This is a genomic window from Streptomyces sp. NPDC091972 (assembly GCF_044756385.1).
Classification (GTDB): Bacteria; Actinomycetota; Actinomycetes; order Streptomycetales; family Streptomycetaceae; genus Streptomyces.
This window is the reverse complement of sequence record NZ_JBIVSV010000003.1, coordinates 110570-224404: the sequence shown is the minus strand read 5'-3', so window position 1 is coordinate 224404 and position 113835 is coordinate 110570. Positions and strand designations below refer to the sequence as shown.

The 113835-nt window shown below is 72.1% G+C and carries 97 protein-coding genes, 2 pseudogenes and 1 riboswitch; of the genes and pseudogenes, 49 read left to right on the top strand and 50 right to left on the bottom strand.

Annotated elements, in window-relative coordinates:
* Nucleotides 1-396: 396 nt before the first annotated feature.
* Nucleotides 397-1563, bottom strand: a complete 1167-nt coding sequence (gene xylA, locus ACIQJT_RS10140) for a xylose isomerase (RefSeq protein WP_365448699.1) — start codon at nucleotides 1561-1563, stop codon at nucleotides 397-399.
* A gap of 146 nt (nucleotides 1564-1709) precedes the next feature.
* Between xylA and xylB the strand changes: the two genes are divergently transcribed.
* The 5 genes from xylB to ACIQJT_RS10115 all read left to right on the top strand — a co-directional run bounded on the left by xylB (nucleotide 1710) and on the right by ACIQJT_RS10115 (nucleotide 8270).
* Nucleotides 1710-3155 carry a xylulokinase gene (xylB, locus tag ACIQJT_RS10135; RefSeq protein WP_365448697.1) on the top strand — a complete coding sequence of 482 codons (1446 nt, stop codon included), beginning with the start codon at nucleotides 1710-1712 and terminating at the stop codon, nucleotides 3153-3155.
* Nucleotides 3156-3162: 7 nt separating this feature from the next.
* Entirely contained in the window at nucleotides 3163-4371 is a 1209-nt protein-coding gene (locus ACIQJT_RS10130; RefSeq protein ID WP_365448695.1) for an ROK family transcriptional regulator, read from the top strand.
* Nucleotides 4372-4712: 341 nt separating this feature from the next.
* A complete protein-coding gene (locus tag ACIQJT_RS10125) occupies nucleotides 4713-5312 on the top strand; it encodes an N-acetylmuramoyl-L-alanine amidase (RefSeq protein ID WP_402641735.1) in 600 nt (199 codons plus the stop codon).
* A gap of 97 nt (nucleotides 5313-5409) precedes the next feature.
* A complete protein-coding gene (locus ACIQJT_RS10120; RefSeq protein WP_402641733.1) occupies nucleotides 5410-6690 on the top strand; it encodes a GAF domain-containing protein in 1281 nt (426 codons plus the stop codon).
* 56 nt (nucleotides 6691-6746) lie between these two features.
* Nucleotides 6747-8270, top strand: a complete 1524-nt coding sequence (locus ACIQJT_RS10115) for an aldehyde dehydrogenase family protein (RefSeq protein ID WP_402641730.1) — start codon at nucleotides 6747-6749, stop codon at nucleotides 8268-8270.
* 18 nt (nucleotides 8271-8288) lie between these two features.
* Here the strand turns inward: ACIQJT_RS10115 and ACIQJT_RS10110 are convergent, their stop codons facing one another.
* The 8 genes and pseudogenes from ACIQJT_RS10110 to ACIQJT_RS10075 form a co-directional block, all read right to left on the bottom strand.
* Complete coding sequence (locus tag ACIQJT_RS10110; RefSeq protein WP_402641728.1) at nucleotides 8289-9128, bottom strand: endonuclease/exonuclease/phosphatase family protein; 840 nt, start codon at nucleotides 9126-9128, stop codon at nucleotides 8289-8291.
* Between the two features lie 112 nt (nucleotides 9129-9240).
* The gene (locus ACIQJT_RS10105; RefSeq protein ID WP_402641725.1) at nucleotides 9241-12168 is read right to left on the bottom strand and encodes a hypothetical protein; all 2928 of its coding nucleotides are present in this window, start codon (nucleotides 12166-12168) and stop codon (nucleotides 9241-9243) included.
* A 2-nt stretch (nucleotides 12169-12170) separates the two neighbouring features.
* A complete protein-coding gene (locus ACIQJT_RS10100; protein ID WP_402641722.1) occupies nucleotides 12171-14027 on the bottom strand; it encodes an HSP90 family protein in 1857 nt (618 codons plus the stop codon).
* A gap of 90 nt (nucleotides 14028-14117) precedes the next feature.
* Nucleotides 14118-15110: a hypothetical protein gene (locus ACIQJT_RS10095; protein WP_402641720.1), complete on the bottom strand. Its 993-nt coding sequence runs from the start codon at nucleotides 15108-15110 to the stop codon at nucleotides 14118-14120.
* 152 nt (nucleotides 15111-15262) lie between these two features.
* A complete protein-coding gene (locus ACIQJT_RS10090; RefSeq protein ID WP_402641718.1) occupies nucleotides 15263-15448 on the bottom strand; it encodes a gamma-glutamyl-gamma-aminobutyrate hydrolase family protein in 186 nt (61 codons plus the stop codon).
* A 13-nt stretch (nucleotides 15449-15461) separates the two neighbouring features.
* Nucleotides 15462-17198, bottom strand: a complete 1737-nt coding sequence (locus tag ACIQJT_RS10085; protein ID WP_402641715.1) for an amylo-alpha-1,6-glucosidase — start codon at nucleotides 17196-17198, stop codon at nucleotides 15462-15464.
* Between the two features lie 62 nt (nucleotides 17199-17260).
* Nucleotides 17261-17506: pseudogene (locus ACIQJT_RS10080) on the bottom strand (carbohydrate ABC transporter permease); the annotation flags it as partial.
* A gap of 126 nt (nucleotides 17507-17632) precedes the next feature.
* Nucleotides 17633-18652 (bottom strand): LacI family DNA-binding transcriptional regulator, encoded by a 1020-nt coding sequence (locus ACIQJT_RS10075; protein WP_402641712.1) that lies wholly within the window; start codon nucleotides 18650-18652, stop codon nucleotides 17633-17635.
* Between the two features lie 398 nt (nucleotides 18653-19050).
* Between ACIQJT_RS10075 and ACIQJT_RS10070 the strand changes: the two genes are divergently transcribed.
* Nucleotides 19051-22650: a LamG-like jellyroll fold domain-containing protein gene (locus ACIQJT_RS10070; protein WP_402642592.1), complete on the top strand. Its 3600-nt coding sequence runs from the start codon at nucleotides 19051-19053 to the stop codon at nucleotides 22648-22650.
* Between the two features lie 99 nt (nucleotides 22651-22749).
* Here the strand turns inward: ACIQJT_RS10070 and ACIQJT_RS10065 are convergent, their stop codons facing one another.
* Nucleotides 22750-24855 (bottom strand): alpha-galactosidase, encoded by a 2106-nt coding sequence (locus ACIQJT_RS10065; RefSeq protein ID WP_402641709.1) that lies wholly within the window; start codon nucleotides 24853-24855, stop codon nucleotides 22750-22752.
* A 209-nt stretch (nucleotides 24856-25064) separates the two neighbouring features.
* On the opposite strand from ACIQJT_RS10065, the pseudogene purU reads away from it, so the two are divergent.
* Together purU and ACIQJT_RS10055 are read left to right on the top strand one after the other, a co-directional pair.
* Nucleotides 25065-25936, top strand: a pseudogene (gene purU / locus ACIQJT_RS10060) (formyltetrahydrofolate deformylase).
* 32 nt (nucleotides 25937-25968) lie between these two features.
* On the top strand, nucleotides 25969-26760 hold the full coding sequence (locus tag ACIQJT_RS10055; RefSeq protein ID WP_402641705.1) for an IclR family transcriptional regulator: 792 nt from the start codon (nucleotides 25969-25971) through the stop codon (nucleotides 26758-26760).
* A gap of 123 nt (nucleotides 26761-26883) precedes the next feature.
* Here ACIQJT_RS10055 and ACIQJT_RS10050 read toward each other — a convergent pair whose 3' ends face one another.
* The 6 genes from ACIQJT_RS10050 to betA form a co-directional block, all read right to left on the bottom strand.
* Nucleotides 26884-29322: an FAD-dependent oxidoreductase gene (locus tag ACIQJT_RS10050; RefSeq protein WP_402641702.1), complete on the bottom strand. Its 2439-nt coding sequence runs from the start codon at nucleotides 29320-29322 to the stop codon at nucleotides 26884-26886.
* A gap of 193 nt (nucleotides 29323-29515) precedes the next feature.
* On the bottom strand, nucleotides 29516-30481 hold the full coding sequence (locus tag ACIQJT_RS10045) for an ABC transporter substrate-binding protein (protein ID WP_402641699.1): 966 nt from the start codon (nucleotides 30479-30481) through the stop codon (nucleotides 29516-29518).
* Between the two features lie 36 nt (nucleotides 30482-30517).
* Nucleotides 30518-32527, bottom strand: coding sequence for an ABC transporter permease (locus tag ACIQJT_RS10040; protein WP_402641696.1), 2010 nt, complete (start codon nucleotides 32525-32527; stop codon nucleotides 30518-30520).
* The gene (locus ACIQJT_RS10035; protein ID WP_402641691.1) at nucleotides 32527-33615 is read right to left on the bottom strand and encodes a glycine betaine/L-proline ABC transporter ATP-binding protein; all 1089 of its coding nucleotides are present in this window, start codon (nucleotides 33613-33615) and stop codon (nucleotides 32527-32529) included. The genes ACIQJT_RS10040 and ACIQJT_RS10035 overlap by 1 nt, the downstream gene beginning before the upstream one ends.
* 20 nt (nucleotides 33616-33635) lie before the next feature.
* A complete protein-coding gene (locus tag ACIQJT_RS10030; RefSeq protein ID WP_402641688.1) occupies nucleotides 33636-35105 on the bottom strand; it encodes an aldehyde dehydrogenase family protein in 1470 nt (489 codons plus the stop codon).
* A gap of 184 nt (nucleotides 35106-35289) precedes the next feature.
* Entirely contained in the window at nucleotides 35290-36960 is a 1671-nt protein-coding gene (gene betA, locus ACIQJT_RS10025; protein WP_402641685.1) for a choline dehydrogenase, read from the bottom strand.
* A gap of 208 nt (nucleotides 36961-37168) precedes the next feature.
* Between betA and ACIQJT_RS10020 the strand changes: the two genes are divergently transcribed.
* Nucleotides 37169-37915: an IclR family transcriptional regulator gene (locus tag ACIQJT_RS10020; RefSeq protein ID WP_365449531.1), complete on the top strand. Its 747-nt coding sequence runs from the start codon at nucleotides 37169-37171 to the stop codon at nucleotides 37913-37915.
* Here the strand turns inward: ACIQJT_RS10020 and ACIQJT_RS10015 are convergent.
* From ACIQJT_RS10015 to ACIQJT_RS09980, 8 genes are all read right to left on the bottom strand, one after another.
* On the bottom strand, nucleotides 37903-39066 hold the full coding sequence (locus ACIQJT_RS10015) for an aromatic ring-hydroxylating dioxygenase subunit alpha (RefSeq protein WP_402641682.1): 1164 nt from the start codon (nucleotides 39064-39066) through the stop codon (nucleotides 37903-37905). The two genes, ACIQJT_RS10020 and ACIQJT_RS10015, sit on opposite strands and share 13 nt — an antisense overlap.
* A gap of 104 nt (nucleotides 39067-39170) precedes the next feature.
* On the bottom strand, nucleotides 39171-40331 hold the full coding sequence (locus tag ACIQJT_RS10010; RefSeq protein WP_402641679.1) for an NAD(P)/FAD-dependent oxidoreductase: 1161 nt from the start codon (nucleotides 40329-40331) through the stop codon (nucleotides 39171-39173).
* Nucleotides 40328-40690: a bifunctional 3-phenylpropionate/cinnamic acid dioxygenase ferredoxin subunit gene (locus ACIQJT_RS10005; protein ID WP_365448652.1), complete on the bottom strand. Its 363-nt coding sequence runs from the start codon at nucleotides 40688-40690 to the stop codon at nucleotides 40328-40330. The genes ACIQJT_RS10010 and ACIQJT_RS10005 overlap by 4 nt, the downstream gene beginning before the upstream one ends.
* A 277-nt stretch (nucleotides 40691-40967) precedes the next feature.
* Nucleotides 40968-43346, bottom strand: a complete 2379-nt coding sequence (locus ACIQJT_RS10000) for an ATP-binding cassette domain-containing protein (RefSeq protein ID WP_402641675.1) — start codon at nucleotides 43344-43346, stop codon at nucleotides 40968-40970.
* Nucleotides 43347-43400: 54 nt separating this feature from the next.
* Entirely contained in the window at nucleotides 43401-43748 is a 348-nt protein-coding gene (locus ACIQJT_RS09995; protein ID WP_402641672.1) for a VOC family protein, read from the bottom strand.
* A gap of 63 nt (nucleotides 43749-43811) precedes the next feature.
* On the bottom strand, nucleotides 43812-44402 hold the full coding sequence (locus ACIQJT_RS09990) for a TetR/AcrR family transcriptional regulator (RefSeq protein ID WP_365448646.1): 591 nt from the start codon (nucleotides 44400-44402) through the stop codon (nucleotides 43812-43814).
* A gap of 24 nt (nucleotides 44403-44426) precedes the next feature.
* Nucleotides 44427-46478, bottom strand: coding sequence for a discoidin domain-containing protein (locus tag ACIQJT_RS09985; RefSeq protein WP_402641668.1), 2052 nt, complete (start codon nucleotides 46476-46478; stop codon nucleotides 44427-44429).
* Nucleotides 46479-46634: 156 nt separating this feature from the next.
* Nucleotides 46635-48338 carry a cellulase family glycosylhydrolase gene (locus tag ACIQJT_RS09980; RefSeq protein WP_402641665.1) on the bottom strand — a complete coding sequence of 568 codons (1704 nt, stop codon included), beginning with the start codon at nucleotides 48336-48338 and terminating at the stop codon, nucleotides 46635-46637.
* Nucleotides 48339-48436: 98 nt separating this feature from the next.
* Between ACIQJT_RS09980 and ACIQJT_RS09975 the strand changes: the two genes are divergently transcribed.
* From ACIQJT_RS09975 to ACIQJT_RS09965, 3 genes are all read left to right on the top strand, one after another.
* Nucleotides 48437-49609 (top strand): bifunctional class I SAM-dependent methyltransferase/NUDIX hydrolase, encoded by a 1173-nt coding sequence (locus tag ACIQJT_RS09975; RefSeq protein WP_402641662.1) that lies wholly within the window; start codon nucleotides 48437-48439, stop codon nucleotides 49607-49609.
* A gap of 222 nt (nucleotides 49610-49831) precedes the next feature.
* Nucleotides 49832-50218, top strand: coding sequence for a DUF779 domain-containing protein (locus tag ACIQJT_RS09970; protein WP_107092858.1), 387 nt, complete (start codon nucleotides 49832-49834; stop codon nucleotides 50216-50218).
* A gap of 72 nt (nucleotides 50219-50290) precedes the next feature.
* Nucleotides 50291-51523 (top strand): phosphodiester glycosidase family protein, encoded by a 1233-nt coding sequence (locus tag ACIQJT_RS09965; RefSeq protein ID WP_402641659.1) that lies wholly within the window; start codon nucleotides 50291-50293, stop codon nucleotides 51521-51523.
* A gap of 2 nt (nucleotides 51524-51525) precedes the next feature.
* On the opposite strand, the gene ACIQJT_RS09960 is transcribed toward ACIQJT_RS09965, so the two are convergent.
* The 5 genes from ACIQJT_RS09960 to ACIQJT_RS09940 all read right to left on the bottom strand — a co-directional run bounded on the left by ACIQJT_RS09960 (nucleotide 51526) and on the right by ACIQJT_RS09940 (nucleotide 56106).
* A complete protein-coding gene (locus tag ACIQJT_RS09960; protein ID WP_365448636.1) occupies nucleotides 51526-51720 on the bottom strand; it encodes a hypothetical protein in 195 nt (64 codons plus the stop codon).
* 130 nt (nucleotides 51721-51850) lie between these two features.
* Entirely contained in the window at nucleotides 51851-52708 is an 858-nt protein-coding gene (locus ACIQJT_RS09955; protein WP_402641656.1) for a phosphatidylinositol-specific phospholipase C/glycerophosphodiester phosphodiesterase family protein, read from the bottom strand.
* A gap of 181 nt (nucleotides 52709-52889) precedes the next feature.
* Nucleotides 52890-53963, bottom strand: coding sequence for an acyl-CoA dehydrogenase family protein (locus ACIQJT_RS09950; RefSeq protein WP_402641653.1), 1074 nt, complete (start codon nucleotides 53961-53963; stop codon nucleotides 52890-52892).
* The gene (locus tag ACIQJT_RS09945) at nucleotides 53960-55141 is read right to left on the bottom strand and encodes an acyl-CoA dehydrogenase family protein (RefSeq protein WP_402641650.1); all 1182 of its coding nucleotides are present in this window, start codon (nucleotides 55139-55141) and stop codon (nucleotides 53960-53962) included. The genes ACIQJT_RS09950 and ACIQJT_RS09945 overlap by 4 nt, the downstream gene beginning before the upstream one ends.
* A complete protein-coding gene (locus tag ACIQJT_RS09940) occupies nucleotides 55138-56106 on the bottom strand; it encodes an NADPH:quinone oxidoreductase family protein (RefSeq protein WP_402641647.1) in 969 nt (322 codons plus the stop codon). The genes ACIQJT_RS09945 and ACIQJT_RS09940 overlap by 4 nt, the downstream gene beginning before the upstream one ends.
* 228 nt (nucleotides 56107-56334) lie before the next feature.
* Between ACIQJT_RS09940 and ACIQJT_RS09935 the strand changes: the two genes are divergently transcribed.
* The gene (locus ACIQJT_RS09935) at nucleotides 56335-56808 is read left to right on the top strand and encodes a DNA starvation/stationary phase protection protein (RefSeq protein WP_402641644.1); all 474 of its coding nucleotides are present in this window, start codon (nucleotides 56335-56337) and stop codon (nucleotides 56806-56808) included.
* Between the two features lie 38 nt (nucleotides 56809-56846).
* Here the strand turns inward: ACIQJT_RS09935 and ACIQJT_RS09930 are convergent, their stop codons facing one another.
* On the bottom strand, nucleotides 56847-57683 hold the full coding sequence (locus ACIQJT_RS09930; RefSeq protein WP_402641641.1) for a prephenate dehydratase: 837 nt from the start codon (nucleotides 57681-57683) through the stop codon (nucleotides 56847-56849).
* 84 nt (nucleotides 57684-57767) lie between these two features.
* The gene (locus tag ACIQJT_RS09925; RefSeq protein WP_402641638.1) at nucleotides 57768-58340 is read right to left on the bottom strand and encodes a helix-turn-helix domain-containing protein; all 573 of its coding nucleotides are present in this window, start codon (nucleotides 58338-58340) and stop codon (nucleotides 57768-57770) included.
* Between the two features lie 64 nt (nucleotides 58341-58404).
* Here ACIQJT_RS09925 and ACIQJT_RS09920 point away from each other — a divergent pair, with 64 nt between their 5' ends.
* The 6 genes from ACIQJT_RS09920 (at nucleotide 58405) to ACIQJT_RS09895 (ending at nucleotide 64450) form a co-directional block, all read left to right on the top strand.
* On the top strand, nucleotides 58405-59340 hold the full coding sequence (locus tag ACIQJT_RS09920) for an NAD(P)/FAD-dependent oxidoreductase (protein ID WP_365448622.1): 936 nt from the start codon (nucleotides 58405-58407) through the stop codon (nucleotides 59338-59340).
* Nucleotides 59341-59369: 29 nt separating this feature from the next.
* Nucleotides 59370-60908, top strand: a complete 1539-nt coding sequence (locus ACIQJT_RS09915; protein ID WP_402641634.1) for an ATP-dependent DNA ligase — start codon at nucleotides 59370-59372, stop codon at nucleotides 60906-60908.
* Entirely contained in the window at nucleotides 60905-61366 is a 462-nt protein-coding gene (locus ACIQJT_RS09910) for an NUDIX domain-containing protein (protein WP_365448618.1), read from the top strand. Before ACIQJT_RS09915 ends, ACIQJT_RS09910 begins: the two co-directional genes overlap by 4 nt.
* A 70-nt stretch (nucleotides 61367-61436) precedes the next feature.
* Complete coding sequence (locus tag ACIQJT_RS09905) at nucleotides 61437-62822, top strand: NADP-dependent succinic semialdehyde dehydrogenase (RefSeq protein WP_365448616.1); 1386 nt, start codon at nucleotides 61437-61439, stop codon at nucleotides 62820-62822.
* Nucleotides 62823-62847: 25 nt separating this feature from the next.
* On the top strand, nucleotides 62848-63084 hold the full coding sequence (locus ACIQJT_RS09900) for a DUF6213 family protein (protein ID WP_007380390.1): 237 nt from the start codon (nucleotides 62848-62850) through the stop codon (nucleotides 63082-63084).
* Nucleotides 63085-63223: 139 nt separating this feature from the next.
* Nucleotides 63224-64450 (top strand): cytochrome P450, encoded by a 1227-nt coding sequence (locus ACIQJT_RS09895; RefSeq protein ID WP_402641630.1) that lies wholly within the window; start codon nucleotides 63224-63226, stop codon nucleotides 64448-64450.
* A gap of 40 nt (nucleotides 64451-64490) precedes the next feature.
* Here ACIQJT_RS09895 and ACIQJT_RS09890 read toward each other — a convergent pair whose 3' ends face one another.
* Nucleotides 64491-65717, bottom strand: coding sequence for an acyl-CoA dehydrogenase family protein (locus ACIQJT_RS09890; protein ID WP_365448612.1), 1227 nt, complete (start codon nucleotides 65715-65717; stop codon nucleotides 64491-64493).
* Nucleotides 65718-65889: 172 nt separating this feature from the next.
* Here ACIQJT_RS09890 and ACIQJT_RS09885 point away from each other — a divergent pair, with 172 nt between their 5' ends.
* On the top strand, nucleotides 65890-66534 hold the full coding sequence (locus tag ACIQJT_RS09885; RefSeq protein ID WP_053851913.1) for a TetR family transcriptional regulator: 645 nt from the start codon (nucleotides 65890-65892) through the stop codon (nucleotides 66532-66534).
* 89 nt (nucleotides 66535-66623) lie between these two features.
* Here ACIQJT_RS09885 and def read toward each other — a convergent pair whose 3' ends face one another.
* Nucleotides 66624-67169, bottom strand: a complete 546-nt coding sequence (def, locus tag ACIQJT_RS09880) for a peptide deformylase (protein ID WP_402641624.1) — start codon at nucleotides 67167-67169, stop codon at nucleotides 66624-66626.
* A gap of 112 nt (nucleotides 67170-67281) precedes the next feature.
* Here def and ACIQJT_RS09875 point away from each other — a divergent pair, with 112 nt between their 5' ends.
* The 7 genes from ACIQJT_RS09875 to ACIQJT_RS09845 all read left to right on the top strand — a co-directional run bounded on the left by ACIQJT_RS09875 (nucleotide 67282) and on the right by ACIQJT_RS09845 (nucleotide 75061).
* Nucleotides 67282-68520, top strand: coding sequence for a MurT ligase domain-containing protein (locus ACIQJT_RS09875; RefSeq protein WP_053851915.1), 1239 nt, complete (start codon nucleotides 67282-67284; stop codon nucleotides 68518-68520).
* Between the two features lie 16 nt (nucleotides 68521-68536).
* Nucleotides 68537-69265 (top strand): type 1 glutamine amidotransferase, encoded by a 729-nt coding sequence (locus ACIQJT_RS09870; protein ID WP_053851916.1) that lies wholly within the window; start codon nucleotides 68537-68539, stop codon nucleotides 69263-69265.
* 195 nt (nucleotides 69266-69460) lie between these two features.
* A complete protein-coding gene (locus ACIQJT_RS09865) occupies nucleotides 69461-70486 on the top strand; it encodes a 6-phosphofructokinase (protein WP_053851917.1) in 1026 nt (341 codons plus the stop codon).
* A gap of 114 nt (nucleotides 70487-70600) precedes the next feature.
* Nucleotides 70601-71551 (top strand): cytochrome c oxidase assembly protein, encoded by a 951-nt coding sequence (locus ACIQJT_RS09860; RefSeq protein WP_365448608.1) that lies wholly within the window; start codon nucleotides 70601-70603, stop codon nucleotides 71549-71551.
* Between the two features lie 68 nt (nucleotides 71552-71619).
* Nucleotides 71620-72996, top strand: coding sequence for a DUF6777 domain-containing protein (locus tag ACIQJT_RS09855; protein ID WP_402641618.1), 1377 nt, complete (start codon nucleotides 71620-71622; stop codon nucleotides 72994-72996).
* Between the two features lie 27 nt (nucleotides 72997-73023).
* On the top strand, nucleotides 73024-74871 hold the full coding sequence (locus ACIQJT_RS09850; RefSeq protein ID WP_402641616.1) for a protein kinase: 1848 nt from the start codon (nucleotides 73024-73026) through the stop codon (nucleotides 74869-74871).
* Nucleotides 74872-74884: 13 nt separating this feature from the next.
* Nucleotides 74885-75061, top strand: coding sequence for a membrane protein (locus ACIQJT_RS09845; protein ID WP_007380401.1), 177 nt, complete (start codon nucleotides 74885-74887; stop codon nucleotides 75059-75061).
* Nucleotides 75062-75064: 3 nt separating this feature from the next.
* Here ACIQJT_RS09845 and ACIQJT_RS09840 read toward each other — a convergent pair whose 3' ends face one another.
* From ACIQJT_RS09840 to ACIQJT_RS09825, 4 genes are read right to left on the bottom strand one after another with little or no spacing between them, the layout of a single operon-like run.
* Entirely contained in the window at nucleotides 75065-76270 is a 1206-nt protein-coding gene (locus tag ACIQJT_RS09840; RefSeq protein WP_402641613.1) for a sensor histidine kinase, read from the bottom strand.
* Complete coding sequence (locus ACIQJT_RS09835) at nucleotides 76267-77979, bottom strand: cation acetate symporter (protein WP_365448601.1); 1713 nt, start codon at nucleotides 77977-77979, stop codon at nucleotides 76267-76269. The genes ACIQJT_RS09840 and ACIQJT_RS09835 overlap by 4 nt, the downstream gene beginning before the upstream one ends.
* A complete protein-coding gene (locus ACIQJT_RS09830; RefSeq protein WP_365448599.1) occupies nucleotides 77976-78338 on the bottom strand; it encodes a hypothetical protein in 363 nt (120 codons plus the stop codon). Before ACIQJT_RS09830 ends, ACIQJT_RS09835 begins: the two co-directional genes overlap by 4 nt.
* Nucleotides 78339-78340: 2 nt before the next feature.
* Entirely contained in the window at nucleotides 78341-79090 is a 750-nt protein-coding gene (locus tag ACIQJT_RS09825; protein ID WP_365448597.1) for a LytTR family DNA-binding domain-containing protein, read from the bottom strand.
* A gap of 78 nt (nucleotides 79091-79168) precedes the next feature.
* Here ACIQJT_RS09825 and ACIQJT_RS09820 point away from each other — a divergent pair, with 78 nt between their 5' ends.
* The 7 genes from ACIQJT_RS09820 (at nucleotide 79169) to ACIQJT_RS09790 (ending at nucleotide 87631) form a co-directional block, all read left to right on the top strand.
* A complete protein-coding gene (locus ACIQJT_RS09820) occupies nucleotides 79169-79657 on the top strand; it encodes an Lrp/AsnC family transcriptional regulator (RefSeq protein ID WP_053847682.1) in 489 nt (162 codons plus the stop codon).
* A gap of 150 nt (nucleotides 79658-79807) precedes the next feature.
* On the top strand, nucleotides 79808-80620 hold the full coding sequence (gene ddaH / locus ACIQJT_RS09815) for a dimethylargininase (protein WP_365448595.1): 813 nt from the start codon (nucleotides 79808-79810) through the stop codon (nucleotides 80618-80620).
* Nucleotides 80617-81837 carry an ornithine--oxo-acid transaminase gene (rocD, locus tag ACIQJT_RS09810; RefSeq protein ID WP_402641606.1) on the top strand — a complete coding sequence of 407 codons (1221 nt, stop codon included), beginning with the start codon at nucleotides 80617-80619 and terminating at the stop codon, nucleotides 81835-81837. The genes ddaH and rocD overlap by 4 nt, the downstream gene beginning before the upstream one ends.
* Nucleotides 81838-81931: 94 nt before the next feature.
* On the top strand, nucleotides 81932-84364 hold the full coding sequence (locus tag ACIQJT_RS09805) for a SpoIIE family protein phosphatase (RefSeq protein WP_365448591.1): 2433 nt from the start codon (nucleotides 81932-81934) through the stop codon (nucleotides 84362-84364).
* Between the two features lie 58 nt (nucleotides 84365-84422).
* Nucleotides 84423-85667: a SpoIIE family protein phosphatase gene (locus ACIQJT_RS09800; protein ID WP_365448589.1), complete on the top strand. Its 1245-nt coding sequence runs from the start codon at nucleotides 84423-84425 to the stop codon at nucleotides 85665-85667.
* Nucleotides 85668-85808: 141 nt separating this feature from the next.
* On the top strand, nucleotides 85809-86534 hold the full coding sequence (locus ACIQJT_RS09795) for a lysophospholipid acyltransferase family protein (protein ID WP_365448587.1): 726 nt from the start codon (nucleotides 85809-85811) through the stop codon (nucleotides 86532-86534).
* A gap of 74 nt (nucleotides 86535-86608) precedes the next feature.
* Complete coding sequence (locus ACIQJT_RS09790; protein ID WP_365449530.1) at nucleotides 86609-87631, top strand: NAD(P)-dependent oxidoreductase; 1023 nt, start codon at nucleotides 86609-86611, stop codon at nucleotides 87629-87631.
* Nucleotides 87632-87685: 54 nt separating this feature from the next.
* Here the strand turns inward: ACIQJT_RS09790 and ACIQJT_RS09785 are convergent, their stop codons facing one another.
* The 8 genes from ACIQJT_RS09785 to ACIQJT_RS09750 all read right to left on the bottom strand — a co-directional run bounded on the left by ACIQJT_RS09785 (nucleotide 87686) and on the right by ACIQJT_RS09750 (nucleotide 94734).
* Nucleotides 87686-89299, bottom strand: coding sequence for an alpha/beta hydrolase (locus tag ACIQJT_RS09785; RefSeq protein WP_402641602.1), 1614 nt, complete (start codon nucleotides 89297-89299; stop codon nucleotides 87686-87688).
* A 128-nt stretch (nucleotides 89300-89427) separates the two neighbouring features.
* Nucleotides 89428-90204: an urease accessory protein UreD gene (locus ACIQJT_RS09780; protein WP_402641599.1), complete on the bottom strand. Its 777-nt coding sequence runs from the start codon at nucleotides 90202-90204 to the stop codon at nucleotides 89428-89430.
* Nucleotides 90192-90869, bottom strand: coding sequence for an urease accessory protein UreG (gene ureG / locus ACIQJT_RS09775; protein WP_402641596.1), 678 nt, complete (start codon nucleotides 90867-90869; stop codon nucleotides 90192-90194). The genes ACIQJT_RS09780 and ureG overlap by 13 nt, the downstream gene beginning before the upstream one ends.
* Nucleotides 90870-90960: 91 nt before the next feature.
* Entirely contained in the window at nucleotides 90961-91635 is a 675-nt protein-coding gene (locus ACIQJT_RS09770; protein WP_402641594.1) for an urease accessory protein UreF, read from the bottom strand.
* Entirely contained in the window at nucleotides 91635-93356 is a 1722-nt protein-coding gene (locus ACIQJT_RS09765; RefSeq protein ID WP_402641592.1) for an urease subunit alpha, read from the bottom strand. Before ACIQJT_RS09765 ends, ACIQJT_RS09770 begins: the two co-directional genes overlap by 1 nt.
* The gene (locus ACIQJT_RS09760) at nucleotides 93349-93660 is read right to left on the bottom strand and encodes an urease subunit beta (protein WP_402641589.1); all 312 of its coding nucleotides are present in this window, start codon (nucleotides 93658-93660) and stop codon (nucleotides 93349-93351) included. The genes ACIQJT_RS09765 and ACIQJT_RS09760 overlap by 8 nt, the downstream gene beginning before the upstream one ends.
* An 8-nt stretch (nucleotides 93661-93668) precedes the next feature.
* Nucleotides 93669-93971, bottom strand: a complete 303-nt coding sequence (locus ACIQJT_RS09755; RefSeq protein ID WP_037710300.1) for an urease subunit gamma — start codon at nucleotides 93969-93971, stop codon at nucleotides 93669-93671.
* A gap of 133 nt (nucleotides 93972-94104) precedes the next feature.
* Entirely contained in the window at nucleotides 94105-94734 is a 630-nt protein-coding gene (locus ACIQJT_RS09750) for a TetR/AcrR family transcriptional regulator (protein WP_402641586.1), read from the bottom strand.
* A 100-nt stretch (nucleotides 94735-94834) separates the two neighbouring features.
* On the opposite strand from ACIQJT_RS09750, the gene ACIQJT_RS09745 reads away from it, so the two are divergent.
* On the top strand, nucleotides 94835-95821 hold the full coding sequence (locus ACIQJT_RS09745; RefSeq protein ID WP_402641583.1) for an ABC transporter permease: 987 nt from the start codon (nucleotides 94835-94837) through the stop codon (nucleotides 95819-95821).
* Nucleotides 95822-96226: 405 nt separating this feature from the next.
* Here ACIQJT_RS09745 and ACIQJT_RS09740 read toward each other — a convergent pair whose 3' ends face one another.
* Entirely contained in the window at nucleotides 96227-96505 is a 279-nt protein-coding gene (locus ACIQJT_RS09740) for a type II toxin-antitoxin system Phd/YefM family antitoxin (RefSeq protein ID WP_365448569.1), read from the bottom strand.
* Between the two features lie 64 nt (nucleotides 96506-96569).
* On the opposite strand from ACIQJT_RS09740, the gene ACIQJT_RS09735 reads away from it, so the two are divergent.
* The 3 genes from ACIQJT_RS09735 to ACIQJT_RS09725 all read left to right on the top strand — a co-directional run bounded on the left by ACIQJT_RS09735 (nucleotide 96570) and on the right by ACIQJT_RS09725 (nucleotide 98541).
* Nucleotides 96570-97205: an ATP-dependent Clp protease proteolytic subunit gene (locus tag ACIQJT_RS09735; RefSeq protein ID WP_402641580.1), complete on the top strand. Its 636-nt coding sequence runs from the start codon at nucleotides 96570-96572 to the stop codon at nucleotides 97203-97205.
* Nucleotides 97206-97212: 7 nt separating this feature from the next.
* Nucleotides 97213-97518 (top strand): hypothetical protein, encoded by a 306-nt coding sequence (locus ACIQJT_RS09730; RefSeq protein ID WP_365448565.1) that lies wholly within the window; start codon nucleotides 97213-97215, stop codon nucleotides 97516-97518.
* Nucleotides 97519-97852: 334 nt separating this feature from the next.
* Nucleotides 97853-98064: riboswitch (cyclic di-AMP (ydaO/yuaA leader) on the top strand.
* Nucleotides 98065-98067: 3 nt separating this feature from the next.
* Complete coding sequence (locus ACIQJT_RS09725) at nucleotides 98068-98541, top strand: C40 family peptidase (RefSeq protein WP_037710218.1); 474 nt, start codon at nucleotides 98068-98070, stop codon at nucleotides 98539-98541.
* A 509-nt stretch (nucleotides 98542-99050) separates the two neighbouring features.
* Here ACIQJT_RS09725 and ACIQJT_RS09720 read toward each other — a convergent pair.
* A complete protein-coding gene (locus tag ACIQJT_RS09720; RefSeq protein ID WP_402641575.1) occupies nucleotides 99051-99509 on the bottom strand; it encodes an ATP-binding protein in 459 nt (152 codons plus the stop codon).
* Between the two features lie 213 nt (nucleotides 99510-99722).
* On the opposite strand from ACIQJT_RS09720, the gene ACIQJT_RS09715 reads away from it, so the two are divergent.
* Both ACIQJT_RS09715 and ACIQJT_RS09710 read left to right on the top strand, forming a co-directional pair.
* Nucleotides 99723-100583: a helix-turn-helix transcriptional regulator gene (locus ACIQJT_RS09715; RefSeq protein WP_365448562.1), complete on the top strand. Its 861-nt coding sequence runs from the start codon at nucleotides 99723-99725 to the stop codon at nucleotides 100581-100583.
* Between the two features lie 9 nt (nucleotides 100584-100592).
* A complete protein-coding gene (locus ACIQJT_RS09710) occupies nucleotides 100593-100814 on the top strand; it encodes a DUF397 domain-containing protein (RefSeq protein WP_365448560.1) in 222 nt (73 codons plus the stop codon).
* 39 nt (nucleotides 100815-100853) lie between these two features.
* On the opposite strand, the gene ACIQJT_RS09705 is transcribed toward ACIQJT_RS09710, so the two are convergent.
* Entirely contained in the window at nucleotides 100854-101981 is a 1128-nt protein-coding gene (locus ACIQJT_RS09705; protein WP_365448558.1) for an 8-amino-7-oxononanoate synthase, read from the bottom strand.
* Between the two features lie 148 nt (nucleotides 101982-102129).
* Between ACIQJT_RS09705 and bioB the strand changes: the two genes are divergently transcribed.
* From bioB to ACIQJT_RS09685, 4 genes are all read left to right on the top strand, one after another.
* Complete coding sequence (gene bioB / locus ACIQJT_RS09700) at nucleotides 102130-103290, top strand: biotin synthase BioB (protein WP_402641572.1); 1161 nt, start codon at nucleotides 102130-102132, stop codon at nucleotides 103288-103290.
* Nucleotides 103283-104569 carry an adenosylmethionine--8-amino-7-oxononanoate transaminase gene (locus ACIQJT_RS09695; RefSeq protein WP_402641569.1) on the top strand — a complete coding sequence of 429 codons (1287 nt, stop codon included), beginning with the start codon at nucleotides 103283-103285 and terminating at the stop codon, nucleotides 104567-104569. Before bioB ends, ACIQJT_RS09695 begins: the two co-directional genes overlap by 8 nt.
* Before the next feature lies 1 nt (nucleotide 104570).
* Nucleotides 104571-105287 carry a dethiobiotin synthase gene (gene bioD / locus ACIQJT_RS09690; protein ID WP_402641566.1) on the top strand — a complete coding sequence of 239 codons (717 nt, stop codon included), beginning with the start codon at nucleotides 104571-104573 and terminating at the stop codon, nucleotides 105285-105287.
* A gap of 390 nt (nucleotides 105288-105677) precedes the next feature.
* Nucleotides 105678-106367 (top strand): class I SAM-dependent methyltransferase, encoded by a 690-nt coding sequence (locus tag ACIQJT_RS09685; RefSeq protein ID WP_402641563.1) that lies wholly within the window; start codon nucleotides 105678-105680, stop codon nucleotides 106365-106367.
* Here the strand turns inward: ACIQJT_RS09685 and ACIQJT_RS09680 are convergent, their stop codons facing one another.
* Together ACIQJT_RS09680 and ACIQJT_RS09675 are read right to left on the bottom strand one after the other, a co-directional pair.
* Nucleotides 106368-106742, bottom strand: a complete 375-nt coding sequence (locus tag ACIQJT_RS09680; RefSeq protein WP_365448548.1) for a fic family toxin-antitoxin system, toxin component — start codon at nucleotides 106740-106742, stop codon at nucleotides 106368-106370.
* Nucleotides 106739-106972, bottom strand: a complete 234-nt coding sequence (locus ACIQJT_RS09675; RefSeq protein WP_053847655.1) for an antitoxin — start codon at nucleotides 106970-106972, stop codon at nucleotides 106739-106741. The genes ACIQJT_RS09680 and ACIQJT_RS09675 overlap by 4 nt, the downstream gene beginning before the upstream one ends.
* A gap of 199 nt (nucleotides 106973-107171) precedes the next feature.
* On the opposite strand from ACIQJT_RS09675, the gene ACIQJT_RS09670 reads away from it, so the two are divergent.
* From ACIQJT_RS09670 to ACIQJT_RS09650, 5 genes are read left to right on the top strand one after another with little or no spacing between them, the layout of a single operon-like run.
* Complete coding sequence (locus tag ACIQJT_RS09670; protein WP_365448546.1) at nucleotides 107172-107975, top strand: ABC transporter ATP-binding protein; 804 nt, start codon at nucleotides 107172-107174, stop codon at nucleotides 107973-107975.
* A 4-nt stretch (nucleotides 107976-107979) separates the two neighbouring features.
* Nucleotides 107980-110547: an ABC transporter permease gene (locus tag ACIQJT_RS09665; RefSeq protein ID WP_402641560.1), complete on the top strand. Its 2568-nt coding sequence runs from the start codon at nucleotides 107980-107982 to the stop codon at nucleotides 110545-110547.
* Nucleotides 110548-110596: 49 nt separating this feature from the next.
* Nucleotides 110597-111487 (top strand): LLM class F420-dependent oxidoreductase, encoded by an 891-nt coding sequence (locus ACIQJT_RS09660; RefSeq protein WP_402641557.1) that lies wholly within the window; start codon nucleotides 110597-110599, stop codon nucleotides 111485-111487.
* Between the two features lie 57 nt (nucleotides 111488-111544).
* Nucleotides 111545-111973 (top strand): GNAT family N-acetyltransferase, encoded by a 429-nt coding sequence (locus tag ACIQJT_RS09655; RefSeq protein WP_402641554.1) that lies wholly within the window; start codon nucleotides 111545-111547, stop codon nucleotides 111971-111973.
* Nucleotides 111974-112022: 49 nt separating this feature from the next.
* Nucleotides 112023-113354: a hemolysin family protein gene (locus tag ACIQJT_RS09650; protein WP_365448538.1), complete on the top strand. Its 1332-nt coding sequence runs from the start codon at nucleotides 112023-112025 to the stop codon at nucleotides 113352-113354.
* Nucleotides 113355-113835: the final 481 nt, after the last annotated feature.

Here is a 113835-nt window from a genome sequence, read left to right as displayed (position 1 = left end):
GCGGGCGAGGCCCGCGCGGACGTTGATACGGCCTCATACCGTGGACCGCACGATTCCGGCACATTCCGCGCGGGAAGCGCAGCGGCGGGCGGCGGGCGGCGGGCGGCGGGCGGCGGGTGATGCGAACAGGTACCACGGCCACGGTCCCGGTGAGTGGATCACGGCAGGCGCACGGCCCACGCCGACCGGCCCACGGGCCACGGCACCCGCACAGCCCACGGCGACCGGCCCGCGGGCCGTGGCACCCGCACCCGGGAAGACCGACCACCGGCCGTGGCACCCGCACCCGCGGAGACCGGCGCACCGACCTTGGCAGGACAGCCGCGAAAACCCCCACGCGCGCGTGCCGTCGGCCGTGAGTGACCTCCGCCGACGGCACGCGCGCGTGGGCTCCGTTCAGCCGCGCGCACCCAGCAGGTGGTCCATGGCGAGCTGGTCGAGCTGCTCGAAGGCCATGCCGCGGGCGGCGGCCGCCTCCACGTCGAACTCCTCGAAGGCGCTGCGGTCCGCGAGCAGCCCCTTGAGGCCGTCCGCGGCCGTCTGCTGCGCCAGCTCGTCCAAACGCGACGCGCGCAGCGCCTCCTGGACCTGCGGGTCGGCGCGGAAGGCGGCAGCGCGCTCCTTGAGGATGAGGTAGTTGCGCATGCAGCCCGCGGCCGACGCCCACACACCGTCGAGGTCCTCGGTCCGCGGCGGCTTGAAGTCGAAGTGCTTCGGGCCGGCGTAACCGGCGCTCTCCAGCAGGTCGACGAGCCAGAAGGCGGCCCGCAGGTCGCCGGCGCCGAAGCGGAGGTCCTGGTCGTACTTGATGCCGGACTGGCCGTTGAGGTCGATGTGGAAGAGCTTGCCCGCCCACAGGGCCTGCGCGATGCCGTGCGGGAAGTTCAGCCCGGCCATCTGCTCGTGGCCGACCTCGGGGTTCACGCCGTACAGCTCGGGGCGCTCCAGGCGCTCGATGAACGCGAGCGCGTGGCCGACGGTGGGCAGGAGGATGTCGCCGCGCGGCTCGTTCGGCTTGGGCTCGATGGCGAACTTCAGGTCGTAGCCCTGCTCGGTGACGTACTCGCCGAGGAGGTCGAAGGCCTCCTTCATGCGGTCCAGGGCGACGCGTACGTCCTTGGCCCCGCCGGACTCGGCGCCCTCGCGGCCGCCCCAGGCGACGTAGGTCTCCGCGCCGAGCTCGACCGCCAGGTCGATGTTGCGGATCGTCTTGCGCAGCGCGTAACGGCGCACGTCGCGGTCGTTGGCGGTGAACCCGCCGTCCTTGAAGACGGGGTGCGTGAAGAGGTTGGTGGTCGCCATCGGCACCTTCATGCCGGTCGCGTCCAGGGCCTCACGGAAGCGCTTGATGTGGCCTTCGCGCTCGCTGTCGGACGACCCGAAGGGGATCAGGTCGTCGTCGTGGAAGGTCACGCCGTGGGCGCCGAGCTCGGCCAGGCGCTGCACCGTCTCGACCGGGTCGAGGGCACGTCGGGTGGCGTCGCCGAACGGGTCCCTTCCCTGCCAGCCGACGGTCCACAGGCCGAAGGTGAACCTGTCCTCGGGGGTGGGCTGGTAGTTCATGACGCGGCTCCTTGCTGCTCCGGACTATTTCGTCATGGCGGTTTACAAATTAGTATGCACACACGTCTCCGGGAAGAGACAAGGTGTCTTCAGGGTGAGACATCAGCCGCATCAAGATCATGAGCCGCGCAAAAAGGGAGAGCCCGATGTCAGCAGCCGAGGGTCCGCTCGTCGTCGGCGTGGACACGTCCACCCAGTCCACCAAGGCGCTGGTGGTCGACGCGGCCACCGGCCGGGTCGTCGCGCGCGGCCAGGCGCCGCACACCGTGTCCTCCGGGGCCGGCCGGGAGAGCGACCCCCGACAGTGGTGGGACGCGCTGTCCGAGGCCCTGCGCCAGTGCGGGGACGCCGCTCGCGAGGCCGCCGCGGTGTCGATCGGCGGCCAGCAGCACGGTTTGGTCACTCTGGACGCCCAGGGCGAGCCGGTGCGCCCGGCCATGCTCTGGAACGACGTCCGGTCCGCGCCGCAGGCCCTGCGTCTCATCGAGGAGCTGGGCGGACCGAAGGCCTGGGCGGAGCGGACCGGAAGCGTGCCGGGCGCCTCCTTCACGGTGACGAAGTGGGCGTGGCTCGCCGAGCACGAGCCGGAGGCCCTGCGCGCCACGAAGGCCGTCCGCCTGCCCCACGACTACCTCACCGAGCGGCTCACCGGCGAGGGCACCACCGATCGCGGCGACGCCTCCGGCACCGGCTGGTGGGCGTCCGCGACGGAGTCGTACGACAGCGAGATCCTCGCGCACGTGGGCCTCGACCCCGCCCTGCTCCCCCGCGTGGTCCGGCCCGGCGAGGTGGCCGGAACCGTGCGCGACGGCCACGACCTGCCGTTCTCCAAGGGCACCCTGGTCGCCCCCGGCACCGGCGACAACGCGGCAGCCGCCCTGGGCCTCGGTCTGCGCCCCGGGACGCCGGTGATGAGCCTGGGCACCTCCGGCACGGTCTACGCCGTGTCCAAGCGCCGCCCCGCCGACCCGACCGGCACCGTGGCGGGCTTCGCCGACGCCCACGGCGACTGGCTGCCGCTCGCCTGCACCCTGAACTGCACGCTCGCCGTCGACCGGGTCGCGGCCCTGCTGAACCTGGACCGTGAGGCCGTCGAGCCGGTCTCCGGCGTCACCCTGCTGCCCTACCTGGACGGCGAGCGCACCCCGAACCTGCCGCACGCCTCCGGACTGCTGCACGGCCTGCGCCACGACACCACCGGCGGCCAGCTCCTCCAGGCCGCCTACGACGGTGCCGTGCAGGCGCTGCTCGGGGCGCTGGACCTGGTGCTGGACGAGGACGCGGACCGTTCGACGCCGCTGCTGCTGATCGGCGGCGGCGCCCAGGGCACCGCCTGGCAGCAGACCGTACGACGGCTCTCGGGGCGCCCCGTGCAGGTGCCCGAGGCCAAGGAACTGGTCGCTCTCGGCGCCGCCGCCCAGGCCGCGGGGCTGCTGACCGGCGAGGACCCGGGCGCGGTCGCCCGGCGCTGGAACACCGCGGCCGGGCCGGTGCTGGAGGCCGTCGAGCGGGACGACGAGACGCTGGCCAGGATCGCCGGGGTACTCTCCGACGCGGCGCCGCTGCTGGAGCGGGGTACCTCTGGGGAGTGAGGGAGGCATGACCGCACCGCTGCACGACGCCCACCCGGCGGGACCGGGGCGCGGCCTGCCCGACACCCAGCAGGGCATGCGCCGCCGCAACCTGGCCCGCGTGATGCACGCCGTGAGTGCCGAGGGACCGCTCTCGCGTGCCGCGGTCGCCTCACGCATCGGCCTGACCCGGGCCGCCGTGTCGACCCTCGTCGACGAACTCATACGCTCGGGGCTGCTGGAGGAGCTCGGCCCCGAGCGTCCCGGCCGGGTCGGCAGGCCGGGCTCCGCACTCGCCGTCAGCGGACGCGGACCCGCCGGCATAGGCGCCGAGATCGGCGTCGACCACCTCGCGGTCTGCGCGGTCGATCTGCGCGGCCGGGTGCGGTCGCGGGCCGTGCGGTACGCCGCGAACCGGGACCGCTCCCCCGGACCGGTGATCGCCGAACTGACCTCGCTGGTGCGCCGGGTGGTGGCGGAGGCGGAGGGCGAGGGTCTGTGGCCCGCGGGTCTCGCGGTGGCCGTGCCCGGCCTGGTCGCGCGTGACGCCCGGACCGTCGTCCGCGCCCCGAACCTCGACTGGCACGACACGGACCTGAGCACCCTGCTGCCCGACGACCTTCCGCTGACCGTGGGCAACGAGGCCAACTTCGGCGCGCTGGCCGAACTCTGGCTCGGCGACGGCACCCCCCATGACTTCCTGCACGTCTCGGCGGAGATCGGCATCGGCGCGGCGCTGGTCGTGGACGGGCAACTGCTGCGCGGCACACGCGGTTTCGCGGGCGAGCTCGGCCATGTCCCGGTGCGCCCGGACGGGCCCGGATGCCCGTGCGGCGGACGCGGCTGCCTGGAGCAGTACGCCGGTGAGGAGGCCGTGCTGCGGGCGGCCGGCCTGGAGCCGGGCGAGGACCGGGTCGGACTGCTCGCCCGGCACGCGGCCGACGGCGACGAGGCCGTACGGGGCGCCCTGCGCGAGGCCGGACAGGCGCTCGGGATCGCGCTGACCGGAGCGGTCAATCTGCTGGACCCGCAAGCCGTGGTGCTCGGCGGTGCGCTGGCCGGGCTCGCGCCGTGGCTGCTGCCCTCCCTGCGGGACGAGCTGGCCCGGCGCACGGCCGGTCCCGCCTGCCCGGTGTCGGTGTCCGACCTGGGTTCCGAAGGGCCGCTGCTGGGGGCCGCGCACTCGGTGGTGCGGGCCGTCCTGGACGACCCGGCGGCTGTGGGCGAACGGGCCTGAGCCCCCGTCACTCACCCGTTCGGGTGAGCGAGTTGTCCACATGCACGGCGTCGTCCACCGGAACGCCGGCACCGTCCCGCCCGGCCGGCTTCGGCCGTAGCGTGATGCACACGAGGCACGCCCGCTGCCGCGGACGGACGAGCGGTCTTCGCGAGACCCGGTCCGTCCGCGACACCAACCGCACCCACGTCACGGAGATCCGCCAGTTACGGTCGTCGGCGCGCGAGACTCACCGCGGAGCGAACGACGGGCTCCGTGCGACCCCGGAGCACCCGACCGGCTCCGAGAGACCGCGGTGACCCCGCTCGGCCGAACGCCGCTGAGACGAAAGGCACTTGACCATGGAACGCGCCAGACCGCCACTCGACCGCCGGCGGCTGCTGAAGGGGGCCGTCCTGGCCGCCGTCCCGTACGCGCTGCTGCCCGAGACGCGGGCCGGGGCCGCCCCCCAGCCCGTCGACCACCCGTTCGCCGAGTGGCAGCCGGCCACCTCGGACAACTTCACGGCCTCCGACCGCCCCTGGTCCTACCAGGTGGACCGGGTGATCATCCATGTCACCCAGACCACCTACGGCGACGCCCTGGACATCTTCCGCAACCCGGCGAAGAAGGTGTCCGCCCACTACGTCGTGCGCTCCGCGGACGGTCATGTCGCCCAGTGCGTACGGGAGGCGGACGTCGCCTGGCACGCCGGGAACTGGGACTACAACACCCACAGCGTCGGCATCGAGCACGAGGGATGGGTGGACCGGCCCGCCTACTTCACCGACGCCCTCTACCAGGAGTCCGCGAAGCTCACGGCGGGGATCTGCGGGAGACACGGCATCCCCAGGGACCGCGCGCACATCATCGGCCACTACGAGGTGCCGGGCACGGACCACACCGACCCGGGTCCGCTCTGGGACTGGGACCGCTACCTGCGCATGGTCCAAGCCGTGTGAGCCGCCCATCGTTCGGGTGATGCCGGTCGAAGAGGTTGTTTGCGCGCGTACCGGGAGTGACGATGTCCTCAGCCGCGTCGCGTTCCGGGAGGCCGAGTTGACCGATCCGTGGGTGGCCCTGGAGCCGGGCGCCGACCCCGCCGAGCGGGTCCGGCTGCTGCGGCGCGCACACGAGACGTTCACCGAGGCGGGCACGGTGCAGCGGCCGGTGCGGCCGGTGGTGGCCGACTCCTGGCGGCGTTCCGCGCGGGCCGGCGTGGGGCCCGACGGGACGGCGAGCGTCGAACTCAGCGACGGTGACCTGGGTTCGTACCGGGCCGAGCATCCGCTGGCACGGGTCATGCCGCTGTTCCGTGAGCTGATGGGGACCTTCGCCTCCGACGGGGAGCACCTGCTCGCGGTGTGCGACGAGCACGGCAGGCTGCTGTGGGTGGAGGGTCACGCGCGCACCCGCCGGCAGGCGGAGTGGATGAACTTCGTGCCGGGCGCGCGGTGGGCGGAGACCGCGGTGGGGACCAACGCGCCGGGTACGGCGGTCGCGGTGGACCGGCCGGTGCAGGTGTTCGCGGCGGAGCACTTCATTCGCCGGGTGCAGCCGTGGACCTGCGCGGCGGCGCCGGTGCACGATCCGCGGACCGGGCGGGTGCTCGGGGCCGTGGACATCACCGGCGGGGACGGGCTCGCCCATCCGCACAGCCTGGGCTTCGTCCAGGCGGTCGCGCGGGCCGCCGAGTCCCAGCTCGCGCTGCTCCTGCCGCAGCAGCCGGCCACGGACAGGCCCGAGCTGAGCGCGCTGGGCCGGGACGAGGCGCTGCTGGCCGCGGGCGGCCGCAGGATCAGGCTCAGCCGCAGGCACAGCGAGATCCTGGTGCTGCTGTCCCGGCACCCGGAGGGCCTGACCGGGGACGAGCTGCTGTGCGCGCTGTACGAGGACGAGTCGGTGACGCCGGTGACGCTGCGGGCCGAACTGGCCAGGCTGCGCAGGGTCCTGGGGCCCGGGCTGCTGGCCTCGCGGCCGTACCGGCTGACCGTGCCGGTGGAGTCGGACGTGGCGGTCGTGGAGCGGCGGCTGGAGAGCGGGGCGGTGACGGCGGCGGCGCGCGGGTACGGCGGCCCGCTGCTGCCGGCCTCGCAGGCCCCGGCGGTGGTACGGCTCAGGCGCCGGGTCGCCGACGGGCTGCGCACGGCGCTGGTGGCCCGCCGGGACCCCGACCTGCTGGCGGACTGGGCACACGCGCCGTGGGGCGAGGACGACATCGAGGTGTGGCGGGCACTCGCGGCGGTACGGCCCACGCCGAGCGTGCGGGCCCGGCTGGCCGCGCTGGAGTCGGAGCTGGCCGCGCCGGCGGCAACGTGGTTGCAACGTCCGCGCTCCTAGCCTCACGCGCAGAGCCGCCCAACGGCGGGCGGCGCTGCTGAAGGAGGCTGGCCAGCATGACCCGTTACGCGGCACCCGGCACCGAGGGCGCGATCGTCTCCTACCAGGCGCGCTACGACCACTTCATCGGTGGCGAGTACGTGCCTCCCGCGCGCGGGCAGTACTTCGAGAACCCGTCCCCGGTGAACGGCCAGTCCTTCACCGAGGTCGCGCGGGGCACCGCCGAGGACGTGGAACGGGCTCTGGACGCCGCGCACGCCGCCGCGCCCGCCTGGGGCCGGACCTCGGTGACCGAACGCTCCGACCTCCTCCTCAGGATCGCCGACCGCATGGAGGCGAACCTGGAGAAGCTCGCCGTGGCGGAGAGCTGGGAGAACGGCAAGCCGGTGCGCGAGACGCTGGCGGCCGACATCCCCCTCGCCATCGACCACTTCCGGTACTTCGCGGGAGCCATCCGCGCGCAGGAGGGCTCGCTCGGCGAGCTCGACGACGACACGGTGGCGTACCACTTCCATGAGCCGCTCGGCGTCGTCGCACAGATCATCCCGTGGAACTTCCCGATCCTGATGGCGGTGTGGAAGCTGGCCCCGGCCCTCGCGGCGGGCAACGCGGTCGTCATCAAGCCGGCCGAGCAGACCCCGGCGTCCATCCACTACTGGATGAGCCTGATCGCGGACCTGCTGCCGCCGGGCGTGGTGAACATCGTCAACGGCTTCGGGGTGGAGGCGGGCAAGCCGCTCGCGTCGAGTCCGCGGGTGGCGAAGGTGGCGTTCACCGGCGAGACCACCACGGGGCGGCTGATCATGCAGTACGCCTCGGAGAACATCAAGCCGGTCACCCTGGAACTCGGCGGCAAGTCGCCGAACATCTTCTTCGACGACGTCTGGGCCCGGGACGACGACTTCCGGGACAAGGCCCTCGAAGGGTTCACGATGTTCGCCCTGAACCAGGGCGAGGTCTGCACCTGCCCGTCCCGGGCGCTGATCCAGCGCGGCAACTACGCCGAGTTCCTCCAGGCGGCCGTCGCCCGCACCGAGCTCATCAGGCCGGGCCACCCCCTCGACACCGACACGATGATCGGCGCCCAGGCCTCCAACGACCAGCTGGAGAAGATCCTCTCCTATCTGGACGTCGGCCGGCAGGAGGGCGCGAAGGTTCTCACCGGCGGTGAACGCATCGAGTACGACGGCGAGTTGAAGGGCGGCTACTACGTCCAGCCGACGATCTTCGAGGGCGACAACCGCATGCGGATCTTCCAGGAGGAGATCTTCGGCCCGGTCGTCTCGGTGACGTCCTTCGACGACTTCGACGACGCCCTGAAGATCGCCAACGACACGCTGTACGGCCTCGGTGCGGGTGTGTGGACCCGGGACATGAACACCGCGTACCGGGCCGGGCGGGCGATCCAGGCGGGCCGCGTCTGGACGAACTGCTACCACGCGTACCCGGCGCACGCCGCGTTCGGCGGGTACAAGCAGTCGGGGATCGGGCGGGAGACGCACAAGATGATGCTGGAGCACTACCAGCAGACGAAGAACCTGCTCGTGTCGTACTCGCCGAAGAAGCTCGGGTTCTTCTAGGCCGGCCCCGGTCGTCCCCTACGCCGGGTTCACGTCGGCGTACAGGACATGGTGGTCCGACACCGGGTTCGGGTCGACCCGGTGTCGGACGGGGGCGTAGCCGCGCAGGAAGACGTAGTCGAACTTGCTCTGCCAGTCGGTGGTCGGTTCGCAGGAGCCGTCGCCGCCGGGGCGGCACTCGGGGTCGGCGTCCGTGGCGAGTTTCCACAGGGGGGTCAGTTCGTAGGCGTCCGGCACGGCGTTGAAGTCGCCGATGACGATGGTGCGCTCGTGCCGGGCGATCTCCTTGGCGAGCACCCCGGCCTGTTCCGCCCGGACCGGCTCCTGTCGCCGTTCGGCGAGGTGGGTGTTGAAGACGCGGACGGGCCGGCCGGCCACCGTGGTGGTGACCGCCATGTACCCGCGGTCCTCGGAGCCGCCGTCGGGATACTCCTCGGTGACGACGTCGCTCATCGGGGCCACGGAGAGGATGGCCTCGCCGTAGCCGCCCGGGTTCCATGGTGCTCCCCCGCACCGGCCCCAGCTCTTCAGAACCGCCCCGTACTCGACGTGGTAGACGAGACCGTGGAGGTTCTCCAGGTAGTCGCGGATCTTCTCGACGTCGCCCACGCACGCCTCCTGCACGCCGACGACCTGGGGCGCGAAGCGGGCGATCTCGGCGGCCCGGTCGTCGTTGCCCGTCTCGCAGGGGTTGCAGAGGTTCCACGTCATGACCCGGTTCGGCACCACGTCCTGGACCGGTTCGGGGGGCAGCGATCCGGCGTCGAGGGCGCCGCTCGGGGCACTGGGACCGGAGAGCACCATCCAGGCCACGATCATGGCCCCCACGATCAACCACGTGCCCTTTCCGAGCACCATCGCCTCCTCAGCGTGGACGGATGCACCGGGCCACCGATGTCTGCCTCCCGAGGTTATGACACCCGGCCCGGCCCGCGGAACGGGAACCCGTGCCCGCGGACCGGTCGCGGTGTCACTCCTCGTCGCGCAGCCGGGCCGCCAGGGAGGTCAGCGACTCGGTCTCCTCGGTGTGGCCGGCGGCGGTCAGGAGGGCGATCGCCGCGTCGAGGCGGGTGAGGGCGGGGGCGGGGCGTTCCAGGTAGATGCCCTCCACGGCGCCCGCGAGGCGGACGCACTCGGCCCACTCGCCGGCCCGGTCGTCCCCCGGTCCCGGCTCGCCGAGCAGGGCCAGGGCCTTCTCCAGGGCGGCCAGCGCGTCCTCGTACGCGCCGGCGTAGGCGTTGACCCGTCCGTGCTCGTAGGCCAGGGCGGTGTCCAGGGACCGGCCGGCCGCCTCGTAGCCGGCGGCGCGGGCCTCGTCGGCGACCCGGCCGGCGTCGGCGAGGTAGGCGAGGGCGTCGGCCAGGCCGTCGGCGCCCCGCTGCTGTGCCTGGAGCCGGCCGAGTTCGCGCAGGCAGTTGCTGAGCAGTTCGTAGCGGGGCGCCTTGGCGTGGGCGGCGATCGCCCGGTTCGCGGCCTCGCGGGCGGAGTCGAACTCACCGGACTCGCCGAGGAGTACGGCCGTCTCGGCGGCGATCATGGCGTGGCTGCCGGGGTCGTCGTCCCAGCCTGCCGACTCGGCGGCGAGCGCGACGAACTCGGCCGTGGCGGCCTTGGTGTCCTCCCCCGCGCGCAGTGCGCGGGCGCGGGTCAGGCGGAGCTGGGCGGCGAGCCGGTCGTCCAGTTCTCCGGCGGCGACGTCCGGTTCGGTAAGCAGGGAGTCCAGCAGGGCGATGCAGTCCTCGACGCGGCCCAGGTCGAGGCTGAGCTGTGCGGCGTTGCTGTAGGTGCAGAACGCGTCGATGCGGTCGCCGTCGCGGAGGCTGGTCTCCGCCGAACGCGTCAGGTGCCGCAGGGCCTCGTCGGGGCGGCCCAGATGCATGCAGGCCTCGGCGAGATCGCCGTGGAGGCGGGTGAGGTCGACCGTGTCGGCGGGCCATTCGGCGGCCCGGCGCAGGGCTTCGGTGAGGTCGGCGTACGCGGCCTGCGGGTCCTGGAGCGCGAGCTGAAGGCGGGCGCGCAGTCCGAGGGTGCGGGGCAGGTGCCAGGCCGGGCCGTGCGCCTTGAGCCGGTCGAGGAGGGCGTCGATCTCGGTGACCGCGGCGGGCAGGTCGCCGGAGATGGCGTGCGTGCTGGCCCGCAGCAGCAGGGCGCCGGAGATCTGCCCGTCGAGGTCGTGCCGGGTGGCGAAGGCGTGCAGCAGGTCCGCCTCGGCGAAGACCGGCGCCACGTGCTCCTTGCTTCCCGTGGTCTGGAGGCGCAGTCCGAGCGCGGTCGCCCGCAGCCGCAGGAGGCGGGCCTCCTGGTAGGGGGCGAGACCGGGCGTCTCCTCGTGCAGGCGGACGAGGGACGCGTGGGCGGCGGTCAGCGTGGCCGCCCGGGCCTCGTCGTCCTCCTCCCCGGGGATCTGGGCGGTGGCGAACAGGGCGCAGGCACGGGAGACCGCCGCGTGGCCGGGCTCGGCGGCGTCGTCGTAGAGGGCTGCGGCCTCCTCGTGGAGGGCCGCGGCCTCGGCGAACCGGTCCTTGTTGCCGGCTTCGCTCGCCTCGTCGGCCAGCAGGTCCGCGCGCAGCAGGACCAGCGGGCCGACGGCGGGGTCGTCGGGGTGGGTGTAGTCGCGGGCGGCGACGAGCGTGCGCAGCCGGGCGAAGCAGGCCCGGGCGTCCGGGTGGCCCTGCTGCTCCGACTGCCGTGCCTGGACGATGAGTTCGGTCAGGTCCTCGGGGAGGGCGGCCGTGGTGCGGAGGACCGGCGCGGCGACCGGGGCGGCCGGGGCGACGTCGTCGAGGCTGCGGGTGCGCAGGGTCAGTTCCAGCGCGTCGAGGAGGGGAGCCCGGTCGAGGCGGGCCCTGCGGCGGTCGGTGTGGGTGGAGGTGCCGTTGCGGGCGTCGAAACGGGCGGCGAGGTCGTCGGCGCGGCCCCGGACCTCGGCGTGCAGCCCGGCCACCGTCCAGGTGCGGCCCGGGTATCCGGCGGCGGGCAGGTCGCCGTGGCCGAGGTGCTCGACGCGCCGCAGGAGGACCTCGACGCCGGTGAGGAAGTCGAGCTGGTCCAGGGGCGAGTCGACCTCGTCGAACAGGTTCCGGTTCTCGGCGAGCAGTTCCAGACCGCGGGCCTCGTTGCCGGTCAGGGCGCAGAACTCCAGGTGCCGGCCGACCTCTCCGGACATGGCGGGGTTGCGGCGGCAGCCCCGGTAGCCGGCGAGGTGCAGTTCGCGGGCCCGCTCGGCGCCACCGGTGCGCAGCAGGGGCAGCAGCGCGTACGAGAAGGAGCGGGCCGGCTCCTCCTGGCAGGACTCCTTCCCGTTCAGGACGGGCTCCCAGGTGCGCAGGGCCCGTTCGTCGTCGCCCGCCGCCAGGTGGAACAGGGCGCGCTCGCAGATCTCGCAGGCCTCGCAGTCGCTGAGCCGGGTCCGGGTGCGGCTCGCCCACAGCTCGTAGGCGAGGGCGGTGTCCTCCCCCACGTGGGCGGCGAGCTGGTACGCCTGTCCGTAGTAGGGCTGGAGGCCGAGGCCGGCCTTCTCGTAGCGGTCGCGCATCTCGGCCAGCCACTGGCGGAGGCTGGTCAGCGGTATCTCGGGCACCTGGCGCAGGGCGTGGCCCACCCACTTGAAGCGCCAGAAGATCATGTGGCGCAGGCGCTCGTCGAAGACGTCGGGCTGCTCGTCGAAGAGGGTGAGCAGACGGGCGAAGACGACGGGTGACTTCCGCGGCTCGGAGCCGTAGGTGTACGCCTCCTGGAGTTCGAGGAGGGCGTGGACGAGCGGGACGGGCTCGCCGAACTGCTCGGCGGCGTCGACGAGTTCCTCGGCGGTGACGGTGCGGGTGCGGCCGTAGGGGCGCTCGTCGTTCTCCTGGAGCGCCTGGTACAGCTCGTCGGTGGTCTGGATCAGGGTGGGCATCGTCAGCGGTCCTTGCGGAGGGCGTGGGCGAGGAGGTCGAGGAAGGAGCGGTTGATGAGGCTCGACTCGGCGGGCCTGAGCGGGCGGCGGGACAGCATCGCGGCCTGCCCGTAGAGGGCTTCGGCGCTGGTGCGGGCCAGTTCGGGCTCGTCGATGGTGACGGCGGTGCGCACCAGCGGGTTGAGCTGGTTGAGGATGAGCTGGGCCCGCGGGGCCTCCTGGCGCAGGGCGCCGAGGATGTCGCCCCACACACCGCCCTGCTGCTCGCGGGCGAGCTGGGAGCGGGTGCGTTCGTGCCGGGCCTCGCGGCTGTCGAGGAGGAGGGCGGGGGCGGAGGCGGGCTGGAAGGTGCGCAGCGCGACATCGCAGTCGAAGACGGCGAGGGCGTCGCGGGCCTGGGCGAGATAGGCCGCGGCGGCCAGTTCGGTCTCCCGGTCGACGGGGTCGAGGTGGGCGGTGAGGGTCGCCGGGTCGAGGTCGGCGACGGTGACCTCGGGCCGGACCTCGGGCAGCCGGTGGACCAGGGCGCGGTCGTAGGTGTAGCCGCCGTTGACGACGCCGAGTCCGGCGGCCGAGGCGATCGCCGCGACCTGGCGGAACTCCTCCACGCTCGACGTGACGAGCACGGTGCGGTGGGTGCGCGCGAACTCGTCGAGGGTGGCGTGCCCGTCGGTGGTCTCGAACGGCAGCCAGGGCAGCAGCATCCGCATGATCTCGTCGTCGTGCACGGCGAGCGACTTCACGGCCAGATGGTGCACCTGGAGGAAGCGGCCGAGGAGTTCGGGGTCGCTGGCGGCGGCCCTGGCGATCCAGGCGCGCAGGTGCTCGGCGAGGGCGTCGCGTACGGCGGCGAGGGTGTCGTCCTCGTACAGGGACTCGCGGGACGCGGTCGGGCGCAGGCTCTCGGCGTCGACGACACAGCGGACGAAGAACGCCCAGTCGGGCAGGATCTCCTCGGCCTGCTCGGACAGCAGCATGCCCTTGACGTGCACGCGGTGGCCGTGACGGCGGCCGGCCGGTACCGCCTCGGGCAGCACGCAGGCGATGCCCTTCAGGCCCACGGCCGGCAGGTCCAGCTCGATGGTGTCCAGCGGCTTGAACCCGAAGACCTCCTCGCCGTAGGCGGCCAGGGCGCGGGAACGGGCGCCGGGGGTGGGATGGGTCAGCGCCCAGGGCGCGGGCTCGGGGTTGACGGGGGCGCCCTTGCCGCCGGGTCCTGCCGTGCCGTCGTCGAAGGTCACCGGGTGGCGCAGCAGGGAGCCGAAGTGGCGGGCCAGCGCGTGCACCTGGGCCGGGCGGGTCCACTCGCCGGCGTCGGCGCGGGGCGTCAGGGTGACGGTGGTGCCGGGGCGGGGGCGGGTGGCGGCGGGCAGGGTGCGGACGGTGTAGCTGCCGTCGCCGCGTCCGCGCCACTCCACGGCGGGTGCGTCGGGGGTGCGGGCGGAGCGGCTCACGACGTGGATCTCGTCGGCGACCAGGAAGCAGGAGAGCAGTCCGATGCCGAACTGGCCGATGAAGTCGGCGCGTTGGTCGGCGATCTGCTCCGCGCGCTTGCTGCTGCGGCCGATCGTGGCGAGGAAGGTGTGCACGTCGGCCTCGGTGAGTCCGACGCCGTCGTCCTCGACGCGCACCACGGAGCCGTCGGCGTACAGGCGGATGCCGAACGCGTCGGCGGGGGCGCCCGGTTCGAGGCTGTGCCGGGCGGTCAGCGCGTCCACCGCGTTCTGGAGGAGCTCGCGGAGGTAGACGCGGGGGCTGGAGTAGAGGTGGTGGGAGAGGAGGTCGACGAGGCCGCGGAGGTCGACCTGGAAGGTGCGGTCGGTGGTCGCGTGCTCGGCGGCGTTGTGACGCAGGGGCATGGGGCAGTCCGGGGTGAAGGGAAGGGACGGCGGGGTGGGCGGTGGTCCGCGGGACCGGCCGTGGACGGCCGGGGCGGGGCGGCCGACGGCTCAGAAGGCCTTGCGGAAGCGCGCGTACGCTTTCTGCGGGTCCGCCATGAAGGTCCACGGCCACTCGGTGAACACGCCTTCCAGCTCGCGGAAGACATTGGAGGCGGTGCTGCTGCCCGCCAGCGAGAGGGCCATGGCGAACATGTTGTAGTCGCCCTGCCAGCCCAGCCGGCGCTCGTACGCGTGGTGCAGGATGCTGCGCTCGGCGGCCTCCCGCAACTCGGTCCTGATCCGCGGGTCCTGCAGACAGTCGCGCTCGTCGGACTCCACCCACTCCTCGATGTGTGCCATGGCGATGACACAGCCGAGGCGGTGCCCGTCGGGTGCGCCGGCGAAGGCCTTGCGGGCGAACTCCAGGGCCTGGCCCGGCTCTCCGCCCCAGCGGGGCTGGAGCTGCGACACCCATTCCAGGTGGAGGTCCAGGTTCAGCGGATCACGGCGCAGGCCGGCCGCGAGCCGGGCCTCCTTGACGCTGTCGTCGACGGACATGCCGCGTCCTGAGGTGAGCAGATGGCGCCACGGCGTGACCCAGTCGGGCCGCAGCTCGGCTGCCTCCAGCAGGTGCTCCTCGGCGATGCGCAGCCGCTCGTAGAAGGTCTGCCATTGCTCGCGGCTGACGTCCACGGCACGGGCGGACGTGCGCGCCTCCCAGCCCCAGGCGACATGGCGCGCACCCGAGATGAGCAGGGCGGTCGCCCGGAGCTCCTTGTCGTCCCTGTCCTCCTCGGCGGCCCGGACGATCCACTCCTCCACACCGTCGACGTACGCCAGTTGCCCCAGGACCGCCTGCTCGTGGCCGAGGTCGAAGGGAGCGAGGGCCGCTTTGACCGCCTTCCAGTCACCGGCGTCGGCCGCTTCCACCAGCGCGAGCACCCGCGTGTCCCCGAGGGCGCGCAGCCGGTACGTCCCGTTCTTCTGTCTGCGCGGCACGGGCAGGGCGTACGGATCCGCCTCCGGTCTCTCCCGGCCCCCACCGAACAGCTTGCCGAACATGCCGCGCCCTCCCCTGGTCCCGCGTGATCGTCCGGTGCAGCATAGAGGGCACCACCGACAGCGCTTCCACCGGGTTTTCACGAGGACTGCACGGTTCGGCCCCCGCCGGGCCGACGGGTTCAGCCGGGGCGTTCCACGCGTCGGTGGTGGTATCAGGGGACATCGGTCTTCCCGGCGCCGGTGGCCCGCTCCGGCAGGGTGCCGCGCCGGATCGTGACGGGATGCACGAGGTGCCGGTGGTCGCTGTCCATGTGCTGTTCCAGGGTGCCGCCGAGGACCACGTCCACGGCCTGGAGGCCGCGGCAGATCGCCGGCTGGGGCAGACCCGTCGACGTCACCCCGGTCTGACCCTCACCGGCCGGTGCGCTCGGCGTGCGCCTCGGCGAGGAGGAGGTAGGCGGCTGCCGTCCAGGTGTAGGCGCGGTCGCGCAGGCCGGTCCCGGTCAGCGCGTCGAAGTTCTCCGCGAAGCCGTGCCGTTCGCACAGGGCGCGGAAGCGGGCGCTGATCTCGTCCGCCAGCCGGAGGTGCCCGCCGCGGCGCAGACCGTCCTCGACGAGGACCGTGGCGGGGGCCCAGATCGGGCCGCGCCAGTAGCCGTCGGAGAGGTAGTGCGGCGAGGTGGGCAGCTCGGTGGCCAGACCGTACGGGGTCAGATGGGCCTCGATCCGGCCGGCCAGCACGGCGCCGACGTCGTCCGGCAGATGCTCGCCCAGCACGATCGGCATCAGGTCGAGGAGGCTGGACGTGCCCCAGGTGTCGCCGCTGTCCACGCCCCGGGCGACGAACCAGTCGCCCCTCCAGAGCTCGTCGAGCATCGCCCGCTGTGTCTCCCCGGCGGCACGCGTCCACCGCTCGGCGTCCTCCGGCCGCTCCAAGTGGGCTGCCAGAGCGGCGAGTTCGCGCAGTTGGAGGGTGAGGAAGGCGGCCAGGTCCGCGGTGACGACCACGCGCTCGGGGTCGAAGGTCGTGGCGTTGTCCCAGCCGCTGTCGTTGCCGTGCTGGTAGTGCGGCAGGGCGGCGCCGGGAGCGCGCCGGGCGGTGAGCCAGAACTCCGTCCAGCGTTCCAGCCTGTCGTACGTCGCGGCCAGGTCCGCCCGGTCCGGGGGGCTGGGCAGCCGTCGGCGCAGGTGGCCGAACGCCCAGCCGTGGACGGGCGGTTTGACGAAGTTGCGCAGCACCTCGGAGTGGGTGACCGAGTCGGGCAGCGCCCCGCTGCCGTCCTGGTGGTCGAAGGGCAACTGGAACTGGTCCCAGGCCAGTCCGGGGCGGCCGGGAGCCAGGGCGAGGGCGTTGAAGCAGTGGTCCCAGCTCCACACCTTGTCCATCCAGTGCTTGGACATCAGGACGCCGGGCCGGGTGACCAGACCGGCCGGGCGTACCGTCGCCGACCACAGGACGTACGCGGCGAGTTCGGCGGCCGGGGTGGTGGACGATCGCCACGGGGCCACGCTGTCGGCGAAGTCCGCGAAGGCGTTCCGCGCGGCCTCGACGACCTTCCCGAAGGCGGCCGTAGAGGCGTAGGGAGGGCGGGCGGTGTCGAGTTCCTCGACCGCGATCTCCCAACCGTCCTCCGCGTCCGCGGAGACGGTGACACCGCGGTCCGCGCTGCCCAGGGCCTGGCTGCCGAACACGTCGGCCGCCGTGCCCGACAGCAGGGTGACCCGGTACCGGCGCCCGGTCTCGTAGGACGTGAACACATGGGCGTCGGCTGCCGGTTCGCGGTAGAAGTAGGTGCCGCTGAACGGGGTCAGCGTCCGGGCCACCGCCGAGATCCGCAGAGGCATCCCCGCACCGCGCAGCCGTACGGTGTCCGGTGTCTCGTAGGCGCACTCCACGCGACCGGCCGGGCCGGTCCAGGTGAGCAGGCCCGGGGTGGCCTCGACCAGGGTCTCGGCCCGCTCGCCCGTCGCGGGGTCGAGGGGGACCAGGCGCAGCACGGCGTGCATGCCGTTCTGGTGCGAGACGAGGTGGAGGTCCTCGGAGCGGGTCCGCTCCGCGAGCACCGGGGAGATGCCGAACCAGGAGCCGTGCGTGCTGAACGGGATGTCGTGGACGGAGAAGGCCGGGCCGGGGCGGTCGGCGGTCATGTCGGGGCACTCGTTTCTCGAACAGGGACGGTCGGTGGTCGTCGGGCGGGGGACCGCGGAGGTCAGTCCTTGACCGCGCCGGCGGTGACGCCCGCGGCGACGTAGCGCTGGGCGAGGACGAGGAAGACCGCGGCCGGCAGGGAGGCGACGAAGGTGGTGGCCGTGATGACGTTCCACCGCTGGTTGTTGTTGCCGATGCAGGGGTGGATGCCGAGGGTGATCGGCTCGTGGGCGCCGCCGTTGACGAGCGTGCCGGCCAGGACGAAGTCGGACCAGGACCACAGGAACGCGAACAGCGACACGGCATGGCGGGCTCCTTCGGTGTGCGGCATGCGGGTGCCGTGGCGGTGGGTCGCGCGGTGGGGAGGGCACCGCGGACGACGCCGGTGGTTGTCCCGGCGTGCGGCGGTGTGACGAGTGCCCGGGGGAACCGGTCAGGTCTGCGGGACCCCGGCGGGCCCGGTGCTGGCCCGCAGTGAGATCGGTGGGGTGAGGAGGTGCTGCCGGGGCGGCGCGTCGGCGTGGTCCAGCCGCTCCACGAGCAGGTCGACGGCGAGCCGGCCCATCTGGGCGGCCGGTACGTCGGCCGCGGTGAGCTGCGGGGTCACCGTCTCCGCCCAGCGGTTGGCGACGACCCCGGTGACGGAGAAGTCGCGCGGCACATGGCGGCCCGCCTGGGCGAGCCCCCGGTACAGGCCGCCCAGCGCGGCCTCGTTGAGGGTGACCAGTGCCGTGGTGGCCGGGTCGTCGTGCAGGATCCGTTCCACGCAGGCCTGGCCCGCGGCGGCGTCGTCCCCGCAGCAGTACGTGCGGACCGTCAGCCCGCGTTCGGCCGCGGCCTTGGTGAAGCCGTCCAGGCCGCGGTGCGCCGACTCGTAGCCGGTCCGCAGGAGTTGTTCGGGCCGGTTGACGAAGGCGACCCGGCGGTGGCCGAGGTCGGCGAGATGGTGCACACAGGCCGCCGCCAGCGCGGTGTGGTCCAGGGCGACGTACCAGCCGTCCTGCGGGTGGGCGGTGCGGCCGATGGCGACGGAGGGGAACCCGAGCGCGGCCAGGTGGTCGGCCCGGTCGTCCTCCAGCCGGATCTCCATCAGGATCGCGCCGTCGACCCGGCGCTCCCCCAACAGCCGCTGGAAGGAGCGGTCGCTGTCGACGCCGCTGGGCGACAGCAGCACGTCGTAGTCGTGGGCCGCCGCGGCCTCCACCACGCTGCCGATGAAGTCGAGCTGCATGCCCGTGTAGTGGTTCCCGGCGGGCGGGAAGACCAGGCCGATGGTGCTGGTCCGGCCGTTGGCGAGGGCGCGGGCGCTGGCGCTGGGCCGGTATCCCAGTTCGTCGACGATCCGCTGGATCTTCCGGCGGGTGTCCTCCGACACGGGGCGCTTGCCGCTCAGCGCGTAGGACACGGTGCTGCGCGAGACACCGGCCCGTCGGGCGATCTCACCGATGTTCACGGCGACTCCTTGGGACGGACGACCGGCTGTCGAACCGGTTCGCGTGGAAGTGAACGTAGGAACTGCCCAGACGCCTGTCAATACTCCTGCCGGAGTCCCTGGCGGAGCCCCGGGTGGCGGCGAGGTCACCGTGTCGAAGGGATTGCTGGCCGGATGTCCCGGTGCTAGCTTCGCCGAACCGGTTCGGCGCGGTCGCCCGTGGTGACGTACCCGCGCATGCCGTCGCAGAGCCGCTCCACCCGCCTCTCCCCCGCACGCGTTCCCTGCCTCCGCACCCGCCTGGATCGAATCGGTTCGACGGCGATCGAGACGGGCCGACCCGAATCCGCAACGCGACGATTGAGGACATAGCCATGTCATCCGCTGACAGATCCACGCGCCGCCGGGCGCCCGCCGCCATGGCGCTGGCCCTCGGCGCGGGCCTGCTGGCCGCGCCCGCCGTGCCCGCGCACGCGGCGGAGACGCCCGGGCCCGCCGCCCGCTACACCTTCGACCAGGACGACCTCGAATCCGGAAGGATCACCGACAGTTCCGGCAACGGCCTGACGGCGAGTCTGGTCAACGGCGCGACGGCCCGGTCCGTGGCCGGCGCGGACGGCGGCAGTGCGCTGTCCCTGCCCGGCGGGGCGCCCACCTCCGACGGCGCCTACGTCCGGCTGCCCCGCGAGGTGCTCGGCGACGCGAGCGACCTGACCGTCTCCGCCCGGGTGAAGTGGAGCGGCGACACGTCGTCCTGGCAACGGATCTTCGATCTGGGCACGGACACCACCAGGTACCTCTTCAGCACGCCGTACAACGGCGGCGGGCTGTTCCAGACCTCCGTGACCACCGGCGGGGGCGGCGGCGAGGCCCAGGTCCGCGGGTACGCGCCGCTGCCCGCGGACGCGTGGCGCACGGTCACCGTCACCCTCGACTCCGCCGCCGGCCGGCTCACCACCTACCTCGACGGGGTGGCGGTGTCCTCGACGCCGACCGCCGTCAAGGCCAGGGACCTGCTGGGCAGTTCGGCGACGACGGCCGGCTTCATAGGCAAGTCCTTCTACCCGGACCCGCTGCTCAAGGGTGCCGTCGACGACTTCACGGTGTGGCACGCGGCGCTCAGCGCCGAACAGGTGGCCGGCCTGGTCGGAACCGTGCCGACCGTCCGGGACCTGTCGACGACGTCCTTCGACGTCCGTACGACCGACGGGACCGCCCCGGCCCTCCCGGCCGCCGTCCGCGCCGCCTTCTCCGACGGCTACGACCGCGACACACCTGTCGTCTGGGACGCCGTGCCGCCCGAGAAGTACGCCCGCCCCGGCACCTTCACGGTGGCCGGGACCGCGGCCGGACGGGCGGTGCGGGCGACCGTGACCGTGGTCCGCGAGGGCGAGCTCACCGTCGACCTCGGCTCGGACACCGGCGCCTTCCACGGCGGCGCCTCCGGCACCCTCTACGGCGTGTACGGACCGGACGTCCCCACCGGCAACCTCATCGAGGGCATGGGCCTGCGCACGGTCTCCACCAAGGCCCAGGACGGTCCGCAGCACCCCGGCGCCGACGCGCTGGACGTGGTGAAGCCGCTCGCCGACTCCACCGACGGCGACGTGTACGTCTACATGACCGACATCCACCGCGGCTTCCCCTACGAGTGGCCGGGCGACACCCCCGCGGAGAAGCTCAGGCTCTACGAGGAGAAGATCGCCAAGCAGGTCGACCAGGTCCTGAAGCTGCCGGAGCGGTACCAGGACAACGTGGTCTTCGTGCCGTTCAACGAGCCCGAGGGCAACATGTTCGGCACCGGTCAGTGGAGCTACGACAAGGTGAGCTGGCTCAGCGACCCCGACGACTACTTCGCCGCCTGGGACTCCGCCTACCGGCTCATCAAGGGCAGGATGCCGAACGCACGGATCGCCGGCCCCAACACCAGCGTCCTGTACGACCAGGTGAAGGGTTTCCTGACTCACACCCTGGCCGCCGGGACGCTCCCGGACGTCGTCACCTGGCACGAGCTGAGCCACCCTGAGGCGGTCCGCGCGAGCGTCGCCAAGTACCGGGTCTGGGAGAAGGAGTTGTTCCAGGGCACCGACCGCGAGGGCACCCGGCTCCCCGTCAACATCAACGAGTACGCCTTCAACTACCACACCTCCGTGCCCGGCCAGATGATCCAGTGGGTCTCCGCGATCGAGGAGTCCAAGGTGGACGCCGACATCGCCTACTGGAACATCGACGGCAACCTCTCCGACTCAGCGGTGCAGTCCAACCGCGGCAACGGCCAGTGGTGGCTGCTGAACTCGTACGCCTCGATGAGCGGGCACACGGTGACGGTGACCCCGCCGTTCCCCGGCCAGAACTACACGATGCAGGGCGTGGCCACGCTGGACGAGAAGAAGAAGCAGGCCCGGCTGATCTTCGGCGGCTCCACCGGCAAGGGCCACATCACCTTCGCGGGCGTCCCGAAGAAGCTCTTCGGCAGCCGTGTGCACGCCTGGGTGCGGGAGATCGAGTGGAGCGGACAGGTCGGCGACAGCTCCGGCCCCGAGCTGCTCGCCGAGACGAACCTGAAGGTCGCGGACGACGGGACGGTCACCGTCGACTTCGGTGACGGTGCGCTGCCGGAACTGAAGGAGTCCTCGGCGTACGAGATCGTCCTCACCCCGGCCGGGAAGGCGAGCGACGCCCAGTCCCCGTCCGTGCGTTGGCAGGGTTCCTACGAGGCTGAGGACGCCGCCCACACCAGGTCCGGCTACTCGAGGAACGGCCCGGAGGGCTCCACCTCCGACGTGTCGAAGTTCTACACCTCCGGCGGCTACGACGTGGGCGGACTGCGCACCGGCTCGGACGTCACGCTCGACTTCACCGTGGACGCGCCCGAGGACGGCACCTACGACCTGAGCGTCTTCGCCAACTCCCTCAACACCTTCGACAAGGTGAGGGAGCAGGGCCCCACGAACGTCTTCCTGCGAGTGGACGGCCGGGCCGACAGCGAACAGGAGTTGTACCTCCCGCTCGGCTACAAGTGGGTGGTGTGGGACCACACCGACACCGAGGTGCGGCTCACCAAGGGCAGGCACACCCTGACCCTCGCCGCCCGGAGCCTCGACGGCAAGCGTGTGACGAAGGGTGACGCCGTCGTCGACCGCCTCACCCTGTCCCTGCCGAGTCCCACGGCCGGCACCCGGGTGTACGAGGGCGAGCTGGCCTGGCCGGGCGGCGGGGCGCGGCCCGTCTACGACCTGCCGGGCTCGGGCGCGAGCGGGGTCCGGCTCGCCGAGGACCAGACGGCGTCGTTCTGGGTGTACTCCCCCGCCGACCGCGAAGCGACCCTCGCCGTCGACACCCTCGGCGGCACCGGCGCCCGGCTCTCCGTCAACGGACACGACGTCCTGCGGCCGGCGAAGAACCGGAGCAGCGTCGCCGTCTCCCTCTCCGGCGGCGTCAACAAGGTGACGGTGACGGGCGGTTCGTCCGTCACCGTCGTCGACCGCCTCACGGTCACGCCGAGCGAGGGCGTCCTGAGGACCCGGACGTACGAGGCCCGGGACGCCGTGCTCGCGGGCTCGGCCACGCTCACCCCGCTCTCCCTGGCCACCGACGGCACGGCGATCACGGGCATCGGCGGTGACCCGGGCAACGGCAACACGGCCACGTTCACCGTCACGGCCGACCGGGCCGGCCTGTACGCGCTGCGGATCCGCTACTCCAACCCGGAGCAGTCCGAGGCCACCCACTACAACCCGGACCCGCTGGCCCGCCACGCCGACATCACCGTGAACGGCGGGGAGCCGCACCGGGTCGGCTTCCCGCACAGCTTCCACGAGAACAACTTCTGGGAGCTGACCGTCCCGGTCACCCTGAAGAAGGGACGGAACACGATCGGCTTCCGCTCCGAGGAGCTGCCGAACTTCGACGGCACGACGTACGCCTCGGACACCTTCCCCGGGGTGCTGCTCCGCTCCCGGTACGCGCCGCTGATCGACCGGATCGCCGTGGCGCCCTACGCGCGGGAAGTGAAGTGAGGTGAGCGGTGCCGGCGGCGCCTCCCCGGGGCGCCGCCGGCACCTGTCCCCGAGGTCGCTCCGGTCAAGGGTTCGCGGGGTCGCACCCCGAGAAGTCGCTCACGCCGACACGCCCAGCCCGAGCAGTACGGCCGTGTCGGGGCGCGGCAGACCGACGGTCAGTTCTCCCCCGACCGGGTCCCACTCCGCCGTGGCGTCGGCCGTCGTGGGCTGGAGCACCTGCGGGCGCAGTTCGACGCCCCGCAGATGGGGAAGGGTGAGCGTACGGCTCGCCGGGGCGCCGGGCCGATCGCGCCGCCACACCGTGACGTACGTGGAGCCGTGCCCGCGCAGGCCGTGGGCGATCCAGGCGTCGTCCCAGCCCGGCAGGCCCAGCGGCCAGAAGGGGCGGGCGTCGGCGATCGCCGGCCGGATGTCCTTGTAGACGCGGATCGCCGAGCGGACGAGGTCGAACTGCTCGTCGTCCATGCGGTCGAGGAAGCCGGAGAGATGGACCCGGCCCAGCAGTGCGCCGGTGAGGGTGAAGGCGATCCGGTCGGCGGTGTGGCCGGGCTGCGGGTAGGCCCACACCGCGGCCTGTTCGGGGGTGACGGCGGTGGCGGCGGCCGCGGCGACAGGCGGGTAACGCAGGGGGTCCTGCTGGTCGCTGGTGGACTGGAGCTGGGCGACGGAGAGCTGGGCGTAGTCCATGCGCAGGCCGCCGGAGCCGCAGTTCTCCAGGACCAGGCCGGGGTACCGGTCCAGGAGGCCGGACAGCCAGTCGAGGTGGGCGCGGTGATGGCCGAGCAGTCCGGCGCCGGGGCTCTCCGGGCCGTGCTCCGTGCCGGGTCCGCTGTTGATGTTGTAGTCGAGCTTGAGGTACCCGACGCCCCACTCGCCGACCAGCCGGTCCACCACCGCGTCGAGGTGGGCCCGGGCGGCGGGGTGGCGCAGGTCCAGGTGGTGGCGTCCGTGCTCCGTCACGCGCAGGCCGCCGCGCCGGAAGAAGGCCTCGGGCGGCAGGCTGCGGGCCAACGGGCTGCGCACGCCGACGACTTCGGGCTCCAGCCACAGCCCCGGGACCATGCCGTGGTCCCGGATCGCGTCCAGCACCTCGTGGATGCCGCCGGGGAACCGCCCCCGGGCGGGCTCCCACGCCCCGACGGCGTCCCACCAGCCCTGGGCGTCGTCGTCGTACCATCCCGCGTCGATGACGAAGACCTCGGCGCCCGCCCTGGCCGCCGCCGCGACCAGCGGCAGGAGCTTGCCGGTGGTCGGGTCGCCCATGAGGGTGTTCATGTAGTCGTTGTAGATCACCGGCAGGGCGCGGTGGTCGGGGTGGTCGCGGCGGAACCGCCTGCGATGGTCGGTGAGTTCACCGAAGGCGGCGTCGAGGCCACCGGCCCCGCCGCGGACGAGGACCGCGGGTACGGTGACGAACTCCTCGCCGGGCGCGAGGGTGTGCCACCACTGGTGGTGGGCGTCGTCGGGGCCGAACAGGGCGGCGTAGGCGGCGCCTTCGCGTTCGCCGGTCTCGAAGCGCCAGCCCGCGCTGGACTCGATCTGCCACAGCCAGGTCCGCCCGGAGCGGTCGGTGAGCGCGCCGATCGGCAGGTGGCGGCCGGTGGACCAGCTTCCCTGCGAGTGGCGCTCGAAGCAGCCGCGTCCCTCGTGACCGTGCGCGAACCGGCTCAGCGGGGCGATGTGCTCCCTGAAGGGTGCCTGGCGCCAACGGCATTCGGCGAGCCAGTCGTTGTCCGCCCAGTGCAGCGTCAGTCCGTCGACGCCGCCGTCCGGGTCGGTGATGCCGCCGAGGGCCAGGGTGCTCACGCTCTCCAGCCGCAGCGGCGCCACCCCCTCGTTGACCAGACGCACCCGTGAGCGCAGGGCACCGGCGCCCGCCGCCGTCTCCAGGAGCACCTCGGCCGCCAGGCCCGTCTCCGGGTCCGCCAGCCGGATCGTCGTGCGCTCACGGTCTCCGTCCCGGACCGTCCCGTGGTCGCGGTAGGCCAGTCGGTCGCCGATCGCCGTCTCGATGAAGCGCTCCCCCGACCACAGGCGTCCGTGCCCGGTGGCGGTGACCTCGACCAGGGGCACCAGGGCGGCCCAGTCCTGGCCGGGCGTCCCCAGCCGGACCGATCCGGAGGCACCCAGGACGGCGTGCAGCCCGAGCCCCGGATGCGACCAGAGCGGTGATCCTCCGAGCGGGCCGGCGGCTGCGGTCAACGCGGTTCCCCTTCCGGGACGGCTGGTGTGCCGGACGGGCACGAGGTGACCGTTCATGATCCTCACACGCCCGTGACCGGTCGTACAAGCATCACCCGTTCCGCTGCCGCCGTACCGGGAGCCGGCTCTTGACCGGGGGTGGCCGCAGCCGGGACCATGTTGCGTATCAGTCGCACTGTTGCGTATTGCGCAGCCTTCGGGAGGACTCAGTGTCTCTTCGACCGCACTCCGACCGCGAGTTCGTCCTCACCCTGTCCTGCCCGGACCGCTCGGGCCTCGTGCACGCCGTCACCGGCTTCCTGGTCCGGCACTCGGGGAACATCCAGGAGAGCCAGCAGTTCGACGACCGGCTCCAGGACCGCTTCTTCATGCGCGTCCACTTCGACGTCTCGGACCCGGGCACCGGTCTGGAGGAGCTGCGGTCCGGCTTCGCACCGGTCGCCGAGGCGTACCGGATCACCTGGCAGCTGCGGAACGCGACCACCCCGACCCGCACCCTGATCATGGTGTCGAAGTACGGCCACTGCCTGAACGACCTGCTCTTCCGGCAGCGCACCGGCGCGCTCGGCATCGAGGTGCCGGCGATCGTCTCCAACCACCGGGACTTCGCCCCGCTCGCCGAGAGCTACGGCATCCCCTTCCACCACGTGCCGGTGACCCCGGAGACCAAGGCGGACGCGGAGGCGCGCCTGCTCGACCTGATCGACCGGCTGGACATCGACCTCGTGGTCCTCGCCCGCTACATGCAGATCCTGTCGAACGACCTGGCAAGCAGCTCGAGGGCCGGGCGATCAACATCCACCACTCGTTCCTGCCGAGCTTCAAGGGCGCCCGGCCCTATGTCCAGGCGCACGAGCGGGGCGTGAAGCTCGTCGGCGCCACCGCCCACTACGTCACCCCGGACCTCGACGAGGGGCCCATCATCGAGCAGGACGTGATCCGCGTGAACCATGCCCAGAGCGCCGGGAGTCTGGTCACCCTGGGCCGTGACGTCGAGGCGCAGGTCCTTGCCCGGGCCGTGGAGTGGCACAGTCAGAGCCGGGTGATGATCAACGGCCGTCGCACGGTGGTCTTCCGCTGACCGGCGCCTATCCGTTCGCATAGGGTTCCGCCATGAGCAGCTACGGCACCGAGTCCGGGGGCGTGTCCGGCGGCGGGGTGCAGTCCGTCGACCGGGCCGTCACCGTGCTGGAGATCCTCGCGCAGCGCGGCGAGGCAGGGGTCAGTGAGGTCGCCGAGGCGATCGACGTCCACAAGTCCACCGCGTTCCGTCTGCTCGGCGCGCTGGAGGCGCACGGGATGGTCGAGCAGGAGGGCGAGCGCGGCAAGTACCGCCTCGGCTTCGGCATCGTGCGGCTGGCCGGCGCGGTCACCGGGCGCATCGACGTCACCAGGCACGGCCGCGGGATCTGCGAGCGCCTCGCCGACAAGCTGGGCGAGACGATGAACATCGCGGTCCTGGAGTCCCACCATGTGATCAACCTCGACCAGGTGCGCGGCCGGTCCGCCATCACCGCGCAGAACTGGGTCGGCCGGCTGACGCCGATGCACTGCACGTCGAGCGGCAAGGTCCTGCTGGCCCATCTCCCGGACGGCCGCCGGGAGGAACTCGTCGCGGCGGCCGGACTGGAACGGATGACGGCACGCACGCTGACCTCCCGGCAGGAGCTGGAGACCGAGCTGGCCCGGGTCCGCGAGCAGGGTTGGGCGATGACGGTGGAGGAGTACGAGGAGGGCCTCAACGCCATGGCGGCGCCGGTGCGTTCCCGCGACGGCAAGGTCGTCGCCGCCCTCACCGCCTCGGGCCCCGCCTTCCGGCTCACCGAGGAGCGGATGCACGAACTGGCACCGGTGCTGGTGGAGGGCGCCGACGAACTCAGCCGCCGGCTGGGCCACTTGGGCTGACGCCGCTCGTCCACGGCGCGGCGGACACCGGCCGTCCCGGGCCGCTTGAGGGCCCGCGGAACGCCACAGGCCCCGGGGCCCGCTCGTCAGGCGTCCCGCCGACGCCGTCCGCCGCGCTGCCGCTCAGCCCCGCAGACGGGACATCGCCGGGTCGAACAGCGGCTCCTCGGCCACGACCGCCTCCACCCGCCGGTCGAAGTAACCGATGTGCAGCGCCCGCCCGGTCACCGCGAGCTCCGCCGGCAGCCAGGCGTACGCGATGCCCTTGCCGATCGTGTAACCGAAGGCGGCGCTGGTGACGTAGCCGACCGCACGCCGCCCGTCGTACACCGGCTCCTTGCCCATGACGACGGACCGCGGGTCCTCGATGGTCAGGCAGGTCAACTTCCGCCGTACGTCGGCCCCGCGGCGCTCCAGCGCCGCCTTCCCGACGAAGTCCTCCTTGTCCGCCTTCACCGCGAAGCCGACGCCTGCCTCGTAGGGGTCGTGCTCGTAGGTCATGTCGGTGCCGAAGGAGCGGTAACCCTTCTCCAGGCGGAGGCTGTTGAAGGCGCCCCGGCCGGCGGCGACGCCGCCCAGCGGCCGGGCCGCCCGCCACAGGGTGTCCCACAGCTTCAGGCCCAGGTCGGCCGTGGTGTACAGCTCCCAGCCGAGCTCACCGACGTACGACAGGCGCATGGCGGTCACCGGGACGGACCCGATGTGGGCGCGCCTGGCGCGGAAGTACTTCAGTCCCGTCGCCGAGAAGTCCTCGTCCGCGAGCGGCTGGAGGACGTCCCGGGCCAGCGGCCCCCACAGGCCGATGCAGCAGGTGCCGGGGGTGATGTCACGGACCTGGACGGTTCCGTCGGCGGGGAGGTGGCGGGTGAGCCAGTCCAGGTCGAGGTTGCCGTTGGCGCCGACCTGGAAGACGTCGGGGGCGAGCCGGGCGACGGTGATGTCGCTGCGGATGCCGCCGTCGTGGTCGAGCAGCAGGGTGTACGTCACCGAGCCGACGGACTTGGCGACCTTGCCGGTGCACAGCCGCTCCAGGAAGTCGGCCGCGCCCCGGCCGCTCACCTCCAGGCGCTTGAGGGCCGTCATGTCGTACATCGCGACGGTCTCGCGGGTGGTCTGGGCCTCGGCACCTACGATCGGGGACCAGTACCGGGCGGCCCAGTCGTTGGGGGTGACGATCGAACGGCCTTCCACCAGGCCCGCGTTGGCCTCGTACCAGTGCGGCCGCTCCCAGCCGTTCGCCTCCAGGAAGAAGGCGCCGAGCTCCTGCTGGCGGGCGTGGAAGGGGCTGGTGCGGATCGGGCGCGGGTCCCCGGACGGCTCCAGCGGATGGAGGATGTCGTAGACCTCGACGAAGTTGCGGCAGTCGCGGGCCAGCACGTACTCCGGGGAGAGCTGGTGCGGCTCGAAGCGGTTGACGTCGCACTCGTGGAGGTCGAAGGAGGAGCAGTGGCCGTCGACGAGCCATTCGGCGACGGCCCGGCCGACGCCGGCGGAGTGGGTGACCCAGACGGCCTCGGCGACCCAGAAGCCCTTGACGTCCGGGGACTCGCCGAGCAGGGGCAGGCCGTCGGTGGTGAAGGAGAACAGGCCGTTGATGCCCTCCTCGACCTTGGCGTCCTTCGTTGCGGGCAGCAGTGACTGCGTCTCGGTCCAGGCGTCCGCGAAGTCGTCCTCGGTGAACTTCAGGACGGACGGCATCTCCTCGGCCTCGTCGAAGGAGAGGATGTCGTCGGCCGTGATCGGCATGGGGCGGTGGCCGTAGTAGCCGATGCCGAGGGTGTCGTGGCGGTCGCGGTAGTAGAGGTCGGCGTCCTGGTGGCGCAGGATCGGGCGCACCGCCTCCTCGGTCTGCCCCGCGAGCGCCGGGACCGGGCCGGTCCAGGCGAGCTGGTGGGCGAGCGGGGTGAGCGGGAGGTTCATGCCGACCATGCGGGCGATCCTCGGGCCCCAGATGCCGGCGCAGCACACGACGATGTCGGCTTCCAGGTCGCCCCGGTCGGTGCGGACGCCCGTCACCTCGCCGTCGGCCCGCAGGACGTCGAGGACCTCGTGGCGGGCCAGGAAGGTCACTCCGCGTTCGGTGGCCCGGCGGGTCTGCGCCTCGACGGCGAGGACGGCCTTGGCGAGGCCGTCGGTGGGGATGTGCAGGCCGGCGAGGACTCGTTCGCGGTTGACCAGGGGGTGCTTCTCGACGCACTCGTCGGCGGTCAGGATCCGCGACTCGACGCCCCAGGCGGTGAGCCAGCCGTGCCGGCGGTGGAGTTCGGTGACGCGCTCCGGGGTGGTCGCCACCTCCAGACCGCCGACCTGGAGGAAGCAGGGCTGTCCGTCGACGTCGAGGGAGGAGAGCTTCTCGACGGTGTAGCGGGCCAGCTCGGTCATGGTCTTGGAGGGGTTGGCCTGGAAGACCAGGCCGGGGGCGTGCGACGACGACCCTCCGGTGGCCGGGAGCGGTCCCTGGTCGACCACGGTCACCCGGGTCCAGCCTCGCGCGGAGATCTCGTCGGCGAGGGCCGCTCCGACGACGCCCGCTCCGATGATGACCACTCGGGGTCCCGCCATCGCCGCACCTCCGGTAAGTTGCTTTTTACGCAACACGATTCAGGCTGCGCAACTCAATGTGCCCGCCGTGCCGGTGGGTGTCAAGAGGTCCCGTGACGTCGGGGAACGTCCCGCGACAACCCCGGAAAACGGCGGGGCCCGGTGGGCGGCACGCACGCACGCGCGCACCGCCCACCGGGCCTCTCGGGCGGGGTTACTTGATCCAGGCGTCGACCTTGCCGCGGTTGGCGTCGACCCACTTCTTCGCCGCCGCCTCCGGCGACATCTTGTCCACCGCGATGTACTTGGCCACGGTGTTCTGGTCGTCGTTGGTCCAGTTGAACTTCTTCACCAGGTCGTAGGCGGGGCTGCCGGACTTGGCGAACCTGGCGCTGACGATCTTGTCGAGGTCGTAGACGGGGTAGTCGCAGGCGACCTTGGCCGGGTCGGCGTCGCAGCCCGACTTGTACGCGGGCAGGTCGACCTTGACCAGCGGTACCTCGGAGAGGAACCACTGCGGCTCGTAGAAGTAGCCGATCACCCACTCCTTGTTCTTCTCGGCGTTGCGGTACGCCTGGATCAGCGCGGTCTCGCTGCCCGCGTACACCACCTTGAAGTCCAGCTTCAGGTTCTTCACCAGGGCCTCGTCGTTGGTGACGTACGACGGGTCGCCGTCCAGGAGCTGGCCCTTGCCGCCGGACTCCGAGGTCTTGAACTTCGCGGCGTACTTGTCGAGGTTCTTCCAGTCCGTGATGTCCGGGTGGGCCTTGGCCAGCCACGGCGGCACGTACCAGCCGATGATGCCCTTGTTGCCGGTGGAGCCGGCCTCCACGGCGGTCTTCTGCTGGGTGATGTACTTCTTCTTCAGGTCGTCGTGGCCCCAGTTCTCCAGGACGGCGTCGACCTCGCCGGTGCCGAAGCCCTGCCAGGCGATCTCCTCCTTGAGGTCCTTCTTGGTCACCTTGCACTTCAGGTCGTGCTCGGCGACGTACGCGACGACCGCCGCGTCCGCCTCGTAGCCCACCCAGGGGTTGACCGCGAGGTTGAAGGTGCCGCACTTGCCGGAGTCGCCCGAACCGCCGGCCTCCGAGGAGTCGCCGACCTTCGCGCCGCCGCAGGCCGTGAGGGTGAGGCCGAGGACGGCCAGGCCGGCCGCGCCGGCTCGCCAGTGTCTTGCCATCGTGTGGTGCTCCTTAATCGTGCGCCGATACGGCGTTCATGCGCTGGTGCGGCGAGCCGCTGCCTGAGTGATCCGGTCGAACATGACGCCGAGCAGGACGATGGCGAGTCCGGCCGCCAGGCCCTTGCCGTAGAGCTGTCCCTGCGAGAACCCGGCGACCACGTCGTAGCCGAGGGCGCCCGCACCCACGAGGCCGCCGACGACCACCATCGACAGCACGTAGATCAGGCCCTGGTTGGTCGCGAGCGTCAACGCGCCGCGGGCCATCGGCAGTTGGACCTTGGTGATGATCTGCCAGGTGCTGCACCCGGCGGAGGTGGCCGCCTCGACGGTGGCCGCGGGCACGGTCCGCACCCCGTCTGCGATGATCTTGATGGCGACCGGTGCCGCGTAGACGATCGCGGCGACGATGGCCGTGAACCGGGTCGCGCCGAACAGCGCGAGGAACGGCACGAGATAGACGAACGGCGGCATGACCTGGGCCGCGTCGAGGGTGGGCCGGACCAGCCGGTCCACCAGCGCGCTGCGCCCCATCCACACCCCGACCACCACGCCGAGCAGCATGACCAGCACGGTCGCCACGAGGGTCGAGGCCAGGGTGGTCATGCCGTCCGACCACACACCGGTGGCGACCAGCAGGCCCACGCACACGGCGGTGGTGATCCCGGCCCGCCGTCCGCCGAGGACCACGGCGACGCCGAGCAGGGCCGCCCCGACGAGCCACCACGGGGAGTCGGTGAGCAGCGTCTGGAACGGGTTGAGCAGTCCGTTGGTGATGACGTCACGGAAGCCGTTGGTGAGCCCGGACAGGTTGTCCTGCGCCCAGGTGGTCACGTCGTCGGCGGCCTTGGCGACGGTGCTGCCGGTGCTGCCGTCGCCGGGGAACTCGGCCGCCCACACGTAGGTGTGCGAGAGGTAGACGAGCACCGCCGCCACCGCTCCCCCGGCGACGAGCAGGTGCCGGCGCCACTTGAGCAGCGGACCGCCGGACCGCCGGGCCGCCTCCGCGCGACCGCTCGCCGCGGTGGTGACCCGGTCCAGGACGATCGCCATGACGACGATGGCGAGGCCCGCGTTGAAGGCCGTGCCGACGTCGAGGGACTGGAGGGCCTGGACGACGGTCTTGCCGAGGCCGGGCGCGTCGATCAGGGCCGCGATGGTCACCATGGCCAGGGCGGCCATGATGGTCTGGTTGACGCCCATCACCACGGTCCGCCCGGACATCGGCAGCAGGACCTTGAGCAGCGTCTGCCGTCGGGTGGCGCCCAGGGAGTCGGCCGCCTCGACCGTCGTCGCGGGCACCGAGCGGATGGCGTGCGCGGTGATGCGGATGGCCGGGGGCGCCGCGTAGATGACGGTGGCGATGGTGGCGGAGGCCCCGCCTATGAGGAAGAACAGGGTCAGGGGCGCCAGGTAGACGAAGGTCGGCATCGTCTGCATGAAGTCCAGGAACGGCGTGACGATCCGGCTGACCCGCTCGGACAGGCCCGCCCACACGCCCAGCGGGAGCGCGAACAGCAGCGCCACCAGGACGGCGGACAGGGTCAGGGCCAGGGTGTCCATGCTCTCCTGCCACAGGCCCTGGAGCCCGAGGAAGGTGAAGCCGGCCACGGCCAGCAGCGCGACCCGCCAGTTGGCGACCGCCCAGGAGACGTAGCCGGCCAGCCCGACGACCCCGAGCCAGCCGATCTGCGGGAGCGGGCGGTCGCCGGACGGCTGGGAGATCAGGTCCTGCACGAAGGTCACCAGGTTGTCGATGACCAGCCGGATCTCGTTGAAGAAGTACAGGAACAGCGGGTTGGAGTTGCGGTTGGCGCCGATGGAGTCGTTGACGTCGTTGAGCCGGTGGTGCAGCTCGGTGAGATCGGCCGCGGCGAGCGACAGGGTCTGCTTCCCGCGCAGGACGACGAAGAGGACGAGCCAGACGACCAGGATCGCGCCGACCACCATGGACCGGCTGATCCTGCGGACGGGAGCGGCGGGTGGCGGCGGCGGGGCCTGCCCGGCCTCCCCCGACGTCTCGGGTTTCTCCATGGCGACGGTCATCAGGCGTCGCCTTCCTGCCCGGCGACCACCGCGAGGATCTCCTCGTCGCCGACGATGCCGAGCAGTTCGCCGTTCTCGACGACCCTGACGGGCTTCTCGGCCGCGAGCACCGCGCGGGTGGCCTCCTTCACCACCACGTCCGGGCCCAACTCGGGTCCGTCCAGGGGGTCTTCGGGGGTGGCCGGGCGCATGATCCAGCGCAGGGTCAGCACGTCGCCGCGCGGCACGTCCTTGACGAAATCGCGTACGTAGTCGTCGGCGGGGGCGCCGACCAGTTCGTCGCCGGTGCCGCACTGGACCGTCTTTCCGTCCCGCATGATGAGGATGCGGTCGCCGAGCTTCAGTGCCTCGGAGAGGTCGTGGGTGATGAACACCATGGTCTTGCCGACCTCGTGGTGCAGCCGGATGACCTCGTTCTGCATGTCACGCCGGATCAGCGGGTCGAGCGCCGAGAAGGGCTCGTCGAAGAGGAGGACGTCCGGATCGCCGGCCAACGCCCGTGCCAGGCCCACGCGTTGCTGCATACCGCCGGAGAGCTGGTCGGGGTAGGAGTTCTCGTAGCCGGACAGGCCCACGAGTTCGACGACCTCCAGCGCCCGCCTGGTGCGCTCGGGCCGCCCCATACCGCGGATCTCCAGTCCGAACGCCACGTTGTCGACGACGCGGCGGTGGGGCAGCAGACCGAAGTGCTGGAAGACCATGGAGAACTTGCTGCGCCGCAGTTCGCGCAGCCGCTTCTCGTCGGCGTCCCGGATGTCCTCGCCTTCGAAGACGATCTCGCCGGCGGTGGGCTCGATCAGCCGGGTGAGGCAGCGCACCAGGGTGGACTTGCCGGAGCCGGAGAGTCCCATGACGACGAAGACCTCGCCGGGCGCGACGTCGAAGCTCACGTCGCGCACGGCGGCGGTGCAGCCGGCGCGGTCCATGAGTTCGCGGCGGGTGAGGCCGCGCAGCTCCTCGGAGTCCGGTACCTGGTCCGCCTTCGGCCCGAACACCTTCCACAGCCCGCGTACGGATATGACGGGCGTGGGGGCCGCGTCCTCGGGGGTGCCGCGGCGCGGCGGCACCTCGGTCTGGGTTGGGGTCATGGTCGACCTCTTCTCGGCGTTCAGCCGCGGAACCAGTGCTGCGGCCGGGGTTGGATGTTCTGCCAGATGTGCTTGGGCTCGCGGTACTCGTCGAGGCCGGTCGGTCCCAGTTCCCGGCCCACTCCGGAGTGCCCGAAGCCACCCCACTCGGCCTGCGGCACATAGGGGTGGTAGTCGTTGATCCACACGGTGCCGTGCCGCAGCCGGCGGGCGACCCGCTGGGCCTTCCCGGCGTCCTGCGTCCAGACGGCCCCGGCGAGGCCGTACTCGGTGTCGTTGGCGATGCGCACGGCGTCGTCCTCGTCGGAGAAGCGCTCGACGGTGAGGACGGGACCGAAGGACTCCTCGTGCACCACCCGCATGTCCTGCCGGCACCCGTCGAGCACGGTGGGCGGGTAGTAGTGGCCGTTCGCCAGGGCGGGGTCGTCGGGACGCCGGCCGCCGCAGCGCAGGACGGCGCCCTCGGCCACACCGGCCGCGACATACGCCTCGACCTTCGCCAGGTGCTGCGCCGAGATCAGCGCCCCGGTCTCGGCCTCGGGGTCGAAGGGGCCGCCGAGGCGGATCCGCCGGGCGCGGCGGACCACCTCGTCGACGAAGCGGTCGTGCAGGCGGTCCTCGACGATCAGCCGGGCGCCGGCCGAGCAGACCTGCCCGGAGTGCAGGAAGACGGCCGTGAGCGCGAAGTCCACGGCCGTCTCGAAGTCGGCGTCGGCGAAGACGACGTTGGGGTTCTTGCCGCCGAGTTCCAGGGCGACCTTCTTCACGGTCGCGGCGGCGTTCGCCATGATCCGTTTGCCGGTCTCCACTCCCCCGGTGAAGGAGACCATGTCGACGCGGGGGTCCTCGGCGAGCGGCGCCCCCACCTTTGGACCGGTGCCGAGGACGAGGTTCGCGGCGCCGGCGGGGAGTCCGGCCTCCTCCAGTGCCTTCATCAGCAGGACGGACGTCGAGGGGGTCAGTTCGCTGGGCTTGAGGACGATCGTGTTGCCGGCCAGCAGGGCCGGGGCGACTTTCCAACTCGCTTGCAAAAGAGGGTAGTTCCAGGGTGTGATCAGTGCGCAGACCCCGATCGGCTCGTGGACCACGCGACTGACGGCGTCGTCCCGTCCGGTGTCGATCACGCGGCCGGCGTCGGTGCCGCCGAGCCCGCCGTAGTAGCGGAGACAGGAGACGACGTCGGCGATGTCGTACTCGCTCTCCACCAGCCGCTTGCCGGTGTCCAGCGACTCGGCGCGGGCGAACTCCTTGGCGTCGCGCTCGATCAGGTCGGCGGTGCGCAGCAGCAGGGCGCCCCGCTCACGCTCGGGGGTGTGCGGCCAGGGCCCTTCGTCGAAGGCCCGGCGGGCGGCCGCGACGGCGGCCTCGGTGTCGGGGCGCGTCCCTTCGGACACGGTGGCGGAGAGCGTGCCGTCGGCCGGACATCGGATCTCCCGGCGCCCTCCGGCCACCGGCTCCCGCCATTCACCGTCCACGTACAGGTCTGCCACGTCGGGAGCCCTTCGAGCGATTTCGTTGCGCATGGCGCATCGCATTGCTTGTGGTGGAACACTCTGGAGAATGCGGCAACCCACGTCAAGGGGTTGGGGGATGACGGTTTGGGCACGCGGACGCCTTGTGCGCGACGGGGCCCCGGCGGGTTTCCGGCACAAGCGGCCGCGTGCGAAATCCGTGTTACCCGGCCTCCGTACGGGCGTCCCGGTGCCGGTAGTACACGGCCTCGGAGGGGGCGAGCGGCCGGTTGCCGAGGATGAGGTCGGCCGCCTTCTCCGCGATCATCATGACCGGCGCGTAGATGTTGCCGTTGGTGACGTAGGGCATCACCGACGCGTCGACGACCCGCAGCCCCTCGACTCCGTGCACGCGCATGCTGGCGGGATCGACGACGGCCGTCTCGTCGGTGCCCATCTTGCAGGTGCAGGAGGGGTGCAGGGCGGTCTCGCCGTCCTTGGCGACCCAGGCGAGGATCTCCTCGTCGGTCGCGACGGACGGGCCGGGCGAGATCTCCCCGTCGTTGTAGGGAGCCAGGGCCGGCTGGTTGAGCAGCCTGCGGGCGACGCGGATCGCCTCGACCCACTCGCGGCGGTCCTGCGCGGTGGACAGGTAGTTGAAGCGCAGCGCCGGGTGCTCCCGCGGGTCCCGGCTCCTGATCTTCACGGAACCGCGGGCGTCGGAGTACATGGGCCCCACGTGCACCTGGTAGCCGTGGCCGCCGGCGGGCACGGAGCCGTCGTAGCGGACCGCGACCGGCAGGAAGTGGAACATCAGGTTGGGGTAGTCCACGTCGTCGTTGCTGCGGCAGAACCCGCCCGCCTCGAAGTGGTTGGTGGCGGCCGGGCCCTTGCGGAACAGCCATTGCAGGCCGATGACGGGGGCGCGCCATTTCGCGAGGTACGGCTGCACGGAGACGGGCCGCTTGCAGGCGTACTGGATGTACACCTCCAGGTGGTCCTGGAGGTTCTCGCCGACGCCCGGCAGGTCGTGGACGACGTCGACGCCGAGGGCCCGCAGCTCCTCGGCGTTGCCGATGCCGGACAGCTGGAGCAGTTGCGGGGAGTTGATCGCGCCGCCGCACAGGATCACCTCCGCCGCGCGCACCTGCCGCGGCGCCCCGCGGCCGTGCCGGTACTCGACGCCGACGGCCCGCTTGCCCTCGAACAGGACGCGGGTGACGAGGGCGCGCGTGGTGACCGTGAGGTTGGGCCGCTTCCTGGCCGGCTTCAGATAGGCCTTGGAGGCGGACAGCCTGCGGCCGCGGTGGACGTTGCGGTCGAACTTGGCGAAGCCCTCCTGCCGGTAGCCGTTGACGTCGTCGGTCGGCGCGTACCCCGCCTCCTCGGTGGCCTTGAGGAAGGCGCTGAAGAGCGGGTTGGTGGCCGGGCCCCGCTCCAGGACGAGCGGGCCGTCGTGGCCGCGGAACTCGTCGTCCGGGTCGGCCGCGAGACAGTTCTCCATGCGCTTGAAGTACGGCAGACAGTGCGCGTAGTCCCAGGTCTCCATGCCGGGATCGGCGGCCCAGCGCTCGTAGTCCATGGGGTTGCCGCGCTGGAAGATCATGCCGTTGATGCTGCTGGAGCCGCCCAGCACCTTGCCGCGGGCGTGGTACACGCGCCGGCCGCCCATGTGCGGTTCGGGCTCGGACTCGTACTTCCAGTCGTAGAAGCGGCTGCCGATCGGGTAGGTCAGCGCCGCGGGCATGTGGATGAAGACGTCCCACGGGTAGTCCGGCCGGCCGGCCTCCAGGACCAGCACCCGGTTGCCCGGGTCGGCGGAGAGCCGGTTGGCCAGTGCGCTGCCGGCCGATCCACCACCGACGATGACGAAGTCGTACTGCTGAGGAGCCATGGTGCCTCGTCTCGCTCGCGCCGTCGATACGCGCGGCATGCTAGTACGGGTATCGCGATACGCACCAGGTTGCGAAGCGCGCAACTTGCACGACACATGCACGGGGTCGCCGAAACAGACTCACGTCCTTGTTGTTTACCCGCCGTATAGTTGCGTTGTGAGCAACTACAACCCGGATAACGAAACGACAGGGTCGTCGAGCGGCGGAGTGCAGTCCGTCGACCGGGCCATTCACGTCATGGAGATCCTGGCCCAGCGCGGCGAGGCCGGGGTCAGCGAGGTGGCCGCCGAGATCGACGTCCACAAGTCCACGGCGTTCCGACTCCTCGGTGCCCTGGAAGCGCGCGGCCTGGTGGAGCAGGCGGGAGAGCGCGGCAAGTACCGGCTCGGTTTCGGCATCGTGCGCCTGGCCGGCGCGGTCACCGGACGCATCGACATCACCCAGCAGAGCCGTCCGGTCTGCGAGGACCTCGCCGAGGAGATCGGCGAGACCGTGAACGTCGCCGTGCTCCAGGAGCGGTACGCGGTCAACCTCTACCAGGTGCGCGGCCCGGGTGCCGTCACCGCGCAGAACTGGGTCGGACAGCTCACCCCGCTGCACGCCACGTCGAGCGGCAAGATCCTGCTGGCCCACCTGCCCGCGGAGGAGCGCGCCGCGCTGCTGACCGAGACGAATCTGAAGAAGGTCACCCCGCGCACCATCACCGCGAGGACGAAGCTGGAGAAGAACCTCGCCGAGGCCCGGGAGCGGGGTTACGCCTGGGCCCTGGAGGAGCTGGAGCTCGGTCTGCACGCCATGGCCGCGCCGGTCCGGGACCGGGACGGAGAGGTCATCGCGGCGCTCAGCGCCTCGGGGCCCTCGTACCGGCTCTCCGAGGAGCGCCTGCACGAGCTCGCCCCCGTCCTGGTCAAGGGTGCCGAGGAGATCAGCCACCGGATGGGTTACCTGGGCTGAGCCCCCGGCCTGGGCTGAACCCCCGGCTCCGGCTGAGCCCCCAGCCGTCCCTGGACCCAGTCGTGGAATGCGCCGATGTGGTGCTCGCTGGGGACCAGCACACCGCCCTTGGCGTACAGCCGTGAGCGCATCCCGGGCTGGGTGCGCTCGCAGGCGTCGAAGTCCTGCCGGTTGACCCGGTCGAACAGCTCCACCGACCGGCTGACGTCCTTCCCGCTCCGCACGACATCCGGCAGGTACAGCCAGTCGCACTCCACGACCGTCCGGTCCACCGCCACCGGGTACATCCGGTGGAAGATCACGTGGTCGGGCACGAGGTTGACGAACACCTGCGGTCGCACGGTGATCGCGTAGTACCGGCGGTCCTGGTCCTCGGAGACCCCCGGGATGCGGTCCAGCCCCTCCGACCCGTCGACGGTGAACCCCCGGACGTCCTCGCCGAACTCGGCGCCGTGCCCCACGTAGTACTGGGCCGCGTATCCGTCGGCGAACTCCGGGAGCACCTCGGTGAGTTCGGGATGGATCGTCGCGCAGTGGTAGCACTCCATGAAGTTCTCGACGATCAGCTTCCAGTTGGCCTTGACGTCGTAGACGATCCTGCGGCCGACCTCCAGCCCCGCGATGTCGTAGTGCTCGATCGACTCGGTGTCGCCGAGGCGGGCGACCACGTCCTGGACCACCTCGTCGAAGGGCGGCGGGTCCTCGGCCAGGCACACCCACACATAGCCGAGCCACTCACGCACGGCCACGCTCGCCAGGCCGTACTCGGTACGGCCCACGTCCGGCATCTTCGTCAGGTTGGGCGCGGCCACCAGCTTGCCCGTCAGGTCGTACGTCCAGGCGTGGTACGGGCATTGGAAGGCCCGCTTCACCTCCCCGGACTCATCCGTGCACAGTCTGGCGCCCCGATGGCGGCAGACGTTGAAGTAGGCGCGCACCGAGCCGTCCCGCGCACGCGCGATCAGGATGCTCTCCCGGCCCACCTCCACGGTCCGGAAGGCACCGGGCCCGGGCAGGTCGGAGGCGCGCACGGCGCAGAACCACATCGCTTCGAAGATGCGCTCCTGCTCCTGGGCGAAGATCCCGGGATCGGTGTAGGAGGCGCCGGGAAGGGTGGCGATCAGGCTGTCCGGCAGGCTGGTCGAGGTCACAGTGCCCTCCTCGGGGGAACGTCGTGGGCCGGTGGTGCACGCCGGGAAGAGCGGACGGCGTTCTGTACGGAGCGACAGCGGCGGTGAGCTGCTCGCGGGTGCTGTCAGGCCGCCGCGGCGAGCTGCTTGCGCCAGCGCGTGAACAGCCGCGGCTGGTTCATCCCGAGCACGGCGACCGGATGCCCGGAACGCCGGTAGACGGCGAGGACGTTGCGGTCGCCTCGGGCGCCCTCCTCGATGGTCACGCTGTCGGCGGCGGCCGCGTGACCGGCGAACTGGATCTTCACGCCGTACTGGTCGGACCAGAAGTACGGCGGCCTCGGCGCGCCCGGTTCCACCGCGCCGCCCGCCAGCAGCGCGGTCACGGCCGCGTCGGGCCGCTCCCGGGCGCCGGTCCAGTGCTCGACGCGGCGGTGCCGGGCCGCGCGCGGGTCGTACCAGGAGGCGCAGTCGCCGACCGCGACGACACCGGGCAGTTCGGTGCGGCCGTCGGCACCGCAGATGACGCCGTCGTCGAGCCTCAGGCCCGAGCCCGTGAGCCACTCGACGCACGGGCGGGCGCCGACCCCCACGACCACGGTGTCGGCCGGGAGAGTGCGGCCGTCCGCCAGCAGGACGGCGTCGACACGGCTCCCGCCGCGCAGCCCCTTGACGCCCACCCCGCACAGCAGCCGTACGCCGTGGTCCGCGTGGAGGGCGGAGACGATGCCGCCCATGGTCTCGCCGAGCGGTCCGGCCAGCGGGGTGGGGGCCGCCTCCACGACGGTCACGTCGAGTCCGAGGGCGTACGCGGTGGAGGCGACCTCGGCACCTATGAAGCCACCGCCGATCACCACCAGCCGTCCCCCGAGGGCCAGTTCGTCGCGCAGGGCGCGGGCGTCGTCCAGGGTGCGCAGGGTGTGCACCCCGGCCAGGGCGTCCGCGCCGGGCAGGGTCCGGGCGGCGGCGCCGGTCGCGATGACGACGCCGTCCGCCCGCACCTCGCCGCCGTCGGCGAGTCGTACGACGCGCCGCGGGCCGTCGAGACCGACGGCGCGGACGCCGAGCAGCCACTCGGCCCGCAGGTCCTCGTCGTCCGGCTCCAGCGCGAGTTCGCTCTCGGCCAGGGAGCCGGCCAGGAACTCCTTGGACAACGGGGGCCTGTCGTACGGGCGGTGGAGCTCGTCGCCGATGACCACGAGCCGCCCGTCGTACCCCTGCCTGCGCAGTGAGCGGGCCGCCGACAGGCCGGCGAGCGAGGCGCCGACCACGGCGACCGTCCTCACGCGGGTCCGCCGGCGAGCCGGGCCGCGACGCAGGGCGGCAGGTTGGGGGCGTCCGGGGAGAGCCGGACGTAGATCATGCCGTCCTCGACGTGGACCTCGTGGGTGCGGACCGGACGCTTGGCCGGCGGGGCGTCCACGGCACCGGTCCGCAGGTCGAACTTCGAGGCGTGCAAAGGGCATTCGACCTCGCAGCCCTCCAGCCAGCCGTCGGCGAGCGAGGCGTCCTGATGGGTGCAGGTGTCGTCGATGGCGAAGACCTCGCCGTCGTCGGTGTGGAACACCGAGACCGGCGGATCGATGTCGAGCCGGTAAGCCTCGCCTCGGGGGAGATCCACGAGACGGCACGCGGGAATCATCATGACACCTCGGTGCGTATAGCGAAACGGATTGCGTTGAACGCAACGTCAGTGTGAAGGCGCCCGCAAACCCTTGTCAAGGCGTCCACAGGCCACGGCCGCGCGGACACCAGAGTTCCGAAATACGCAACAGAATGTGCAGTACGCAACCGTACCGCCACCGGCCTCACCGCCGAGGTGAGCGACCGCGGTCCGCACCTGCCCCGGCCCCGTGGGGCGTCCGCCCGACCGACGAGGGCAGGACGACCTGGTTCACGCCGCGGCTGTAGGACGCGGTGCGTCACTCCCCCACGTACGCCGCCAGATGCTCCGCCGTGAGCGTGCCCCCCGTGGCGACGAGCTCCGCCGGAGTCCCCTCGAACACGATCCGCCCGCCGTCGTGGCCCGCGCCCGGACCGAGGTCGATGATCCAGTCGGCGTGGGCCATGACCGCCTGGTGGTGCTCGACGACGATGACGGACTTGCCGGAGTCGACGAGCCGGTCCAGCAGGCCGAGCAACTGCTCGACGTCGGCGAGGTGGAGCCCGGTCGTCGGCTCGTCGAGGATGTACACGCCGCCCTTGTCGCCCATGTGCGTCGCCAGCTTCAGCCGCTGCCGCTCACCGCCGGACAGCGTGGTGAGCGGCTGGCCGAGGGTGAGGTAGCCGAGCCCGACGTCCGCGAGCCGCTCCAGGACCCTGTGCGCGGCCGGCGTACGCGCCTCGCCGGTGTCGAAGAACTCCAACGCCTCCGTCACCGGCATCGCGAGCACCTCGCTGATGTCCCGCCCACCGAGGTGGTACTCGAGGACCGAGGCCTGGAACCGCTTCCCCTCGCACTCCTCACAGGTCGTCGCGACCCCGGCCATCATCGCGAGGTCGGTGTAGACGACCCCGGCCCCGTTGCAGGTCGGGCAGGCCCCCTCGGAGTTCGCGCTGAACAGCGCCGGCTTCACGCCGTTGGCCTTGGCGAACGCCTTGCGGATCGGTTCGAGGAGTCCGGTGTACGTCGCCGGGTTGCTGCGCCGGGAGCCGCGGATGGCGCCCTGGTCGACGGAGACGACTCCCTCGGTGGCCGGGATCGACCCGTGCACCAGCGAGCTCTTGCCGGAGCCCGCGACCCCGGTGATCACGGTCAGCACCCCGAGCGGGATGTCGACGTCGACGTCCTGGAGGTTGTGCGTGCTCGCGCCCCGGATCTCCAGCGCTCCGGTGGCCTTGCGGACCGTGTCCTTGAGCCCGGCCCGGTCGTCGAAGTGGCGGCCGGTGACGGTGCCGCTGGTCCGCAGCCCCTCGACCGTGCCCTCGAAGCAGACCGAGCCGCCGGCCGTACCAGCTCCGGGTCCGAGGTCGACGACATGGTCGGCGATCACGATCGTCTCCGGCTTGTGCTCCACGACGAGGACCGTGTTGCCCTTGTCCCGCAGGCGCAGCAGCAGGTTGTTCATGCGCTGGATGTCATGGGGGTGCAGCCCGATCGTCGGCTCGTCGAAGACGTAGGTGACGTCGGTGAGGGAGGAGCCGAGGTGGCGGATCATCTTGGTGCGCTGTGCCTCGCCGCCGGACAGGGTGCCCGAGGGGCGGTCGAGGGAGAGGTAGCCGAGCCCGATCTCCACGAAGGAGTCGAGGGTCTCCCCCAGCGCCGTGAGCAGCGGTCCCACCGACGGCTCGTCCAGTGCGCGCACCCATGCGGCGAGGTCGCTGATCTGCATCGCGCAGGCGTCGGCGATGCTGATCCCCTTGATCTTCGAGGACCGGGCGCCCTCGTTGAGCCGGGTGCCCTCGCAGTCGGGGCAGACCATGAAGGTGATCGCGCGGTCCACGAACTCGCGGATGTGCGGCTGCATCGACTCGCGGTCCTTGGCGAGCATCGACTTCTGGATGCGCGGGACGAGACCCTCGTAGGTCATGTTGATGCCGGCGATCTTCATCCGGGTGGGTTCCCGGTACAGGAAGTCCTGGAGCTCGCGCTTGGTGAACCTGCGGATCGGCTTGTCCGGGTCGAAGAAGCCGGACTCGCTGTAGAGGCGGTAGTTCCAGCCGCCGGCCTTGTAGCCGGGGATGGTCATCGCGCCCTCGTTCAGCGACTTGGAGTCGTCGTAGAGCTGGGTGAGGTCGATGTCGTTGACCGTGCCCCGGCCCTCGCAGCGCGGGCACATGCCGCCGACGATGCTGAAGCTGCGGCGCTCCTTCACGGTCTGTCCGGCGCGCTCCATCGTCACCGCGCCCGCTCCGCTGATGGAGGCGACGTTGAAGGAGAACGCCTTGGGCGAACCGATGTGCGGGGTGCCGAGTCTGCTGAAGAGGATCCGCAGCATCGCGTTGGTGTCGGTGACGGTGCCGACGGTGGAGCGCGGGTCGCCGCCCAGGCGTTGCTGGTCGACGGTGATGGCGGTGGTCAGGCCGTCGAGGACGTCGACCTCGGGCCGGGCCAGGGTCGGCATGAAGCCCTGCACGAAGGCGCTGTAGGTCTCGTTGATCAGCCGCTGCGACTCGGCGGCGATGGTGTCGAACACCAGCGAGCTCTTGCCGGAGCCGGAGACCCCGGTGAAGACCGTGAGCCGACGCTTCGGGATCTCGATGCTGACGTCCTTGAGGTTGTTCTCGCGCGCCCCGTGCACGCGGATCAGGTCGTGGCTGTCAGCGGCGTGCGGCGCGTCGGTCCGCGTGGCCTTGCTCATGGTGACTGGTCCTCCCGTTTCGACAACTTCGAACACTATGTCGACGCGCACGCCTCAGCGCAGCTCCTGGACGCGGATCGTGTTGCCCGCGGGGTCGAGGAAAGCGCAGTCCCGCATGCCGTACGGCTGCTCGATCGGTTCCTGGATCACCTCGGCGCGGGACTGGAGCCACTCGAAGACGGCGTCGAGGCCGGGGGCGGCGAGCAGGAGCTCGGGGTCACCGCCCGCCGGGCGCAGCACGACCGAGGGGCCGGCCCGGCCGGCGGGGCCGACGGTGATCCGGCGCATCCCGCCGCGGCCCACGTCACCGCGCACCTCGAAACCCAGGACGTCCCGGTAGAAGGCCAGGGAGGCCTCCGGGTCGTCGTGCGGGAGGAAGCTCGCCCGAATCCGGATGTCCATGCCCGTCACGCTAGTCACGGGCCGCGGCCCGCGCTTCTCGAATCCTGACCGTCCCGGCGGGTCTCAGCGCACCAGTCCGGCGATGTGCGCCGTGACCGTGTCCAGGATGTCCTCCCAGGCGGCCGCGTCGCCGAGGACGAGGTAGTTGAGGGTGAGCCCGTCGGTCATGGCCGCGAGATAGCGGGCCAGGACGGAGACGGGCGCCCCCAGCTCCAGGTCCGTGTCGCCGCGCAGCTGCTCGATGAGCTCGGCGTAGGCCTCGCCGTAGAGCTCGTACTGGCGCCTGGCGAGATGCCCGAACCCGGGCTCGCGCAGCGCGTACTGCGTGAGCTCGTAGGTGAGCATGTGCGCTTCGGGGTGGGCGCGGACGTGGTCCCAGTAGGCCCGGAAGCCGGCGGCGACGGTCTCCTCCAGGGTGCCCTTGGGGCGCAGGGCCTCCCGCACCACGCTCACCGAGTGGTCGGTGAGCGTGGTGATCACCGCTTCGACGAGGGCCTGCTTGGAGTCGAAGCAGTAGTGGAAGACGCTGAGGGACACGCCGGCCTCGGCGGCGATGGACCGGGTCGTCGTCCTGGCGACACCGTCCCGGGCCATCGCCCTGATCGCGGCTTCCGTGAGCTGTCTGCGCCGCTCGGCCGACGGCATGCGTGCCATGCGTGTCCCCCGCTGTCGATCCGGTCAGCCGCTGTGGACGCCGACCTCGTGCAGCGAGTATCCCCAGTCGGTGCCGCGGTCGAGGCCGTGGACGCGGACGTAGCGGGCCGGTGTGCCCGCGAACTTCACCGTGTCGAGCCCGCCGTCACCGGAGGTCGTGGCCCAGGCGGTCGTCCAGTTCGTGCCGTCCGTCGACAGCTCGATCCGGTACGACTTCCCGTACGCCCGCTCCCAGTCGAGCGTCACCTCGGAGACCAGGTTGGTGGCGCCCAGGTCGACCTGCCACCACTGGTCGTCGCTCCAGTCGCTCGCCCAGCGGCTGGAGTCGTCGCCGTCCACGGCTCGCCCGGGCTGGTAGCTGGTGAAGGGGTTGGACTCCGACGAACTGGCCGTGGCCGTGCGCCCGTGGGCCAGGTTGACGGACGCCTGGTGCCGCTCGGAGGCGCCCCAGGTGTCGAGGTAGGACTCGGCGCCCCGGAACAGGTCGTCGACCACGCCCTGTCCGCCGACGAGCCGGATGTCCTCGATCCAGTCCGGGATCAGGCCGACATGGGCCGCCCCGTCGGTGTTGAAGTCGAAGGTGCGCTGTCCGGAGGTCTGCTTGTCGACGACCGAGCCGCCGTCGACGCTCCTGAAGGGGTACGTCACCTTGTTCGCCGCGTCCGCGCCACGCGGTGCGGGGTGGTCGCCGATGCCGTTGAAGTCGGTGCCGTAGCCGTAGCCCACGTCGTACTTGGCGCGCAGCGCGTCGGTGCGCTTCGCCTCGGCGGCGAATCCCTCGGAGCCGTGCATGTACTGGGCCACGAAACCGCCCAACGAGTAGACGCGCTCGGTCCAGTTGAGGTCCATCCAGCTGTGCGAGGAGAGCACGCCCGGGTAGTTCGCGGCCTCGAAGATGTCGAGGACCTGGCCGGTGGCCTTGACGCTCATGTGGTCGATCTCGAGCATCATCTTGCGTTTCATCATGCCGCGCACGGCGTACTCGCCGAGTTCGGTGAGCCCGCGCACGTTGCACTGCGCGGCCTTGTCGTACGACGGGACCTCGACGCCGGCCGGCAGGTCCTCCTCGGCCTCGGAGGCCGCCGTGCCGATGGGGTTGTCGTGCTGCGGGCCCTTGCATGCCTCGGTCTTCCAGAAGGTGCCGGTGGACAGGAACTGGCCGACGTTGATGGCGGTGCCGAGGCCGCCCTCGTCGAAGCGGACCCCGCACAGGGCGTTGTCGAACTTGTGGCACAGGAACATCGACCGCACGCCCAGCCCGTACAGCTCGTCGAGGCCCTTGTCGATGTCCGCCCTGCTGCACTGCCCGATGTCGAGGATCTGCTTGCAGCCGAAGGGCTCGGAGGTCTCGACACCGAGGACGACGGCCAACTTGCCCTGCTGGACGACCTGCCGGGCCTGCGCGCTGTCGGTGACGATCCGGAACCAGCCCTTTCCGGTGCCGCCGTACATCCTGTCGATGAAGGCCTGGAGGTCGTAAGTGAGCTTGGCCTGGAGGCGGATGGACGTCATCTCGTCGCAGCCGCGGTCCTTGAAGGGGTAGACCGAGCAGATCATCCCGTTGGTGACAAGGTCGTTGACCAGCACCCGCTGGCCGCCGCGCCAGGCCCGCTCCACCCAGGCGTAGTAGTTCGCCTGATGGGTCATCGAGTCGTACGCCGGCCAGTCCTTGAAGGTGGGCCAGCCGGTCGGGTCGTGCCTGCCGTCGCCGCCGTGGGTGATGTAGTCGAAGATCGCGAGGGTGCCGTCGGGATAGTGCTCGGGGCAGTCCTTGAGCGCGTCGGCGACTCCGGACTCGGAGAACACCTTGCCGCAGATCAGCCGCCCGCCGAAGGCCTCGTTGGAGAAGAGGTGGTTGTGGGCGTCGACGAACCCCTGGACCTCACCGGCCGCGTTGGTGCCGGTGAAGGGGGCTCCGGTGACGTTCACCCCGGCGTCGGGAGCGGGCCTGGCCGTCGGTGTCCACCAGTCGGTGGCCGCCGAGCTCGGCGTGGGGCCGAGGAGCGCGGCCAGCACCAGCAGGAGCACGGAGACGGCGGTGATGTTCTTGCGGCTGCGGCAGGAGCGTCCAGCCATGGCCCACGTCCCTCGGTCGGCGGGAGGCGCCGTCGACCGAGGGCGTTCGACCACCCTTGGACTTGTCATGACCGGCGCAATAGATGCGTCGAGGATCGCGACCGAGCGCGTTCCGAGTCAAGGGTCCGGGACAGTTGACCTGATGGCTGGCGGACGTCAACTGTTCACGCAGGCCGCTCCGTTGAGAGTGAAAGCGGCGGGTGCGCTGTTCATGGCGCCCTTGCCGCCGATGAACCCGAGGGTGACCGCACCTCCGGCCGCGATGGTGTTGGTGTAGGCAGCCGGGGTGACGGTCACCGCACCACCGCTCTGCGCGGCGGTCCCGCCCCACATATGGGCAACCGTCTGCCCGTCGGCGAAGGTGAAGCCGAGTCTCCAGCCGGTGACGGCCGCGGTACCGGTGTTGCGGATGACGATCTCGCCCTGGAAGCCGCCCTGCCACTCGCCGACCACGCGATAGCCGACGGAACAGCTCCCGGCGGGCGTGTTCGAAGTGGTGACGCTCACCGTCGCCGAGCGGGCCGACCGGTTGCCGGCGGCGTCCCGGGCATAGACGGCGAAGGAGTACGCCGTGCCGGCGGACAGGCCGGTCACGGTCACCGAACTCGTCGTCGAGGCCGCCACCTCGGTCTCGGTGCCGCCGCTGACCCGGACGACGTCGTACCCCGTCACGCCAACGTTGTCAGAGGACGCAGTCCAGGACAGGTGGGCGGAGGTCGCCGTGACCGCGGAGGCGGTGGGGGTGCCGGGAGCGGTCGGGGCCTGGGTGTCGGTGGAACCGCCGCCGAAGACCGTGGCCTCCTTGGCCGTCCGGGCGATGCCGTCGGCGCCGTTGAAGATGCGCTGGCCCCACGCCGTCATCTGCGCCGGGTCGAAGTCCAGCACGAGGTCGAGGACCGGGTCGGTGTTGCCGCTCCAGGACCAGGCGAGGTAGCCGAGCCCGAGCTGTTGAGCCGTGGCCATCATGGTGTCCTCGTCGGGATCGCCCCACTGGTCGGCGGGTCCGCCGAACTCCCCGATGACGATGGGCAGTCCGGCGCTGACGAAGGCGTTGAGATAGTCGGTGACCTCCGCGGCGGTGTCGAAGACGCTGTACATGTGGATCGAGAAGAGGAGGTTGCCGGTGGCGTCGGCGGCGTACACGGACTGGGCGTTGGTGCGCATGACCTGCTGCCAGTCCTGGCCCCAGTTGGGCGCGTCCACCATGATCGTGTGTTCGAGGCCGGCGTTCCGCAGCTTCTTGATCGCGGCGATCGTCGGGGCGGTCCAGCCCGCGGGGTCGGTGTTGCCCCAGGGCTCGTTGCCGATGTTGACGACGATGTAGTCCTCCTGGCCGGCCAGGACGTCCTTCAGGCCGATCCAGTAATCGGCCGCCTGGTCGAGGGTGCCGGCGGCGCTGTCCTCGCCGTAGCCGGTGGTGTCGTGGACCTCCAGGACGCAGATGAGCCGGTTGGCCTTGCACTGCGCGATGACGTGGGCCACGTCGGCGGCGCTGTTGGCGGTCCAGCGGTGGCCGTCGGCGAGGACCACGCGGACGGTGTTGGCGCCCTGCGCCTTGATGTCGGCCAGCGAGTCCAGTTCGTTCGGGTACCAGGTGTGGGCGTGGTTGACGCCGCGCATCACGAAGTCGTTGCCGTTGCCCTCGACCAGGCGGCCGTCGCTGATGTGCAGGCCGGCGGCCCGGACGCCGGGCTCCTGGGCGGCCTGGGCGGTGCCGGGGCAGAGGGCGCCGAGCACCACCAGTCCGACGAGGACCGCAAGCCTGGCAAGGAGGGTGGACAAGGGGCTCTTTCGCGTTCTTCTCACTGCGGCTCCAGGGGGTGGGTAAGTCAGTCGGAAGGAGCGTGGGAGCGCTCCCATAGAAGCTAATGGTCAAGTACACGTCAAGATGCGCGACGGCAAAGGGCTGCGGCCGCGCATAGGGTTCCCAGCCTCGACCACCGCACCCGGGAGGCACGTTGACCACACGACCCGCAGGCCCCGACGCCGCCGACGCCGAGGCCTGGCAGGCCTATGGCGACCACCATCTGCGGCACGGCACCGAACCGCCGGAGCTGGAACGGTTCGACTGGGGCCCGCGGGGCACCGGCCCGGGCGCGGAGATCCTCGGCGAGCTCGCCGGACGGCGGGTACTGGACCTCGGGTGCGGCCCGGCCCGGCACGCGGCGCACCTCGTCCGGGCGTACGGCGCCTCGGTGGACGCGGTCGACGTCTCCCCCGCCCAGCACGAACGCGCCCGCGCCCGCTACGGCTCCCTGCCCGGCCTGCGCCTGATCAGGGCCGACGCCGTCGCACACCTCGGCACGGCGGAGCCGTACGACGTCGTCTACGCCGTCGACACGGTGCCGTACATCGACCCGCGCCGCCTGCTGCCCGCCCTGGCCGGAGCGCTGCGCCCGGGCGGAACGCTGTGCTTCACGGTGCCGCACACCCGCGCACGCGGTGACGGCCCCTCCACGGTCGTCGAGGCCCGGTCCGAGACCCTGCGGCTCGCCGGGGGCGGGGAGGTGGCGGTGCGGATGTGGGGGCTGACCGAGGAGCTCTGGACGGACCTGCTCGGCGAGCACGGGCTGCGGGTCGAGGCCGTCGACGTCCTCGACGCGCCGGAGGAGGGCGACCACGCCTCGTACCGCGTCTTCCGGGCGACCCGGCCGGCCCGGGTCTCCTCCCGCCCCCGCGGCAGCCGTCCTCCGGTCCCGCACGCGGCCATCGGGGTCGGCGCCATCCTGCACGGCTCCCGGGGACTGCTTCTCGGCCGGCACCGGCGCGGCACCTGGGAGCTGCCCGGCGGCACGGTGGAGCCCGGGGAGTCCCTGGAGGAGACGGTCGTGCGCGAACTCCGCGAGGAGACCGGGATCGAGGCCCGTCCGTCCGATGTACGGCTGCTGGGCACGCTGCTCGACGACGTCGACGGGGTGGTCCGGATGACCGTGGCCGCCCACGTCACCGCCTGGCACGGCGAGCCGTCCGACCAGCCTGACGAACGCGTCGGCGACTGGCGCTGGTTCGCCCTGGACCGCCTCCCGGAGAACCTCTTCGTGTGCAGCGCCCAGGGCCTCACCGCCTGGCGCCCGGACCTGCCGGTCGATCACACCCCGGCGCACTTCACGCCGTTCGCCGACCCCAGCTGAGGGCGCGGGACGACATGGACTCAAGGACGTCCTGGCCGACTGGCGGGACTACGACGGCGCGGCGTTCCGGCTCGGTCTCGTCCTCGGTGTGTTTCCTCCCGACCAGAGGTTCAACCGGGTGAAGCGGATGTTCGGGCAGGACGTACATGCCCCTGAAGGCGCGGGTGCGGCACCGCGTCGTGCAACCCCCTCGCAACCTTCCCCGTGCTGGACTCGACGGTCATGGACGAGGATTCCGCACGTGACGTGTACGACGAGGTGCCGCGCGTCGAGCTCACGCCCGCGGCCGCCGAGCTGCTGCGCCGACTGCGGGAGGCGCACGGGCCGCTGATGTTCCATCAGTCCGGCGGGTGCTGCGACGGCAGCGCGCCGATGTGCTACCCGGAGGGCGAGTTCCGCACCGGTGGCTCGGACGTGCTGCTCGCCGAGCTGGAGGTGCCGGGGGTCGAAGAGCCGGTGACCTTCTGGATGTCGAGGAGCCAGTACGAGGTGTGGGCCCACACCCGGCTGACCGTCGATGTCGTCGCCGGCCGGGGCAGCGGGTTCTCCCTGGAGGCACCCGAGGGGGTGCGTTTCCTCGTCCGTTCGCGTGTGGTCGGCGCCGAGTAGCCCCCGGGGTCAACGTCGTCTGGTGCACTTCCCCTGAGTTCTGGGACAGTCGACACGACCTCAGGGAGAGCTGTGACGCACCGTCAAAGACGTTCGGTCGCAGGCAGATCGGTATTCACGTTCCTCGCGGCATTCGGCACGCTGGCCGGTGCGGCCCTGGTGGGGGCCGCACCGGCCGGTGCAGCCCCGGCATGGACGCGGCTCGCGACGGGCGTGCACTACGAACAGTTCGACGTCTCCGCCGCCGCGGGGGTGGCCCACGCCCACGTCATCCGCGTGAACCTGAACGAGCCGGGGGTGCGGGTGGAGCTGCTCTATCCGGGGGCGGTGGCCGCGCGGGCCACGGTGTCCCGGCTGGCCGCCGCACAGGGCGCCCTCGCGGGGGTGAACGGCGACTTCTTCAACATCTCGGAGACCCAGCACCCCGGTGTCGAGGCCACCGGCGCGAGCGTGGGCCCGGCGATCGCACAGGGCCGCGCGCTCAAGGCGGCGGTCCCGCGCGGCCAGCGCTTCGGACCCGCGCTGCCGCCCGGCACCGGCACGAAGGACGTGTTCGGTGTGGGCACCGACCGCCGGGCCCGGCTCGACGACCTGGCGCTCGACGGCTCGGTGCGGACACCCGAGGGACAGCTGCCGCTCCGCGGACTCAACCAGTACGCGCTGCCCGTGGGTTCGGTCGGGGCGTTCACCTCGGACTGGGGCAGCGCGTCCCGGGTGCGGGCGACCTGCGGGACGGACGGCGACCGGGCCGCCCCGTGCAGCACGGACACCCACGAGGTGACGGTCCGGGGCGGGAAGGTCGTCGCCACCGCCGACACCCCGGGCCGCGGGACGATCGCCGCCGGCACCACCGTGCTGGTGGGCCGGGAGGCCGGCGCGCAGTACCTGCGCAAGCTCTCAATCGGCTCCGCGGTGACCGTGCAGCACCGCCTGGTCGCGGCCTCCGCGGGCACCCCGTACCGCTTCGCTCTCGGCGGCTACCCGGTGCTCGACGACGGGCGCCCGCTGCCCGGCCTCGACGACACCGTCTCGGCGGTGCGCACGGCCGTGGGCATCGCGGACAGCGGCCGGCGGCTGTACCTCCTCGCGCTGGACGGCTCCCCCGACTACCGGGGCGGACTGACGATCGCCGAAGTCGCCGACACCATGCGGACGTTGGGCTCGGTGGACGCCTTCAGCCTGGACGGCGGCGGCTCCACGACGATGGCCGCCCGTACGTCGGGGGCCGTCACTGCCCTCAACCACCCCTCGGGCGGCGCCGAACGTCCCGTCCCCAACGGCATCGGGGTCTTCGCCACGGGCTGAGGTCAGGGGCGCAGACCGCTCACGATCCCGGCGGTCGCCGTGAGGCCGCTGTGGATCGTGGGCGCGAGGCTGGTACTGGCGAGGTAGAAGCCGAGCAGGGTGCACACCACCGCGTGGGAGACCTTGAGCCCGCCGCTGCGTACGAAGATCACCGCCAGGATCAGCAGCAGCACCAGTACCGAGATGGAAATCGCCATGGACAGCCTCCTCCGCCACGCCGCCGGGTCCGTTTCGCGGCGTTCGGCGGCAAGTGTGGCGTAGCGGAGGGTTCGTCAGGGCGGCTGGAGGGTCCTCCGAACGAGTGGTGTCACACCCGCGTGAAGGCGCCTATCGGTGGCTGTCCAGGAAGGCTTCCAGGCCCGCCAGGTCGTCGGTGTTGAGGTAGTCGACATCGGCGGCGAGGAGTTCGGTCCACAGCGCGTCCCGGGCCGGTCCGGCCACGTCCGGGGTGGCCCAGAAGCGCACTTTCTGTCCCCGCGCGTGTGCCTGCCGGACGATGCTCCGCAACTTGTGCCGTTCCGTGTCGGGGAAGGCGCCCTCGCCGAGCCAGGTGAAGTTGAGCGTCCAGTTGTCGCTGATCAGCGGGATGAGGGAGGCGGGCGCCGCGGTGCCGAGGTCGGCGAGCCGGCCGTCGTAGAAGGCCCGGCGCACGGTCTGGGTCTCCATCGGGACGCGGGCGGCGCGGTCGCCGGAGATCACGGCGGTGACCGGACCGGGGACGACCTTGCCGTGCACGTAGGTCGTGAACAGGTGCCGGTAGCGCCGCAGGTGACGGTCGAGTTCGAGGTAGGTCGAGGAGCCCTCGGTCTTGATGTCGACGAGCAGTTGCAGCGGGCGGCGATACCCCCGGTACACGGACCCGTGGTGGGCCTTGACGATCCTGGCCAGCGGGTCGAGGTAGAGGGACTCCAGGGTGCGCGCCGGGTCGAGGTCGTCCACGGTGTGGCCGACGAGGAGTTGGCCGCCGACGAGGAAGATGTCGGCCTCGACGCTGCCGAAGCGGTGGTCGAGGGCGTCGAGGAGGGGGCGCGGGTGCTCGTAGTCGTTGTGCGCGTGGGCCCGCCACAGCGGACGCGGCCGGTGCTTCCGGCTGTCGGCCCATGCGCTGCCGACGGGTTGGACGAACGTCGCGGTGGCCGCGGCGCCGAGGGTGGTGAGGGCTCTGCGACGGGTGATGAGGGCCATGTGCTGCCTCCCTGCGGGGCGGGTCGGAACCACAGGGAGTATGGGGCCCTTCGGCACTCAAGGGACCTGTACGTGCCAGGAGTTGGCCGGACCGCCGCCACCCGTTCACTCCTTCCGCGCGGGCGCACGGAAAAGCCCGCCCCTGGTGGGGCGGGCTTCACCGGCGTTCACCGGGTGCGGCTCAAGGCGCCTGGAGGTCGACGAGTTCGGCCAGTCGGGCGCGGTGCGCGCCGGCCGTGCCGTAGGCGATCGAGTCGGCCTTGGCCCGCTTGAGGTACAGGTGGACCGGGTGCTCCCACGTCATGCCGATCCCGGCGTGCAACTGGAGCGCCTCCTCGGCGGCGTGCACGGCCACGGACGCCGCGTAGGCCTGGGCGACGGCGACCGCGATGTCGGTGTCCTCACCCGTCGCGAGCGCGTCGGCCGCGTGGCGGGCGGCGGCACGGAGGTTGACGACCTCCAGCCACAGCTGGGCGAGCCGGTGCTTGAGGGCCTGGAAGCCGCCGACCGGCCGGTTGAACTGCTTGCGCTCCTTCAGGTAGCGCACGGTCTCGGTCAACGCCCAGTCGGCGAGGCCGAGTTGCTCGGAGGCGAGCAGTCCGGCCCCGGCCCGCAGGGCGCGGTGCACCGCGGTCTCGGCGTCGCCCAGCAGACGCCCCTGGGCCCCGTCGAGGGTGACGGCCGCGAGCGGCCGGGTCAGGTCGAAGGGGATCTGCGGGGTGACGGTCACGGCTGAGGCGTCCACCGCGTACAGCCCGCCGTCGTCCGCGGGCACCAGCAGCACGTCGGCCGCGGCGACGTCCGCGATCGCCGTCAACTCGCCGTACAGGGCCCCGCCCTCGTGGCGTACGACCGTGTGGGCGCCGCCGGGGGCGATGTTCAGCGCGACCGCGAGGGCGCCGATCCTCCGCCCGGACGCCAGCTCGGCGAGCAGGTCGTCGGCGTCGCAGGCGAGCAGGGCCTCGGTGGCGACGACCGCGCTGGTGAGGTAGGGCACGGGAGCGACCGCGCGGCCCAACTCCTCCAGAACGACGGCGACTTCGCGGTACGAGGCGCCCTGGCCGCCCTTCTCCTCCGGGACCAGGAGGCCCGCGAGGCCCATGCCCTCGGCGAGGGCTTTCCAGGCCGCGAGGTCGTGCGGGGCGTCCGACTCGGTGCGGGCGATCACACCCGGCGCGTCGCAGTGGTCGGTGAGCAGGTCGCGCACGGCGGCCCGCAGCGCCTCTTCCTCCTCGGAGTACAGCAGGTCGCTCATCGGGCCAGGTCCTTCCAGGCGACGTCCTTGTCGGTGCGCGGCTCGGCCGGAAGGCCCAGGACACGCTCGGCGACGATGTTCAGCAGGACCTCGCTGGTCCCGCCCTCGATGCTGTTGCCCTTGGAGCGCAGGTAGCGGTACCCGGCGTCCCGGCCGGTGAAGTCCACCAGTTCGGGCCGGCGCATGGTCCAGTCGTCGTACAACAGGCCCTCCTCGCCGCGCAGTTCGACCTCCAGGCCGCTGATCTCCTGGTTGAGGCGGGCAAAGCCGAGCTTCATGCCGGCGCCCTCGGGGCCGGGCTGTCCGGCGACGAGCTGCTGGCGCAGGCGTTCGGCGGTGAGACGGGCGACCTCGGAGTCGACCCAGAGCTTCAGCAGGCGCTGGTGCAGGTCGTGGGTGCGCAGTTCGGGGCGCTCGCGCCAGGTCCTGGAGACCGGGCCGATCATGCCGCCCTCGCGGGGCAGCCGCATGCCGCCGATGGCGACGCGCTCGTTGTTGAGCGTGGTCTGCGCGACCCGCCAGCCGTCGCCGACCTCGCCCAGGCGCCGGGAGTCGGGGATGCGGACGTCGGTGAGGAAGACCTCGTTGAACTCGGCCTCGCCGGTGATCTGCCGCAGCGGGCGGACGTCGACGCCGGGGTGGGTCATGTCGCAGATGAAGTAGGTGATGCCCGCGTGCTTGGGCACGTCCGGGTCGGTGCGGGCGATGAGGATGGCCCAGCGGGAGTTGTGGGCGCCCGAGGTCCACACCTTCTGCCCGTTGACCACCCAGTCGTCGCCCTCCCGGACCGCCCGCGTACCGAGCGCGGCGAGGTCGGACCCGGCGCCGGGCTCGCTGAAGAGCTGGCACCAGACCTCCTCTCCCACCCACAGGGGCCGCAGATAGCGCTGCTTCTGCTCCTCGGTGCCGTACTTGAGGATCGTCGGCGCGGCCATGCCCAGGCCGATGCCGTTGCGACGCGGGGCGTTGTCGGGGGCTCCCGCGGCCTCCAGCTCGGCGTCCACGACGGCCTGGAGGGAACGGGGGGCGTTGAGTCCGCCGAGGCCCTCCGGGTAGTGCACCCAGGCGAGCCCCGCGTCGAAACGGGCCTTGAGGAAGTCGAGCCGGTCCGTGGTCGCGGGCGGGTGTGCGGCCAGCAACTCCGCGGTGCGGCGCTTGAGTTCGGCGGCGTCGGTCATGCCTGTGCTCCCGTGGGTACGACGGCGATGCGGCCCGTGGTCTCCCCGTCGCCGAGGCGCTGCACGGCGTCCGCGGCTCCGGCGAGCGGCACCCGCTCGCTGATCAAGGGCTTGATCGCGCCCCGCGCGGCCAGTTCGACGAGCTGCTCGTGGCAGTGCTGGACCAGCTTGGGGTTCTTGGTGTTGTACAGGCCCCAGTGCAGGCCGAGGATCGCGTAGTTCTTCACCAGGGCGTGGTTGAGGCCGGGGTTCGGGATGGTGCCACTGGCGAAGCCGACGACCACGATCCGTCCCTCGAAGGCGACGACCTTGGTCGACTGCGTGTAGGCCTCGCCGCCCACGGGATCGTAGACCACATCCGCGCCCCGGCCCCCGGTGGCCTCCTTCACGGCGGCGACGACGTCCTCGCTCCGCCGGTCGACCACCACGTCACAGCCCAGTGCGCGGGCGACGTCGGCCTTCTCGGCACCGCCGACGACCCCGATCACGGTGGCTCCGGCGGCCTTGCCGAGCTGCACGGCCGCGCTGCCGACCCCTCCTGCGGCAGCGTGGACGAGCAGGGTCTCCCCGGCCTCCAGGTGCGCCCGCCGGTGCAGACCGAACCAGCCCGTCTGGTAGCCGATGTGCAGCGCGGCGGCCTCGGCGTCGTCCAGCGAGTCCGGCGCGGGCAGCAGAGCGGCGGTGTCCGCGACGGCGTACTCGGCGAAACCGCCGTACGGCAGCGCGGGGTTGGCGATCACGCGCCGCCCGTCCTCGGTCTCGCCGCAGATCTCCACGCCCGGTGTGAAGGGCAGCGGAGGGCGGACCTGGTAGTGGCCGCGGCACATCAGCACGTCCGGGAAGTTGATGTTCGCGGCGCGCACCTTCAGCAGGACCTGGCCGTCGCCGGGTTCGGGCCGCGCCACGTCCGCGAGGCGCATCACCTCGCTCGGCTCGCCGTTCTCGTGCACTTGCCAAGCCTGCATGGGGGGCCTCCACGGGACTGCGTCGTCGTGCCGGGTCTGACCGGGGTCCCCCGCATACTAAGCGGTCGCTTGCCGATCAGGGAACAGCCCGCCGGAAAGTCCCGGCACGCACACCGAGGGCCGCGCAGCGGTTGCGGGACCGGGGCGGCCTGAACAGGGTGACAAGGACGATTCGGGCACCCGCCTCCCGCGGGGCGGCCCCGGCGATCCCCGGAAAGGACCCCGCACATGACGGTCATCAACAGCCCGCTGCCGGAGAAGGAACGCGACATCGCGGGGAGTGCCCTCCAGGCGACCCTGGTGGATCTGCTCGATCTCTCCCTGGTCGCCAAGCAGGCGCACTGGAACCTGTACGGGCCGCGCTTCCGTTCCGTCCACCTCCAGCTCGACGAGGTGGTCACCACCGCCCGCGCGTACGCCGACACGGTGGCCGAACGCGCCGCGGCGCTCGGCGTCAGCCCCGACGGACGGGCCGCCACCGTCGCCGCCACCAGCGGGGTACCGGAGTTCTCACCCGGTTGGACGAAGGACGTGGACGCCGTCGGCGCACTGGTGCGGACCTTCTCCGCGGTCGTCGAACGGGTACGGGAACGCATCGAGCGGACCGGCCCGGCGGACCCCGTCACCGAGGACGTGCTGATCGGCCTCGCGGCCGACCTGGAGAAGCAGAGCTGGATGTTCCAGGCCGAGCACCGGGACTGAGCCCGACGAACGGCCTCGGGCCGGCTCCGAGAGCGCGTTCAGCGGGCGAGCCGGTGCGGATGGGCCGGGTACACGCCGAGGATCCGCACCTCGGTGGAGAAGAACCGCAGTTCGTTCAGGGCGAGGGCGACGTGCCGCTCGTCGGGGTGACCCTCGATCTCGACGTAGAAGCGGCTGGCGTCGAGTCCCGCGCCGACCTGGTAGCTCTCGATCTTCGTGAGGTTCACCCCGCTGGTGGCGAACCCGCCCAGCGCCTTGAAGAGCGCGCTCGGGATGTTGCGCACGGAGAAGAACAGGCTCGTCATCGTCGGCTCCCCGGTGTCGGGGCCCACGACGGCCTCCCGGGACAGGACGACGAACCGGGTGGTGTTGTCGGGGTCGTCCTCGACCCCGGCACGCAGCACGTCGAGGCCGTAGAGCCCGGCCGCCGCGGGCGGGGCGAGCGCCGCGTGCCGCGGGTCGGCCAGTTCGGCCACCTCGCGCGCCGCGCCGGCGGTGTCGTCGGTGACGAGGGTGCGCCAGCCGCCCTCCCGCAGCACCTTGCGGCACTGCCCGAGGGCGTGCACATGGCTGCGTACGCACTCCACCTGGTCCGCCGTCGCCCCGGGCACGCCCATCAGGTCGAAGCGGATGGCGAGGAAGTACTCGGCGATGATGAACAGCCCCGACTCGGGCAGCAGGTGGTGCACGTCCGCCACCCGGCCCGCCGCGGAGTTGTCCACCGGGATCACGGCGACATCGGCCGTACCGAGCGTGACCGCGTCCAGTGCCTGCTCGAAGCCGGTGCAGGGCTGCTCGGCGCACCCCGGGTACAGGGCGTGCGCGGCGGTCGCCGAGTTGGATCCGGGTTCACCTTGGTAAGCGACGGTCGTCACGGGGCTCGGTCTCTTGTCGTCGGGCGGCGGAAGCTCCGTAACGTACCAGGGAGCCCCGCCCCCGCGTCCGGGACCCCTGGGCTCTCACGCCTTGCGGGGACGGGCCCGTACGTGCATCCGCTCCCCCTGCGGCCCGAAGAGGCTGAGGAACTCCGCCGGGCCCTCCCCCGTCGAGCCGAACCAGTGCGGCACCCGGGTGTCGAACTCCGCCGCCTCCCCCGCCGACATCACCACGTCGTGGTCCCCGAGCACCACCCGCAGCCGTCCCGCCAGCACGTACAGCCACTCGTAGCCCTCGTGGGTGCGCAGCTCCGGCTCCTCCTCGCGGCGCGGTACCAGCACCTTGAAGGCCTGGAGGCCGCCGGGCTGCCGGGTGAGCGGCCAGAAGGTGCGCCCGTGCCGTTCGAGCGGCGCCGACCGCACCCGGGGGTCGCCGACCGGCGGGGCGCCGACCAGTTCGTCCAGCGCCACCTGATGGGCCTGGGCGATCGGCAGCAGCAGTTCCAGGCTGGGCTTGCGCAGGCCGGACTCCAGACGGGAGAGGGTGCTCACGGAGATGCCGGTGGTCTCCGAGAGGGCCGCGAGGGTCACCTCCCGGTCCTTGCGCAGCCGCCTGAGCCGGGGCCCCACCTCGGCGAGGACGTCGTCGGTACTCATACCCGTATTGCAGAATCAGCAAAGTTGTTTGTCAATCCCGCGTCTATGGCGCGACCGTGTCGGCATGACCGAGACATACGGCGAGACATACGAAGTGATCGTGGTCGGTGGCGGCGCGGCGGGTCTGTCGGCCGCCCTGGTCCTGGGCCGGGCGCGGCGTCGCACCCTGGTCGTCGACGCGGGCGAACCGCGCAACACGCCCTCCGCGCACATGCAGGGCTTCCTCACCCGGGACGGCATGCCGCCCGCCGAGTTCCTGGCGATCGGCCGCGAGGAGGTCGAGGGGTACGGCGTCGAGCTGGTCCGGGACCGGGTGACCGAGATCGCGCCCGGCTTCTCCGTGACCCTGGCGGGCGGTCGTGTGGTCCGGGCCCGCCGCCTGGTCGTCGCGACCGGTCTGCGGGACGAGCTCCCGGATGTGCCCGGGGTCGCCGAGCGCTTCGGCAAGGATGTCCTGCACTGCCCGTACTGCCACGGCTGGGAGGTCCGTGACCGGGCCTTCGGCGTGCTCGCCACCACCCCGCTGAGCGTGCACCAGGCGCTGATGGTCTCCCAGTGGTCGAAGGACGTGACCCTGTTCCTGCACACGGTCGCCGAGTCCGAGCTCTCGGACGACGACCTGCGCAGGCTGGCCGCGGCCGGTGTCCGGGTGGTGCCGGGCGAGGTCGCCGCACTGGTGGTGACGGACGACCGGCTGACCGCCGTACGGCTGCGGGACGGCGCCACGCACGCGCGTGAGGTCGTCTTCACCGCCCCGCGGGCCGTCCCGCAGAACGGCCTGCTGGAGCGGCTCGGGGCCGAGTTCCAGGAGACGCCCTTCGGCAGCTATCCCGTGGTCGACGCGACCTGGCGGACGACCGTGCCCGGGGTGTACGCCGTGGGCAACGTGGCCGGTTTCGCCGAGCAGGTGATCAACGCGGCGAGCGCCGGGTACCGGGCCGCCGCCACGATCAACGGCGAACTGCTGATGAGCGACCTCGACGCGGCCGCCGGGGTGTAGACCGGCCGTCTCCGGTACACCCTGGAGACATGTTGCTTGCCCGGCTGGCCCAGGTGTCCCAGGACGTCGCCGCTGCCTCGGCGCGCTCGAAGAAGATCGCGCTCCTCGCCGAGCTGTTCCGCGACGCCGAGGCGGACGACGTCCCGATCGTCATCCCGTACCTGGCGGGACGGCTCCCGCAGGGCCGGATCGGCGTCGGCTGGAAGGTGCTGGGCCGCCCGGTCGCGCCGGCCGCCGAACCGACGCTGACCGTCCGTGCGGTGGACGCCCTGCTGAGCGAGCTGGGCAAGGTCGCGGGGGCGGGGTCGCAGGCCGAACGCGCCCGGCTGGTCGGCGAGCTGATGGGAGCCGCCACCGAGGCCGAGCAGCGGTTCCTGCTCGGCCTCCTCACCGGCGAGGTGCGGCAGGGCGCGCTGGACGCGGTGGCGGTCGAGGGGCTGGCCCAGGCGACCGGGGCGCCCCCGGCCGACGTACGCCGTGCGGTGATGCTCGCGGGCTCCCTCCAGACGGTGGCCGAGGCCCTGCTCACCGACGGCCCGCCCGCCCTGGAGCGCTTCCGCCTCACCGTCGGCCGCCCGGTCCTGCCGATGCTGGCGCACAGCGCCTCCTCGGTGGCCGAGGCGGTCGACAAGCTCGGCACCTGCGCGGTCGAGGAGAAGCTGGACGGCATCCGCGTCCAGATCCACCGGGACGGCGACGTCGTACGGCTGTACACCCGCACCCTCGACGACATCACCGACCGGCTGCCCGAACTGACGTCGGCGGCACTGGAGTTGCGGGGCGAGCGGTTCATCCTGGACGGCGAGGTGATCGCCTTCGACGAGGACGGGCGCCCGCGTTCCTTCCAGGAGACCGCCGGCCGGGTCGGCTCCCGGGTGGACGTGACGACGGCCGCCGAGGCGGTCCCCGTCTCCCCCGTGTTCTTCGACGCCCTGTCCGTCGACGACCGCGACCTCCTCGACCTGCCCTTCGCCGAACGGCACGCGGAGCTGGCCCGGCTGGTGCCCGAGCCGATGCGGGTCCGGCGCGCCCTGGTGTCGGGCCCCGAGGACGTGCGCCAGGCCGAGGAGTTCCTCGCCGAGACCCTGAAGCGCGGTCACGAGGGCGTGGTCGTGAAGTCCCTCGACGCCCCCTACAGCGCGGGCCGGCGCGGCGCTTCCTGGCTGAAGGTCAAGCCCGTGCACACCCTCGACCTGGTGGTGCTGGCCGCCGAGTGGGGCCACGGCCGCCGCACCGGCAAGCTCTCCAACCTGCACCTCGGCGCCCGCACCGCCGACGGCGGCTACGCCATGCTCGGCAAGACCTTCAAGGGCATGACCGACGCGATGCTCGCCTGGCAGACCGAACGGCTCCAGGAACTGGCCGTCGACAGCAGCGGTTACGTGGTGACCGTACGGCCCGAACTCGTCGTCGAGATCGCCTACGACGGTCTCCAGCGGTCGACCCGCTACCCGGCCGGGGTCACCCTCCGCTTCGCCCGCGTGGTCCGCTACCGCGAGGACGAGCGCCCCGAGGACGCCGACACCGTCGAGACGCTGCTGGCCGCGCACCCCGAGGTGAGGCCGTGAGGACGAGCGCGGGCCTGCTGTTGTTCCGGCATACCGGAGACGGCCTGGAGGTGTTGCTGGGCCATATGGGCGGTCCGTTCTTCGCGCGGCGGGACGCCGGAGCGTGGACGGTTCCGAAGGGCGAGTACGAGCCGGACTCGGAGTCGGCCTGGGACGCGGCCCGCCGGGAGTTCCAGGAGGAGCTCGGTCTGGAGCCGCCCGACGGGCAGGCCGTACCGCTGGGCGAGGTCCGGCAGACGAACGGCAAGGTGGTCACGGCGTGGGCGGTCGAGGCGGACCTCGATCCGGCGACCGTGGTCCCGGGGGTGTTCAGCATGGAGTGGCCGCCGAGGTCCGGCAGGACCCAGGAGTTCCCGGAACTGGACCGCGTCGAGTGGTTCGGCCTCGACCGGGCCCGGGCCGTGATCGTCAAGGCGCAGGCCGCGTTTCTCGACCGGCTGGCTGAGCACTCGCCCTGACGTCCACGCGTTGCGGTCGCCCGCGCCGCGCGGGAAGGTCGAAGCACATCAGCCCTTCAGGAGGTCGGTCATGCCCATCGCGACGGTGAACCCGGCGAACGGCGAGACGCTCAAGACGTACGAGGCCATGGGCGAGGAGGAGATCGAACGCCGGCTCCAGCTCGCCGAGGCGACGTTCCGCACCTACCGCACGACGTCCTTCGAGGAGCGCGCCCGTCTGCTGAACCGGGCCGCCGAACTCCTGGACGACGCCCGGCAGGACATCGCCCGGGTCATGACCACCGAGATGGGCAAGCCGGTCAAGCAGGCCCGCGCGGAGGCCGCCAAGTGCGCCAAGGCGATGCGCTGGTACGCCGAGAACGCACAGGCCCTGCTGGCCGACGAGGAGCCCGCCGAGCACGACGTCAAGGACTCCGGCGCCTCCCGCGCCCTGGTCCGCTACCGCCCGCTCGGGCCGGTGCTCGCGGTGATGCCGTGGAACTTCCCGCTGTGGCAGGTGGTCCGGTTCGCCGCGCCCGCGCTGATGGCGGGCAACGTCGGCCTGCTCAAGCACGCCTCGAACGTCCCGCAGACCGCGCTGTTCCTGGAGGACCTCTTCCACCAGGCGGGCTACACCGAGGGCTGCTTCCAGACCCTGCTCGTCGGGTCCGGCGCGATCGACGAGATCCTGCGCGACGAACGCGTCAAGGCGGCCACCCTCACCGGGAGCGAGCCGGCCGGGCGGGCGGTCGCCGCCACCGCCGGGGACATGGTGAAGAAGACCGTGCTGGAGCTCGGCGGCAGCGACCCGTACATCGTGATGCCGTCCGCGGACGTCGACCGGGCCGCCGAGATCGCGGTCACCGCCCGTGTGCAGAACAACGGGCAGTCCTGCATCGCCGCCAAGCGGTTCATCGTGCACACGGACGTCTACGACCGGTTCGCCGAGCGGTTCGTCGAGGGCATGAAGGCCCTCAAGGTCGGCGACCCGCTGGAGGAGGACACCGAGGTCGGACCGCTCGCCAGCGAACAGGGACGGACCGACCTGGAGGAACTGGTCGACGACGCCCGGCGCGGCGGGGCGAACGTGCTGTGCGGCGGGGAACGGCCCGAGGGGCCCGGCTGGTACTACCCGCCGACCGTCGTCGCCGACGTGTCCCGCGAGATGCGCATCCACCGCGAGGAGACCTTCGGCCCGGTGGCCACGCTGTACCGGGCGGCCGACCTCGACGAGGCGGTGCTGATCGCCAACGACTCTCCGTTCGGGCTGAGTTCCAACGTGTGGACCCGGGACGAGGCCGAGGTCGACCGGTTCGTACGGGACCTGGAGGCGGGCGGGGTGTTCGTCAACGGGATGACCGCCTCGCATCCGGCGTTCCCGTTCGGCGGGGTGAAGCGGTCCGGGTACGGGCGTGAGCTGTCCGGGCACGGAATCAGGGAGTTCTGCAACATCACGACGGTTTGGCACGGAGCGTGACAGTTGCGCGGCTAACATCCCGGGTGTGAACCGCGAAGTGACTCTGCCTCTGATCGTCGATGACCGCGGGACCCTCCAGGTGGCCGCGGCCGATGTGAGCAAGCTGCTCCGCAGTCTCGGCGGGCGGTGGCTGCACCTGGTCGAGGCCGGGGCCGACGGGCTGGACGAGGACACGGTCGCCGCGCTGACGATCGAGCTCGCCAAGCTGGCCGATCGGATCGACGTCGCGTGCATCGCGCACAGCAGCGGTGGGGCGCCGTAGCAGTCACCGCACACCGTCCGCGGGCCGTGGGCGACCGGTCGCGCCGTCCCGCGTCCGGCGCAACCCGGCGTGACGTCGTCCGTCCCGCGGGTGATCGTGGACGGGACCACTTCCAGGTTCCGGGACGAGACGGTGCGGGATGAGCGAAGAGACGATCACCGAGATCCTGCCCCCGGTCCGGCACTGGCCGGCACTCGACCTGAAGGGCGTCGACTTCGACCCGGTGCTGACCGAGCTGATGCGCGAGGGTCCCCTGACCCGGATCCGGCTCCCGCACGGCGAGGGCTGGGCGTGGCTGGTCACCCGGTACGAGGACGTACGGGCGGTGGCCGAGGACCCGCGCTTCAGCCGCGCGGCGGTCATGGAGCAGCCGGTCACCCGGCTCACCCCGCACTTCGTCCCGCACGGCTCCCGGGCGGCCGGCGCGGTCGCCTTCCTCGACCCTCCCGACCACACCCGGCTGCGCCGCGCGGTGGCCCCCGCGTTCACCGCGCGGGGTGTGGAACGGGTGCGGGAGAGGTCCCGCCCGATGCTCGACGAGCTGATCGACGAACTGCTCCAGGACGGCCCGCCCGCCGACCTCAGCGCGGCGGTGCTCAGCCCCTTCTCCAGTGCCGTGGTCTGCGAGCTGATGGGCGTCCCGGCCGCCGACCGGCACGGCATGCACACCTGGACCGGGCTGATCGTGTCCCTGTCGCACGGGGCGCGGGCCGGCGAGCGGGCCAGGGACGAGATGGGCGCCTTCTTCGCCGATCTCATCGGCCTCAGGGAGGGCGGCCCCGGTGAGGACGTGGCCGCCCTGCTGGGAGCCGCCGTGGGCCGCGGCGAGGTGACGCTGGAGGAGGCCGTGGGACTTGCGGTGCAGCTCCAGATCGGCGCCGCGGCGGTGACACACAACAGCGGCCAGCTGTTCTACCTGCTGCTGACCCGCCCCGACCTGGCCGAACGGCTGCGCGCCGAGCCGGAGATCCGCCCGCGGGCCGTCGACGAGCTGCTGCGCTACATCCCGCACCGCAACACGGTCGGCCTGTCGCGGATCGCCCTGGAGGACGTGGGCGTCGGCGGCGTACGGATCCGGGCGGGCGACGCGGTCTACGTGTCGTACCTGGCCGCGAACCGGGACCCCGACGTCTTCCCGTACCCGGAGACGATCGACTTCTCCCGCGACCCCGTCCCGCACGTGGCGTTCGGTGCCGGCCCGCACTCCTGCCCGGCCGCTCTGCCGGCCCGGTTGCAGTGCGAGCTGCTGGTCGAGGCGCTGCTGGAGCGGGTGCCGGGCCTGCGGCTGGCGGTCCCGCCGGACAAGGTCCCGTTCCGGAAGGGCAGGGCGGTCCGCGGCCCGGAGGCGCTCCCGGTGACGTGGTGAGGGCTCCGGAGGGCTGCCGAGCCTTCCGGAGCCGCTCCGGCTACCGGATCGGCATCCCCGAGAGCGTCCGCGCGATCACCAGCCGCTGGATCTCGCTCGTGCCCTCGAAGATGGTGTAGATCGCCGCGTCGCGGTGCATGCGCTCCACCGGGTACTCCCGGGTGTAGCCGTTGCCGCCCAGGATCTGGACGGCCTGCGCGGTGACCTTCTTCGCCGTCTCGCTCGCGAAGAGCTTCGACATCGAGCCCTCGGCGGCGGTGAACTGCTTGCCGTTGATCGCCATCCAGGAGGCCCGCCAGACCAGGAGACGGGCCGCGTCGATGGAGGTGCGCATGTCCGCGAGCTGGAACGCGACACCCTGGTTGTCGATGATGGGCCGGCCGAACTGCTCACGCGTCTTCGCGTAGTCGAGGGCGACCTCGTAGGCGGCCCGGGCGGTGCCCACGGCCATGGCGCCCACGGCGGGCCGCGAGGCCTCGAACGTGGCCATCGCCGCGTTCTTCACCCGCTCGCCACCGGTCTTGGCCCGCTCACGGGCCCGGGCGAGGCGGTGGTCGAGCTTCTCCTTGCCGCCGAGGAGGCAGGAGCCGGGCACCCGGACGTTCTCCAGGACGACCTCGGCGGTGTGCGAGGCGCGGATGCCGTGCTTCTTGAACTTCTGGCCCTGGGACAGGCCCGGCGTGTTCGGCGGCACGATGAACGAGGCGTGGCCCTTGGAGCCGAGCTCCGGGTCGACGACCGCGACGACGACGTGGACGTTGGCGATGCCGCCGTTGGTCGCCCAGGTCTTGGTGCCGTTGAGGACCCACTCGTCCTTGGCCTCGTCGTACACGGCACGCGTGCGCATGGAGGCCACGTCGGAACCGGCGTCCGGCTCGGACGAGCAGAACGCGGCGACCTTGACGTCGTTGGCGTCGCCGTACATCTGCGGGATCCAGGTGCCGATCTGCTCCTCGGTGCCGTTGGCGAGGACGCCGACGGCGGCCAGGCCGGTGCCCACGATCGACAGGGCGATGCCGGCGTCGCCCCAGAACAGTTCCTCCATCGCCATCGGGATGCCGAGCCCGGTGGGGTCGAAGTACTGCTGGGCGTAGAAGTCGAGGGAGTAGATGCCGACCTTGGCGGCCTCCTGGATGACCGGCCAGGGAGTCTCCTCACGCTCGTCCCATTCGGCGGCCGCGGGGCGGATGACGTCGGCGGCGAAGCCGTGCAGCCAGTCCCGGACCTCCTTCTGTTCGTCGTTGAGCTCCATGGTGAACTCGGCCATGTCCCCTCCAGCGGCGACGCACGTGCATGTTACTTGCGGTAACCAGAGTCTGTTACCCACGGGTAGGAAAAGTCAACTCCCCATGACCGGTCAGCAGCCTGTTCGATGCCCCTCACCCGTCGGGTGTTAGTTTGCGCAGGCGTTACCGATTCAGCACGGGTGGGGAGAGCTCATGGACACCACACAGCGGACCGATCAGCAGCGGTCCGCCGACCGCCGCCGGCGCGAGCTGCTGGAGGCCGCGGACAGAGTGGTGCTGCGCGACGGCCCACAGGCCTCCATGAACGCCATCGCCGCGGAGGCCGGCATCACCAAGCCGATCCTCTATCGGCACTTCGGCGACAAGGGGGGACTCTACGCCGCGCTGGCCAAGCGGCACACCGACGCCCTCCTGGACTCCCTGCGGGCCGCGCTGGACGCCCCCGCGGACCGGCGCGAGCGGGTCGAGGCCACCCTGGACACGTACCTGGCCGCGATCGAGGCCCGGCCTCAGGTGTACCGGTTCCTGATGCACCCCGCCGAGGGCGGCCAGACCGGGGACCAGGGGTTCGACGTCGGCCAGCATTCCGCGCCGCTGCTGCGCAGGATGGGTGAGGAGCTGGGGCAGGTCATCGAGGACCGGCTGGACCTCGGACCCGGAAGTCAGCTGCTGGCCCGGGTGTGGGGGCACGGGATCGTCGGGATGATGTACGCGGCGGGTGACTGGTGGCTGGGTGAACGGCCCTGTGCACGGGCGGAGTTGGTGCGGAGCATGGCGGACCTGTTGTGGGGGCGCCTCGCCGCGGCCGGGGACAAGGTGGGCGGTCCGGGGTTCTGACGGTCACGGTTCGGGTGCGGCCCGGTGGGGCTGGTCGCGCCCGCGCGGCGGAGCCGCACATCGATACGGCCCCGCGCCCCTGAGCAGATTCAGCCGTCTCCGTGCCAAGAGGATCTGGTCACTTGTCGCATGAGCTTTCGCTTGCGCCGGCCCTTCAAGCGGTCTGCGTAGACCGTGCCCTCCAGGTGGTCCGTCTCGTGTTGTAGACATCTTGCGAAGAAGCCCGTGCCGTGGATCGTCACCGGCTCTCCTGTGACCGTGAACCCCTCCACGACCGCGTGGTCGAAACGCTCGGTTCCCGCCTCCAGGCCCGGCAGTGACAGACAGCCCTCGGGCCCCCTGAACACCAGACCGTCCGCTGCCACCAACCGTGGGTTCACCACATGCCCCAGGTGGCGGACCTCCTCGTCGTCCGGGCAGTCGTACACGAACACGCGCAAAGGGACGCCCACTTGGTTCGCCGCGAGGCCCACCCCCTCGTGCGCGTACATCGTCGCGAACAGGTCCTCCACGAGCGTCGCCAGCTCCGGACCGAAGTCCGAGACGTCTTCGCAGGGTTCGTGCAGCACCGGACCGCCGAGCAGGGTGAGGGGCCGGACCCGGCCACGGGTGCCCGGAATGGAGCCGTTTCGCATGGCCGCAAGGGTACGGCGATTCGGGAGTGCCTACGGATCTCGATAGGCTGAGGTCCACACCACGTGGCCGGAGGCAGAGTCGCGGCGCGTACGCAAGGAGGATCGAGAACTGATGACAGGCAACTCGGACCCGCTCTCGCCGCGGGCCAAGCTGGCCGTGACGGCGGGCAAGGCCGTCGCGGCGGCATCCCGAGCCGCGGGACGCGGCAGCGGTTCGGTCATCGGCGGCCGGGTGGCCCTCAAGCTCGACCCCGACCTCCTTGCCCGGCTCGCCCAGAACCTGGACGTGGTCCTCGTCTCGGCGACCAACGGCAAGACCACCACGACCCGTCTGATCGCGGAGGCCCTGGGCGCCGCCGGACCCGTCGTCTCCAACGCCCTCGGCGCCAACATGCCTGCCGGCATCACCTCGGCGCTCGCCGGCGGCTCGGACGCCCGGTACGGCGTCATCGAGGTCGACGAGAAGTACCTCGCGGGCGTGGCCCGGGACACCGACCCCAAGTGCATCGCCCTGCTGAACCTCTCGCGCGACCAGCTCGACCGGGCCGCCGAGACCCGCATGCTCGCCGAGAACTGGCGTGAGGGGCTGGCCGGTTCGAAGGCCGTCGTCGTCGCCAACGCCGACGACCCGCTCGTCGTGTGGGCCGCGTCCTCCTCCCCCAACGTCATCTGGGTCGCCGCCGGACAGATGTGGAAGGACGACGCCTGGTCCTGCCCGTCCTGCGGCGGTGTGATGCAGCGGCCCGGCGACGACTGGTTCTGCGGCGAGTGCGGCTTCCGCCGTCCCACCCCGAGCTGGGCGCTCTCCGGTGACCACGTGCTCGACCCGCACGGCTCGGCCTGGCCGATCCACCTCCAGCTGCCGGGTCGCGCCAACAAGGCCAACGCCGCCTCCTCGGCCGCCGTCGCCGCCGTCTTCGGCGTGCCGCCGCAGGTCGCCCTGGAACGCATGTACCAGGTGCAGGCCGTGGCCGGCCGCTACGACATCGTCCAGTTCCAGCAGCGCGACCTGCGGCTGCTGCTCGCGAAGAACCCGGCCGGCTGGCTCGAGACGTTCAGCCTGATCGACCCGCCGCCCACCCCGGTGATCCTCTCCGTCAACGCGCGCGGTGCCGACGGCACCGACACCTCCTGGCTGTGGGACGTCGACTACACGCGCCTGACCGGCCACCCGATCTGCGTGATCGGCGACCGGAAGCTGGACCTCGCGGTGCGCCTCGAGGTCGCGAACCAGAACTTCCAGGTCTGCGACAACCTCGACCAGGCCGTGCAGATGAGCCCGCCCGGCCGTATCGAGGTCATCGCGAACTACACCGCCTTCCAGGACCTGCGCCGCCGCGTCGGCAACTGAGACTCAGGGGACTTTTGTGAGCGACAACCAACTGCGGATCGTCTGGATCTACCCCGACCTGCTCAGCACCTACGGCGACCAGGGCAACGCCCTCGTCATCGAGCGCCGGGCCCGCCAGCGCGGACTCGACGTGGCCCGCCTGGACGTGCGCAGCGACCAGCCGATCCCGACCTCCGGCGACATCTACCTGATCGGCGGCGGCGAGGACCGGCCCCAGCGGCTGGCGGCCGAGCGGCTGCGCCGGGACGGCGGTCTGCACCGGGCCGTGGGCAACGGCGCGATCGTCTTCTCGGTGTGCGCCGGTTACCAGATCCTCGGCCACGAGTTCATCAACGACCTCGGCCAGCGCGAGCCGGGCCTCGGCCTGCTCGACGTGGTCTCGGTGCGCGGTGAGGGCGAGCGCTGCGTCGGTGACGTGCTCGCCGACATCGACCCTCGGCTCGGACTGCCCCCGCTGACCGGTTTCGAGAACCACCAGGGCGTCACCCATCTCGGCCCCACCGCCCGCCCGTTCGCCAACGTCAAGCTGGGCAAGGGCAACGGCACCGGGGACGGCACGGAGGGCGCGTACAACGACACGGTGTTCGGCACGTACATGCACGGGCCCGTGCTCGCGCGCAACCCGCTGATCGCCGACCTGCTGCTGAAGCTGGCGCTCGACGTCAACGCGTTGCCGCCGACCGACGACCGCTGGTACGAGGCCCTGCGCAACGAGCGCATCTCGGCCGCGCAGCAGCCTGCCTGAGAGGGCGTTCACCTCGGTTCCAGACTCCTGTCACCAGCCCGTCTGACAAGGTGTCCGCACAGGTGAGCGGGGCCGTCCAGCAGGCGGACGCATGCTTCGGCCCCGCCCCCTCCTGCCGCTAGGGTGGCGGGGTTCGAGCCGGACAGCGTGGTCCGGACCCGTGCCAGTCCCATCGCTGAAAAGGTTCTCGCGGCTATGCGCATTGGTGTCCTCACGTCCGGCGGCGACTGCCCCGGCCTGAACGCCGTCATCCGGTCCGTCGTGCACCGTGCCGTCGTCGACCACGGCGACGAGGTCATCGGCTTCCGGGACGGCTGGAAGGGCCTCCTGGAGTGCGACTACCTCAAGCTCGACCTCGACGCCGTGGGCGGCATCCTGGCCCGCGGCGGCACGATCCTCGGCTCCTCGCGGGTCCAGCCCTCGCATCTGCGGGACGGCGTGGAGCGGGCCAAGGGGCATGTCGAGGAGCTCGGGCTCGACGCGATCATCCCCATCGGCGGTGAGGGCACGCTCAAGGCCGCCCGGCTGATGTCGGACGCCGGTCTGCCGATCGTGGGCGTGCCGAAGACGATCGACAACGACATCGCGGTCACGGACGTCACCTTCGGGTTCGACACGGCCGTCGGTGTCGCGACCGAGGCCCTCGACCGGCTCAAGACCACCGCCGAGTCCCACCAGCGGGTCCTCGTCGTCGAGGTCATGGGACGGCACACCGGCTGGATAGCGCTGCACTCCGGCATGGCGGCCGGTGCGCACGCCATCGTCGTGCCGGAGCGTCCCTTCGACATCGAGGAGCTGGCCCGGCGGGTCGGCGAGCGGTTCGAGGCGGGCAAGCGTTTCGCGATCGTCGTGGCGGCGGAGGGTGCCAAGCCGGCGCCCGGCTCCATGGCCTTCGACGAGGGCGGCAAGGACATCTACGGGCACGAGCGCTTCGCCGGGATCGCCCGCCAGCTGTCGATCGAGCTGGAGGAGCGGCTGGGCAAGGAAGCCCGGCCGGTCATCCTCGGGCATGTGCAGCGCGGCGGTACGCCGACCGCGTACGACCGGGTCCTCGCCACGCGGTTCGGCTGGCACGCGGTGGAGGCCGTGCACCGCGGGGAGTTCGGTCACATGACCGCGCTGCGCGGCACCGACATCCTGATGGTGCCGCTGGCGGAGGCCGTGGAGACGCTGAAGACGGTCCCCGCGGACCGCTACGAGGAAGCCGAGTGCGTCCTCTAGAGCATCGCGCGGGACACTGAGGAATCCGCCCCCGGTCGCAGCCGCGACCCGGGGCGGTTCTAGTCTGTGTGGCGGACAGACTTGCACAACCCCCACGAATCAGGAGCCGCCGCGATGGACCACAGCGGGCACGGCATGACCCACGATCTGCCGCCGTTCACGCTGGGACGAGGGCTCCAGTGGTCGGCCGACCCCTTCTTCCTCGTCGCCTGCCTCCTCGCGCTCGGCCTGTACGCGTGGGGAGTCGTGCGGCTGCGGCGGCGGGGTGACTCGTGGTCCGTGGGACGGACCGTCTCCTACGTGACCGGTGTGCTGTCCATCGGGCTGATGATGTGCACCGGGCTGAACGACTACGGGATGGTCATGTTCAGCGTGCACATGGTGCAGCACATGGTGATCAGCATGCTGTCGCCGATCCTCGTCCTGCTCGGCGCGCCGGTCACCCTGGCCCTGCGGGCGCTGCCCGTCGCCGGCAAGGGGCACAAGGGGCCGCGTGAGCTGCTGCTCGCGCTGTTGCACAGCCGGTACATGCGGATCATCACGCATCCGGCGTTCACCATCCCGCTGTTCATCGCGAGCCTGTACGCCCTCTACTTCACGCCCCTTTTCGACTTCCTCATGGGCTCGAAGACCGGGCACGTCGCGATGATGGTCCACTTCCTCGCCGTCGGTGTCGTCTTCTTCTGGCCGATCATCGGCGTGGACCCGGGACCGCACCGGCCCGGGTACCTGATGCGGATGCTGGAGTTGTTCGCCGGGATGCCGTTCCACGCGTTCTTCGGCATCGCGCTGATGATGGCGTCCGAACCCATGGTGGAGACGTTCAAGAACCCGCCCGCCTCACTCGGCATCGACGCGCTCTCCGACCAGAACTACGCCGGCGGTATCGCGTGGGCGTTCAGTGAGATTCCCTCCGTTCTCGTGCTCATCGCACTGCTGTTCCAGTGGTACGGCTCCGAACAGCGGCAGGCCAAGCGCACGGACCGGGCCGCCGACCGGGACGGCGACAAGGAACTCGAGGCGTACAACGCATATTTGGCCTCTTTGAGCACCCGCGAGCGATAAGAGGCTTCGCCTTTCCGTGGCGTTCAGTAGCATGAAGCGCGTTGGGGGAACCGCCGGGGGGAGCGGTCATGACACTTCGCGCATTTATGCACAGGATCGCCGTCCTGGCGATTTTCTCGCTGCTGCTGAGCGGCTGCGAGAAGGGAAATGCACTGACGGTGGTCAAGGCCGTCGCCGTCGGTGTGCCCTCGCTCGCGCCGTTCTTCGAGGAGAGCAGCGGGCTGGGCAGGGACGCCACGGCCGTGCGGTCGCGGCCCGTACAGGGAAGTCTCCAGCAAGGGGACACTCCCGGTCTGTACGGCGGCAGCAAGCAGCCGACCATCTGTGACGTCGCCGGACTCGAACGATTTCTCACCGATCCCAGGAATCACAAAAAGGCACAGGCGTGGGCCGGTGTGCTGAACATCGGCACGGACGGGATACCGGAATATCTGGATCGCCTCACTCCCGTTCTGCTCCGTCACGACACTCTCGTCGAGAACCACGACTACAAGAAGGAAAAGGCCGTCCCGTACCTCTCCTTGCTCCAGGCGGGAATCGCGATTCTCGTCGATGAACAAGGGGTTCCGGCTGTGAAGTGTTCGTGCGGAAATCCACTGCGTCCCTTCAAGGGTGACACCGGCCGGATTTCCGTACGGTTCGAGGACGGCAACAAGAAGTGGGCGGAATACGGGCCCGAGTCCGTGGTGGCCGTGAAACCCGCGCCACGGAAACTGGCACGGGTCGCTCTGGTCGACGTCCGGGAACCCGGCCGCGGCATCAACCGCCCGGTCGGCACCACCGGACAGAAGGACACCGCCTTCGACGCACGGAAGCGGCGCACGGTACCGGACCTCACCGGGCGGACCTTCGCCCGGGCGAGCCGGGAACTGATCGAGGCCGGGCTGGCGGCCGGGTACGCGGGGCAGGAGACGCCGTCCGACGGCGCGAGGGTCACGGCGAGCGATCCGCCCGCGGGCACCGGGCTGCCGTTCGGGCGGTACGTGACGCTGACCGTGACCGAGGACGGCACGGGCACCTCCAGCGGGGTGAGCGGGCCGACGACCACTCCCGCTCCGCCGTCCCGGCCGCACGTGTCGTCCCCGGGCACACCGCCGCCGCCCCCGTCGTCGGGGCCCTCGAGCCCGGCGGGGTCGCCGGGGTCGTCCTCGGCCGGCGGCAGGCCCGGGGCGTCCTCCGCTCCGCCGTCGTCGAGTGCGCCGGCGCCGGGCTCGTCCTCGCCCGACAGGCCGAGCAGTCCGTCGAGCGCCACCCCGCGGACCAGCAGCGCGCCGCCACCACCGCCTCCCCCGCCGCCGCCTCCGTCACCGCCTGCGTCGACGACCAGCGCGCCCGTCACCAGCGCGCCCGTCACCAGCGCCCCTGCCACGAGCGCGCCTGCCACCAGTGGGCCCGCGACCGGTGTGCCGGTCACCGGCGGCCCGAGCACCACCGTCGCCACGTAGCGTCCCGCAGAACCGGGGAGTCACCGGATGCCTTCAGGATCACCGACGTCGGGAGTGGGCCGGATCATCGCCGGCCGGTATCTGCTGCTGAACCCGCTCGGCAGCGGCGGCATGGGCCATGTGTGGCTCGCCCACGACCAGAGACTCGCCTGCGAGGTCGCGCTCAAGGAGATCGTGTTCCGCGACCCGGTGGAGGCGGGCCGTGAACGGGAGGCCCGGGTGGCGCGGGCCCGCGCGGAGGCCCGGCACGCGGCGGGGCTGCGGGGCCACCCCCATGTGGTGACCGTGCACGACGTGCTGGAGCACGAGGGGCTGCCGTGGATCGTCATGGAGTACGTCGCGGACGCCGTGGACCTGCGCGACCTGGTCGGGACCCGCGGCCCGCTCGCCCCGGCGGAGTGCGCCCGCATCGGCCTCGCCGTGCTCGACGCGCTGACCGCCGGGCACCGGCGGGGCGTGATGCACCGGGACGTGAAGCCGGCGAACATCCTGCTGGCGCCGGACCGCGGCGGGTCGCCGTACGGGCGCGTCCTGCTCACCGACTACGGGATCTCCGTGCAGCCGGACGCCGGGGAGACCCGGTACACGCTGGCGTCGGTGCTGGTGGGCACGGCGGGCTATCTGGCGCCGGAGCGGGCCACGGGCGGTGCGCCCACCCCGGCCGCCGACCTGTTCTCGCTGGGCTGCACGCTGTACCACGCGGTGGAGGGCGTGGGTCCCTTCGAGCGGGAGTCCCATCTCGCCGAGGTGACCGCGGTGGTCATGGAGGAACCGCGGCCCGCCGTGCGCGCCGGCGCGCTGGGTCCTGTGCTCCGGGCGCTGCTCGCGAAGGACCCCGGTCAGCGGCTGTCGGCGGCGGAGGCGGAGGCCGCGCTGTCGCGGATCGTGACACCCGAGGCCGAGCCGTACGTCCGGACGCGGACCGACCTCGGTTCCCAGCCGCCCTGGGCGGCCGTGCAGGTGCCGCCGCCCGGGCCGCCTCCTCTGAACGGGCATCGGCCGCATCCCGAGGCGCTTCCGTCCCGGGGCGGCCACCGGCGGGAGCGCTCGCACGCCCTTCGGGCCGTCCTCGCCTGCGGTCTCGGACTGCTGCTGGCCCTGGGCGGGGTGTGGTACGCGACGGCCGACCGGTCGTCGGACGGCGGCGGGGGCGGCCACCAGGGCGCGCGCCGGCCGTACGGCGGGGCGGTCGGCCTCACCGAGCCGCTGCGGGACGGCGACTGCGTGATCGCCGACTGGCCGGGTTCGCAGCGGTTCCGGGGGACGCCCCGGCTGCGGCTGGACCCCGGCTGCGACACCGTCCCGGACGGCCAGGTGACGGCGTTCGCCGGGGCCGCCTCCGCGGACGAGGCGCGGCGGACGGGGGCGGCGGAGTGCGAGGAGCGGACGCGGGAGGTCCGGGAGCGGCTCGCGGACGTCCGCAGCCACGCCGTCGTGCCGACCGACGACGGCTTCGTGGCGGCGGGGCGGCGCACCGCCTGTCTGGTGCTGGGGGCGAACGGGCCGCTGTACGGGCCGGTCGGGACGCATCGCGCGCCGGGTTCGCCGTTCGCGGACACGGCCACCATGCAGCGGCGGGACTGTCTGGACGTGCGCACCAACCGGGACGCCCGGCTGGTCTCCTGCGCGGGCTCCTACGACGAGCAGGTGCTCGGATTCACCCGACTGGACCCCGATGTCACGCTGGCCGAGGCGAGGACCGAGTCGGACGCGGCGTGCGCGCGGGACGTGCCGCCGGGCGACTACGGCTTCGATCCGTCCGTGTTCACGGCGGGCTCCTGGACCAGCGAGGGACCCTGGAAGAACGGCACACATTTCGTCGTGTGCACCGTGCGCAGGCAGAACGGGGGCACCATGGAGGGGGACGAATCCTGAGGAGGGTGTTGCGATGCCCGGTAGCGGTTCCACGGACGGCTCGACCCGAACGATGGGGGTGCTCACCGTGGGCGGTCTCGTCGCGGTGACGGCCTACACGGTGGCGCTCGGCAGCAACGGCTGGCTGTGGTTCGGCTGGGTCGTGCTGGGTCTGATCACGCTCGGCATGGTGGCCACCCGCAGTACCTGACCGTCAGCCGTCCGTCAGGCGGCCCGCCGAGTGCACGCCCGGCTGGTACTTGGGCAGCCGGGCGGTGATCCTCATGCCCGCGCCGACGGCCGTCTCGATGACGAGCCCGTAGGCGTCGCCGTACACCTGGCGCAGCCGGTCGTCGACGTTGGACAGGCCGATGCCGCCGGAGGGGCTGACCTCGCCGGCGAGGATGCGGCGGAGCAGGACCGGGTCCATTCCGGCGCCGTCGTCCTCGATGACGACGAGGGCCTCGGCGCCGGCGTCCTGGGCGGTGATCTGGAGGTGGCACTTCTCGGCCTTCCCCTCCAGGCCGTGCTTGATGGCGTTCTCGACCAGGGGCTGAAGGCACAGGAAGGGCAGGGCGACCGGCAGTACCTCCGGGGCGATCTGGAGGGTGACGGAGAGGCGGTCGCCGAAGCGTGCCCTGACGAGTGCCAAGTAGTGGTCGATGGCGTGCAGTTCGTCGGCGAGGGTGGTGAAGTCGCCGTGCCTGCGAAACGAGTAGCGGGTGAAGTCGGCGAACTCGAGGAGGAGTTCGCGGGCGCGCTCGGGGTCGGTGCGGACGAACGAGGCGATCACCGCGAGCGAGTTGAAGATGAAGTGCGGGGAGATCTGGGCCCTGAGTGCCTTGATCTCGGCCTCGATGAGCCGGGTGCGGGACTGGTCCAGGTCGGCCAGTTCGAGCTGGACGCTCACCCAGCGGGCGACCTCCCCGGCGGCGCGGACCAGGACGGCCGACTCGCGGGGCGCGCAGGCGACGAGGGCGCCGTGGACGCGGTCGTCGACGGTGAGCGGGGCGACGACCGCCCAGCGGACCGGGCAGTCGGGTGCGGCGCAGGTGAGCGGGAACGCCTCGCCGCGGCCGGTCTCCAGCGGGCCGGCCAGGCGTTCCATGATCTCGGTGCGGTGGTGGCCGCCGACGCCGTCCCAGGCCAGGACCTGTTTCTGGTCGGTGAGGCACAGCGCGTCCGTGCCGAGCAGCGAGCGCAGTCGCCGGGCCGACTTGCGGGCGGTCTCCTCGGTGAGCCCGGCCCGCAGCGGGGGCGCGGCCAGGGAGGCGGTGTGCAGGGTCTCGAAGGTGGCGTGCTCGACGGGGGTGCCGAGACCGCCCAGGGTCTGGGGGCGGGCCGTGCGCCGGCCGAGCCAGAACCCGGCGGCGAGCAGCGGGAGGATCGCCACGCACAGTCCTGCCAGGAATCCGCTCACGCCTTCACCTCCGCCCTGAGCTCCTCCGGCAGGTGGAAGCGGGCCAGGATCGCCGCCGTGCCCGCCGGCACCCGGCCCGCGGTGGCCAGGGACACCAGCACCATGGTGAGGAAGCCGAGCGGCACCGACCAGAGCGCGGGCCAGGCGAGCAGGGCGCGCAGGGGGCCGCCGGCCGGGAATCCGGCCATGGTCGCGGCCACGGCGAGGAAGGCGGAGCCGCCGCCGACCAGCATGCCCGCGGCGGCTCCGGGCGGGGTGAGCCGCCGCCACCAGATGCCGAGCACGAGCAGCGGGCAGAACGAGGAGGCGGAGACGGCGAAGGCGAGCCCGACCGCGTCGGCGACGGGAAGTCCGCCGACCAGGACGCTCGCGGCGAGCGGGGCGCACATCGCGAGGACCGTGCCGAGCCGGAAGTGCCGTACGCCGCGCGAGGGCAGGACGTCCTGGGTGAGCACGCCCGCCACGGCCATGGTGAGCCCGGAGGCCGTGGAGAGGAAGGCCGCGAAGGCGCCGCCGGCCACCAGCGCGCCCAGCAGGTCGCCGCCGAGGCCGCCGATCATCCGCTCGGGGAGCAGCAGGACGGCGGCGTCGGCGTCCCCGGTGAGGGTGAGTTCGGGCGCGTACAGGCGGCCGAGGGCGCCGTAGACCGGGGGCAGGAGGTAGAAGCAGCCGATCAGGCCGAGGACGGCGACCGTGGTGCGGCGGGCGGCGACGCCGTGCGGGCTGGTGTAGAAGCGGACGACGACGTGCGGCAGGCCCATGGTGCCGAGGAAGGTGGCGAGGATCAGTCCGTACGTGGCGTACAGGGGCCGGTCCTCGCGGCCCGCGGCGAGGGAGGTCGACATGCCGTCGCTGGTGCCGCGGTCGGCGGCGGGGACCGTGCTGCCCTCGGCGAAGGTGAGGCGGGTGCCGCGTTCGATGCGGTGGGTGCCGGTGCGCAGTTCGAGTCTGCGGTCGTCGTGCGGGCGGCCGTCGACCGTGCCGGTGACGGTGACGGTCAGGGGGCTCTCCAGTGTGAGGTCGAGGGTGGAGTCGACGCGGACCACCCGCTGTTCGCGGAAGGCGGCCGGTTCCTCGAAGGCGTGGCTGGGGGCGCCGTCGCCCTGCCAGGCGAGGATGAGGAAGAGGGCGGGGACGAGCAGGGCGGTGAGCTTGAGCCAGTACTGGAAGGCCTGCACGAAGGTGATGCTGCGCATGCCGCCCGCGGCGACGGTGGCGACCACGACGACGGCCACGATGACTCCGCCGAGCCACTGTGGCGCCCCGGTCAGGACGGTCAAGGTCAGCCCTGCCCCCTGGAGCTGGGGCAGCAGGTAGAGCCAGCCGACGCCGACGACGAAGGCGCCCGCGAGCCGCCGTACGGCCTGGGAGGCGAGCCGGGCCTCGGCGAAGTCGGGGAGGGTGTAGGCGCCGGAGCGGCGCAGCGGGGCGGCGACGAACAGGAGCAGGACGAGATAGCCGGCGGTGTAGCCGACCGGGTACCAGAGCATGTCGGGGCCCTGGACGAGGACCAGTCCCGCGATGCCGAGGAAGGAGGCGGCGGACAGGTACTCGCCGCTGATGGCGGCCGCGTTGAGGCGGGGGCCGACGGTGCGGGAGGCGACGTAGAAGTCGGAGGTGGTGCGGGAGATGCGCAGGCCGAAGGCGCCGACGAGGACGGTGGCGACCACGACCAGGGCGACCGCGGGCACCGAGTAGCCGGAGTTCACCGGTCCTCGACCAGCCGCACGAAGTCCCGTTCGTTGCGTTCGGCGCGGCGCACGTACCAGCGGGCCAGCAGGACCATGGGGACGTAGAGGCCGAAGCCGAGGACGCCCCATTCGAGGCGGTGGGCGTCGGGCATGGCAGCGAAGAGCAGCGGGAGCGGGCCGACGAGCAGTCCGAGGAAGGCGAACACAGCGAGGGCGGCGCGCAGTTGGGTGCGCATCAGGGAGCGGACGTAGGTGTGGCCGAGGGTGGTCTGCTCGTCGATCTCGGTGCGCGGCCGGTAGTAGCCGGAGGCGGGGCGGCCGCGGCGGGGCGGGCCGGTGACGACGACCCGGCGTTCGACGGGGTCCTGGTGCGGCACGGTCAGGGCCTCCTCATCAGCAGGTCCCGCAGCTCGCGCGCGTGGCGGCGGCTGACCTGGAGTTCCTCGCCGCCGACGAGGACGGACACGGTGCCCGCGTCCAGTCGGAGTTCGCCGACGTGGCGCAGGGCGACGAGGTGGCGGCGGTGGATGCGGACGAAGCCGCGTGAGCGCCAGCGCTCCTCCAGCGTGGACAGCGGGATCCGGACGAGGTGGCTGCCCTTGTCGGTGTGGAGGCGGGCGTAGTCGCCCTGGGCCTCGACGTGGGTGATGTCGTCGACGGCGACGAAGCGGGTCACCCCGCCGAGCTCGACGGGTATGTGGTCGGGGTCGGGTTCGTGCACGGGTATGCGGGGTGCGGCGTCGAGGCGTTCGGCGGCGCGGCGCACGGCCTCCGCGAGGCGTTCCTTGCGGACCGGTTTGAGGACGTAGTCGACGGCCTTGAGGTCGAAGGCCTGGACGGCGAAGTCCTCGTGGGCGGTGACGAACACGACGAGCGGCGGTTTGGCGAAGCCGGTCAGCAGCCGGGCGAGGTCGAGGCCGTCGAGGCCCGGCATGTTGATGTCGAGGAAGACGACGTCGATCGCCTCGGGCCCGTGCGGCCCGGACTCCAGGGCGCGGTTGATGCGGCGCAGCGCCTCGGTGGCGTCACCGGCCCCCTCCACGCTGCCGATCCGGGGGTCGGTGCTCAGGAGGTAGAGCAGTTCCTCCAGCGAGGGGCGTTCGTCGTCGACAGCCAGGGCGCGCAGCATGAACCCGGAGTGTAGGAGCAATTCGTACGACTGGACACGTGCGGAGGTGTGGGCGCCCGTGCTGGATACAGTGCCGACATGAACAGCAGGACCGTCGCGTTCGACGAGCTGGACCGGAAGATCATCACCGCGCTGATGGCGAACGCGCGGACCTCCTTCGCGGAGATCGGTGCGGCGATCGGGCTGTCGTCCACGGCGGTGAAGCGGCGCGTGGACCGGCTGCGGGAGACCGGGGTGATCACCGGGTTCACGGCCACGGTGGAGCCGTCGGCGCTGGGCTGGCGCACGGAGGCGTACGTCGAGGTGTACTGCGAGGGCGCGGCTCCGCCCCGGCGGCTCGCGGAGGTGGTGCGCAACCATCCGGAGATCACCGCGGCGATGACGGTGACCGGCGGTGCCGACGCGCTGCTGCACGTGCGGGCGCGGGACGTGGAGCACTTCGAGGAGGTGCTGGAGCGCATCCGCGTGGAGCCGTTCATCCGGAAGACGATCAGCGTGATGGTGCTGTCCCACCTCATCCCGGAGAGTCCCGAGGCGGGGGCGAGCCAACCGGCACCCGAGGCGTAGTGAATAAACGCATCAAGCGTGCGTTTCACCGGATGAACTCGCAGCATTCCTGCGCGGACACGCAATTCCTGTCGCTTGTCGGGCCTGTCGCCCGTTTTCTACCGTGGTGGCAACCCCCGTCGACACCGCAGGAAGCGGAGGAACCCCTCTGTGCCCGACTCCCGTGTGCCGCGGCGACGGCGTTTCCTCGTCTGCGAACCCAGACACTTCGCCGTGCAGTACGCGATCAATCCCTGGATGCATCCCGACACCCATGTCGACGTGGACCTCGCGCAGGAGCAGTGGCGGACCCTGATCCGCGCCTACGAGGCCCACGGTCACAGCGTCGACGCCGTGGAGCCGGTCCCCGGTCTCCCGGACATGGTCTTCGCCGCGAACTCGGCGGTCGTCGTCGGCGGCCGCGTCTTCGGCTCCCTCTTCCACGCGCCCGAGCGGCGCCCCGAGTCCACGCACTACGACCTGTGGTTCAAGAAGGCGGGCTACGACGTCCGGCGGCCCCAGGCGGTCTGCGAGGGCGAGGGCGACCTCGTCTGGACGGGCCGCTACGTGCTCGCCGGCACCGGGTTCCGCACGACCCGGGAGGCGCACCGCGAGGTGCAGGAGTTCTTCGGCCACCCGGTGATCAGCCTGACGCTGGTCGACCCGCACTTCTACCACCTGGACACCGCGCTGTTCGTCCTGGACGACGACAACATCGCCTATTTCCCGGAGGCCTTTTCGCCGGGCAGCCGCGAGGTACTCGCACGGCTGTACCCGGACGCGGTGCTCGCGACCCGTGACGACGCGATGGCGTTCGGCCTGAACTCCGTGTCCGACGGCCGGCACGTCTTCATCGCCCCGCAGGCCGAGGCCCTCGCCCTGCGCCTCGACGACCACGGCTATGTCCCCGTCCCCGTCGACCTCTCCGAGCTCCACAAGGCCGGCGGCGGCATCAAGTGCTGCACTCAGGAGATCCGCTCATGACCGCACCCGCAGGCACGCGTTCCTCCGCCGATCTCATCCGCGCCGAGGAGCCGGTCCTCGCGCACAACTACCATCCGCTGCCCGTGGTCGTCGCCCGGGCCGAGGGCACCTGGGTCGAGGACGTGGAGGGCCGCCGCTACCTCGACATGCTGGCCGGCTACTCCGCGCTGAACTTCGGCCACCGCCACCCGGCACTGATCGAGGCCGCGCACCGGCAGCTCGACCGGCTGACGCTGACCTCCCGCGCCTTCCACAACGACCGGCTCGCCGAGTTCGCCGAGCGCCTGGCCGCCCTGACCGGCCTGGACATGGTGCTGCCGATGAACACCGGCGCGGAGGCGGTGGAGAGCGGCATCAAGGTGGCCCGCAAGTGGGCTTACGAGGTCAAGGGCGTCCCGGCCGACCGGGCGACCGTCGTGGTGGCGGCGGACAACTTCCACGGCCGTACGACGACGATCGTGTCGTTCTCCACGGACGAGACGGCGAGGGCGGGCTTCGGCCCCTTCACGCCGGGCTTCCGGATCGTGCCGTACAACGACCTGGCGGCGCTGGAGGCGGCGGTCGACGAGACGACGGCGGCGGTGCTCCTGGAGCCGATCCAGGGCGAGGCGGGCGTGGTCGTGCCGGACGACGGCTATCTGACCGGTGTCCGCGAGCTCACCCGACGCCGGGGCTGCCTGTTCGTCGCGGACGAGATCCAGTCGGGCCTCGGCCGCACCGGCCGCACCCTGGCCGTCGAACACGAGGGGGTCGTCCCGGACGTCCTGCTGCTGGGCAAGGCACTGGGCGGCGGCATCGTCCCGGTGTCCGCGGTGGTCGGCCGCCGGGACGTCCTCGGCGTGCTGCGGCCGGGCGAACACGGCTCGACCTTCGGCGGCAACCCGCTGGCGGCGGCGGTGGGCACGGCGGTGGTCGAACTCCTGGAGACGGGCGAGTTCCAGCGCCGGGCGGCCGACCTCGGCACGGTCCTGCGGGACGGCCTGGCGGACCTCGTGGGCAGGGGCGTGGTCGGCTTCCGCGCGCGGGGCCTGTGGGCGGGCGTGGACGTCGATCCGGCGATCGGCACGGGCCGGGAGGTGAGCCGGCGGCTGATGGACGAGGGCATCCTGGTCAAGGACACCCACGGCTCCACGATCCGCCTGGCGCCGCCGCTGACGATCACGGCGGCGGAGCTGGAGTCGGCGCTCGCAGTGCTCGCAAGGGTGCTGAGGCAGTAGCTCACCCGCCGCCCCCGGGCCGCGCTCTCCCCCACATCGGGTGAAGATGTGACGAAGAGGTGGTAGACCACTCTCAGCGACAGAGAGGTCGGCCGTGGGCGCTCAGGAGGAGCACGACACCGCGCGGCACCGGTTCGACGTGGCCGATGCCGCGCCTCTGCTGCTCGATGCCCGGGGTGTCGTCAGGGGCTGGACCAGGGACGCCGAGCGTCTGCTGGAGTACGGCGCCGCGGAGGCCGTGGGAATGACGGCCTCCGCGCTGCTCGTCGCCGAGGAGGCCCGGCGGCTGCCGGAGCTCGCCGCGCGGTGCCGCGCCGACGGCGGCTGGGCCGGGCTGCTGACCGCCCTGCGCCGGGACGGCCGGCCACTGCGGGTCATGGTGCGGATCACCGCCGCAGACGACTCCGACGGCTCCGCCCGCTGGCTGGTCCTGCTGTCGGAGATGGCCGAGGCTCCCGGCTGGGACATGAGCCGGCGGGTGCTGGAGCAGATGGTCACCCGCTCCCCCATCGGCATCGCGGTCGTGGACACGGACCTGCGCTGCGTGTGGTCCAACCCGGCCCTCGAACAGTTCGGGAGCGCCCCGGCCCAGCGCCGGCTGGGGCTGCGGTTCGCGGAGATCCAGCCGGGCCTGGACGCGGAGGCGATCGAGGCGCAGATGCGGCGGGTACTGGAGACCGGTGAGCCGGTCGTGGGATACGAGCACGTCGGCCGGGTCCGCTCCGCCCCGCACCGCGAGACCGCCCACACCATGTCGTTCACCCGGATCGACGACGAACGGGGACACCCGATCGGTGTCTACTACACGGTAGTCGACATCACCGAGCGGCACCGGGCCCGCCAGCGTCTCGCCCTGCTCGACCGGGCCGGCGAGTACATCGGCCGCAGCCTGGACATCCGGCGCACCGCGCAGGAGCTGGCCGACGTGGCGGTACCGGCGCTGGCCGACTACATCACCGTGGACCTGCTGGAGTCGGTGCTGCGGGGAGCTGAGCCCACCGCGCGGGTGACGCTGCTCCGTGCCGGGCAGCAGTCGGTGAACGAGGGCGTCCCCGAGGCCGTCGTCGAGGTCGGCGAGGCGGCCGCCTACCGGCCCGGCTCGCCCCCGCTGCGGTGTCTGGACGAGGGCACGTCCTTGCGGGAGGAGCGGCTGGACCCGCTGGCCGCGGAATGGGCGACCGACATACCCGGCGGACGCCAGGCCACCTTCCTGGAGCTGGGACTGCACAGCGCGATGGTCGTGCCGATCCGCGCGCGGGGCGTCACGCTGGGCGTCACCACCTTCTTCCGCCGGCGCCGCCAGGAACCCTTCGACGAGGACGACCTGAGCCTCGCCGAGGACCTCGTCTCGCGGGCCGCCGTGTGCGTGGACAACGCCTGGCGCTACACGAGGGAACGCGAGGCGGCGCTCGTCCTCCAGCGCAGTCTGCTGCCCCACCGGCTGCCCGAGCAGGACGCCGTGGAGGTGACCGCCTGCTACCGGCCCGCCGACGAGCTGACGGGACTCGGCGGGGACTGGTACGACCTCATCCCGCTCTCCGGCGCCCGGGTGGCCCTCGTGGTCGGCGAGGTGCCCGGGCACGGGATCGGCGCAGCCGCGGCGATGGGCCGGCTGCGGACCGCCGTACGGACGCTGGCGGCGCTGGACCTGCCCCCCGAGGAGGTGCTGGGCCACCTCGACGACCTGGTGGGCCGGGCGGCGCGGGAGGAGGGGGTGGGGGCGGAGCCGGAGGACACCGGCAGCGCCCGGGGGTCGGGGTGCGTGTACGTCGTCTACGACCCGGTCGACGGGCAGTGCACGATGGCCGCCGCCGGGCATCCCGCGCCCGCCGTCATCCTGCCCGACGGCACGGCCGCCTTCGTGGACCTCCCGCAGGGGCCCTCGCTCGGCGTGGGCGGTCCGCCCTTCGAGTCGGTCGAGCTGGCCCTGGCCGAGGGCAGCACCCTGGCGCTGCACACCGACGGGCTGCTGGCCCGCGGCAAGGAGTGGGCCCTGGACGCGGGCCGGCACCGGCTGCGGCTGGCCCTGGAGAGGCCCGCGCCCTCGCTGGACCTGCGCTGCCGCGCCGTGGTCGACGCCCTGGCACCGGACCGGCCGCACGACGACGTGGCCCTGCTCATGGCCCGCACCCGGCTGCTGGGTCCCGACCAGGTCGCGGACTGGGACGTGCCCGTCGACCCGGCCCGGGTCGCGGAGGCCCGCAAGACGGCGTCCCGGCAGCTCACGGAGTGGGGCCTGGAGGAGTTCGCGTTCACGACGGAGCTGGTCGTCAGCGAACTGGTCACCAACGCCATCCGGCACGCCGTCGGCCCGATCCGGCTCCGGCTGATCCGGGAGCGCTCGCTGATCTGCGAGGTGCTCGACAGCGGGGACACCGCACCCCACCTGCGCCACCCGCGCACCACCGACGAGGGCGGCCGGGGACTGCTGCTGGTGTCCCAGTTCGCCCGGCGCTGGGGCACCCGGTTCGTACCGGAGGGAAAGATCATCTGGGCCGAGCAGTCCCTCACCGATCCGCCGGACTGACCTCCGGACCCCCCAGACCATGCGAAACTGGTGCGATCCCGGCGGGGAGGCGGCAGCCATGAGCGACAGATCCACCGACACCGACTCCATCGACTACCCAGCCGTGTTCAAGGCCCTGCCCGGCATGGTCGCGCTGCTCACGCCCGACCTGGTCTACGCGGACGTCAACGAGGAGTTCCTGCGCATGGCCGGGCGCCGGCGCGAGGAGGTCGTGGGCCGCTACCTCTTCGACGTCTTCCCGGACAATCCGAACGACTCCGCGCCCAGCGGCATGCGCAACCTGGCCGCCTCGCTGCGCCGGGTCGTGGAGACCGGGGAGCGCGACTCCATGGCCCTCCAGCGGTACGACGTCGAGGCACCGGGCCGGCCGGGGGTGTGGCAGGAGCGCTACTGGAGCCCCTGCAACGCCCCGGTGTTCGGCGCGGACGGCAAGGTCGAACTGCTCGTGCACCGGGTCGAGGAGGTCACCGAGCTGATCCGGGCCCGGGGCGCCAGAAACGGCGACCGCAACCGCGTCCTGGAGGCAGAGCTGTACACCCGCGCCCGTGAACTCCAGGCGCTCAACGAGCAGTTGCGACAGGCCCACGCCCGGGACCGCGAGGTGGCCCTCGCCCTCCAGGACGCCATGCTGCCCACCCGCCGGCAGACGCTGCACCACCGGGCCGCCGTGCGCTACCGCCCGGCGGTCGGCGCGCTGCACGTGTGCGGCGACTGGTACGACCTGGTCGACCTGGTGGGCGGCCACCGCGTCGGCGTCTCGGTCGGTGACGTGGTGGGCCACGGGCTCGCCGCCGCCGGGGTGATGGGCCAGCTGCGCAGCGCCCTGAGCGCCGCCTCCCGGGTCGCCCAGGGCCCGGCCCAGGCGCTGGACGTGCTCGGCCGGTACGCCCACGTCGTCGACGGCGCCGAGTCCGCCACCGCGGTCACCACCTTCATCGACTTCGACCACGGCACCCTCACCTACAGCAGCGCGGGGCACCCGCCGCCGATGCTGGTGCACGCCGACGGCCGGGTGGAGTGTCTGGACAAGGCGACCGACCCGCCGCTCGACGCCCGCCCCGACCCGATGCCCCGGCCGCAGGCCGCGACCACCTTCACCGACGGTGCCACCCTCGCGCTCTACACCGACGGCCTGGTGGAGCGTCGCCGGGAGGACATCGACACGGGGCTCGCCCGGCTGGCCGACTCCCTCGCCCGGCATCGCGAGGACGACCCGGAGACGCTCGCCGACGCGGTCCTGCTGGAGCTGCTTCCGCCCGGCGGCGCCACGGACGACACGGCTCTGGTGATCGTGCGGCTGTGAACGGGCCGAGGTCGGCGGGAGCTGCACCCGGCCCTGTTCCGGGGCCCGCCACCTGCGCCTACACTGGCAGCCCCATCTCACGCCGGTTGACCAGCCAGAACGCGGAGTTGAGCCGTCCGCCCGACCGAGGAGCGCCCCCTCTTGTTCTACTACATGCTCAAATACGTGCTGCTGGGGCCGTTGCTGAGACTGGTCTTCCGGCCTCGAATAGAAGGCCTGGAGCACATTCCGGAGTCGGGTGCGGCCATCGTCGCCGGCAACCACCTGTCCTTCTCCGACCACTTCCTGATGCCCGCGGTGCTCAAGCGGCGCATCACCTTCCTGGCGAAGGCCGAGTACTTCACCGGCCCCGGCATCAAGGGCCGGCTGACCGCCTTCTTCTTCCGCAGCGCCGGGCAGATCCCGGTCGACCGCTCCGGCAAGGAAGCGGGCCAGGCCGCCATCCGCGAGGGCCTCGGCGTGCTGCGCAAGGACGAGCTGCTCGGCATCTACCCGGAGGGCACCCGCTCCCACGACGGCCGCCTCTACAAGGGCAAGGTCGGCGTCGCGGTGATGGCCCTCAAGGCGCAGGTCCCGGTCATCCCCTGCGCGATGATCGGCACCTTCGAGGCCCAGCCGCCCGGCAAGGTCATCCCCAACATCCATCCCGTGGTGATCCGCTTCGGTGAGCCGCTGGACTTCTCCCGTTACGCCGGGATGGAGAACGAGAAGGCGATCCTGCGAGCCATCACCGACGAGATCATGTACGCGATCCTGACGCTGTCCGGGCAGGAGTACGTCGACCAGTACGCGGCCGTGGTGAAGGCGGAGGAGACCGCCGCGCGCCAGGAGAAGGAGCGCAAGTTCCCCCGGATACCGCTGAGCTGAGGTCTGCCGTCGGCAGAACCCCCTGGAGAAGGCGGAGTCGGCCGCCGTACGGTCGCCCCATGACGCGACGTGCTGTGGTGGTCGGAGCGACGGGACAGATCGGGCGGGCGGCCGTGGGCGCGCTGGCCCGGGACGGCTGGGAGGTGACGGCCGTCTCCCGGGGCGGCGCACGGGACGAGAGCTGGCCCGCCGAGGTGCGCACCGCCCGGGCCGACCGGGCGGACGACACCGCGCTGGCGGCCGCGGTGGGCGACGGCTGCGAGGTCCTGGTCGACATGGTGGCCTACGGTCCCGCGCACGCACGGCAGTTGCTGTCGCTGGCCGACCGCGTGGGGTCGGCCGTGGTGGTCTCCAGCATCTCGGTGTACGAGGACGACGAGGGCCGGGGTTTCGACACCCAGGGCGAGCCGGACGGCTTCCCGCAGTACCCGGTGCCGCTGACCGAGGACCAGCGGACCGTCGCCCCGGGCGACACCTCGTACAGCACTCGCAAGGCGGGGCTGGAACGTGAACTCCTGGGGGCCGGGGGGCGGTTGCCCACCACACTGCTGCGGGCCGGCGCGATCCACGGACCGCACTGCCGGACACCGCGCGAGCTCTACTTCGTCAAGCGCAACCTGGACGGCCGGTCCCGGCGCGTCCTCCCGTTCGGCGGCAGGAGCCGCTTCCATCCGGCGAGCGTCCACAACATCGCGGAGCTGATCCGGCTCGCGGCCGCCCGGCCGGGCACCCGGGTCCTGAACGCCGTGGATCCGGACGCCCCGACGGTGGCGGAGATCGCCGCCGCGATCGACGCCGTCATGGGTGCGCAGACCGAGACGATCGTGCTGGACGGGCCGCCGCCGTCGCCGGCCGTGGGCGACACCCCGTGGTCGGTGCCGTTGCCGGTGGTCTGCGACATGTCCGCCGCCGAGCGGGAGTTGGGCTACCGAGCCGTCGTCCGGTACGCGGACCGGCTGCCGGAGACCGTCGCCTGGATCGAGGCCCGATTGGCCGGACGGGACTGGCGGGAGGCGTACCCGAGGATGTTCGAGACCTACGGCGACCTCTTCGACTACGCGGCGGAGGACGCGTACCTCGACTCGCTCGGCGCATGAGGAAGGGGCGGCCCGTGCACCGGGCCGCCCCTCCTTCGTCGTACGGGATACCGCTTACGGCTTCGGCGTGGCGTGCGGGGTGCAGGTCACGTCGGTCCTGTCGAGCTTGCCGGTGAGCAGGTAGGTGTCGACCCGCGTGTTGATGCAGGGGTTGACCAGACCGGTCACGCCGTGGGAGCCCGCGTCCTTCTCGGTGATCAGGCGGGAGCCCTTGAAGCGCTTGTGCAGTTCGACGCCGCCCTCGTACGGGGTGGCCGCGTCACGCTCGGACTGCACGATCAGCACGCCGGGCAGGCCCTTGCCGGTCCTGACGTTCACCGGCGTCTGCTGCTTGACCGGCCAGGTGGCGCAGGGCAGGTTCAGCCAGGCGTTGGCCCAGGTCATGAACGGGTACTTCTGGTGCAGCGCGGTGTTGTCCCGGTCCCACTTCTTCCAGCTGGTGGGCCACTTGGCGTCGGTGCACTCGACGGCCGTGTAGACGGCGTTGCCGTTCTCCGAGGAGATGTTGCCCGCGGTGTCGGTGAGGTCCGGGGCGGCCGCGTCGACCAGCGCCTGGGTGTCACCGGCGAAGTACGCGCTGAACGCCGTGGCGACCGGGACCCACGAGGAGTCGTAGTACGGGGCGCTCTGGAAGAAGCCGATCAGCTCGGCCGGTCCCACGACCCCGCCGAGTGGGTTCTTCTTGGCCGTGGCCCGCAGTTCGAGCCACTTCGCCTCGACCGCGGCCCGGGTGGTGCCGAGGTGGAAGGTGGCGTCGTTGGCGGCGACCCAGTCCTCCCAGTCCTTCCAGCGGCCCTCGAAGGCGATGTCCTGGTCGAGGTTGGCCTCGTACCAGATCTTCTCCCGGGACGGGTTGACCACGCTGTCGACGATCATGCGCCGCACGTGGCCGGGGTACATCGTGCCGTAGACGGCGCCGATGTAGGTGCCGTAGGAGACGCCCAGGTAGTTGAGCTTCTTCTCGCCGAGCGCGGCGCGGATGACGTCCAGGTCGCGCACGGTGTTCGGCGTGGTCATCTGCTGGAGCATCGCCTTGCCGGTGCGCTCGGCGCAGCCCTCGGCGTACTCACGGGCCAGCTTGCGCTGGGCGAGCTTGTCGGCCTCGCTGTCCGGCACCGGGTCCATCTTGGGCGCCTTCACGAACTCCTGCGGGTCCATGCAGGAGATGGGCGCGGAGTGGCCGACACCGCGCGGGTCGAAGCCCACGAAGTCGTACGCCTTGGCCGCGTTCGCCCAGATCGGGTTCTTGTTGACGACGCGGAGCGGGAAGCGCATGCCCGAACCGCCGGGTCCGCCCGGGTTGTAGACGAGGGCGCCCTGGCGCTCCGCCTTGGTGCCGGTGTTGCCGATGCGGTCGACGGCGAGCTTGATCTGCTTGCCGTTCGGCCTCGCGTAGTCCAGCGGCACGCTGACCCAGCCGCACTGGACCGGCTTCGCGATGCCCCAGTCGGCGGGGCAGTCCGCCCAGTCGATGCCGGCCTTCGCGGCGCGGGCGGCGGCGATCGCGGCGCCCACGGCCTCACGGTCCTGTACGTGCCGGCCCGTCCGGTCGGACGTGTTGGCGCCGGACGCGGGTGCCGCGACGGCACCGGATATCAGTGTGGCCGTGATGAGCACACCGGCCGAACCGAGTGCCGTGGTGCGCCACTTCGGTCTCGTCTCCCTCAAGAGGGACCCCTCCCCGTACGTCGTTTCGATTCCTCCGGGGATCCTCGTGCTTGTGAAGTCGCTGTGAACAGGGTTTGCCGGGCTTCTTTGCCAATCCGATAAACGGAAGAACCTGTTCGCTCGGCGGACTAGGGCGCGAGCTCCCCCAGAGCCGCGTCCAGCACCCGGCGCAGCAGGAGGGCGTCCGGGGCCACGGCGGTGACGAGCGCGGCCGGTCCGGCGAGGGGCATGACGGCGGCGCCCTCGCCGAGCACCCGCGCCGGCACCGGCTGGCCGGCGAACTCCGGCCGTACGACGAGGAGCTGGCCGACCGCCCGGTGCCCCGCGAGCACGGCCGGGCCGTCCCAGCCCCCCGGCGCCCCCGGCCCGCAGGCCAGCTCTTGGTCGAGCACGGTCCGTCCCGCGACCCGCAGCACCAGCCGGCTGCTCAGCCGGCCCGGCTCCTCCCCCACCCGTCCGAGGACCTGTTCCTCCCGCAGTACGAGGCGGCCCGTCGCACCGATGTCGATCCGTGTGCCGACGGACAGGTCGCTGCCGCCCGCGGAGATCAACTGCTCGGGCAGCCAGCGCAGTTCGCCACCGTCGGCGACGGAGAGCCGTACGTCGTAGCGGGCCCCGTCCTTGGTCTGTCCGGGCAGGGCGATGGTGGCGGCGGCCGAGCCGACGCGCAGCCGGGCGCCCGGCCCGACCTCGGCCTCGACGGTGAAGTGGTCGCCGCCGAGGGGCCCGCTCATCGCGCCGACGAGCACGACCCGTGTCTCCGCGCCGCTCCCCCGGGTGCGTCGCAGCGCCAGCGGTCCGTCGCTCTCCAGCACGGGCAGGGCGGTGCCGCCGCGGCCGTCGTCCCGGGCGACCAGCCGTGCGGTGGCCCGCACGCCGGTCACGGCCGTGGTCACGCCGTCCACGCGGCGAGCTGCGACCGCACCCAGTCGGCGACGTCCGCGACGCCGGTCTCGCTCCGCAACGACTGGAGGACGACCGGGAGTTCGGCGCGCTGGGCCTTGGCGTCCGCGGCCATCCGGGCGAGGTCGGAGCCTACGTAGGGGGCCAGGTCGGTCTTGTTGACGATGAGGAGATCGGCGGTGGTGACGCCGGGACCGCCCTTCCTCGGGATGTCGTCTCCCCCGGCCACGTCGATGACGAAGATCTGGGCGTCGACCAGGCCCTTGGAGAAGGTGGCGGTGAGGTTGTCGCCGCCGCTCTCGACGAGGATCAGGTCCAGGGGGCCGACCGCCTCCTCCAGGTCCTCCACGGCTTCCAGGTTGGCGGAGATGTCGTCCCTGATCGCCGTGTGGGGGCAGGCGCCGGTCTCCACGGCGGTGATCCGCTCGGGCGGCAGCACGGCCTCCCTGAGCAGGAACTCCGCGTCCTCGCGGGTGTAGATGTCGTTGGTGACGACGGCGAGGGAGAGTTCGTCGCGCAGGGCGCGGCAGAGGGCGGCGACGGTCGCGGTCTTGCCGGAGCCGACGGGGCCGCCGAGGCCGATGCGGAGGGCTCGGCGGGTGCCGTTCTTTCGGTGGGCGTCGGCGCTCACCGCGGCGGGGCCGTCGTGGTGGTGGTCCAAGTGCATGTGCGGCTCCTGGGGTTCGTTGTCGGGTGCGGGTTCGTGGGGGCTGGTCGCGCAGGTCCCCGCGCCCCTGAGCGGGCTGACCGAGGGCCCGTTACGACGCGAACAGTCGTACGGGCCATGCCGAGTGCGCTTCTGCTCCGATTTCCAGCAGGGGTGCGGATGCCGCGGGCAACTCGTCGACTCCCCCGGCCGCGGCCCTCCTTGCCGCCTCCACCGCCCGGTCGGCGACCCGGTCCAGCTCCGGTGCCAGGCGGGCCAGTACGGCTGTCGCGTCGAAGGGGTCCAGGCTCAGCAGGCGGACCGTCGCGCTCGCCGGACCGCTCACGCTCTCGTACGCCGCGCAGTGGGCCGCGTCCACGGGCTCCAGGCCCGCCGCGCGTGCCGTCAGGCCCAGCACCACCGGCTGGTGCGCCCCCTTCGGGAACTCCCTTGCCAGGGCGTCGAGTTCCGGCGAGGGCCAGGTCGCCCGGGCCGCTCGCAGCAGTTGCCGGCCCAGTTTCCTGGCGGCGGTCCGCAGCGCGGGCGACGGGGTACGGGCGTCCGCCGCCGCGTCCAGCTCCGCGGGAGGCACCCCGAGCACGGCCGCCGCGGCCAGCGCCGAGGACACCAGCCCCGTCGTGTGCAACCGGCCCCGGCAGAAGGACTCCAGGCTCGGCGCGTCCGTGACCCGGCCCGCCTTCACGGCCGCCTCCGCCCCGCCGGAGTGCGCGTGCCCTCCGGCGGGGAACCGGCCGTCGGCCAGGACCAGAAGTGCGGCCCTGGACATCAGAAGAGGAAGTAACGCTGGGCCATGGGCAGTTCGGCCGCGGGTGTGGCCTCCGCGAGCTCCCCGTCGATGTGCACGGCGAAGCTGTCGGGGTCGACGCGTACGTCGGGCCGGGCGTCGTTCTCCCGCATGTCGGCCTTGGTGACCGAGCGCGTCGACTCGATCGCCACGAACCGCTTGGCGAGCTGGAGCCGTTCGGGCAGCCCGTCCTCTATGGCGAGGGGCGCCACGAAGTTGAAGGAGTTCGCGGCCGGGGCCCGCCCGATCGCCCCGTACATCGGCCGGGGAAGGATCGGCTGCGGGGTCGGGATGGACGCGTTCGCGTCGCCCATCTGCGCGTAGGCGATCTGGCCGCCCTTGATGACGAGGTGCGGCTTGACGCCGAAGAACGCCGGCTCCCAGAGCACCAGGTCGGCCAGCTTGCCGGTCTCCACGGAACCGATCTCGTGGGAGAGGCCCTGGGCGACCGCCGGGTTGATCGTGTACTTGGCGACATAGCGCCGTACCCGGTGGTTGTCCGCCCGTCCGTCGCCCGGCAGGGCGCCCCGGCGCCGCTTCATGACGTGCGCGGTCTGCCAGGTCCGCATGACGACCTCGCCGACGCGGCCCATGGCCTGGGAGTCGGAGGAGATGATCGAGATGGCGCCCAGGTCGTGCAGGATGTCCTCGGCGCCGATGGTGGTGGGGCGGATGCGGGACTCGGCGAAGGCGAGGTCCTCCGGGACCGCCGCGTTGAGGTGGTGGCACACCATCAGCATGTCGAGGTGTTCCTCGGCGGTGTTGACGGTGAAGGGCCGGGTCGGGTTGGTCGAGCTGGGCAGCACGTGCGGCTGGGAGACCACGGTCATGATGTCCGGCGCGTGCCCGCCGCCCGCGCCCTCGGTGTGGTAGGCGTGGATGCCGCGTCCGGCGATCGCGGCCAGCGTGTCGCCCACGAATCCGGCCTCGTTGAGGGTGTCCGTGTGGATGGCGACCTGGATGCCGGTCCGCTCGGCGACGGTCAGCGAGGCGTCGATGACGGCGGGGGTCGAGCCCCAGTCCTCGTGCAGCTTCAGGCCGAGGGCGCCGCCGCGGATCTGCGACAGCATCGCCTCGTGCGAGACCGTGTTGCCCTTGCCGAGGAAGCCGATGTTCAGGGGGTACTGCTCCATCGCCTCCAGCATCCGGGCGAGGTGCCAGGGGCCGGGGGTGACGGTGGTGGCCTTGGAGCCCTCGGCGGGGCCGGTGCCGCCGCCGACCAGGGTGGTGATGCCGGCGGCCAGCGCCTCGTCGGCGATCTGCGGGCAGATGAAGTGCACGTGCGCGTCGATGGCGCCGGCCGTCAGGATCCTGCCGTTGCCCGCGATGACCTCGGTCTCGGGGCCGATCACCAGGTCCGGGTGGACCCCGTCCATGGTGTCGGGGTTGCCCGCCTTGCCGATGCCGGTGATCCGGCCGTCGCGGATGCCGATGTCGGCCTTGACGACCCCCCAGTGGTCGACGACGACCGCGCCCGTGATGACGGTGTCCGGGGTGCCCTCCGCGCGGGTGGCCCGTGACTGGCCCATCGACTCGCGGATGACCTTGCCGCCGCCGAACACGGCCTCGTCACCGGCGCGTCCGGGTCCGCCGGAACGATCCTCCTCGACCTCGATCAGCAGATCGGTGTCGGCGAGCCGGATGCGGTCGCCGGTGGTGGGGCCGAACAGGTCGGCGTAGGCGGCGCGGGAGATCTCAGGCATCGAGGGCACCTCCGGTCTCCCCGCGCAGTCCCGGCACCACGCGGGCGCCGGTGAGCGGGACGAGTTCCACGTCGACCGGGATGCCGGGCTCGAAGCGCACGGCGGTGCCGGCGGCGATGTTCAGCCGCTTGCCGCGGGCCGCGGCCCGGTCGAACTCCAGGCCGGGGTTGGTCTCGGCGAAGTGGTAGTGGGAGCCGACCTGGACGGGCCGGTCGGCGGCGTTGAGGACGGTGAGGCGGGTGACCTCGCGCCCCTCGTTGTAGGCGATCGGCCCCTCGTCGAAGAGGATCTCTCCGGGAATCATCGGGCCCCTCAGACGATCGGGTCGTGGACGGTGACCAGCTTGGTGCCGTCCGGGAAGGTGGCCTCGACCTGGACGTCGTGGATCATCTCGGGGATGCCCTCCATGACGTCGTCGCGGGACAGCAACGTCCGTCCGGAGGCCATGAGTTCGGCGACGGTACGGCCGTCACGCGCGCCTTCGAGGATGTGCGAGGTGATGAGGGCGACCGCCTCGGGGTGGTTGAGCCGGAGCCCGCGGGCCCGACGCTTCTCGGCCACGTCGGCCGCCACGTGGATGAGCAGCCTCTCTTGCTCGTGCGGGGTCAGTTGCACGTCCCACCTCACAGTCCTCGCTCCGGACCGTGCGGGGCCCGGTTGCCTCGGCCCCCGGGGCAAAGTCCCTGGTGGCGTGGATCCGCAGGCTAGTTGGATCCGGTTTCAGGCACGTTAACCGAGCTGTGATCCATCAGTGCGTGTCGGCTTCGGCCCGCATGCTCATCAACGCGCGCAGACCCGCCGCCAGGTCGTCGGCGGAGGCCGGCCCGAACAGCGCCTGCTGCGCGAGGAAGCCCATCGCGGCCGCCATCATGGTGCGGGCCACGTCCTCCGGGGGGACGTCCGCGCGCATCATCCCGGCGTCCTGGTACTCCTTGACGATCCGGGTCCAGGCCGCGCGCACCGCGCCGTAGCCCTCGGACAGGATCGCCGCGAGCTCCGCGTTGCGGATCGTCTCCGCCCACACCTGGACGACCAGCCCCGGGAAGGCGGGCCGGCCGTCCACGGTCAGGTACTCCTTGGTGGCGAGGACCCGGCTGAGCACCGACGCGACGAGGAGGTCCGGCGGCGGGGGCGGGGTGCGACGGGCCGCCTCCTCGAATCCCTCGCGGACCTGACCTAGCACTTCTTCGACGATGGCGCCGATCAGCTCCTCCTTGCCGCTGAAGTAGCGGTACACCGCCCCTGCCGAGAGATCGACCTCCTTCAGGACGTCCTGCATGGACGTGGCGTGGAAGCCGTTGCGGGCGAAGCAGAGGGCGGCGCCGTCGAGGATCTGGCGGCGGCGGGCGTCGAGGTGTGCCTGGGATACGCGGGCCATGCCTCCCAAATTAAAACGAACATTCCTTCTTGACAAGGAACGGCTACGGCAGGACCGTGGGAGACACCTAAAACGAACGATCCTTCTTTTTGGAGTCCCCATGTCCACCCGCCGCCTGCTCGCGGTCGTCGTCCTCGTGCCGCTGCTCGCCGCCCTGGCGCTGTGGGCCTTCGCCTGGCCCGCCGCCCGCACCGCCCCTCGCGATCTGCCGCTCGGTGTGGCCGGGCCGGCCGCCGCGACCGCTCAGGTGGAGGAACGGCTCCGGCAGCACGAGGGCGCCTTCGAGATCCACCGCTATGCCGACGAGCGGGCCGCGCGGGCCGCGATCGAGGACCGGACCGTATACGGCGCGGTCGTCGTCACCGCCGGCGGCCCGACACTGCTGACCGCGTCGGCGGCCAGCCCCGTAGTGGCCCAGCTCCTCCAGCAGGCCGTGACCGAGCGGCCCGCGGCGGGCGGCGGCCAGGTGCGGACCGTGGACGTGGTGCCGGCCTCGGCGTCCGACCCGCGGGGCGCGGCACTGAGCTCGTCCGTGCTGCCGCTGGCCCTGAGCGGCATCGTCGCGGGCGCGGTCGTGACCCTGCTCGGACTGCGCGGCGTGCGCGCCGTGACCGCGCTGGTCCTCGGCGCAGCCCTGGTGGGTGCCGTCGCGGCCGCCCTGGCCCACAGCTGGCTCGGTGCCCTCGCCGGGAACTGGTGGGCGGAGGCGGGGACGCTCGCCCTGGCGACGCTGGCGGTGAGCGCGGCCGTCGCGGGACTCGCCGCCCTCGCGGGGCCTGCGGGGATCGGCGTCGTCGCCTTCGTGGTGATGTTTCTCGGCAACCCGTTCTCGGGTGCCTCCTCGGCCCCGCAGTTGCTGCCCGAACCGGTGGGCGCGATCGGCCAGTGGCTGCCGCCGGGGGCGAGCGCGACCCTGCTGCGCTCGGTGTCCTTCTTCGACGGCGCGGCGGCGACCGGGCCCGCCTTGACCCTCACCTGGTGGGCGGCGCTGGGCCTGGGGGCCGTGGTGCTGGGAGACACACTGAGGTCCCGGTCGCGGGGCACCGCATCCGCCACCGACGAACGTACGCTGGCCGCCATCGGCTGAACCGAGGCCGCCCTTCCGGTCCCGGCCATCGGACAGTGACTGCGGCCGGGGGGCCTGCGCGACCCACCCGATGCGCTCGGCGCGTCGGGGAACGCACTGAGATCCCGGTCGAGGGGGCCACGTCCACCGCGGACGAACGTACGGTCGCCGCCATCTGCTGAATTGGCGCCGCCCCCGCCGGTCCCGTACCCGTCGGACACCGGGGGCGGCGCAACCCGTCGGCCCGGCTGCGCTACGGCACGACCTCCACCTGGTGGGCCGCTCCGGCCCCGCAGCACCCACCCGAGCCTTGAACGTCATCCAGAAGTGGCCGGCGCCGAGGACCGCCCCGTTCGCGGCCCACCCCCGATGCCTGACCGAACCCGCTTCCCGCGCCCCGGCCCCGACGGCCGGGGCGTCCCGCTTCTACGGGGCGCCTGGGCCCCGGTGATGTGCCGCGATGCCGAACCGCTGCTGTTCGCGGGGAGCGGACGCGACCTCGCGCACGGTGGAGACCGCGCTGATCACCGGCTCCTCCAGGGACTCCTGCAACTTCTCCAGTCGTTCGAGGTCGGCGGCCGAGACCAGGGCGACCAGCGGCTTTCCGTGCCGGGTGACGACGACGCGCTCGCCGCCGTACACCACCCGGTTGATCAGGTCGGCGAGTTCAGCCCTGGCTTGCGTCACCGGAATCTCGTAGGCCATACCCCCATCATAACGTCACGTACATCCTGTACATTTTTTACAGACGCCGAAGGAGGGGCCACCCATGACCCGACCGACCGCCCGTTACGTCCTGCCCGAGTTCCAGGAGCGCACGAGCTTCGGGCAGAAGTCGATGGATCCGTACTCGAAGCTCCTGGAGGAGCGGATCGTCTTCCTCGGGACGCAGATCGACGACATCTCGGCGAACGACGTGATGGCGCAGTTCATGTACCTCGAGTACCAGGACCCGGACCGGGACATCGCGCTGTACATCAACTCCCCCGGCGGCTCGTTCAGCGCGATGTCGGCGATCTACGACACGATGCAGTACGTCAGTTGTGACGTGGCGACCACCTGCCTGGGACAGGCCGGCTCCTCCGCGGCGGTGCTGCTGGCCGCCGGCACCCCGGGCAAGCGGTCCGTGCTGCCCGGCGCGCGGGTGGTGATCCACCAGCCCGCGCTGAGCGAGCCGGTGCAGGGACAGGCGAGCGACCTGGCCATCCAGGCCGACGAGTTGATCCGGGTGCGGGCCCGCCTGGAGGAGATGCTCGTCCGGCACACCGGGCGCAGCCCCGAGCAGGTGAGCGCGGACATCGAGCGGGACACGATCCTGGACGCGCGGGGCGCCCTGGGCCACGGCCTCGCGGATGCGATCGTCCCGAGCCGCAAGTCCTCCCGCACCGCACGGGACGCGGGGTGACCCCCCGATGGTGCCGGACCTCCCCCCGCTGCCCGCGCTCACTCGCGCAGAGGGCGAGCTGATCGACCGTTATCTCGACGTCGTCGACCTGCTGGGCCGGATCAACCCGGCCCGGCGCGAGGACACCTACGGCGGACTGCGCGCGGCGCAGGCGCTGGTGGCCAGGGCGGCCGAGCTGCGCGACGCGCTGGTGCTGATGCACAGCCGGGGCGAGCGCGAACTGCACGCCGCCACCCTGGCGCGGGCCCTGCGGGTCCTGGACGGCGAGCGGCGTACGGCCAGGGTCACCGTGCCGCCCGAGTCCGGCAATTGACGCATCGGCAGCGTTTCCGGACGCCCGCGGTGACGGGGCGTCCGGAGCGGGGTTGAAACGGACCAAAAGAGGTACCGCCATTTGCAGGAGACGCGGCTCCTTTTTCGGGACCCCTGCGGTTGCGCAACGCGCGTAGTCCAGGGAGGGAATGAGGAGTTTCTGTGCTGGTCGCGCGGTCTGTGGACACCTCGACGCGCCCTCGTTGGTTCAGGTGTCCACCCGAACGGGTGAGTGGTGAGTAACAACACAAACCCCCGGTTCCATTGGGTTTTTGGGACATCCGTGCGCCAAGATCCCTGTCTGACGACAAGCCCCCGCCGCAGCGGCGGGGCGATCCGGGCGGACGCCGAGTCCTGCCGCCGCCCGGATGACCGGTCGACAGGAGTGGATCGGCAGGAGTGGAGGACCCAAGCACGACGGGTCGCCGGAACGGTCACGCCATGACCGGGCCGAGCATCCCTTGGGGTGAAGCCGCGAAAGCGGCCGGGCAACTTCGCCAGCCCGAATCCGACAGGTCATCCTTCACAGGCGGCTGACGAAGGGTTGCGCATGACTGCGCTCAATCGTGTCCCGTCGCTGATGGTCCGGGCCGGTACGGCCTCGGCCTTCGCCATCGCCGCCGTGGGCGGCTCCGTCGTGGTGCCGGGCGTCGCAGCAGACGCCGCCGCCGCGACGCCGGCGACGAAGGCGCTCAAGGTAGCGGCCTCCAAGAAGGGCTCGCCGTACAAGTACGGCGCCACCGGGCCCCGCCGCTTCGACTGCTCAGGGCTCACGCTGTACTCGTTCAAGAAGGCGGGCAAGAAGCTCCCGCGCACGGCGGCCCAGCAGTACAACAAGACCCGCCACATCGGCGCGGGCAGCCGCAAGGCCGGCGACCTGGTGTTCTTCCACTCGGGTTCGAACGTCTACCACGTCGGCATCTACGCCGGGAAGGGAAAGATCTGGCACGCCCCGAAGACCGGGGACGTGGTGAGGCTGCAGAAGATCTGGACCAAGAGCGTCTGGTACGGCCGGGTCAAGTGACGCCCCCGAGGGGACGGCGGCGACCTGACCTCCCGCCGTCCCCTCGGGCCCCCACGGACACGTGACACGGGCTGTGCGACCAGGTGATCAACGCAGGAGCAGGCACCGGCTCATCCGCGGAGTCGCCCCTCTCCCCGACGACTCGGCCGATGCGGCGCCGGCCCTCCTGACCGAACACCTGTCCCAAGGCGCCGCTTTCGACAAACACCCGCGCCGTCCCGGTCGACCGCTCGGCCACGCTGCTGGAGGCGCCCGCATTCAAACCGTCCCCGTCCCGCACGACTGCACCGACGGATTCGCCGCCGCCTTCTGGCGCCGACCCGAGGCGCCGAAGTCCCCCTCCGCCTCGACTCCCGGCGGTGCGGCGCCCTCGCACCGCACCCGGTCCCCGGTCGGCGGAGCACGAGGTGATCAGGCCGCGTTCCGCGGCCCGGGCGGGAGCGTCACCCCGGTCACCCCGAGAGCCGTCACCGCGCTTGCGGTGCCCCCGAGCGCCGTACTGACGTCTGTCACGGCTCCTGCTGCCCCGCCGCGGTGACCGGCTGTGCCGGTACCGTCCACGGGAGTTCGATCGAGACGGTCTTGCCGCCTTCCCGGGTGGGCCTGACTCTGAGCTTGCCGCCGCACTCGGCCGCGAGCCATCGGATGATCACCATTCCCCGGCCGTTGTCCTGCTGGACGGCGGCCGGCAGCCGCTTGGGGAAGCGGGGGTGGCTGTCGGTGACCCCGATGCGCAGTTGTTCGTCACGGTCCAGCTCGATGTCCACCGTGAAGGTGGGTGACTGCCCGAAGGTGTGCTGTACGGCGTTGGTGGTGAGTTCGGAGACGATGAGGCGGACGGTCTCGGCGGTCTCCGTGGTGGGCGGCAGCCCCCACTCCGCCAGTGTGGTCAGGACATAGGTGCGGGCCGCGGAGACCGAGGCGGGTTCGCTCGGCAGAGTGACGGAAGCTTCCAGGTGGTCTGCCATGGCGACGTCGTCCCTTTCCCACGGGACCGGAGTCCGACACGGTGCGGATGGTTCGAGTACGGTCCCGGACTGGTGGTTCATCGCCAGAGTGCCATCACGGAGGCTGTGACGGGTGCCGATCCACCAAGATGTGCATATATCTGTCGCTCGAAGCGGTGAACTCTACGACGCGAGACCGTATTTGGGCGGCTCGTAAGGAGTAAGGAGGAGCGCATGCAGCACGGCCCCGCGGTGCGCCGGCGGAAACTGGGCGCCGAACTCCGTGCGCTGCGCGCGAGTGCGGGGCTCACCAGCGGTGAGGCGGCCCGGCTCGTGGGCTGGCACCAGTCGAAGGTGAGCCGCATCGAGACCGGTGCCAGCGGGGTGAAACCGGCCGATGTGCGGTTACTTCTCGACGCCTACCGCGTGGGGGACGCGAATCTGCGGGAGTTGTTGCTGGTATTGGCGGGCTCCGACGAGACCGGCGGCCGGCACCACTGGTGGCACGCGTACCGGGGTGTGCTGCCGCCGACGTACCGGGACTTCATCAGTCTGGAGTCCCAGGCGAGTGCGATGCGCACACTGGAGACCTCCGTCGTGCCCGGGCTCCTCCAGACGCGCGAGTACGCCCGCGCGGTGACCCGGGCCGCGGTGGACGGCCTGGACGACGAACGCCTCGACGCGCTGGTCGAGGTCCGGCTCGCCCGGCAGGACATCCTCCGGGCTCAGCCGCCCCTGGAGTTGAGCGCCGTCCTGGACGAGGCGGTGCTGCGGCGGGAGGTCGGCGGTCCCGAGGTGATGGCCCGTCAGCTGAGGCGACTCCTGGAGGCGGCGCGGCTGCCCCAAGTGCGGCTCCAGGTGCTGCCGTTCACTGCCGGGGCGCATGTGGGCATCACCGGGCCTTTCGTAATCTTCTCATTTTCGCGCACTTCTGATCTGGATGTGGTTGTTCTCGACCACTTGACGAGTAGCCTCTATCTCGAACGGAAAGAAGACCTCCAGGCCTACACCGAGGCCTTCAACACCCTTCGAATCCACGCCCTTTCGCCCGAGGACTCGTTGGATTACCTCGCCGGGATGGGTGACGGCGCGTAAGGAGGCACCATGACCGCACTGCCTCGGAACGTAACCTCCAGTACCCAACTGCCCGAAGTGCGCTGGCTGCGCAGCAGCTACAGCACCGGGGCGAACAACTGCGTCGAGACGGCGAGGCCGTCGGCCGGGCCCTGTGCCGGGCTGCTCGCCGTTCGCGACTCCAAGAACCCGGACGGACCCGCGCTGCTCTTCTCCCCCGAGAGCTGGGCGGGCTTCACAGCCGCGTTCTGACCGTCGGTCCACCGAGGCGCACGGCCGTGTCACGCCGACTCATGGTCGTGTCTCGCCGATCACACGTACAGCGCGTTCGATCTGCTCCTCGGAGAGGTCCGCGCGGGCGGTCAGCCTGAGCCGTGAGATGCCGTCGGGCACCGAAGGGGGCCGGAAACAGCCCACCAGGAGCCCGGCGGCACGGCAGTCGGCCGCCCACCGCACGGCCTCCTCCGGGGAGGGCGCGCGCACCGAGACCACCGCGGCGTCCGGACGTACCGCTTCCAGACCCGCGGCGGTCAGGCGTGCGTGCAGTCCGGTCGCCACCTCGCGTGCGCGTGCGGCCCGTTCGGGCTCACGGCCGAGCAGCCGCAGGGCCGCGAGGGCGGCTCCCGCCGACGCGGGGGCCAGACCGGTGTCGAAGATGAACGTCCGTGCCGCGTTGACCAGGTGTTCGACGACCCGTGCGGGGCCGAGGACGGCGCCGCCCTGGCTGCCGAGCGACTTGGACAGCGTGACCGTGACGACCACGTCGTCGGCGCCCGCGAGTCCCGCCGCCTGCGGGGCCCCGCGGCCGCCGGCGCCGAGCACGCCCAGGCCGTGGGCGTCGTCGACGACCAGGCCCGCGCCGTGCTCCCGGCACGCCCCGGCGAGTCCGGCCAGGGGCGCCGCGTCGCCGTCGACCGAGAAGACCGTGTCGGACACGGCGAGGGCGGGCCCGTCGTGGGTGCCGAGCGCCTTGCGCACGGCGTCCGGGTCGGCGTGCGCCACCACCTGGGTGGTGCCCCGGGCCAGCCGGCAGCCGTCGATGAGTGAGGCGTGGTTGCCCGCGTCGGAGACGATCAGCGAGCCGTGCGGCGCGAGCGCAGTGACGGCGGCCAGGTTCGCCGCGTACCCGGAGGAGAACACCAGCGCCGCCTCGAAGCCGCAGAAGGCGGCCAGTTCGCGTTCCAGCTCGGTGTGCAGCTCGGTGGTGCCGGTGACGAGCCGGGACCCGGTCGCACCGCCGCCCCACGTCCGCGCGGCCGCCGCGGCGCCCGTCACGACCTCGGGATGGCGGGCGAGGCCCAGGTAGTCGTTGCTCGCGAGATCGAGCAGCGGCGAGTCGGCCGGACGCGGCCGCAGGGTCCGTACGAGCCCGGCCCGCCGGCGCGCCGCCGCCTGCTCGTCGATCCAGCCGAACGCCATGGGTCCTCCGGGGCTTTTGTAGACAACGGACAGACCCTAGCGGCAGCAAACGCTACCCACGGTGTGGCAATACCCACACGTCGTGAGGGGCGTGTTGTGCGATCCCTACCTTGGCCGGAAGCGGGTCCGTAGGACAGGATCGGCTCTCATGGACCTGCTGAACACGCTGGTGGACAAGGGGCTTCGGCGCGAGCTGCCGACCCGCGAGGAGGCGCTGGCCGTGCTGGCCACCTCCGACGACGACCTGCTCGACGTGGTGGCCGCGGCCGGAAAGGTGCGCCGGCACTGGTTCGGGCGCCGGGTGAAACTCAACTACCTCGTCAACCTGAAGTCCGGACTGTGCCCCGAGGACTGCTCCTACTGCTCCCAGCGGCTCGGCTCCTCGACGGGCATCCTGAAGTACACCTGGCTCAAGCCCGAGCAGGCCTCCCAGGCCGCGGCAGCGGGCCTCGCCGGCGGCGCCAAGCGGGTCTGCCTGGTGGCCTCCGGGCGCGGTCCGACCGACCGTGACGTGGACCGGGTCGCCGGCACCATCAAGGCGATCAAGGAGCAGAACGAGGGCGTCGAGGTGTGCGCCTGCCTCGGCCTGCTCTCCGACGGCCAGGCCGAGCGGCTGCGCGAGGCGGGCGCGGACGCCTACAACCACAACCTCAACACGTCCGAGTCGACCTACGGCGACATCACGACCACCCACACCTACGCCGACCGGGTCGACACCGTGAACAAAGCGCACGCGGCCGGTCTGTCCGCCTGCTCGGGCCTCATCGCGGGCATGGGCGAGTCGGACGAGGACCTCGTCGACGTCGTCTACTCCCTGCGCGAGCTGGACCCCGACTCCGTCCCGGTCAACTTCCTGATCCCCGTCGAGGGCACCCCGCTGGCCAAGGAGTGGAACCTCACCCCGCAGCGCTGTCTGCGCATCCTGGCGATGGTCCGCTTCGTCTGCCCGGACGTCGAGGTCCGCATCGCGGGCGGCCGCGAGGTCCATCTGCGCACGATGCAGCCCCTGGCCCTGCACCTCGCCAACTCGATCTTCCTCGGCGACTACCTCACCACCGAGGGTCAGGCGGGCAAGGCCGACCTGGAGATGATCGCGGACGCCGGTTTCGAGGTGGAGGGCGCGGACCAGGTCACCCTGCCGGAGCACCGGGTGGGAGGCGGCTGCCACGAGAGCGCGGGCTGCGGGTCGCACGAGGGCGGCGGGGTCTGCGGTACGACGGCTGCCGCCGCCCTGGCCAACGAGGCGCGGACCGACCTCGTCGCCGTACGCCGCCGGGGCGCCGGCACGGACCTCGCGCCCAATGCCTGAGCTGCCCGCCCTGCCGGTGCCGGAACTGCTGGCGCTCGACCGGCGGCACGTGTGGCATCCGTACGGTCCGATGCCCGGCCGGGCCGACCCGCTCGTCGTGGAGTCGGCGAGCGGGGTCCGGTTGCGGATCGCCGGGGGGCCCGAGCTGGTCGACGGGATGTCCTCCTGGTGGTCGGCGATCCACGGCTACAACCACCCGGTGCTGAACGAGGCCGCGCGCGAGCAGCTCGGGCGGATGAGCCACGTGATGTTCGGCGGGCTCACCCACGAGCCCGCCGTCCGGCTCGCGAAGCTCCTTGTCGACATGTCTCCACATGGCCTGGAGCATGTCTTCCTCGCCGACTCGGGGTCGGTGTCGGTCGAGGTCGCGGTAAAGATGTGCCTCCAGTACTGGCGCTCGCTGGGCCGCACCGGCAAGCAGCGGCTGCTGACCTGGCGCGGCGGCTATCACGGCGACACCTGGCAGCCCATGTCGGTGTGCGACCCCGAGGGCGGGATGCACGAGCTGTGGTCCGGGGTCCTGCCCCGCCAGGTGTTCGTGGACGCGCCCCCGGCCGAGTACGAGGAGTCGTACGCCGATCGGCTGCGCGAGGCGATCGCACGGCACGCGGACGAGCTGGCCGCGGTGATCGTGGAGCCGGTGGTGCAGGGTGCAGGCGGGATGCGGTTCCACTCCCCCGCGTATCTGCGGGTGCTGCGCGAGGCGTGCGACGCGCACGACGTGCTGCTGGTGTTCGACGAGATCGCGACGGGGTTCGGCCGTACGGGCGCCCTGTTCGCGGCGGACCACGCCGCGGTGACGCCGGACGTGATGTGTGTGGGCAAGGCGCTGACCGGTGGCTACCTGACGATGGCGGCGACCCTGTGCACACCCCGGGTGGCCGACGGCATCTCGCGGGGCGAGGTCCCCGTGCTCGCCCACGGCCCCACCTTCATGGGCAACCCGCTGGCCGCGTCGGTGGCCTGTGCCTCGATCGGGCTGCTGCTCGGGCAGGACTGGCTCGCGGAGGTCAAGCGGATCGAGGCGGGGCTGCGGGAGGGGCTGGCGCCGGCCCGCGAGCTGCCCGGAGTGAAGGACGTACGGGTTCTCGGCGCCATCGGGGTCGTGCAGCTGGACCACGACGTCGACATGAGGGCCGCGACGGAGGCCGCCGTGCGCGAGGGCGTGTGGCTGCGGCCGTTCCGCGACCTCGTCTACACGATGCCGCCGTACGTCACGGGCGACGAGGACGTGGCACGGATCACGCGTGCGGTGTGTGCCGCCGCACGGGAGGGATGACATGCCGGTACTGGTGATCACCGGGACGGGCACGGAGGTCGGCAAGACGGTCACCACGGCCGCCGTCGCCGCGACCGCGCTCGCCGCCGGACGGACGGTCGCCGTCCTGAAGGCCGCGCAGACCGGCGTAGGGCCGGACGAGGCCGGGGACGCCGACGAGGTCGCCCGGCTCGCGGGTGCCGTGACGAAGGCCGAACTCGCCCGCTACCCCGAGCCGTTGGCCCCGGCGACCGCCGCACGCCGGGCCGCCCGCGAGCCGGTGCGCCCGCGGGAGATCGCGAAGGCCGCCGCCGAACTGGCCGCCGGGCACGACCTGGTGCTGGTGGAGGGGGCGGGCGGGCTGCTCGTCCGCTTCGACGACGAGGGCGGGACGCTGGCCGACGCGGCGGAACTGCTGCGGGCGCCGGTCCTGGTGGTGGCGCCGGCCGGTCTGGGCACGCTCAACACCACCGAGCTGACGGCCCGTGAACTGTGCCGCCGCGGACTGGACTTCGCGGGCGTGGTGATCGGCAGCTGGCCCGACTCCCCCGACCTCGCCTCGCGTTGCAACCTCGCGGATCTGCCGGAGGTGTCCGGGGCTCCGCTGCTCGGTGCCGTGCCGGCCGGTGCGGGCGGGTTGCCGCCCGCCGACTTCCGTGCCGGAGCACCGGGTTGGCTGGCCCCGGAGCTGGGCGGGACCTGGGACGCGGCGGCGTTCGGGGTGCGCGAGGCGCCCTGAGCATCCCGCAGGGCATCTCGGTGTCCGAGACGAGCCGCCCCGGCTCGATGCGGGAGCGGATGCCCAGCCGGGTGAAGACGGCTCGCGGACGGTGGTCGGTCGTGCGCAGATAAGCTGAGCGCCAGGCACGCGACGATCTCGCGGCTGTGGCGCCCTCGGCGACCACGCGGGCGACCGGCGACCGGCGACCGCAGGACGGTGAGGCGTTCGGCCGGATGCGCGCGTAGTCGGCCCAGGGCGCTGCCGAACAGCAGCTCTGCCGGCATGTACGACGACCACGGCGTCCACCGACGGGTGCGCACCTTCGTGCGATGGGTGCCCGAGGGGGGTGCGGCGGGGTCGCGCGGGGGACAATCACGGTAGGGCCCGTCCTCTGCGAGGGAGGCTGTCATGCGGCTGCGGTCCGCCGGTTCCGGCAAGGCGTCCCGGGATCACGTCCACCACCCGCTCTTCGCCCGGTACTACGCGCGGGTCAGCGTCGCCGCCGAGACCCGGATGGGCATGGCCGGGGTGCGCGAGCGGCTGCTGGCCGGGCTGTCCGGGCGGGTGATCGAGATCGGCGCGGGCAACGGCCTGAACTTCGCCCACTACCCCGGCGCGGTCTCCGAGGTCGTGGCGATCGAACCGGAGCGCACGCTGCGGCAGTTGGCGGTGGAGGCCGCCCTGCGCTGCGAGGTGCCGGTCGACGTGGTGCCCGGCGCCGCGGAGGCGCTGCCGGTCAAGAGCGAGGCCTTCGACGCCGTGGTGATCTCGCTGGTGCTGTGCAGTGTGCGCGATGTGCCGCGGGCGCTCGGTGAGGTGCGCCGGGTGCTGCGGCCCGGCGGGGTCGTGCGGTTCTTCGAGCACGGCAGGGGCGGCGGCCCGGCCATGCGCTTCACCCAGCGCGCCCTGGACCGCACGCTGTGGCCCCCGCTGAACGGCGGCTGCCATCTGGGCCGGGACCCGGTCGGGTCCGTGCGGGCAGCCGGTTTCGAACTCGGCCCCTACCGGCGGCTGCTGATGCCCGAGAAGGGTCCGACGCTGCCCACGTCCTTCTGCGTGCTGGGCACCGCCTGGCGGCCGCCGCTGGAGGAACGCTGATCAGAGGGTCCATCTGCGCAGCTCGCGCGCGATGTCGTGGACCGAGGCGTCGCCCTTCTTGGCCACCTTGGCGAGGTCCCGGACCAGTTCGGGCGAGGTGACCACCCTCAGTCCGCTCGCGACGAGGTAGGCGTACCCGACCGCGCAGGCGAAGAGCGCGTTGGTGCGCTCCAACGCCGGGACATGGATGAGGAGTTGCAGCAGCGCCGCGGCGCGCGAGTGCGGGTTGTCGTAGACGGGGATGTCGAAGATCTCGGCCCGGTGGCGGGCCACGGCGGCGACCAGGGCGCCCCAGTCGGTGACCTGGGGATCGCCCGGGGTCTTCTGCTCCGCGAGCATCAGGAGCCAGGCGAGATCGATGTGCAGATCGCTCAACGACCCTCGTGTTCCTTGCTCTCCTTGCCGAACTCCTCCGCGAAGACGGATTCGTACTGCTTCATGAAATCGGCGGCGGCCTCCACGAAGGCCTGGCCCGCCTCGCCGGTGTCCTTCATGACCAGTTCCTCGATGTAGCGGTTGACGCTGACGCCTCGGGCGAGGGCGCGTTCACGGGCGGCGCGGGCGGTGCCCTCGTCCACCCGCACGTTCAACTGGGTCTTCGCCATACTTCGAAGCTAGCGCCGAAACGCTAGCACTGGCAAGTGGGGCCCTCGCCGCGGACCACCGGGCGACCGGATCGCCGGGCCGGCAGGACATCGAGGCAGGTGCCCCTTACACGGGCATCGGGGGCCCGACCTGGGGTGGAGGCCGCATCGACCGCAAGAGGGATATCGAGTGTGGGCCGGGTCACACTACCCTCTGCCCATGGCAACCGCTGCGGAGGACGCACCAGGCACCGCCCCGGCCGAGGAGATCGCGGCCCGCGCCCGCGGTCTCACCAAGGCGTACGGATCGGGCGAGACGGCCGTGCTCGCCCTGGACTCGGTGGACGTGGACATCGCGCGGGGCCGCTTCACCGCGGTCATGGGGCCCTCGGGCTCCGGCAAGTCCACCCTGATGCACTGCCTGGCGGGGCTCGACACCGTCTCGGCAGGCCAGGTGTGGCTCGGCGGCACCGAGATCACCGGGCTCAAGGAGCGCGAGCTGACCCGGCTGCGCCGCGACCGGATCGGGTTCATGTTCCAGTCGTTCAACCTGATCCCGACGCTGAACGCGGCCGAGAACATCACCCTGCCCATGGACATCGCCGGCAAGAAGCCCGACGAGAAGTGGCTGGACCAGGTCATCGACACCCTGGGCCTGCGGGACCGCCTCAAGCACCGGCCCTCGCAGCTCTCCGGGGGTCAGCAGCAGCGCGTCGCGTGCGCCCGCGCGCTGGCCTCCCGGCCCGAGCTGATCTTCGCGGACGAGCCGACCGGGAACCTCGACTCACGGGCGGGTCTGGAGGTCCTCGGCTTCCTGCGCGAGGCCGTCGACCAGCTCGGGCAGACCGTCGTCATGGTCACCCACGACCCCGGCGCGGCCGCCCACTCCGACCTGGTGCTCTTCCTCGGGGACGGACGGATCGTGGACCGCATGGAGCGGCCCACCGCGGAGGCCGTGCTGGAGCGCATGAAACGGTTCGACGTGATCCGCGGACAGTCCGGCGACGACCCCGACGAGGGATGACCCCGTGCTCAAGGCGACACTCCGCAGCTTCCTCGCCCACAAGGGACGGCTGCTGCTCTCCGCGCTGGCCGTGGTCCTTTCCGTGGCGTTCGTCTCGGGCAGCCTGATCTTCTCCGACACCCTGAACCGCACCTTCGACCGCCTCTTCGCCACCACCGCGCCGGACCTCACGATCAGCCCGAAGGAGGATTTGAGCGAGGCCATCCCGTCCGGCGCGACGGCCACCCTGCCGGCCGCGCTCGCGGACCGGGTCGCCCGTCTCGACGGGGTCGGCGCGGCACGCTTCGACGCCGAGGAGGACGGGATCACCGTCGCCGACGCCGAGAACGAGTCGGTGGGCTCGACCACCGGCGCCCCCACCATCGGCACCGACTGGAACCCGACCTCGCGCAGCCCGGTGGAGCTCACCTCAGGCCACGCCCCGCACGGCCCGGCCGAGGCGCTGATCGACTCGGAGACCGCCGACCGCGGGAAGCTGCGCATCGGCGACCCGCTCACCGTCATCGCGGCTCCGGGCTCCTTCAAGGTGCGGATCGTCGGCATCGTCACCTTCACCACCACCAACCCCGGCGCCACCCTGCTCTACCTGGACCCTCCGACCGCGCAGACCAAGCTGCTCGGTTCCGCAAAGGCCGCCACCAGCATCTCGGTCGACGCCGCCGAGGGCGTCAGCGACGACCAGCTCAAGCAACGGGTGGCCGCCGCGCTCGGCACGGGCACCTACGAGTACCGCACCGCCGACGAACAGGCGAAGTCGGACCTCGACCAGCTGGGCGGATTCCTCGACGTCATCAAGTACGTCATGCTCGGCTTCGCGGGCATCGCCGTCCTGGTCGGCGTCTTCCTGATCGTCAACACCTTCTCCATGCTGATCGCCCAACGCACCCGTGAGCTGGGCCTGTTGCGCGCGCTCGGCGCCGACCGGCGCCAGGTCCGCCGCTCGGTGCTCACCGAGGCCACGCTGCTCGGCCTGGTCGGCTCCACGGTCGGGCTCGGCACGGGCATCGGGCTCGCCGTCGGGCTCATCGCGCTCATGAACGCCTTCGGCATGAACATCAGAACCGGCGAGATGGTCATCGGCTGGGGCACACCCGTCGCCGCGTACGTCGTCGGCGTGGGCGTCACCTTCGTCGCGGCCTACCTCCCGGCCCGCCGAGCGGCCGGTGTCTCCCCCATGGCGGCCCTCGCGGACGCCGAGATCGCCGGGACCGGACGGCCGCTCCGGGTCCGGGCGATCGTGGGCGGCCTGGTCGGCGCGGCGGGCGCGGCCGCGCTCGTCGGCTGCGCGCTCGCCTCGCGGACGGCCTCCGCCGCCTCCCTCCTCGGTCTCGGCGTCGTCCTGACGCTCCTGGCCACCGTCATCGCGGGCCCGCTGCTGGTGCGTCCGGTGATCCGGGTGCTGGGCGGCGCCTTCCCGGCCCTGTTCGGCCCGGTCGGGCGGATGAGCCAGCGCAACGCCCTGCGCAACCCGCGCCGCACCGGCGCCACCGCGGCCGCTCTGATGGTCGGCCTCGCCCTGGTCGGCGGGATGTCGGTGGCGAGCGCCTCCATGTCCAGGTCCTTCGACGACCAGATCGACAAGACCCTCGGCGCCGACTTCGTCGTGCAGAACGGCAACTTCCTGCCGTTTCCGCAGGAGGTCACGGACGCGGTGCGCGGCACCGAGGGCGCCGGGCTCGTCGTACGGTCGAGGTTCGCGCCCGTCGCCGTACGGCTGCCGGACGGCAAGCGGGTCGAGACCACCGCCGCCGGGTACGACCCGCGCCTGGACGAGGTCGCCCACATCACCTACGCCCAAGGGGACACCGCGGCCGCGCTCGCCTCCGGGCACCTGGGCATGGACGTGGACTTCGCGCGCGACCACGGCGTGCGGGTCGGCAGCAGGGTCCCGGTCGAGTTCCAGGGCGGGCGCCGGACCGAACTGACCGTCGGCGCGCTCACCGACCAGGACTCGGCGGACGGGTTCGGGACGCAGGGCGGCATCTACTTCGGTCTGGGCACCCTGGAGCGGTTCGCACCGGGCGGCCAGGACTCCGCCGTGTACGTCAACGCGGCCCCCGGCACCGGCGCCGACCGGCTGCGCGCGGAGCTGGAGAAGACGCTCGACCGGTATCCGCAGGTCCAGGTGCGTGACCTCGCCGACTACAAGGACCTGGTCCACGACCAGATCGCCGTCCTGCTCTACCTCGTGTACGCGCTCCTCGGGCTCGCGATCGTCATCGCGGTGCTCGGCGTGGTCAACACCCTGGCCCTGTCGGTCGTGGAACGCACCCGGGAGATCGGGCTGCTGCGCGCCATCGGGCTCGCCCGGCGGCAGCTGCGCCGGATGATCCGGCTGGAGTCGGTGGTGATCGCGGTGTTCGGCGCGGTCCTCGGACTCGCGCTCGGGCTGGTGTGGGGGGTGTGCACCCAGCAGGTGCTGGCGCTCCAGGGCATGCACGCGCTGGCGATCCCCTGGGGCACGATCGTCGCGGTCGTCGTCGGCTCGGCCGTGGTGGGCATCGTGGCGGCACTGCTTCCGGCCCTGCGCGCCTCGCGCATGAACGTACTGGCGGCGATCGCGCACGAGTGATGCAATCGCGGGGCAGACAGCTCAAGTCGCTTGCCGCTGAGGAGAGTTCATGCCCCGCGCCTTCCGCTTCGCCGTCAATCTGACCGCGGCCGCCACCGACGCCGACTGGCGCGCCAAGTGCCGCCGGGCCGAGGAACTCGGTTACGACGTGATCCTGGTCCCCGACCATCTCGGCAAGATCGCGCCGTTCCCGGCGCTGGTCGCGGCGGCGGAGGTCACCGAGCGGCCGCGGTTGGGCACGTTCGTCCTCAACGCGGGCTTCTGGAACCCGACGTTGCTCGCCCGCGAGGTGGCCACGGTGGACGCCCTGACCGGCGGCCGCCTCGAACTGGGCCTGGGCACCGGCTACGTGCAGTCCGAGCACGACCGGGCGGGGCTGCCCTTCGGGTCGCCCGGCGAGCGCGTGGACCATCTCCGGCGCACGGTCGAGGAGTTGGACCGGCTGCTGTCCTCGCCGGACCATGTTCCGCAGCCGGTGCAGCGGCCCCGTGTCCCCCTGCTGATCGGCGGCATAGGCAACCGGATGCTGGAGCTGTCCGCCGAGCACGCTGTCATCGCGGCCTTCACCGGGGCGACCCTGGTGCCGGGCGACACTTCCGGCAAGCTGATCCCGACCACCGCCGAGCAACTCGACGAACGCCTCGCGCGCTACCGGCGGCTGGCCGAGGGGCGCAAGGAACCGGCCGAACTGAACCTGCTCGTCCAGACGGTCGTCGTCACCGAGGACCGCGAGGCCGTCGCCGCCCCGTTCCTGCACCGGTTTCCGGACCTGACCCTCCAGCAGGCCCTGGACCTGCCCATCATCCTGATCGGCTCGGTCGAGGAGATCGTCGCCCAGGTGCTGGCGCAGCGCGAGCGGTACGGCTTCACCTACCTGGCGGTGCTGGAGGCCTCCATGGAGGCGTTCGCGCCGGTGATGGCGGAGCTGCGCGACCGGTAGCCGTCCCGAATGCTGGAACTTCGGGTGCCGTGCCGTCGGGCGTGATGGGATCGCCGTATGACCGACCTGCGGATACGGGCCGCGACGCCCGACGACCTCGACAGCGTGCTGGCCTTCTGGAAGCGGTCCGCCGAGGGGACGAGCATCAGCGACGACCGGGACGGCGTGGAGCGGCTGGTCGCGCGGGATGCCGAGGCGCTGATCCTCGCCGAGCTCGACGGCGAACTCGTCGGCACGGTGATCGCGGGCTTCGACGGCTGGCGGTGCCACCTGTACCGGCTCGCCGTGCACCCGGAGCGCCGGCGGCGCGGCATCGGGACGGCCCTGCTCACGGCCGCGGAGGAGCGGTTCGTACGGCTCGGCGGGCGGCGCGGGGACGCGATGGTGCTGGTGCGCAACGAGACGGCACAGCACGCATGGCGCGCGGCGGGGTACGCGCCCGAGGAGAAGTGGCGGCGCTGGGTGAAGCCCCTCGCCGCCGGCTAGGACGGGCGATCCTGGGGACCCTGTCCGATCATGGGACGGAGGTGACCCGATGACCGAAGTGCTCCTCCTGCTGGTGGCGATCCTGCTCTCGCTGGCCTGCGGTGCCTTCGTGGCGGCGGAGTTCTCGCTGACCACGGTCGAGCGAGGACAGTTGGAGCGGGCGGCGGAGCGCGGTGAGCGGGGTGCGTCCGGCGCCCTGAGAGCCGTGCGGAGTCTGACGTTCCAGCTTTCCGGGGCGCAGCTCGGGATCACCGTCACCAACCTGGTCGTCGGCATGCTCGCCGAACCGTCGATCGCCGCGCTGATCGCGGGGCCGCTGGAGGCGCTGGGGGTCTCGGAGTCCACGTCCCGGTCGCTGGCGCTGGTGCTGGGGACCGCGCTGTCGACCGTCTTCCTGATGGTGGTCGGCGAGCTGGTGCCCAAGAACTGGGCGATCTCCTCGCCGCTGGCCATGGCCAAGCGGGTGGGTACCGCGCAGAGCTGGTTCAGCGCGGCCTTCCGCCCCTTCATCACCCACCTCAACAACACGGCCAACCGGGTGGTGCGCCGCTTCGGCCTGGAGCCCGCCGAGGAGCTGGCCTCCGCGCGCGGGCCGCAGGAGCTGGCGGCGCTGGCCCGGCACTCCGCGCGGGCGGGCGCGCTGGAGGAGGACACCGCCGAGCTGTTCGTACGGACCCTCAACCTCGCGGACCTGACCGCGGAGAACGTGATGACCCCGCGCGTGCAGGTGATCGCCCTGGACGTCCAGGCGACCTGCGAGGACGTGGCGAACGCGACGCGCGCCACCGGGCTGTCCCGGTTCCCCGTCTACCGCGGCAGCCTGGACTCGGTCGTCGGCATCGCGCACATCAAGGACGTCCTGGCGGTCCCCGCCGAGCGCCGGCCCCGCGCCTCGGTCGCCGAGCTGCTGCGCGAGCCGCTGCTGGTGCCCGAGTCGCTCACCGTGGACCGGCTCCTGGACCGGCTCTCCGGCAAGCGCACGATGGCGGTCGTCATCGACGAGTACGGCGGTACGGCGGGCGTGGCGACGCTGGAGGACATCGTCGAGGAGGTCGTCGGCGAGGTGCGTGACGAGCACGACCCGCACGAGACGCCCGACCTCGCGCCCGCGGGCACCGACGACGAGGGCAGGGAGCTCTTCCACGCCGACGGTTCGGCCCGCATGGACCAGCTGGCCCGCGTCGGGCTGCGGGCCCCCGAGGGCCCCTACGAGACCCTGGCCGGCCTCCTGGCGACGGAACTCGGCAGGATCCCGGCCACCGGCGACTCGGTCCGGGTCGCCGGCTGGCAACTCGACGTCACCGACGCCCAGGGCCGCAGAGCCGCCCGCGTCCTGCTGCACGCGCCCCTCGCCGGGGACGGGGAGGGGGTCGGCTCATGACGTCGGTCCGGTGGGAGAGGGTTCGCGGGGCCGGTACCGGTTCGTGGCCACGGGAGGAGGTTCGCGGAACGGGTGCCGTCGAGGGATCTGCGGTTCGCGCGATGACCGCCGTACGGCCGCTCCGTGTGGAAACGGGTCCGGGCAGCGGCACGCAGCAGCCCTTCGCGGCGACCGGCGTCCCGCCGTCACGAGAGACCGTCGCTGAGACCGCGACCAGGTCGTCGCACAAGGAGACCCTGACCCGACTCACCACCCGGCCGCCACGCGAGAAACCCCGGCCGAGCAAAGGCACGCACCCGCCCCTCGCGGGGACCGGCGTCCCGGCGTCGCGGGAGACGACCCCGGGTCAGGACTCCGCGAGGGCGGCCGCGGTTCGGTCGGCGTACCGGCAGGTCCGCAACCGGTCCAGCGCTCGGCCGGCCCGCATGGAAACCCGCATCGAGCCCGTCGGCCGGTCGGCCGGGGTACGGAGGAGCCCGCG

What these genes read in the sequence shown, in the direction of transcription:
- ACIQJT_RS09960 (WP_365448636.1), bottom strand. Translation starts at nt 51,720, where the DNA reads ATGGCGATTTCCATCTCGGTACTGGTGCTGCTGCTGATCCTGGCGGTG.
- ACIQJT_RS10005 (WP_365448652.1), bottom strand. Translation starts at nt 40,690, where the DNA reads ATGATGATTCCCGCGTGCCGTCTCGTGGATCTCCCCCGAGGCGAGGCT.
- betA (WP_402641685.1), bottom strand. Translation starts at nt 36,960, where the DNA reads ATGGCTCCTCAGCAGTACGACTTCGTCATCGTCGGTGGTGGATCGGCC.
- ACIQJT_RS09865 (WP_053851917.1), top strand. Translation starts at nt 69,461, where the DNA reads ATGCGCATTGGTGTCCTCACGTCCGGCGGCGACTGCCCCGGCCTGAAC.
- ACIQJT_RS09995 (WP_402641672.1), bottom strand. Translation starts at nt 43,748, where the DNA reads ATGGACATCCGGATTCGGGCGAGCTTCCTCCCGCACGACGACCCGGAG.
- bioB (WP_402641572.1), top strand. Translation starts at nt 102,130, where the DNA reads ATGGACCTGCTGAACACGCTGGTGGACAAGGGGCTTCGGCGCGAGCTG.
- ACIQJT_RS09705 (WP_365448558.1), bottom strand. Translation starts at nt 101,981, where the DNA reads ATGGCGTTCGGCTGGATCGACGAGCAGGCGGCGGCGCGCCGGCGGGCC.
- ACIQJT_RS09710 (WP_365448560.1), top strand. Translation starts at nt 100,593, where the DNA reads ATGACCGCACTGCCTCGGAACGTAACCTCCAGTACCCAACTGCCCGAA.
- ACIQJT_RS09745 (WP_402641583.1), top strand. Translation starts at nt 94,835, where the DNA reads ATGTCCACCCGCCGCCTGCTCGCGGTCGTCGTCCTCGTGCCGCTGCTC.
- ACIQJT_RS09730 (WP_365448565.1), top strand. Translation starts at nt 97,213, where the DNA reads ATGGTGCCGGACCTCCCCCCGCTGCCCGCGCTCACTCGCGCAGAGGGC.
- ACIQJT_RS10115 (WP_402641730.1), top strand. Translation starts at nt 6,747, where the DNA reads ATGACCCGTTACGCGGCACCCGGCACCGAGGGCGCGATCGTCTCCTAC.
- bioD (WP_402641566.1), top strand. Translation starts at nt 104,571, where the DNA reads ATGCCGGTACTGGTGATCACCGGGACGGGCACGGAGGTCGGCAAGACG.
- ACIQJT_RS09820 (WP_053847682.1), top strand. Translation starts at nt 79,169, where the DNA reads ATGAACAGCAGGACCGTCGCGTTCGACGAGCTGGACCGGAAGATCATC.
- ACIQJT_RS10050 (WP_402641702.1), bottom strand. Translation starts at nt 29,322, where the DNA reads ATGGCGGGACCCCGAGTGGTCATCATCGGAGCGGGCGTCGTCGGAGCG.
- ACIQJT_RS09885 (WP_053851913.1), top strand. Translation starts at nt 65,890, where the DNA reads ATGGACACCACACAGCGGACCGATCAGCAGCGGTCCGCCGACCGCCGC.
- ACIQJT_RS09655 (WP_402641554.1), top strand. Translation starts at nt 111,545, where the DNA reads ATGACCGACCTGCGGATACGGGCCGCGACGCCCGACGACCTCGACAGC.
- ACIQJT_RS09955 (WP_402641656.1), bottom strand. Translation starts at nt 52,708, where the DNA reads ATGGCCCTCATCACCCGTCGCAGAGCCCTCACCACCCTCGGCGCCGCG.
- ACIQJT_RS09685 (WP_402641563.1), top strand. Translation starts at nt 105,678, where the DNA reads ATGCGGCTGCGGTCCGCCGGTTCCGGCAAGGCGTCCCGGGATCACGTC.
- ACIQJT_RS09925 (WP_402641638.1), bottom strand. Translation starts at nt 58,340, where the DNA reads ATGAGTACCGACGACGTCCTCGCCGAGGTGGGGCCCCGGCTCAGGCGG.
- ACIQJT_RS10085 (WP_402641715.1), bottom strand. Translation starts at nt 17,198, where the DNA reads ATGACCGCCGACCGCCCCGGCCCGGCCTTCTCCGTCCACGACATCCCG.
- ACIQJT_RS10100 (WP_402641722.1), bottom strand. Translation starts at nt 14,027, where the DNA reads ATGCCCCTGCGTCACAACGCCGCCGAGCACGCGACCACCGACCGCACC.
- ACIQJT_RS09950 (WP_402641653.1), bottom strand. Translation starts at nt 53,963, where the DNA reads ATGAGCGACCTGCTGTACTCCGAGGAGGAAGAGGCGCTGCGGGCCGCC.
- ACIQJT_RS09945 (WP_402641650.1), bottom strand. Translation starts at nt 55,141, where the DNA reads ATGACCGACGCCGCCGAACTCAAGCGCCGCACCGCGGAGTTGCTGGCC.
- ACIQJT_RS09825 (WP_365448597.1), bottom strand. Translation starts at nt 79,090, where the DNA reads ATGCTGCGCGCCCTGGCTGTCGACGACGAACGCCCCTCGCTGGAGGAA.
- ACIQJT_RS10110 (WP_402641728.1), bottom strand. Translation starts at nt 9,128, where the DNA reads ATGGTGCTCGGAAAGGGCACGTGGTTGATCGTGGGGGCCATGATCGTG.
- ACIQJT_RS10130 (WP_365448695.1), top strand. Translation starts at nt 3,163, where the DNA reads ATGACCGCACCGCTGCACGACGCCCACCCGGCGGGACCGGGGCGCGGC.
- ACIQJT_RS10040 (WP_402641696.1), bottom strand. Translation starts at nt 32,527, where the DNA reads ATGACCGTCGCCATGGAGAAACCCGAGACGTCGGGGGAGGCCGGGCAG.
- ACIQJT_RS09990 (WP_365448646.1), bottom strand. Translation starts at nt 44,402, where the DNA reads ATGGCACGCATGCCGTCGGCCGAGCGGCGCAGACAGCTCACGGAAGCC.
- ACIQJT_RS09725 (WP_037710218.1), top strand. Translation starts at nt 98,068, where the DNA reads ATGACTGCGCTCAATCGTGTCCCGTCGCTGATGGTCCGGGCCGGTACG.
- ACIQJT_RS10000 (WP_402641675.1), bottom strand. Translation starts at nt 43,346, where the DNA reads ATGAGCAAGGCCACGCGGACCGACGCGCCGCACGCCGCTGACAGCCAC.
- ACIQJT_RS09890 (WP_365448612.1), bottom strand. Translation starts at nt 65,717, where the DNA reads ATGGCCGAGTTCACCATGGAGCTCAACGACGAACAGAAGGAGGTCCGG.
- ACIQJT_RS09875 (WP_053851915.1), top strand. Translation starts at nt 67,282, where the DNA reads ATGACAGGCAACTCGGACCCGCTCTCGCCGCGGGCCAAGCTGGCCGTG.
- ACIQJT_RS09970 (WP_107092858.1), top strand. Translation starts at nt 49,832, where the DNA reads ATGGACGAGGATTCCGCACGTGACGTGTACGACGAGGTGCCGCGCGTC.
- ACIQJT_RS09800 (WP_365448589.1), top strand. Translation starts at nt 84,423, where the DNA reads ATGAGCGACAGATCCACCGACACCGACTCCATCGACTACCCAGCCGTG.
- ACIQJT_RS10070 (WP_402642592.1), top strand. Translation starts at nt 19,051, where the DNA reads ATGGCGCTGGCCCTCGGCGCGGGCCTGCTGGCCGCGCCCGCCGTGCCC.
- ACIQJT_RS09905 (WP_365448616.1), top strand. Translation starts at nt 61,437, where the DNA reads ATGCCCATCGCGACGGTGAACCCGGCGAACGGCGAGACGCTCAAGACG.
- ACIQJT_RS09715 (WP_365448562.1), top strand. Translation starts at nt 99,723, where the DNA reads ATGCAGCACGGCCCCGCGGTGCGCCGGCGGAAACTGGGCGCCGAACTC.
- ACIQJT_RS09670 (WP_365448546.1), top strand. Translation starts at nt 107,172, where the DNA reads ATGGCAACCGCTGCGGAGGACGCACCAGGCACCGCCCCGGCCGAGGAG.
- ACIQJT_RS10125 (WP_402641735.1), top strand. Translation starts at nt 4,713, where the DNA reads ATGGAACGCGCCAGACCGCCACTCGACCGCCGGCGGCTGCTGAAGGGG.
- ACIQJT_RS09750 (WP_402641586.1), bottom strand. Translation starts at nt 94,734, where the DNA reads ATGGCCCGCGTATCCCAGGCACACCTCGACGCCCGCCGCCGCCAGATC.
- ACIQJT_RS09850 (WP_402641616.1), top strand. Translation starts at nt 73,024, where the DNA reads ATGCCTTCAGGATCACCGACGTCGGGAGTGGGCCGGATCATCGCCGGC.
- ACIQJT_RS09935 (WP_402641644.1), top strand. Translation starts at nt 56,335, where the DNA reads ATGACGGTCATCAACAGCCCGCTGCCGGAGAAGGAACGCGACATCGCG.
- ACIQJT_RS10055 (WP_402641705.1), top strand. Translation starts at nt 25,969, where the DNA reads ATGAGCAGCTACGGCACCGAGTCCGGGGGCGTGTCCGGCGGCGGGGTG.
- ACIQJT_RS10095 (WP_402641720.1), bottom strand. Translation starts at nt 15,110, where the DNA reads ATGTTCGGCAAGCTGTTCGGTGGGGGCCGGGAGAGACCGGAGGCGGAT.
- xylB (WP_365448697.1), top strand. Translation starts at nt 1,710, where the DNA reads ATGTCAGCAGCCGAGGGTCCGCTCGTCGTCGGCGTGGACACGTCCACC.
- ACIQJT_RS09660 (WP_402641557.1), top strand. Translation starts at nt 110,597, where the DNA reads ATGCCCCGCGCCTTCCGCTTCGCCGTCAATCTGACCGCGGCCGCCACC.
- ACIQJT_RS10035 (WP_402641691.1), bottom strand. Translation starts at nt 33,615, where the DNA reads ATGACCCCAACCCAGACCGAGGTGCCGCCGCGCCGCGGCACCCCCGAG.
- ACIQJT_RS09650 (WP_365448538.1), top strand. Translation starts at nt 112,023, where the DNA reads ATGACCGAAGTGCTCCTCCTGCTGGTGGCGATCCTGCTCTCGCTGGCC.
- ACIQJT_RS09770 (WP_402641594.1), bottom strand. Translation starts at nt 91,635, where the DNA reads ATGTCCAGGGCCGCACTTCTGGTCCTGGCCGACGGCCGGTTCCCCGCC.
- ACIQJT_RS09855 (WP_402641618.1), top strand. Translation starts at nt 71,620, where the DNA reads ATGACACTTCGCGCATTTATGCACAGGATCGCCGTCCTGGCGATTTTC.
- ACIQJT_RS10105 (WP_402641725.1), bottom strand. Translation starts at nt 12,168, where the DNA reads ATGCCCACCCTGATCCAGACCACCGACGAGCTGTACCAGGCGCTCCAG.
- ACIQJT_RS09735 (WP_402641580.1), top strand. Translation starts at nt 96,570, where the DNA reads ATGACCCGACCGACCGCCCGTTACGTCCTGCCCGAGTTCCAGGAGCGC.
- ACIQJT_RS09895 (WP_402641630.1), top strand. Translation starts at nt 63,224, where the DNA reads ATGAGCGAAGAGACGATCACCGAGATCCTGCCCCCGGTCCGGCACTGG.
- def (WP_402641624.1), bottom strand. Translation starts at nt 67,169, where the DNA reads ATGCGAAACGGCTCCATTCCGGGCACCCGTGGCCGGGTCCGGCCCCTC.
- ACIQJT_RS09720 (WP_402641575.1), bottom strand. Translation starts at nt 99,509, where the DNA reads ATGGCAGACCACCTGGAAGCTTCCGTCACTCTGCCGAGCGAACCCGCC.
- ACIQJT_RS09920 (WP_365448622.1), top strand. Translation starts at nt 58,405, where the DNA reads ATGACCGAGACATACGGCGAGACATACGAAGTGATCGTGGTCGGTGGC.
- ACIQJT_RS09675 (WP_053847655.1), bottom strand. Translation starts at nt 106,972, where the DNA reads ATGGCGAAGACCCAGTTGAACGTGCGGGTGGACGAGGGCACCGCCCGC.
- ACIQJT_RS09845 (WP_007380401.1), top strand. Translation starts at nt 74,885, where the DNA reads ATGCCCGGTAGCGGTTCCACGGACGGCTCGACCCGAACGATGGGGGTG.
- ACIQJT_RS09860 (WP_365448608.1), top strand. Translation starts at nt 70,601, where the DNA reads ATGGACCACAGCGGGCACGGCATGACCCACGATCTGCCGCCGTTCACG.
- ureG (WP_402641596.1), bottom strand. Translation starts at nt 90,869, where the DNA reads ATGCACTTGGACCACCACCACGACGGCCCCGCCGCGGTGAGCGCCGAC.
- xylA (WP_365448699.1), bottom strand. Translation starts at nt 1,563, where the DNA reads ATGAACTACCAGCCCACCCCCGAGGACAGGTTCACCTTCGGCCTGTGG.
- ACIQJT_RS09765 (WP_402641592.1), bottom strand. Translation starts at nt 93,356, where the DNA reads ATGCCTGAGATCTCCCGCGCCGCCTACGCCGACCTGTTCGGCCCCACC.
- ACIQJT_RS09695 (WP_402641569.1), top strand. Translation starts at nt 103,283, where the DNA reads ATGCCTGAGCTGCCCGCCCTGCCGGTGCCGGAACTGCTGGCGCTCGAC.
- rocD (WP_402641606.1), top strand. Translation starts at nt 80,617, where the DNA reads ATGACCGCACCCGCAGGCACGCGTTCCTCCGCCGATCTCATCCGCGCC.
- ACIQJT_RS09980 (WP_402641665.1), bottom strand. Translation starts at nt 48,338, where the DNA reads ATGGGAGCGCTCCCACGCTCCTTCCGACTGACTTACCCACCCCCTGGA.
- ACIQJT_RS10045 (WP_402641699.1), bottom strand. Translation starts at nt 30,481, where the DNA reads ATGGCAAGACACTGGCGAGCCGGCGCGGCCGGCCTGGCCGTCCTCGGC.
- ACIQJT_RS09915 (WP_402641634.1), top strand. Translation starts at nt 59,370, where the DNA reads ATGTTGCTTGCCCGGCTGGCCCAGGTGTCCCAGGACGTCGCCGCTGCC.
- ACIQJT_RS09760 (WP_402641589.1), bottom strand. Translation starts at nt 93,660, where the DNA reads ATGATTCCCGGAGAGATCCTCTTCGACGAGGGGCCGATCGCCTACAAC.
- ACIQJT_RS09740 (WP_365448569.1), bottom strand. Translation starts at nt 96,505, where the DNA reads ATGGCCTACGAGATTCCGGTGACGCAAGCCAGGGCTGAACTCGCCGAC.
- ACIQJT_RS09985 (WP_402641668.1), bottom strand. Translation starts at nt 46,478, where the DNA reads ATGGCTGGACGCTCCTGCCGCAGCCGCAAGAACATCACCGCCGTCTCC.
- ACIQJT_RS09940 (WP_402641647.1), bottom strand. Translation starts at nt 56,106, where the DNA reads ATGCAGGCTTGGCAAGTGCACGAGAACGGCGAGCCGAGCGAGGTGATG.